Source organism: Thiemannella venezuelensis (genome assembly GCF_014203605.1).
Lineage (GTDB): Bacteria > Actinomycetota > Actinomycetes > Streptosporangiales > Streptosporangiaceae > Planomonospora_A > Planomonospora_A venezuelensis.
The window spans coordinates 1-94599 of record NZ_JACHJJ010000031.1 but is presented as its reverse complement, the minus strand read 5'-3'; the positions used below and the strand labels follow the sequence as shown (position 1 = coordinate 94599).

The window sequence follows — 94599 nt, the reverse complement described above, 5'->3', positions numbered from 1 at the left end:
GGTGGGGGGGCGCCGGGCGCGCCGTGCGGGGGCGGGCCCTTGCCCCGTCCGGGGCGCCCCCCGCCCGGTGTAGGGGTATGGGGGGGGGGCGCCCGGGTCCGGGGGCGCCACCCCCCTTTCCGGGCCGTGCCTGGGGCGGATCAGGCGGAGTGCGCCAGCCGTCCCTCGTCGGTGTGCTGGGCCGGGACCGGAACGGTCGTGTCGGCCGCACGGCGCGCGTCCAGAGCGAGCATCAGGCGGTCCTGAAGCTTGAACGTGCCCACGATGAGGTTGCGGTAGGCGCCCGCGAGCGTGTCCGGCGGCGGCTCGAAGGCCTCGTCGTCGAGCTCGATGACCTCACCGATCCGGTCCACGAGCAGGCTCACCCACTCGTCGTCGACCGAGACGATGACGTTCATCGCCGGGACGTCCAGGTCCCGGCCCGGAAGACCGAGCTGGACCCGCAGGTCCACCGCGGCGATGACCTGGCCGCGGAGGTTGAACAGGCCGCCGACCGAGGTCGGCGCCAGCGGGACGCGGGTGTACTCGTGGAAGCGCAGGACCTCCTGGACCTGTGCCACGTCCACTCCGAAGAGCTGGTCGGCCACCTCGAAGGTGGCGTACTGGCGGCTGGGCATGATCAGGCTCCCACCATCGAGTCGGTGATCTCGGTCATTTCTGCGTAGAACCGGGGGTCGGCGGCGAGGATCGCCCGCCGCACGTCCAGCAGCTCGGTGACGCGCTGCTGGATCACGGCCGAACCGGTCAGGCCGTCGTCGTCCAGGTCGCTGCGGGACTCGATGTGGTCCTCGACGATGTCGACGATCTGCTCGACGACCAGGGCGACGCTGCGGCCCCGCTCGGTGTAGACCACCGCGGGGACCGTCTCGCCCTCGGAGACGTCGTAGCAGCCCAGCAGCGAGGCCAGGCGGATGACCGGCAGGATGTGGTCGCGGTACTGGACCACCTCCCGGCTGCCGACCCGCTCGATGCGCTCGACCGGGAACTCCTCCAGACGGGTGACCATGTCCAGCGGGATCGCCACCCGGCGCTCGCCGATGCCGGCGATGAGCAGGCGCTCGATGCCGCCGCCCCGGGGACGGGAGTCGACCTGGTCCACCTGGGCGCGCTCCACGGCCTCGGCGGCCAGGTGCGAGCGGCGGGCCAGCGACGGGATGTCGAGGATCAGCGCGACCTTGCCGTCGCCGACGATGGTGGCGCCGGCGTACACGCCGACGTCCTTCATCCGCCCGGTCAGCGGCTTGACCACGATCTCCTCGGTGTTCAGGACCCGGTCGACCACGAGGCCGAACCGGCGGCCGTCGGCCTGCAGCACCGCGATGTAGACGTCGCGGTCGCTGTTGCGGACCGGCAGCCCCAGCGTCTCGTCCAGGCGCACCAGCGGCAGCAGCTTGCCGCGCAGCCGGTAGACCGGCGCACCCGACACGTGCTCGATCGCCTGGCCGGACTGGCCGTCGACGAAGACCAGCTCGTCCACCCCGACCTGCGGGATGGCGTAGCGCTCGGCGCCGCACTCGACGGTGAGCGCCTGGATGATCGCCAGCGTCAGCGGGATGGTCAGCCGCCAGGTCGTGCCCTTGCCCAGCGTCGAGTCCACATCGACGGCGCCGCCGATCTGCTCGATGTTGGTCTTCACGACGTCCATGCCGACGCCGCGGCCGGAGACGTTGGTGACCTTCTTGGCGGTGGAGAAGCCCGGCCGGAAGACCAGGGCGATGACCTCGCGCGACTCCATCCGGGCGAGCTGGTCACGGGTGACCACGCCGCGGTCCAGCGCCGTCTGCGCCACCCGCTCGACGTCGATGCCCGCGCCGTCGTCCTTGATCTCCACGATGACGTGGCCGCCCTCGTGGTAGGCGCGCAGGGTCAGCGTGCCGTGCGGCGTCTTGCCCTTGGCCACGCGGTCGGCGGTGGTCTCGATGCCGTGGTCCACCGCGTTGCGCACCAGGTGCGTCAGCGGGTCCTTGACGGCCTCCAGGAGGCTGCGGTCGAGCTCGGTCTCCTTGCCCTCCATCGCCAGCTTCACCTGCTTGCCCAGCGATCCGCTGAGGTCGCGCACGACGCGCGGCAGCTTGGACCAGATGTGGTCGATGGGCTGCATGCGCGTCTTCATGACGCTCTCCTGCAGCTCACTGGTGATCAGGTTCAGCCGCTGGGTGGTACGGGCGAGAACCGGGTCGGAGACCTCGCTGACGCCGCGGACGATCTGGTTGCGGGTCAGCACCAGCTCGCCGACCAGCCGCATCAGCGTGTCGAGCAGGTCGACGTCCACCCGGATGGAGCTGTCGGCGATGCTGCGCTTGGCGTTCTGGCCGGGCTCCTCGGCCGCGGGCTCCTTCACGGCCGGAGCCGGGGGCTGGGGCGCGGGGGAGTGCTCGGCGACGGGGGCGGGGGCCTCCGCTCCGGCCGGGGCCGGCTCGGCGGCCTTCGCGGCCTTGGCAGGCTTCTGAGCGGGCTCGGCGGCGGGCTCCGGCGCGGTCTCCACGGCCGGTACGGCCTGCGCGGCGGGCTCCGCCGGGGCCGGCTTGGGTGCGGAGGGGTCCTCGATGCAGGCCGTCACCTTGGCGATGACCGAATCGACGTCGACGTCGCCCTCGCCGCCGGTCTCCTCGATCGAGCCCAGCAGCGTGCGTACGGTGTCCACCATGGCCAGCAGGGCGTCCGCGCTGGCCGGGTTCATCCGCTGGGCGCCGTCACGCAGCCTGGACAGCAGGGACTCGCCCGCGTGGGTCACCGTCTCCAGGCGGTGGAACGCCAGGAATCCACTCGTGCCCTTGATCGTGTGGATCGTTCGGAAAATGCTGGAGAGCATCTCCCGGGAGCCGGGATCCTGCTCCAGAGCCACCAAGTCCCGATCCAGCTGGTCCAGGTTCTCGTGACTCTCAACCAGGAACTCCTGGATGATGTCGCCCAACTCGTCCACGACGTTCCTCTCCCTCTCTTATAAGGCAGCCCCTTCATCGGCGGATCCCGGCGGCACCTGAGGAACTCCGCACCCCAGCCGGGTGATTTCAGATCTTTTCTCCTTCTGTCTCCGGTTTCCCTCAGGGCGCAGGACCGGATGCCGATGCGGAGGCACCAGAGCTTTCTGGCATCAGCCCGCGACGGCCGCCTCCGCGCCCGTCGCCCGCAGCGGCAGGGACGCCGCACGCGGTGGGAACACCCGGGCACCACGGAAGGGATGACGATGCGCCGTACCGGCAAGCGTCGGCCGCACGGACCCGCCCACGCGGCGGCCGCGGCGACGACGGCGACGAAGCTGACGACGGTGGGTCTGCTGACCCTCGCACTCCTGGGCGGGACGAGCCTCGCCGCGCACGCGGGCACCGCCGGCAAACCCGGCCCCGTCCGCAAACCCGCCGGACAGCTCATCTCCGGCCAGTACATCGTCGTCCTGAAGAACGGCACCGCCACCACCACGACCGCGGTCCGCAAGCAGGCCGGCACGCTGACCTCCCGCCGCGGCGGCAAGGTCGCCCGCACCTTCGCCGCAGGCATCAAGGGCTTCACCGTGCGCGCCTCCGAGGCGCAGGCCCGCCTGCTGGCAGGCGACCCCGCCGTCGCCTACGTCGAGCAGGACGCCCGGATACACGCCAGCGACACCCAGAACGGCCCCGCCTGGGGCCTGGACCGCCTCGACCAGCGCACGAGCACCCTCGACGGCTCCTACACCTACGACACCACCGCCTCCGGCGTCGACGTCTACGTCATCGACACCGGCATCCGCGCCACGCACACCGACTTCGGCGGCCGGGTCACCGGCGGCACCGACACCGTCGGCGACGGCTACGGCACCGCCGACTGCAACGGCCACGGAACGCACGTCGCGGCCACCATCGGCGGCCAGACCTGGGGCGTGGCCAAAGGCGTCGACCTGCACCCGGTCCGGGTCCTGGGCTGCGACGGCAGCGGCTCGCTCTCCGGAGTGATCGCCGGAGTCGACTGGGTGACCCAGAACGCCACCGGCCCCTCGGTGGCCAACATGAGCCTGGGCGGCGGCGCCAGCACCGCCCTGGACGACGCGGTCCGGCGCTCCGTCGCAGCCGGCGTCACCTACGTCGTCGCCGCGGGCAACAGCGCCGCCGACGCCTGCGCGGCCTCTCCCGCCAGAGTCGGCGAGGCCGTCACCGTCGGGGCCACCGCCACCGGCGACAGGCGTGCGTCCTTCTCCAACTACGGCCGATGCCTGGACCTGTTCGCCCCCGGCGCCGGAGTCGCCTCCGCCTGGCACACCGGCGACACCGCCACCCGGACGATCAGCGGCACCTCGATGGCCTCCCCGCACGTCGCCGGAGCCGCCGCCCTGCACCTGGCCGCCGACCCCGGCGCCACCCCGGCCCAGGTCTCCGCGGCCCTGACCGGCCGCGCCACCCCCGGAGCCGTCGGCAACCCCGGCACCGGCTCGCCCGACCTGCTGGCCTACACCGGCACCGAAGCGGTCCCCGCACCCCCGGCCCCCGAGCCCGAGCCGCCCGCCGAGACCCACTTCACCAACGACGTCGACGTGCCGCTCTCCCGCAAGTGGCGGGGCTCCACCGGCGCTCTGACCGTACGCGGGATGTCCGGCGGCGCCTCGACCGCCACCGTCACCGTGGCGATCAAGCGCGCCAGCCGCGCGGACCTGACGGTCAGCCTCGTCCTGCCCGACGGCAGGACGGTCCCGCTGCGCAGGCTCAACCCGCGCGACCGCGGCGCCGACCTGGACGCGGTCTACACCGTCCCCGTCACCGGCAGGACCCTCGACGGCGCCTGGAAGCTGCGCGTGCAGACCCTCTGGCCGCTGCGGGACAACGGCTACCTCGATTCGTGGAGCGTGCGGTTCCGGTAATTCCGGTAACCGCCTCCGCGACCCCGATCGTGCCCGGCGCCTCTCGCGATGCCCCGCAGGAGGCGCCGGGCGCAACCACTTCGCACCTTTCGCGCAACCGGTCGTGAGACCCGCGTCACAGCCAATGAAAGCAAGTTCCGGGGGCAGTGGACCCGGGCTCCCTACGGAGGAGGAGACGACGTTCCGATGAGCACCGAGATGAGCAACACCGTCCGGGCCGAGGCGCTCGCCCTCGCGCCGGTGTCGGCCGCAGCCCTGCTGGACCGCCAGACCGCCGAGAGCGCGATCCTTCAGACGATCGACAGGCACGGCGGAGAGGCGGGCTGCGCGGCGGCCCTGGCGCAGGAGTTCGGCGAGCACCCGGAGCTGGTGTGCGAGCGGATGCGCTGGGCGAGCTCGGTCGTGGGACTGCTGTACGGGTGAGTTCTGCGTCCCCTCCGCCTTTACAATGTAAAGAAGGATGGACCGCACAACTCCTCCTTCCGGGCGTCCCCGCCCTCTCTCATCCCATGCCGTACCGCGGACGCCTCGCCCGTTCGCGTACGGCCTCCAGGCGGGCGCGCAGCTCCGTCACCGCCGCCGGATCGGGATCGGCCCGGCCGGCCCGGAGCCCGGCCAGCCAGTCGGTCAGCGCCGCCTGCTCGCGCCGCCGCCGGAGATCCGCCTCCGCCCGCCGCTGCGACGGCAGCGCCGCCCGGAGCGCCCCGGTGTCGTAGTCGATCCACGCGCCCAGCCGCCAGCGGATCCAGGACACCGGCCGCCGCGGCGTGCCCACCGGCCAGAGCGTCCCGTCCGGGTGGAAGTGGAGCGCGTGCCTGACGTCGCCGGCCGTGGCCCCGGCGACGAACAGTGACCGTAGCAGCCATCGCAGCTGCCTGGCGGGCACTTTCCGGAGAAGCATGTCGTCATCGCGGAGCCGCTCGCACGCTTGGAGCATTTCGCTTTTGTTGCCCGGCGTTACGGTGCTTGGCCAGGTTCGCCCGGGTTTCGCGGGAAACGGGGCCTCGCGCGTGTGTACGGGGGGATTAACTTCTTTTACTAAGGGAGGGATGAACCCCTTAGGGGTGCGAGTTTCATCCACAGGAAGTGTTTCCGCAGGCCAGGGCACATCTCTCCAGTTCTCTTCCGCCGGGGCCCGAGTCGGGGGGATAAGCCGGTCAAGGTCCTCGAAGTCCATTGTGTCCAGCAGCTCGCGGGGCACGGTGAGGGCGTACTCGGCGGCGATGTTGCCGAGGCCGTCGTCGACCCGCCCTCCCCAGCAGCTGGCGCGCAGCGCCGGGGTCGAGCCGGTGACGAGCGTGAACAGCAGGCCGTGCGTCCTGAGCCAGCGCAGCCGGTCGGCGAAGGTCCGGCGGGAGACCCCGGCCTTGGCCGCCAGCAGCTCCCAGGTCGCGCCCAGGCCCGGGTCGGTGACCATGTCGGAGCCGGCGTGCGCGGCCAGCTGCCAGACCACCCGCAGCAGGTTGCGGCGCCAGTCGGCGCGGTGGCGCTCGAAGTCGGGGACCAGCTCGGCGGCCCGAATCCAGAGCACCTTCGTGGGTGCCTGGACGAGGTGCCCGGGGATCGCCTCGCCAGGGCTCTGCGTGGGGCGGGCTTTACCCGATCCGGGCTTACAGGGACGGAACCCGTCATTACGTGTGTCGGGTCGGGACACGCGGAAGGAGCGATTTTCGCGCATGAGTGGCCGACCCGGGGACCGGTCGTCTATGGTGGTCTCCAGATGTTGGATCCGTAATCCGGCATGCAAAGGGCCCAGCCGTCGCAGGCAGGGTTACGAGGTTCTGGTCGGAGTCCCTCGCGCGCACTAGGTTTCTGAGGCCGGTTAGCGCGGGGGCTTCCGCATTTATGGGGTGCCGCTCGTCAGCGGCGGTTCACACTAACGCCTTGGCCTCCCCTTTCGCGGGCGAATCGCGATGTTCACGCTGCCGCCCCCTGACGTCCTTCGATGAGCGGAAGCTGGTCCTGCTCCGCCGGGCGGGGCGGAGGGGCCAGAACGAAGTCGTGCTCACGTGCCAGCACCGTGACGATGTACTCGTTCACCGAGCATCCGCGCTGCCGGGCGAAGGTCTTGATGTCGCCGAGAAGCTCAACGGGCACCCGCAGCGGGTGCTGCTTCACCGGCCCCCACTTGGGGTCAGGTCCGCGCTTGCTACCACTCATGACAGCCGTTATATCGAATTGACGAATCTGCGATCCAGCAGCGTCGTCGGCGAGTCGCGGAAAATATTCACAGAATCACCCTCCGTGTCGCCCTCCTGGTCAGGGCCTCGGGCGGCCTCTCCTCCGCAGGGTCTCCCGGGCCTCCCTCCTCCCGTCTTCCCGCGGCCTTCCGAAGGCTCCAGAGGCCTCTGAGGGCCTCCCGTGCGACACGCCGGGCCAAGGGGCCGACTGTCGGGTCCCGGCCGCGAGACGCGCGTACAGCTCTTCGACGCGGGCCGCCTTCCCGCGCCGTGCGCCCCGGAAACTCCGTCCGCATTCGCGGCGCATCGGCGGGCCCGGACCCGCCGGTCGCACTCTTCCGCCGAGGCGCTGCTCCGCCGCGCTGCAGCAGAGGAAAGCCCGGCCGGAGAGTCCGGCCTACGTCATATCGACAGGCCTTCGGACCGGACTTGAGGGTTTTCTGGAGGCGGCAACCGTACGGCACCTTTCGTGCACTTCTCCCGCTACGCCCGGACGGCTTACTGGATGTCGAAGGCCGCTACAGCAGGGCCTTCACCGGCACCAAGCACCACCCGGAGCCGGAGTCCTGCCGCCGCACGAAGGGTCTTCCTCTATGACTTTCGCCGCCTTCACCACCCGCGCCCGCGTCCTCACCGCCACCCTGGGCCTGGCCGCCGCCACCGCCGCGACCCTGGCCGCCGGCGGCACCGCCCACGCCGACACCGCCGCCCCCGCGCAGCAGCAGCTGCCCAAGGTCAGCGCGGAGCAGCTGCTGAAGGTGGCCGAGGCGCAGGTCGGCGTGGAGGAGAACGGCGACGGCGGCGGCACCAAGTTCCACGCCTGGTACATGGGCTCCCCCCGCGTCAAGGAGACCATCGCCCGTGACGGCGGCAGCGTGAACGCCTACGCCAACGCCGCCTGGTGCGACATGTTCGTCTCCTGGGTCGGCGAGCAGACCGGCCTGCGCCCGACCGTCGGCTGGGACGCTTACACCGTCGCCCACGCCGACTGGTTCGCGGCCAACAAGCGCTGGGGCGCCGACGCCAAGCCGGGCGCGGTCGTCTTCTTCGACTGGGACGGCGGCAAGGACACCTCCGGGATCGACCACGTCGGCTTCGTGAAGAAGGACAACGGCGACGGCACGATCACCACGATCGAGGGCAACACCGGCAACGGCAAGGTCGAGCAGCGCGTCCGGCCGAAGTCGCAGGTCGCCGGGTACGGCTACCCGCAGTACACCGCCTGACATCCGGCGCATGCGAAGAGGGGCACGGCATCTGCCGTGCCCCTCTTCGCATGCGCCCGCCGCGGTTTCGCCTGCGGCGCCGCGATCGGCGGGAGCGCCGGGCCTCCCGCCGAGACGGCCGGAGCCGCCCCGCGACGGGACGCTCACGGCCTCGCGGCGTGGGGCCGGTCCCCCCGCGCGGACTCCCCGGCCCGCTCCAGGAGGGCGCGGACCTCCTCGGCCTCCGGAACGCCGAGCTCCCCGTAGAGGCCGAGAGCCAGCCTCCCGTGCTCGCGGGCCTGCTCCGGGCGGCCGAGCGCGAGGTGGGCGCGCGCCAGTCCGTCGTGGGCACGCGCCTGCTCCGGCCGGTTGCGCGTCAGGTCGGCGAGCGCGAGCGCGGCCGTGTGCTCCTCGACCGCCCGGGCCGGGTCGCCCGCCGCCTCGGCCAGCCCGTTGAGCGCGGCCGCCTCGTCGGCGGTGTTGCCGAGGCGGCGGTAGAGGGCCGCGGCCTGCTCGTGCCGGGTGCGCGCCCGGGCGGGCTCGCCCTGGCGCCGGAGGACGACGCCGAGGTGGTTGAGGGTCACCGCCTCCCCTGCCGGGTTGCCGACCTTGCGGTGCAGCGCCAGTGCCAGGTCGAGATGGCGCCGGGCCTCCTGCGGCCGGCCGGCCCGGTCGAGGACGAGGGCGAGGATGCCGAGCACGTGGGCCTCGCCCCAGGTGTCGGCGCCGATCCGAGTGAGGTCGAGCGCCTGTTCGAGGTGCTGCTCCGCCTGCGCGTCCTGCCGCCGGCGCAGGGCCACGTTGCCCAGGGTGAGCAGTGCCCGCGCGCGTTCGTAGGCGCCCTCGCACGCGTCGAGGGCCTGGTGGGCGTGCTCCTCCGCCCGCTCGTACTCGCCGAGCCGCCAGTAGGTCCACGCCAGGTCGGTGAGCGCCCGCTCCTCGAACTCGCGGTGGCCGAGCTTGCGGCTGCGCCGGAGCGCCAGGGTGTGGAGCGTGAGCGCGTCGTCGTGGTGCGCCTGCAGGTCGAGGTAGGGGCGCACCGCCAGGGCCAGCATGCCCAGGCAGATCTCGGGTCCGTGGACGGCGGTCGCGATGATGTTGGAGCGCTCGGCGTCGAGCCAGGCCATCGCCTCCGCGGCGTCGCGGATGGGCGCGATCGGGGTGGCCGGCTGGGGGATGCCCTCCCGCAGGCCGACGCTGTGCGGGAAGAGCCGGTCGATCGCCGCGCGGGAGCGGTGCAGGTAGTAGGTGAGCAGCCGCAGGACGGCGCCGTCGTCCTCGGCGATCGAGCGCGCGTGCTCGCGGAGCAGGTCGTGGAAGGTGTATCGGCCCGGTTCGAGCTGCAGGAGCATGTGGGCGTCGAGGAGTCCTTCGAGGAGCTCCTCCGCCTCGTCCTCCGGGATCCCCGCCAGCGCGGCCGCGCCGCAGGCGTCGATGTCGCGGCCGGGTGCCAGCCCGAGCAGGCGGAACATGCGCCGCTCGGCCTCGTGGAGCTGCTCGTAGGAGAGGGTGAAGGCCGCCGACACCCCGTCCAGGAGGCGGCGGTGGTCGCGCAGCCGGCCCGCCAGGTAGGACACGGTCCAGCGCGGGCGGTGCTGGAGGCGGGCGGCCGAGATCCGGATGGCGAGCGGGAGGCGTCCGCACAGGTGCAGCACCTCGCGTACGGCGTCCGGTTCGCGGCGGGCGCGTTCGCCCACGATCCGGCCGAACAGCTCCGCGGCGTCCTCCTCGCCCAGCACGTCGACCGAGAGCGCGTGGGCGCCGTCCAGGTCGACGAGCCGCCGCCTGCTGGTGACCAGGACGAGGGTGTCGGAGTGTCCCGGCAGCAGGGGGCGCACGTGCTCGGCGTCGGAGGCGTTGTCCAGTACGGCGAGCACGCGGCGACCGGCCAGCTCGGCGCGCCAGAGGGCGCTGCGGTCGGCCGGTGCGGCCGGGATGCGGTCGGCGGGCACTCCGAGCTGGCGGAGGAGGGCCTCCAGCGCGGCGGCGGCGTCGACCGGGTCCCGGCCCGCGGTGTGGGCCTGCAGGTCGATGAAGAGCCGGCCGTCGGGATAGCGGTCGGCCAGCCGGTGGGCCGCATGGACGGCGAGCGTGGTCTTGCCGATCCCCGCCATGCCGTCGATCGTGACGACCGCCGGCCCGTCGTGCCCGCCCGCGAGCCGCTCCAGCTCGGCGGTCCGCCCGGAGAAGTCGGGGATGTCGTAGGGCAGGTAGGTGGAGCGGCGCGGCGGGCCGGAGGCGACCGGTGCCGCGCCGGGCAGGCGCAGGGCCGGATCGTCCGCCAGGACCGCCCGCTCCAGCTCGGTGAAGGCGTGCCCGGGGTCGAGGCCCTGGTCGTCCGCGAGAGCCGTACGGTAGGAGCGCGCCGCGGCCAGGGCGTCGGCCTGCCGCCCCGCGCGGTGCAGGGCCAGGACGAGATGGCCGTTGAGCCTCTCGCGCAGCGGGTGGGCGGTCGCCTGGGCGGCGAGCTCGCCGAGCAGGTCGCCGTGCCGCCCGGCGGCGAGCTCGGCCTCCACCAGGCGCTCGTACGCCGACAGCCGCCGGTCGTTCCAGAGCTCCCGGGCGCCGGTGACGTAATGCGCCTGCACGTCCTCCAGCGCCTCGCCGCTCCACAGGTCCAGGGCTCTGCGCAGCTCGCCGGCGGCTGCCAGCTCGGTGAACTCCTGCGCGTCGACCTGCCCGGGCTCCGGCTGCGCGACGTAGCCGCCGGCGCGTGTCTCCAGGAGCCGTACGGCGCCCGCACCGCGCAGCACCTTGCGGATCGCGGTGATGGAGGCGTGGATCTGCGATCGGGCGGTGTCGGGCCGGTCGTAGCCCCACATCGCGTCGATCAGCCGCTCGATGCTGATCACCCGGCCGGCGTTGAGCAGGAGGTAGGCGAGCACGGCCCGGTGACGGGGGGCGACGCCGGTCAGCGGCTCGCCGTCGGCGAGCATCCGGACGGGGCCGAGAAGGGTGAAACGCAGCATCGTCCCCATCACATCGCACTGCATCGCGGGTGTATAGCGAATCTATCAATCCGGGCAGCCATGGTGATCTCACACGAGCGATGACAGAGGAGAACACGATGGAAGCCCGGATGAAGAACCCCGCCGCGATCGTCCCCGCCGCGATGAAGCCGATCATGGAGCTGATGCGGGCCGCCCAGTCGCAGGGCCTCCCCCAGGAGCTCATGGAGATGATCCACCTGCGGGTCAGCCAGATCAACGGCTGCGGCTTCTGCGTCGACACCGGCCTGAAGAACCTGCGCAAGCTCGGCGAGAGCGACGAGCGCATCGGCCTGGTCGCCGCCTGGCGCGAGGCTCCGTACTACACCGGCGCCGAGCGGGCCGCGCTGGAGCTGGCGGAGGCCTCGACCCGGCTGGCCGACCGCGCCGACGCCGTCTCCGACGAGGTCTGGAACAACGCCGCCGACCACTTCGACGAGCGGCAGCTGGCCTCGATCCTGCTGATGACCGCCGTCACCAACCTCTTCAACCGCCTGAACGCCCCGATCCGGCAGATCGCCGGCAGCTGGTAGGCCCCGGCCCGCGCAGAGGAGACACCGACATGTCCGCCGTACGCTCGCACCGCTACACACCGACACCTGGCGCTGGGAGAGCGCCGAGCAGCTGAGCCCCGGCGACCGCCTCCGCCTCCGGGACGGCCCCGGAGGCGGGGTCAGGCGGCCGGGTCAGGCGGCGAGGCGGTGGAGGCCGGCGGCCGAGCCCTTGGCCTTCAGGGTCATGACGAAGGCGAGCACCTTGGCGACCGCGCCGTACATCTCGGCCGGGATCTCCTGGCCGATCTCGCAGCTCTTGTGCAGCGCGCGGGCCAGCGGGACGTCCTGCACCATCGGGATGCGGTTCTCGGAGGCGATCTCGCGGATCTTCGCGGCGACGGTGCCGGAGCCCTTGGCGATCACGCGGGGGGCGCCCTTCTCGGGGTCGTAGCGCAGCGCCACCGCCACGTGGGTGGGGTTGACCAGGACCACGTCGGCCTTGGGGACGTCGGCCATCATGCGGTTGCGGCTCATCGCCTGCTGGCGGGCGCGGATCTGGCCCTTGACGTGGGGGTCGCCCTCGGAGCGCTTGTACTCCTCCTTGACCTCCTGCTTGGTCATCTTCAGCTGCTTGCCGGTACGGCGGCGCGCCATCGCGTAGTCGGCGGCGGCCAGCGCCAGCCCGGCGGCGCCCGCGTAGCGCAGCAGCGAGATGATCGCGTCGCCGACGGACGACAGCAGCACGCCCAGGGGCAGGGAGCCCGAGGCCATCAGGACCGGGATCAGGTCGCTGACGGACATGTAGGCGATGCCGGTCAGCGCCGCGGTCTTCAGCACCGCCTTGGCGGCCTCCCACAGCGCGTGCGGGCCGAGCATGCGCTTCAGTCCCGAGAACGGGTTGAGCTTCTTGAACTGCGGCTTGAACAGCTTGGTGGCCGGCTTCAGGCCGGTCTGACCCGCCGCGGCGAGCAGAGTGACCACCACGGTGGCCGCGGCGATCGGCGCGATCGCCAGCAGGCCGTCGCCCAGGCCCGTGATGAGCAGGTCGAGCGCCATCCTCGGGTCGGGATTGTGGATGATCTCGCGGACCTGGAGCATGATGCGCTGCGCGGCGCCCACCGCGTTCTCCAGGACCATCGGCAGCACGAGCCCGGCCGCCAGCATCGAGGCCCACGCCCCGAAGTCGGGGGTCTGGGCGACCTGGCCTTCTTTCTGGGCGTCCTTCTTCTTCTTGGCTGTGGGCTCTTCGGTCTTCTCACCGCCCCCTCCGCCGCTCATGCGCCCGCCAGGCCCATCATCAGCCGGACGGCCTGGTCGGTCAGGCCGTCGATGACGCCGGGCAGCACCGCGATGGCGATGCCGGCCAGGCCGAGAGTGAGGAAGATCTTCACGGGGAATCCGAGGGAGAAGGCGTTCAGGGCGGGGGCGGCCTTGCTGAGCAGGCCGAGGGCGAGGTCGGCGACGAACAGCACCGCGATGAGCGGGCCGGCGATCTGCAGGGTGGCGACGAACAGGTCGGCCAGGCCTCCCGTGACCAGGTTGCTGAGGGTCTCCAGCGACAGGGTGCCGTTCAGCGGCAGGGCCTTGTAGGTCTGGGTGAAGCCGAGCAGGACGAACTGGTAGCCGCCGCTGACCATCAGCAGGGTGGTGCAGAGCAGGTTGTAGAACTTGCCGAACACCGAGCTGGCCGCCATCGACAGCGGGTCGAAGGCGGTGGCCAGGGAGAAGCCGCCGAAGATGTCGAGCAGGTCGCCGGCGGCCTGGACGGCGGCGAACACCAGCGAGGTGAGGAAGCCGAGGGCGACGCCCGCGATGACCTGCTCGATCCCGGCGATGAGCATGCTCGCGGTGGTGATCTCAGGGAGATCCGCGGCCAGCTGCGGGGTCATCGGCAGGGCGATCGCGAGGGCGAGCAGGGACTTGACCGCTCCGGGGATGGCCTTGGAGTTGAACGGCGGGCTCATCAGCAGCCAGGCGGCGGCCCGGATCGAGGCCAGCAGCAGGGCGGCCAGGGTGGGCGCGGACAGCAGTCCCTCCATGGGCTCAGCCGCCGGAGATGAGCTGCGGTACCTGGTGGAACAGGTTGGTGGTGAAGGACATCAGCTCGTGCAGCATCCAGTTGCCGCTGAACATCAGGGCCACCGCCACTCCGGCCGCCTTGGGCACGAAGGACAGGGTGGCCTCCTGGATCTGCGTCACCGACTGGAACAGGGAGATCGCGAACCCGATGAGCAGAGCAGTGATCAGGATGGGGGCGCCGAGCTTGGTGGCGAGCACCATCGCCTGCGTGCCGATGTGCAGCACCTGGGTGTCGGTCACGGGTCAGATCCTCACTGGTAACTGCCGACCAGGGACGTCACGATGAGTCCCCAGCCGTTGACGAGTACGAAGAGCAGGAGCTTGAAGGGCATCGCCACCGTGACCGGCGGGAGCATCATCATGCCCATCGACATCAGGGCCGCCGAGATGACCAGGTCGATGATGAGGAACGGTATATAGATGACAAACCCGATGATGAACGCGGCGCGCAGCTCCGAGAGCACGAACGCGGGGATCAGGGTGGTCATCGGCACGGCGTCGGCGTTGGCGGGCTTGCCCTGGCCGGAGACCTTGGTGAACAGCGCCAGGTCGTCCTTGCGGGTGTGGTCCATCAGGAACTCGCGCACCGGCGGGGTGCCCGCCTCGACGGCCTGGGAGACGCTCTTCTCGCCCTTGAGGTAGGGCTGGATGGCCTTGTCGTTCACCTCGGAGGCGACCGGGCCCATGATGAACAGGCTGATGAAGATGGCCAGGCCGGCCAGTACCTGGTTGGGCGGGACGTTGGACAGGCCGAGGGCGTTGCGCGTGATGCTCAGCACCACGAAGATCTTGGTGAAGCTGGTGCACAGCAGGAGGATGGCCGGTGCCACGGAGAGCACCGTCATGCCCAGCATCAGGATGATGGACTGGCTGGGCGTGCCGTTGACGCCGTTGAGGTCGATGGTGAGCGTGTCGTCGCCGGGGCCCGCCGGTCCCTTGGCGCCGTCCGGGCCGGAGGGCGAGGCGAGGGCGGCGGCCTGTACGGCGGGCGCTCCGGCCTGCCGGGCCGGGGCGGTCACGGCGGAGGCCGCGGAGGCCGGGGCGGAGACGGCCGGGGCCGCCTGCCGTACCGGCTGGGCGGTCAGGGTGTCCGCCGAGGCGGCCGAGGCGCCGAGCACGAGCGTGCCGGCCACGGCCAGGCCGGTCAGGGCCAGGCTGAAGATCCGCTTCATCACTTAACGAGCCGTCCGTTCGCGCAGCATTTCCAGGGCGGTCTTCCAGGTCTGGGGCGAGAGGGCGGAGCCCGCCAGGGGACCCTTCAGGAGGCCCTGGACGGCCGCCGCGTCGTCAGCCGGAGAGGAGGCGGCTGTCGCGGCGGCGGCCGGCAGGGAGACCGGGATGCGTTCCTCGGCCTGCTCGCGCCGCTCCTGCGCGGCCTCCAGGGCCGCCAGGTCCGTCTCCGTCAGGAGGGTGACCTGGCCGTCGGTGACGCCGAGCACCAGGGCCCGGTCGGTCACCCGGACGATGGCCACGGAGGAGTTGCGGGTCAGCTGCTGGCGGGCGAGCACGGAGAGGTGCCCTCCGCCGCGACCGGCCAGCGGCTTGCGGGCGACCTTGGACAGGCCCCACACCAGAAGGAGGACCACCAGGAGCGAGAACGTGATTCTCAGGACGGTCTCGATCATTCTCGGCTGCTCCTAGCGGGGGCGGTCGCGGTCGTCACGGTCTCGGTCGGCTGGGCGGCGGGCGCTCCCGCTAGGAGCGGTCGCCGGTGGGGGCGATGATCTCGGTGATGCGGATGCCGAAGTTCTCGTCGATGACGACGACCTCGCCGCGGGCGACCAGGCGGCCGTTGACGAGCAGGTCCACGGGGCTTCCTGCGGCGCGGTCGAGCTCGACCACGGCGCCGGGGGCCAGGGAGAGCAGCTCCCGGACGGTCATCCGGGTGCGGCCGAGCTCGGCGGTGACGCTCATCTCCACGCCGTGGAGCATCTCCAGGCCGCCCTTGCGGGCCGGGGCCGCGGGAGCGGATCCGGGGGCCGCCGGCCAGGGGAGGGCCACCAGGGCCAGTACGGCGCGCACGGCGCCGTCCTCCAGCAGCGGAACGAAGATCGCCTCACCGCGGTTGGCGAGGGCGCCGAGGCCGACCTGGGTCTCGACGGCCTGGGCGGGGTCCACGACGACCGGGCCCAGCACCCTGGCGGCCGCCTCCAGGGCGGGCTGCACCGCCTTGGCCAGGTCGAGCTCGCCGAGCGGGCTGTCCTTCAGGGCGTCGACCAGGTCCTGGCCGACGACGACCGCGACCTCGCCGGAGACGGTGCCGGAAAAGCGGGCGCACACGGCCTGACCGGCCGGGATCCCGTCCGGGATGGCGGTGACCGGCGTACCGGCCTCCAGGGCGCCGCCGGCGGGCAGCAGGGCGAGGGCAGCCTCGGCCGCGTCGAGGGCGAGAGCCACGCGCGGGGCGACGGTGATCGTGGTGGTCATTACTGTGCTTCCGTTTCGTTCTGCGGCGTGGGCACGACGAGGCAGGCCAGGCGCGGGCCCTGGCTACCGGGCACTGCGTGGGCGAAGGTGATGTCGGCGGCGGTCACCGTCAGCGGCGCCGTCACGGCGTGGTTGAGCGGGACGACGTCACCGGGCTCCAGGTTGACGATCTGGTCGGGCTTGAGCTGGACCGAGTCGAAGCGGACGGCGACCTCGATGGGCGTGGTGCCGAGCGCGGCGACCATGTTGCGGTGGGCCTGCTCGCGCGTCTTGCGCTGCGAGTCGCTGAGCGTGATGTCGGTGCCGTTGCTCTGGAGCTTGGGGAAGATCGAGGTGAACGGCAGGCAGAACGTCATCAGGCACTCTTCGCTGCCCACGGCCATCGTGAAGGAGGCCACGATGACCGCGTCGGCGGGTGCGGCCGCCTGGACGAACTGCGGGTTGTAGTCGATCGCGCCCAGCATCGGCCGGAAGTCGGTGATGGCCTCGAAGGCGTAGTGCATCTCGTCCAGGACCCGGTTGAGCAGGTCGCGCAGGAGCGGGAGCTCCATGTCGGTCAGCGGGCGCTCGATCTGCGGGCCGCCGGGGCCGCCGAGCATGTGGTCGATGCTGGCCATCGCCGTGCTGAGCGAGAACTCCATGATGGCCGCGCCGGGCAGCGGGTCCAGGGTCAGCGTGGCGACGATCGTCGGGTTGGACAGCCCCGAGATGTACTCGTCGTAGGTGAGCTGCTGGATCGAGACCAGCGACACCTGGGACACGACGCGCAGGGTGGAGGTGAGCAGCGTCGTGTACTGGCGGGCGAAGGTCTCGTAGGCGATCTGGAGCATCCGCGTGTGCTCACGCGAGAGCTTGATCGGGCGGCGGAAGTCGTAAGCGTGCGGCTCAGAGTTCTTCGCCCGTCGGGACACGCGTCCGAGCAGGCGATGCGTCGGGGCGGAAGTCTGTGTCTGGCTCACGAGACCACCCATCGGCCGCGCTTCTCCCCGTATGAGGAAATGCCGGAAATCGGGTTCACCTCGTGATGAGGGTCCCGTCCGCCGCGGAGGCCGCGCCGGGGCGCGCCCGGCGCCGATGTGCTGTTGTCGCCCTGCTGCGGGGAGGTTCCTTTCGCCGGTGGGGACGGGGGTCGGGGAGGGTCTTCGCGGGTCCGGCCGGGTCCGGGGGGACCCGCCCGGACCCGGCGGTGCGGCGGGCGCCTACTGCATCACGAACTCGGTGAAGTAGATGTTCATGATCTCGCCTTCGTAGGCCTTCTCCACCTTCTCCAGCAGCTCCTGCTTGGCCAGGTTGCGCGCCTTGTCCGAGGAGAGCTCGTCGACCGCCTTGTTGCTGAACTGGTCGATGGCCAGATCCAGGGCCTTGCTGCCGTCCGGGGCCTCGTGGACCTCGGCGGTGGCCTGCAGGGCCAGCTTGAGCTTGAGGAAGTGCCCGTCGGCCAGGTTGATGGTGATCGCGTCCAGGGCGGCGACGGCGCCGGGCTCCGGCTTCGGCTCCTCCGCCGGCTCGCCGCCGCCGGCGAAGAACAGGAAGTAGGCCGCCGCGGCCGCCACGACGACGAGTACGGCTCCGGCGATGATGAAGAGCTTCTTCGACTTCTTACCGCCGTCCTTCGCCTCCTCGGCGTCGGTCGCGGCCTTGAGCTTTGCGGTGGCCATGATTGTTCTCCCGGATGTCAGTTACTGGTGCGGGACATGCCCGCGGCGGAGGGCAGCAGTGCCTTGGTCGCGGCGTCGAGGTCGGACAGGACGACCACCTCGACCCGGCGGTTCAGCGACACCGACCGGGGGTCGGTGTCGGGGTAGAGCGGTCGCTGGTCGGCGTAGCCGGAGGCGTTCACCCGGCTGGCGGGGATGCCCTTGGCGATCAGCCTGCGGACCACCGTGGAGGCCCGCGCGGTCGACAGCTCCCAGTTCGACGGGTACGGACCCGAGTTCACCGGCAGCCAGTTGGTGTGCCCGTCGACCTCGAGGGCGTTCTTCTCGGTGCGCAGGGAGGGGGCGATCGCGTCGATGATCCTGCGGCCGTCCCTCAGCAGCTCGGCGCTGTTGTTGCCGAACACCACGGAGCTGGTGACGACGGTGACGACCAGGCCGCGCTCGTCGACGCGGAACTGCACGCTGTCCTCGGCGCTCTGCTTGCGCAGCGCCTCCTGGATCTTCTTCTTGATCCGCTCGAACTTCTCGACCTCCTTCTCCGCGTTCTTCGCGCGGGCCGAGGCCTTGGCGCGGTCGAGCGCGGCGAGGGCGGCCTTGGCCTGCTCCTGGGCCTCGGCGTCCTGGCCCTTGGCCAGCGCGGCGGACATGTCCATCGGAGAGGCGTCCCCGCCGCCGGCGTCACCTGCCACGGCCGTGCCCGGCGCGGCGAAGGTGACCGAGGGGTTGCCGAAGGCCATCGAGAGGCTCGACTTGAGCGCGTTGAACTTGTCCTGGTCGACCTGGCTCATGGCGAACAGCACGATGAACAGCGCCATCAGCACGGTCAGCATGTCGCCGTAGGTGACCAGCCAGCGCTCGTCGGCGTGGGCCTCCTCCTCGTGGCCGCCCGCGTGCTTCTTGTGGCGGCGGACCTTGGTGCTCATCAGGCGGCCTTCTTCTCCTCGGCCTCACCCGGAGGAAGCAGGCTCTTGAGCTTCTGCGAGACCAGGCGCGGGTTGGTGCCCGCCTGGATGTTGGAGATGCCCTCGATGGTCAGTTCCATCTGGGCGCACTCCAGCTCGCTGAGCCGCTTGAGCCGGTTGCCGATGGGCAGCCAGATCACGTTGGCGCTGAACACGCCCCACAGCGTGGCGACGAACGCGGCACCGATCATGTGGCCGAGCTTCGAGGGGTCGCTGAGGTTCTCCAGCACCAGCACGAGGCTGATGACGGTGCCGATGATGCCGATGGTGGGGGCGTAGCCGCCCATGTCGGTGAAGATCTTGGCGCCGGACTTGTCGGCCTTGCGCTTGGCCTCGACCTCGGCCTCCAGGATCTCCCGGAGCTCCTCGGGGTCGGTGCCGTCGATGGCCAGCTCCAGGCCGCGGCGGAGGAACGGGTCCTCCACCTCCTTGATCGCGTCCTCCAGGGCCAGCAGGCCCTCGCGGCGGGCGCGCTCGGCGAGCTTGACGATCGAGTCGACCAGCTCGGTGCCGGCCACCGGCTTGGAGGTGAAGGCGCGCTTCATCTGGTTGACGATGCCGGTGCTGTCGCGCAGCACACCGCCTGCCATCGCCACGCCGAAGGTGCCGCCGAACACGAGGATGAGCGGGGCCGGGAGCATGATCGACATCGGGTCGGCGCCCTCGAGGAACATCATCGCCAGCATGGAGGCGATGGCGATGCCGATACCCGCCAGGGTTGCCGGATCCATCTATCGCTCCTGCCGGTGGAGGCGCACGACGCGCGCCTGGTCGGAGTCGGCGGAACCGGTGGACGGCAGGCGGTGGGTGCCCGAGGAGACGAGGATCTCGGCGTCGGCGATCAGCTCGGCGCGGTAGCGGCGCACCAGCCCCAGGAACTCGCTCAGGGACTCCGCGATGATGTACTTGGTCCCGTCCACGAGAGTGATCACCGTGTCGGGGGTCTGGTCGGCTCGCTCGATCAGGTCCGGGTTCAGTGCGAACTCCGGCCCGTTGAGGCGCGTAAGAAGTATCACCGGGGTCCGTCCCTCGAAGTCGTCAGCGGGCAGCGGGCCGTCTCTGCGCCGCGCTGTTTCCCCCATCGGCCACCACCTGTCCCGCCTGAGGAAACCCACGGGACCAAGGTCCTTCACCACCGCCGGTACGGCCCCGCCGTCTTCCCGAATCTCCCTCGTGGACGGCTCAACGCAGCGAACCTACGATGTTTCCTATGAGGATTTCCAAGACGTACACCGTGGACGAAGCCATTGTGACCAGCGTGGAAGCCGAAGCCCGACAGAGCGGCGTCAGCGCCAGCGAGGTGGTCAACACCCTGCTGCACCGCGGACTGCGCGCACGCCGGTTCGCGCGCATCGCCGCCCGCCACAACGAGCATCTGGACCCCGCCTACCTCGACGCCGCACTGGCCGAGCGAGAGCAGAGCCGTACGGCATGACCGGCCCCGCCCCTCGGTTCGGCGACGTATGGACGATCAAGCACAGCCTGGTCCTGCCTCCGGAACCCCGCCTGATCGTCTCCGCCGACGACTTCAACGAGGAGTTCCGCGTCATCCTCACGGCCCGTATCAAGGATGTGGATCTGCCGGAGGACGAGCTCACCGAGCCGATCCGCGGCTACGGCGCCGCGCTGCTGTACATGATCGAGTGGCTGCCCCGCACCGCCCTGCACGAGCTGGTCACCGCCGTGCCCGCCGACCGCCACGACCTCCTCGGCCAGCGCCTGCGCCTTGCCTTCGGCCCCTGACGGCGCCGGTACGGCGGAGGCCCCCGCCGTACCGGGCGGGGAATACGGCGTTGCCCCGGCACGGCCGCGGGCATAAGATCGACAACGTGACTGCCGGGTCGGCCATGGGCCAACAGCGAGTAGGGCACCCGGCCGCCGAGTGAGCGCCGGGCGGCCCAGGGGTCCGCCTTCTCCTTGTACCGCGCGTTCCGCGCGAGGTCTCCACGTGTTCGGTGGCGCGGGTCACCGCCGCCTGCGGGGACCGCCGGCGCACCGGCCCGACCGGATGCACGGCGTATCCTCCCCGTTTCCCGCACCGTGGTTCCCCGTAGTTCCCCCGCCACGGCCGAGGCCGCCCCGTGGCGAGCCCGTACCGCCCGCCGGGGCGGTTCTTCACCATGCCCGCGAACGGCCCGCGGGAGCCCGATCCCGAAAAGAAAGCAGAGAATGCCGAACGAGTTCAACCAGCAGATCATCGAAGAGTTCCGCGCCAACCAGGGACGCGTGGGCGGCATGTTCGAGGGGGCGCGGCTGCTGCTGCTGACCACCGTCGGAGCCCGCTCCGGCGCCCCGCACACGACCCCGGTCGGCTACCTCCCCGACGGCGGCGAGCGCGTCCTGGTCATCGCCTCGGCCGCCGGCTCGCCGAAGCACCCCGACTGGTTCCGCAACCTGGTGGCCCACCCCCGCGTCACGGTCGAGGACGGTGTCTTCACCTACGAGGCCGAGGCCACCGTGCTGGAGGGCGCCGAACGCGACCTGGCCTTCGCCCGCGCGGCCGAGGCCGACCCCGGGTGGGCCGACTACCAGGCCAGGACCTCACGGGTCATCCCCGTGGTCGCCCTGCGGCAGGTCGCGGGCGGGCCGCCGAACGCGTCGTCGTGGGGCGCGGCCCTCAAGCTGATCCACGACGCGTTCCGCCGGGAGCTCGCCCTGATCCGCAAGGAGGTCGCCGCGTCGGGCCCCGGACTGGGCGCCCAGCTCCGGATCAACTGCCTGACCCTCTGCCAGGGGCTGCACCACCACCACACCAACGAGGACGCCGGGATGTTCTCCGCCCTGGCCGGGCAGCGTCCCGACCTCGCCCCGGTCCTGGACCGGCTGGGCGAGGAGCACCAGAGGGTCGCGGTGCTCCTCGACGAGCTGCAGAAGGCCGTCTCCGCCGAAGGCGCCGACCCTCAGGCGGTGCTCTCCGAGGTCGAGCGGCTCGCCGGGGAGCTCGAGGCGCACCTGGCCTACGAGGAGGAGCAGCTGATCCCGGTCCTGGACGCCCCGGCGTCCTGAGACCCGGAGCCGTCCCCGGTCCGGGACGGGCGTGCCGTACGGCCGGGGCACGCGCTCTCCGGCGTGTGCCCCGGCACGGGCTGCGGAGCTACCGAAATCGTCCACAGTGCTCCGGCCTTCGGGCCGGGGGTGAAGCGGACCCTTCCGCGTAGCGGGGCAGGGAAAGCCGGGTCGCTTCCAGGGCGATCCGGCGTCCACCCGACTCAGACCGGGCGTTTCTGCTGCTCGATGTACTGACGTAGGACGCTGATCGGAGCGCCGCCTACGCTCCCTGCGAAGTAGGAGCCCGACCACAGCTTGTTCGCCCGGTAGTAGTGGCGGGCCAGCTCGGGGAACTCTCGGCGCATCCTGCGGGAGGACACGCCCTTGAGGCTGTTGACGAGCCTGGAGACGGCGACCTTGGGCGGGAAGTTCACCAGCAGGTGGACGTGGTCGGCCTCGCCGTTGAACTCGCGCAGTTCGGTCTCGAAGCTGGCGCACACATCGCGCATGACCTGCTCCATGCGTTCCAGATGCACTCCGGTGAACACCGGGTGCCGGAACTTGGTCACGAAGACCAAATGAGCATGAAGGACGAAAATGCAATGCCTACCAGTTCTGATGTCTCCGTGATCAGCCATAAACCAATGCTAGGATCATGGGATGCAGCTGCGGTACAACGTCCGCCTCTACCCGTCGCCACCTCAGCGCCAGGCGCTGGCGCGGGCGTTCGGGTGCGCGCGGACGGTGTACAACGACGGACTGCGCGCCCGACAGCAAGCCCGCGCTCACGGCCTGCCGTACGTCTCGGACGCCGACCTGTCCAAGCAGGTGATCACAGCGGCGAAGACGACGCCGGAACGGGCGTGGCTGGGCGAGGTCTCGGCCGTGGTTCTTCAGCAGGCGCTGGCCGATCTGAACACCGCGTTCCGCAACTTCTTCGCCTCGGTCTCCGGCAGGCGCAAAGGGCCGAAGATCGCCGCTCCTCGGTTCCGGTCCAAAAGGGATTCCCGGCAGGCCATCCGGTTCACGAAGAACGCGTGCTTCTCGATCACGGCGGGCGGGAGGCTGCGCCTGCCGAAGATCGGGGATGTGGACGTGCGCTGGTCGCGGGACCTGCCGTCCGAGCCCTCCAGCGTGACGGTCGTCAAGGACGCCTCAGGCCGGTACTTCGCGAGCTTCGTTGTGCAGACGAGCGACGAGCCGCTGCCCGAGACGGCCTCCGAGGTGGGCATCGACCTGGGACTTGCGCATTTCGCAGTGCTCTCCGATGGCCGGAAGATCGACAACCCGCGTTTCCTGCGCCGTGCCGAACGACGGTTGAAGAAGGCCCAGCAGGCCCTGTCCCGCAAGGCGAAGGGGTCGGCGAACAGGAAGAAGGCCGTCGTCAAGGTCGCCAGGGCGCACGCGAAGGTGGCCGACGCGCGCCGGGACTTCGCGCACAAGCTCTCCACGCAGATCATCCGCGAGAACCAAGCGGTGTATGTGGAGGACCTGTGTGTCAAAGGCCTGGCCCGCACAAGGCTGGCGAAGTCCGTCCATGATGCGGGCTGGGGCCGGTTCACGGCGATGCTCGCCTACAAGGCCGCGCGGTACGGCCGGGCCCTCGTGAAGATCGACCGCTGGTTCCCGTCGTCGAAGAAGTGCGGAGCCTGCGGGGTGGTCGCCGAGTCCATGCCACTCGACGTCCGAACCTGGACCTGTGCCTGCGGAGCGGTCCACAACCGGGACGTCAACGCCGCGATCAACATCCTCGCCGCCGGACGGGCGGAGAGGTTAAACGCCTACGGAGGGTCTGTAAGACCCGCCGCCTAGCGGAGGGCAGAACCCGGTGAAACAGGAAGCCGCAGAGGTGCCGTATGCGCGGCACGGGCTGAATCCCCGGCCTTCAGACCGGGGAGCGCGTCAATGGGAAACTGCGCACGACCCGTCGGCGTGGGCCCCCAAGGAGAGGTCGGCCGTGCCGCTGGGCGTCGCCCTCGGCGTCACCGACATCACGGTCCGCCGGTACGCCGAGCGGGACGCGCCCGTCACCCACTGGACGGAGTTCCCTCGCGGCGGCAACTTCCTCCCGGCCGAGCAGCCCGAGCTGTTCGCCGGCGACGTCCGCGCCTTCTTCCGGGACCGGAAGTGACGCGCTCCCCGGTCGTGTCGCCCGCCCGGCGGGATCAGTCCCGGAGGGCCGGGAGCACGGCCGCGAGCCAGGGGCGGACGACCGGGAGGACCCGGGCCGCCTGCATGGCCTGCATGTGGTCGAGGCCGTCGAGGACGCGCGCCTGCCAGCCGAGCTCTTCGAGCTCCGCGCGCCGCCGCAGGAGCGGCCCGGCGATGTCCACCCGCACGTCCCCCCACTGCGGGCCGTACTCGATCCGGTCGGCCGACCCGGCGAAGCACAGGCGGGGGCAGGTGATCCGGTCCTGCGCGGCCCGGTCGTCGAAGCCCTGCAGTGCCCGGTAGAGCGTGACGAACTGGCGGGTCTGGTCCGGTGAGGCGGATACCGAGACGTTCGACCAGTCACCCGGCTCCGCCGGCCGGGCGGGTTCCTGCGGCGCGGCGGCCATGCGGTGGGCCGCCTCGGTGACGGCGAGCATCTCGGCGTAGGGCCCGCCGGCCGGCGGGAAGCCGCCCATGACCAGGGCGGTGAGGCGGCCGGTGCGGATCGCGAGCTGCATGCCGGCCAGGGCCAGCCAGGAGTAGCCGTAGTAGGCGAAGCGGTCGGCGCCTGCCGCGTCGGCGACGGCGAGCAGGTCGCGGGCGACGTTGTCCGGGGTGAGCGTGCCGCCCTTCGGCGTGCTCATGACGTGGCCCTCGTAGTCGAAGGCGATGACGCGGAAGGCGTCGCTCAGCCCGGTGACGAGGGAGTGGCCGAGCGAGGGGTCGGCGCCCCACCTGCGCATCTCCTCCGCCTGGGGGCCGTCCTCGGCGGGCGCCGGGTTCACCGGCAGCAGGACGGCCGGTCCGTCGCCGTGGACCTCGATCTCGATGGCGGATCCGTCGTGCAGCACCGCGGTCGGCATCGTCGTCCTCCCTGCCTCTCATCTCTTTATGGCATAAGCTATTTCTGTCCGCCAGAATACCGTACGTCGTAAGGAGTTGAGGGATGGTCGTCTACGCGGGCCAGGGCGATCCGGAGAAGACACTGGCCCTGCTGTGGCGCGTCCCGGTGGACGAGGGCGCCCGTACGGCCCCCGGCCCCAAACCCGGCCTGACGGTGGACGCCATCGTGGACGCCGCGATCGCGGTGGCCGACGCGGGCACGATGGACGGCCTGTCCATGCGGGCGGTCGGCGAGCGGCTCGGCCGTACCGCCATGTCGCTCTACACCTATGTGCCCTCCAAGCGGGAACTGGTCGACCTGATGTACGACCAGGCCCACGCGGAGACGCCCGCCGAGCACGACCTGTCCGGTGGATGGCGGGCCGCCGCGGAGTCCTGGGCGCACGGGCTCCGCGCGCTGTACCTGCGCCACCCCTGGCTCCTGCAGGTCTCCCACGCCCGTCCGGTGCTCGGCCCGCACGAGCAGGGCGTCCTGGAGGCCGTCCTGCGGATCCTCGACGCGGCGGGACTGGAGCCGGTGGCCGTGCGACCGGCCGTCGGCTCTCTGTTCAGCCTGGTCAGGGGCTCGGCGCAGGCCGCGGCGGAGGCCCGGTCGGCCGCCGGGACGACGGGGACCCCCGACCGGGAGTGGTGGACGCTCCGGGCCGGCCTCCTCCACCGGCTCGTCCCCGACTTCGCCGACCGGTTCCCGCTCTCGGCCCGGCTCTCCGCCCAGGCGCCGCCGTCGGCCGGCCCGGAGCCGCGCTGGGAGCGGGAGGCCCGGGAGGCGTTCACCGGCGGCCTGGCGATTCTCCTCGACGGCATCGAATCGAGAACCCGCCCGCCCGGCGGTTCCGGTACTGTGATCTTGTGACTGGAGTCTTCACAGTGGCCCCGGCGTCCACGGGAGACGGGGACGCGCTGGGTGAGATCCATGCGGAGTCGTGGAAGACCGCCTATGCCGACTTCTTCCCTCCGGGCTTCTTCGCCGAAGCGGTGAGGCACCGGCGCCACAAGTGGAAGGACGTGCTCACCGAGGACAAGGACACCGTCATGCTGGCCGCGCTGGACGGACGGCCGCTGGCCTTCTCCTACTTCGGCTCCTCGCCGGCGCTGCCGGAGTCAGCGGAGATCTTCGGCTTCTACGGCCACCCGGACGGGTGGGGCACCGGCATCGCAAGCACCCTGATGGCCGCCTCCCTGGACAGGATCCGCGAGAACGGCTTCCGCCGGGTGCACCTGTGGACCCTGCGCCACACGCCCCGGTCCCGCCGCTTCTATGCGAAGAGCGGTTTCACCGAGTCCGGCATGGTCCGCGGCCACGACTTCGGTGACGGCAACCCGATCGACCAGGTCGAGTACGAGCTCGTCCTCTGATCGATCCGCCGGACGGGCTTGCCGTTCATCGGACGAGGCCTTCCTCTGACGCCGTTCTACAGCGACTGCGACGGGGAGAGGCGGTCGTCGTCCGCCCAGATGTCGCGGCCGTTGCTCCACAGTTCGGAGGCGTGGTAGCCGAACCGGTCGAACAGCCCGTCGTCCTGGTAGCGGCGCAGGTGCAGCATCGGCGAGTCGTGCCCGACGAGCTTGGCCAGATGCGGGGTGACCAGCATCTCGGAGTCGAAGCGGAAGACGCTCATCGCGATGTGCTCGTCGCCGAACCGGGCCTCGATGCCGGGCACTCCGCGTACCTGCTCGATCTCCGACAGGGTGATCCGGATGCGGGTGGAGACCGTCAGCGGCACGCCCTCGGCCTCCTCGCGGTGACGGGTGACCTCGCTGTCCGGGTCGCCGATCAGGAACCGGACCTTGCAGCCCTGCTCGGCTTTGCGCCGCAGGACCTTGGCGAGGTTGGGGTGCTCCAGCCACAGGAAGTAGTTGGTGTATCCGGCGAACACGATCTCGTTGCGGGCCGTGCTGATCAGGTTGCGCCAGACCGACTTCGGGCAGGCGGAGCGGTAGGGGTAGACGGTCAGGACTTCCCGGTCCGGCCCGGTCTTGACGGTGTTACGGATGGCGTCTGGCCACAACACGGACGTATCAACTCCTAATGCCTCGGCAGCGGCCCACTGGTGGCGGAGATGAGGAATGCGCGTCTCGTCCTGCAGCCAGCGTTCCACCGTCTTGACGTCCACCTCGCAGCGGTCGGCCAGGCTTTGGTTGCTGAGCTTCGCGTCGAGCATTGCGCGGCGCAGGGGGACGTTTGCCACGGTATACCCCGAGAGACTGAGGACGTCAGGGACGTTTTCGACCCTAACTTCGGAACGTCCCGGACGTCCGCGGAACGCGGTGGGTTCGTCACACAGATCAGAACGACGCTAGCTCCATGTCAACCCCTGTGATCCTGCAAGACCTCCAAGCGGCCTTTCCCGGATGGTGCATCTGGCGCAGTTCCGCCGGACGGCTGTGGGCCACCCGCACCGGCCGCCACCTCACCGACGCCGAACTCGACCGCGGGCTCTGCCGGACGATCGACGCCGACGACGTCCCCGAACTCGCCCAGCACCTCCGCGACCAGGAGGGACTTGAGCCATGAGCACCACCGGCACCAGCCGAGCGAGCCAGCGATGCCCGGCGGCCCTGGCCGAACCGATCGCCGGGAAGGTGTCGTGACCGTGCTGAACAGCGGCTGCGTCAGCCCGCACGTGGCCATGGCTCAGCGCGACCACCTGCACCTGGACTGGTGCGAGCCGTACCCGGCCCTGACGCGGGCGCGGGCGGTGGCCTGGACCTGCGCCTGCCGGGCCACCGTCTACGAACTGCACACCGGCGCCGGACGCGGCTTTATCCGCCGCACCGTCCAGCTCGACGGCCGGCCGCAGATCCACCACACCCCGCCCTGGCCCGCCGCCGAAGCCCTGGTGATCTGGACCGCCCTGCTCTCCGGCCACGCCCGATAGCCGCACCCAGGCCTACACCAACGCGGTGACCGGCTACGACGACGCCTACCGGCCCACCGGCACCAGCCTGACCATCCCAGCCAGCGAAAAGACCCTGGCCGGCACCTACACCTTCGGCTCCACCTACAAGGTCGACGGCAGCCTGGCCACCCAGACGATGCCGGCCAAGGGCAACATGCCGGCCGAGACCCTCAAGTACGGCCACGACGCACTCGGCTTCGCCACTACCCTGACCGGACTACGCCCGTACGTGCTCGACTCCCGGTATGCCCCCACCGGCGAGACCCTGCAGTACACGCTGGCCCTGTCGGCCCAGAGCCGCAAGATCTGGCAGACCTTCACCTACGAAGAAGGCACCCGCCGCCTGCAGCGCTCCTACCTGACCCGGGAGACCTTCACCGGCCGCGACGCCGACATCGGCTACAGCTACGACCCGTCCGGCAACATCACGAAGATCGCCGACACGCCGACGATCGCCGGCGCGGCCGCCGACGTCCAGTGCTTCCGCTACGACTACCTCAACCGCATCGCGGAGGAGTGGACCCCGGCCAGTACCGCCGACAACACCTGCGCCGCGGTCCCCAGCCAGGCGCTCATCGGCGGCGCGGCGCCGTACTGGAACACCTACAGCTACGACCTCACCGGCAACCGCACCACAGAGGTCCAGCACACCACCGCCGGCGACGTGACGCGCACCTACAGCTACCCGGCCGCCGGCTCGGCGCAGCCGCACGCCCTGCGCCAGGTCGCCACCACCGGCCCGAACGGCGCCTCCACCGACACCTACGTCTACGACGCCTCCGGCAACACCACCGGCCGCACCACCGGCGGCCGCCAGCAGAAGCTGGACTGGGACGCCGAAGGCCACCTGGCCAGCGTCACCGAAGGCAGCGCGGTCACCGGGTATCTGTATGACGCCGACGGCAACCGGCTGATCCGCCGCGAGGCGAGCGGCACCACCCTGTACCTGCCGGACGGCTCCGAACTCAAACTCGACGCCGCCGGCATCATCAAGGGCACCCGCTACTACAACCACAACGGCGCCACCGTCGCCGTCCGCCAGGCCGGCACCGTGCAGTACCTGATGGCCGACCACCACGGCACCGCCCAGATCGCCATCAACGGCAGCACACTGGCCACCACCACCCGCCGCTTCACCACCTTCGGCGCGCCCCGCGGCACCGTGCCGACCAACTGGATGGGTGAACGCGGCTTCATCGGCGGCACCCAGGATGCCAGCACCGGCCTGACCCACCTGGGAGCCCGCGAATACGACCCGGCCATCGGCCGCTTCATCAGCGTCGACCCGCTTCACGGAACCCTGGAGGGGCCGCAGAGCCTCAACGCCTACACCTACGGAATCAACAACCCCGTCAACAACGCCGACCCCACCGGCAAGTGCGTCCCCGGCGATTGCCCGCAGCGCACCAATGGCCTTTACCGGTTGGCCGCCAAGACAACTGACAGCGCGACCAAGCAGAAGTACATCGAGGCCGCTCAAAAATCAGAAGAGGATGAAGCGGCACGCTACACGAGGATCAACTCTGGAACCGCGAAGAGTGCGGGAAGTAGCGCTGTCAGCTCCTACAGCAGCAGCTCTAGCTCCAGCAGTGGGAGCAGCTCCAGCACGGGAAGCACCAAAAGCACTGTCATGGGCTTCCTTGATGGAGTAAGCGACGCCATGGGGCTACTCTTCGGAAATCCTGCAAGTGCTTGCGGATTTGGCATCAGAATGCCGGGGCATATCTGCTCGATCCACACCAGCAGGATCGAAACACAGGGCAAAATCCTGGGATATAGCACTAAGAGCAAGGCGTATCGCCAAGGTGCAAGCAACGGCCAGAATTTCGTTATCGATCTCGGAACGAGAGGTGCGGGCAGACTCCTCAAGAGAGGAGCAAAAGCTGTCACGAACTGGTTTAAAAAATCATGTAAGAGCAGCTTCGTTCCCGGCACCCTCGTCCTGATGGCCGACGGCACCCGAAAGCCAATCGAAGACATCGAGATCGGCGATGAGGTCCTCGCGACCAACCCGGAAACCGGCGAGACGGAATCCAAGACCGTCACCGCGCTGATCAACAGCAGCGGCGTCAAAAACCTCATCGAGATCACCATAGGCGCCAGAGACAGTGGCAACGACATCGTCGCAACCGACAGCCACCCCTTCTGGGTTCCGGCCGTGCGCGAATGGGTCGAGGCCGACCAGTTGCAGCCAGGCATGTGGCTGCAGACCCCAGCTGGCACCCGTGTCCAGATCACCGCGATCAAGAAGTGGACTACCACCCAGCGTGTCCACAACCTGACCATCGCCGACCTTCACACGTATTATGTGGTGGAGGGAACTACACCGCTCCTTGTCCATAACGACAACTGCAACATCAACAAGGTCTCGCTCGAACAAGCCGAGAAGCTCGCCAGTCACCTCGGATACACGAATACCCGCAAGAGATCCGCAGCCAAAACTCACATCTGGGAGAACAAGAAGGCGAATCCTCGCTACATCACCTGGGATAGAAATGGACACAAGGGAGGCATATTCAAGGGGGCTAATTTTAAAGACCCCTTCAGATCGACCAAGGATTCGGCCCGAGACGGAACGTACGACTTGGACTATTCGAACGGAAAGCTGCGAGGCCTCAAGTGGATAGCCAAATAACATCGGAGCTTGTCGTCAGCCCTCGTGGCGCGAGTGTGCAAGTCGAGCCTGTCGACGTGAGGGGACAAATCGCCTATGCTGCGGAGTTGCGCAGTGTGCTCGAGAGAGTAATCACGGCAAGCGGTGTAGACGTGCTGGAAGTCGGTGATTTGATCGTAAACCAGCCGCTTCCTGAAAAATACTCCAGGCTCCGTAACGGGCTGGAAATCGAAACAGCAGAAGCGGTGGACCTTGCCGTAGGTATGGCAGTCGGAGACGGGCCATATTGTCGGCTCTCCAAGGAAGGAAGGCTTCGCGTCGAGACGGGATGGGATGGGAATATGCATCTCTATATGACGTCGAGGCTGGCTAATGATCTGACTGGGCTCCACGGCAGGGAATTGAGTCTCGATTGGTGTACTGCGGCGCCGGAGCCCGTAGATGCGCCGAGACTTGTCGATGCTGCTGCGGACGACAGATTTTGGGCAACGGTGCAGGCTGCCACCAAGAGTGTGATCCTGTTGTGCGAACGCTGGGCATACGGGGCCTACGGCTGCAGATGGTTTCGGGTGACCCCGGAGAACGCTGCGGAGATCGCCTACGCCGTCCGGCCCCGGTCCCTCCTCTGCGTTGTTGCCGATCCGGACCTGCGGATCGAACCAGCTCTGCTGGATGACGACTTCACCTCCTTCAAAGCTCCGCTGTCACCCGGGGAACTGGCCTATCGCGCCTATCCATTTGGTGCCGATGATCTCTCCGAGGTAACTGCCGAGGGTTTTTCACTCATGCTTAGGGAATCGGAGTTGTCTAAGTGGTGTGCCGTGGTGCCGGATTCCGACGGGGTGGTTAGAGGGCAGTGGGAAGACTACGGGGAGTCGTGAGGGCGTAAGCCGTTCCTCGTAGTGCTATCAGATAGCGGGCACGGACAAGATGCGATCGGCCATGGCCGCCCCTAATTGCCTCAGATCACCTACGGCAACGCCAAACCTTGCTACAGACCTACGCCGCGCAGGGGGTTGTCGTTCCATTTGTCGGCCTGGCGGATGTAGCCGGCAACTACGGGGGAGCCTTCGGCCCAGCGGCCGTGGGCGGTGATCGCCGACATGGGGGCGCCGGCCTTGGCCGCGGCAGTGGCGCCGCCGGCGCGCAGGGAGTGGGCGCTGTAGGTCTCGGCGTCGGGCAATTGCGCTGCGGCGGCGGCGCGTTTGACGATGAGGTTGATGCTCTGGGCGGTCAGCCGCTCTCCTGTGCCGCGGCCGGCCCGGCCTGCGGTGGCGAGGCGGTCGTGGCGGTCGATGGGGCGCAGCAGCGCGCCGGAGCCGATGTCGCGCTCGGCGAGCAGGGTCAGCCAGGCCTGCAGTACTCGCACCGGGCAGGTCTGCGGGTGGGAGCCGTAGGGCACCGCGACGGTCTCGCCGCGGGCGTCTTGGTCGGTCTTGCTGGTGGCGATGTGCACCTCCAGGCCGTCGGCGGTGACGGCCAGGTCGGCGATGTTCAGGGCGACGAGTTCGGAGCGGCGGCCCATCAGGCCGCCAGCACCTTGGGCGCCACATCGGCGAACAGACCCGACGGCAGGCCGACGCCGCGGGCCGCGCGCAGCTTGCGGATCTCGGTGAACATCGACTCGCGGCTGACGTTGCCCGGCATCGACTTGATCAGCGCCAGCAGGGAGTCGGGGTCTTCCGCCCCATCATCGGTCCCGGCGCCCTCCGTGTTCCCGGCGTTCCCGGCGGACTCGATCCCCTCCTCCTGCTCACCCCAGCCGACCAGCGCCAGCACCCGAGCCGTGGCCACGGCATCCAGCCGCGCGGCGATCGTGACAAACCAGGTGGCCTCAGCCGTGCGCAACGCCGAGGCCACCATCCGCCCGATCCGCCCATCACTGGAGGACTCGATCCGCTCGGCGCGCATCTTCTTCAGCAGCTCGGCGCGCACCCGATCGGCATCACGCTCGGCATGGGCCACGTTCGCCGCTAGCCAGTCGGTCAGCTTGTCGGCATCGGCCACCGAGCACTCCCGAAACCCCAGATGCGCGCGGATCTCCACGCGGTGACGTGCGGCCGTGCGGCCCGACCACTCATAGGCCCCCGCGTCAGCAGCCGGCACCTTCATCTGCCGGGCGAGGTGGTCGATGACCTCATCGGGGAAGTCAGCCGGGCCGCGGGGGAAACGGCCATGGCGGGTGTAGAACTTCAGCAGCAACGCGAACCCCAGCCGGGTCGCGCCGTGCTTGGTGGCGATCAAGTTCTGTTCGTCGCTGAGCACGGTCCAGTGCTCGACCAGCTCATCCATCCCTACCGGTGGACGCTCCATGGCCGCCTAGCATGCCGCAGTCATGTTTTCGCCGCATAGGCCCAATTCAAAGGGCATGATCAACTATTTGGCACTTGGTGACAGCAGCGTTAACGGCACCCCTCCCTCGATCGTTCGGCCAGAGCGTTGCGGACCTCGGCGACGATCTCGCGGGGGAAGCCGAGCACCATGCGGGCGTCGTAGCGCAGGGCGAGGTAGCCGTTGAGGGCGAGCAGGCGCATGGTGTCGCGGTCCTGGCGGACCTGGCGGGGGTCGCGGTCGTGGTGGGCGCCGTCGTAGTCGATGGTCAGCCGGGCCTGCGGGTAGTACAGGTCGGGCTGGGCGATGCGCTGCCCGGTCTCGTCGAGGACGTGGGCGTTGGCCAGGGGGCGGGGCAGGCCGCCGTCGACGAGGAGCATGCGCAGGCGGGTCTCCATGGGGGAGTAGGTCTCCGGTTCCAGGTGGGGGAGGGCGGCGCGGGCGGCGGGCAGGCCCTTGCAGCCGCGGGCGGCGGCGAGCCAGGCACCGATCGCGACCGGGGTGGTCCAGGAGCGGGTGAGGTGGTCGCCGGCGATGATGAGCTCGATGCGGGACAGCAGGCCCGCCAGTTCGGCGAACAGGGGTTCGGGACGGGGGACGAGCAGGCCGTTCAGGAACCTGAGTTCGGCCGGCCGCCAGTGGGCATGGGCGTGCGGTTGCACGCCCCGGATCCGGGGCCGTGTGCCGAGCACCGGCGCCAGGGCCACATGGAGGGTGTCGTGCTCGGGGACCGGGACGCCGTACAGCCGGGCGGCGGTCAGGCCGCAGAAGACCGCGCTGCGGGGCAGGAGCAGCCGGGCCGCCCGGCAGCGTAGGTCGAGGGAGTCGGGAACTGCGTCGAGCACATACACGTCGCGATATATCCGGCGAAATCGGGAGCTCCGGAGCTGGTGATAGGTCAGGCCTGCGGCCAGCGCGTCCCGGGTTAGGAAGGGCCCCTTGCTCAGCGCTTCGGGAAGCATTGCCGCAGCTTCCCATCCCACTCCGCCCTGGAAGCGGAAACCGGGAAGCCGTAGATCGTTTGTGCAGAAGTTGGCGTCACGGGTCCCTTGTCGACGCCAACTTCTGCACAAACGATCTACAGGACTTCGTCGCCGGTGCGCCGGGGCAGGCGGTCGAGGAGGGAGTCCCGTTCCGGGGCGAAGGGGGCGCCGGTGGTGCGGGCGCGCAGGCCGAGCGTGATGGCCTCACCGAGGAGGCTGACGCCGATGGACAGGGTCATCGGGCGGATCTGCTCCGGGGTGTCCGCGGCCGCGGCCAGGGCGCCGAGTCCGGCGTTGACCGCGGCCGAGGCGGCCCACACGAGCAGGGTCCAGCCCGTGTAGCGCTGCCAGAGGTGGCCGTCCCGGACGAACAGGCGCGGGGTCAGGCCCCGCAGCGCGCCCAGCAGCAGGCCCGCCGCCGCACCGGCCAGCACCCAGGCGAGGTCGGCCCCGCCGGGCCGTACCTCCGTGACGAGGGTGTGCGCGCCGATGCCGACGAGCACGGCGGGTGGGACGAACAGGTCGCGGGCGTTCAGCGGCTCCCCTCGGAACCGCCGGATCACCACGACGGCGACCACGACGACCGCCACCAGCACGAGCAGGGGTCCGCTCATGACACCTCCGTTAATAGCGCGTGCATGCTAAATAAAACATAGCATGGCCGTGCTATAAAAGAGGGGTGCCGAAAATCGTGGACCCGGAGGAGCGGCGGCGGGCGGTCGCCGAGGCGGTGTTCCGCGTGGTCTGCCGGGACGGCCTGGAGCACGCCTCGCTGCGCAACGTCGCCGCAGAGGCCGGGCTGGCCATCGGCTCGGTGCGGCACTACTTCGCCGGGCACACCGAGCTGATGGTGTTCGCGATGCGGGAGATGTCCGCGCGGCTGATCACCCGGCTGACCGTCCACGCCGAGCACCTGCTGGACCCCTCCGAGCCGCTCACCTCGGCCGAGCGGCTCGAGACCGCCGTCCGCATGCTCGCCGAGATGCTGCCGCTCGACGAAGAGCGCCGGACCGAGGCCGTCGTCTGGTTGTCCTTCGCCGCCACCGCCCGCACCCGGCCCGAGCTGCGCGCACACGCCGACGAGCTGTACGACGGCCTGCTCGCGCTCACCACCCGGATCCTGGAGGGCGCGCGCCGGGCGGGACGGCTCCACCCGGAGGCCGACATCGCCCTGGAAGCGCGCCGCCTGTGCGCGCTGCTCGACGGGCTGTCCCTGGAGGCCGCGTTCCACCCCGGCCGACTGGACGCCTGCACCATGCTCGCCGTACTCCGGGCCCACCTGACCGCGCTGACACCCTCGGCGGGCTGACGAAGCTCGATCTCGGAACAACTGAAGGAAAAGACTCACGGAGGAGCCGGGCGGTAGGTGTTCGCGGCATAACGCAGGGAGCCGCATCCGGAGCGCGGAAAGGCCCCGGGCGCGCGTGGGGCGCGTGCCCGGGGCCTCGGGTGCCGCCCCGGAGCGCGGGGCGGCGGCTAACGTCAGCGCTTGAGGTTGACCAGGTCGTTCAGCAGCTCGTCGGAGGTGCTGATGACCTTGGTGTTGGCCTGGAAGCCGCGCTGGGAGATGATCAGGTTGGTGAACTCCTGGCCGAGGTCCACGTTGGACATCTCCAGCGCGCCGGACTGCAGCTTGCCCAGGCCGCCGGAGCCGGCCAGGCCGACCTCGGCGTCGCCGGAGTTGACGGTGGTGCGGTAGGTCGAGCCGCCGGCCTTCTCCAGACCGCCCGGGTTCACGAAGTTCGCCATGGCGAGCTGGGCGAAGGGCCGCTTGTCGCCGTTGGCGTAGACGCCGACGAGCTGGCCGTCGGGGGAGATCGTGTAGGACTCCACGGCGGGGTCGAGCTGGATCTTCTCCAGGGCCGGAGGGTTGGCGGGGTCGATGGTCTCGTTGGCGGCGAGGTTCCAGCCGAGCACGAAGTTGCCGTCGACGGTGGTCATGTTGCCCAGGGCGTCGAAGTTGAACGAGCCCGCGCGGGTGTAGAGCTGCTCGTTGCCGTTCTGCACCGTGAAGAAGCCGTCGCCCTGGACCATCAGGTCGAGCGTGCGGCCGGTGGTCTGCGCCGCTCCCTGGCCGAAGTTCGTCTGGATGCCCGCCAGGCGCACGCCCAGGCCGACCTGGGCGGGGTTGGAGCCGCCGGCGCCGGGGTTGCCGGCCTGCGGGGCGCCGGCGGCGCTCATCATCTGGCTGAGGGTGTCCTGGAACGTGGTCTGGGAGCCCTTGAAGCCGGTGGTGTTGACGTTGGCGATGTTGTTACCGGTCACGTCCATCATCGTCTGGTGGACGCGCAGGCCGCTGATGCCGGAGTACAGGGAACGAAGCATGTCAGTTTCCTTCGGTGGGTTCGGTGCCGGTCGATGCGGCGCTGGTGACTTCCTTGACCGAGGACAGCGGGACATCCGTGTTCCCGACCTTCAGGGTCGGGGCGCTGCCGAACGAGGCGGAGGTGACCACACCGACGGCGTCCGTGCCGTCTGGTCCGGTGTAGCTGATGGTCTTGCCGACGAGGTTGCTGGCCGAGAGCTGGAGCTGGGCCGCCAGGAGCTCGCCCTGCTGCTTGACGAGCTGCTCCATCCGCTCCACCTCGGTGAACTGCGCGGTCTGCGACAGGAACTGGGAGGTGTCGGCAGGCTTGCTCGGGTCCTGGTAGCGCATCTGGGCCACGAGCAGCTTGAGGAAGGTGTCCTTGTCGAGCTGGCTGTTGCTCGCCGCCGGAGCGCTCGAAGCGGTCGCGGCGGTCGTGGCAGCGGTGATCGGGGACGCCGCCCCACTCACGGTGTTGGTCACGTTGCGGTTCCTTGCGAGAGGCGGATCAGAGGCGGACGTTGAGCAGGCGTGAGCCGGGCCGGACGGGCGGAGGCTCGTCGGCGGGGGCTGCGTAGACGTCCCCGGTACGGCCGGCCGGGGCGTTCCCGCGGGCGGCCGGGTCCTGCTGGCCGAGCGGCCGGCGGTCCTGGCCGGGCTGGCCACCCGGGGCCTCGCGCTGCAGGTCCAGGGTGGCGGAGGAGAAACCGCCGTCCTCCAGTTCCTGCTTCAGGTCCGGCAGGGCCGAGCGGAGCGCCTCGAAGGCGGCGTCGCTGGTCCCGGCGAGCTGCAGGTGCACCGCGCCGTTGCGCAGCTCGGCGACGACGCTGACCGGGCCGAGGTCGGCCGGGTGCAGGTGGACGGTGAGGCGCTGGATCCCGTCCGGGTCCAGGCGCAGCGGCAGCACGTGGACCGCGACCTGCGAGGCGGGCGGGGCGGGCTGCTGGGGGGCGGGCGTGGAGACGCGCTCCACCGCGGCGGCCTGCGTGGTGGCGAACGACTGGGGTACGGCCTGCGCCGCCGGGCCCGTCACCTCGGCCACCGGTCCGGACTTGGCGTCGGGCTGCCGGGAGTCGTCCCCGCCCGTCGCGGTGCCCGCGCCGGACCCCGCGGCCGGAGCCGGGGCGGTGACGGTCTGGTCCGTCATGGTCTGCGGCTGCTGGGCGTCTGCGGGGGCGGTGCCGGCCGCGGACGGCGCGGCGGAGACGGCGGACTGCGCGGTGAGCCCGTCCACGCCTGTGCCCGTGTTCGCGGAGGTGGCGTCGGCGGTCGCCGCGAACGCGGCGAGGGCCGCGGCGTCGGCGGCCGTCGTGGTGCCCGCTCCGGGCGGCGGCCCGGCGGGTACGGCCTGCATCCCCTCGATGCCCTGCGCCGGCGACTGCCCGGCCGGGATCCCGAGCTGGAACTGGCCGGCGAGCTGGGCCGGGAAGAGCGGGGCGCCCCGGTCCTGGCCCACGGGCGGGAGCTGGCCCTGCGCCGGGGTCTGGGCGGCGAGCAGGGCCTGCGCCGGGAACGTGCCGGCCGCGGCGGCGGGTGCCGCCGTCTGGGCCTGGCCCGCGGGTCCGGCGGAGGAGGTATCGATGCCGGGGAGGACTCCCTGCGGCAGCGGCCCGCCGCCCGCAAGGAGGGCGAGCAGGGCGGCGAAGTCTTCTCCGGCCCCGTTCTGACCCGTCTGCCCCTCGCCGGAGGCGCCGGAGGGCGCCGCCATCGGCGACGGGCTCCCCGCGAGGGGGATCGAAGGCACGGTCAAGATCGTCTCTCCTGTTATCCGATGCCGTTCACGGTCGACTGGATGCTGCGGATGTAGGCCTGGGCCTGGGCGGACAGGCCGGTACCCAGCCCATCGGCAGCACCGGACGGCACCTGCGGCAAAACGCCCGTTCCGTTGGAACCGGTCGTGGCGGCGCCGCCCCCGGGCTGGATCCCGGCCAGCGCGGCCAGCAGTTCGGTGCTCACGCCGTACCCGGTGCCGACGGAGGAGCCGGTGCCGGTGAGCGAGGCGGTGCCGAGCAGACGCGCCAGCGCGGCCGCGGTGGTCTGCGCGCTCGCGGCCGGGTCCACCGCCGACGAGGTCGCCTGGAGGGCGGTCGCCTGGGAGGTGCTCCGGGCACCGATGGCCTGCGGGGCCGCGGCGGTGGTGGCCTGGGCGGCGGTGGCCTGGGCGGTGGCGCTCGCCGCGTCGTCGCCCAGGATGCGGCGGATGTCGGTCGGCTTGCGGTAGTAGTCGTCCAGGTCGACGATCTTGACCACGTCGCCGGTGCGCGGGGCGTGCAGCATCTTGCCGTCGCCGACGTAGATGCCGATGTGCGTCGCGGGGGAGCCGAAGGTCAGCAGGTCACCCGGCTGCGCCTGCTTGAGGCTGGGAATGCTGCGGCCCTCGTTCTGCTGGTCCTGCGAGACGCGCGGCAGCGAGACGCCCAGCTTCTTGTAGACCAGCTGGACCAGGCCGGAGCAGTCCAGCCCCTTGTCCGGGTCCGTGCCGCCCCACAGGTAGGGGACGCCGAGGTAGCGGCGGGCCTGGTCGACGACGTCCTGGCCGGTGACCTTCCCGTCGGCGGAACCGGAGGTGGCCGAACCGGCCGCCTGGGTGCCCTGGGTGCCCTGGGTGCCCTGGGTGCCCTGGGTGGAGGTCGCGGAGGCCTGCCTGGCCTTCTCCAGCGCCGCGGCGAAGTCGGTGCCCGAGGCGCCCGAGGTGGCGGAGGCGCCGGAGCCGGTGGAGACGGCCGCCGCGGCGACGGGTGCCCCGGCGAACTGGGTCTGCAGCCGGCTGATCTTCGCCAGGGTCTCCGTGATGCTCAACGGCGGGTCTCCTTGCCGGTCTGCGGCCTGCGGGTGGTCGAGAGGTCGTCGACGGCGCGCTGCTCGGCCGCGGCGTCGGCCTGGCGGCGGGCGGTCTCGTGCCGCTCGGCCAGCTTCTCCACCATCCGGCGGCGCTGGGAGGCCGCGCTCCAGTTCTCCACCTTCGCGCCGACCCGCCGCTCGGCCTCCTCGGCCTGCTGGCGGCGGATGGACAGCTCGCCGGCGATCGCGCGCCGCGCGGCCATCGCCGCGACGAACGCCGCGGCGTCGGACGGGCTCGGCTCGATCATCCGGTTCTGCAGCTCGATCTCGTGCTTCTCGGCCTGGAGGGCTGCGGCCCTGGCCTCGGAGCGGGCCCGCAGCACCCCTCCCTTGGCCGCGTCCTCCTGGGCCTTGCGGGCCCGCAGGATCGAGGACAACCGGAATCGGCTCATCGAGACTCCTCAGTGTGGAACCGGTGGGAAGGCCGGTGGGAAGGGAGGTGAGCGGTCGCTCGCTCATCGGGGCGGCCGCGCGTCAGGGCGGCCGCCGGCGGGAGTCGCTCAGCTCAGCAGGGCCCGCAGCGAGTCCCAGGCCTCCGCGGCCGGGGTCTGGTCGTCCATGTCCTGACGCAGGAAGGCCTCGACGCGCGGCCAGAGCGCACGCGCCAGGTCCGCGTCGGGGTTGGTGCCGGGTACGTACGCGCCGATCTCCACCAGTTCGCGGATGTCGCGGTGGGCGGCCATCAGGCGGCGCAGCGCGGTCGCGTCCGCGCGCTGCTCGCGGCTGGTCACCGCGCCGGCGACGCGCGAGACCGACTCCAGCACGTCGATCGTCGGGAAGTGCCCGGCGGTGGCCAGGCGGCGGTCGAGCACGACGTGGCCGTCCAGGATGGAGCGGGCCGCGTCGGCGATCGGCTCGTTGTGGTCGTCGCCGTCGACGAGGACCGTGTACAGGCCGGTGATGCTGCCGTCGATGCCGGGCCCGGCCCGCTCCAGCAGGCGGGGGAGCATCGCGAACACCGACGGCGGGTAGCCGCGGGTGGCCGGGGGCTCGCCGGCCGAGAGGCCGACCTCGCGCTGGGCCATGGCGGCCCGGGTGAGGCTGTCCATCAGCAGCAGGGCGTCGCGGCCCTGGTCGCGGAACCACTCGGCGATCCGGGTGGCGGTGAAGCAGGCGCGCAGGCGGACCATGGGCGGCTGGTCGGAGGTGGCCACGATCACGACGGAGCGGGCCAGGCCCTCGGGGCCCAGGTCGTTCTCCAGGAACTCCCGGACCTCGCGGCCGCGCTCGCCGACCAGGGCCACCACGGTGATCTCCGCCTCGGTGCCCCGGGTGATCATGGACATGAGGCTGGACTTGCCGACGCCGGAGCCCGCGAAGATGCCGAGCCGCTGCCCGTTGCCGACGGTGATCATGGTGTCCATGGCGCGCACGCCCAGCGGCATGGGCTCGCTGATGCGGCGGCGCTGCAGGGCCGGCGGCGGCTCGTTCTCCACCGGGACCATCTCCAGCCCGGCCAGGGAGGGGCCGCCGTCGAGCGGGCGGCCGAGGCCGTCCAGGACGCGGCCGCGCAGCGCCTCGCCGACCGGGATGCGCAGCGCGTCTCCGGTGGCGGTGACGGGGCTGCCCACTCCGATGCCGGTCAGCGGGCCCAGCGGCAGGCAGCTCAGCCGCCCGCCGTCGAGGGCGACCACCTCGGCCGGGACCGCGGCGGGGCCGCCGCCGAGGTGGACCAGGTCGCCCACTTTGCCGGTCACGCCCTCCACGACCACCGAGAGGCCGATCACGGCGGAGACCTTGCCGGTCACGCGGGGCCGTGCGGCCGCCGCGGCGGCCTTGACGCGTGCGTCGAGGGTGGAGATCACAGGCCCAGGGCCTCCTTGGCTCGCTGCACGGCGGTGCTCAGCCGGGCGTCGACGGAGGTCGCGTCGCACTCGGCGACGGCGTCCCCCGGCTCCAGGCCGGCGTCGGCGACCAGGGCCACGTCCCGTCCGTCGAAGTCGAAGCGGGCCTCACCCGCGCCGACGAGGGTGGCGTGGTCGCCGGGGTTCAGCCGGACGAGCACGGGACGGCCCGCGGGCGCCAGCTCCAGTGCCCGGGCCAGGGCCTCGCGGCCGGGCTCGGGGGAGTGCGCGATCTCCCGGCCGAGGACGGCCTCGGCGATGGTGAAGGCGGTCTGCAGGATGAGCTCCTCGATCTCGGTGGCCACCGGGGCGGTCTGCCGCTCCAGCTGTCCGGCCGACGCGGCGAGCGCGGTCAGGGCGCTGTCCAGCCGGGCGGTCTGCTCGGCCTCGGCCCGGGCGGTGCGCTCGGCCTCGGCTCTGGCGGTGGCCTGGGCGATCCGCTGGGCCTCCGCACGGGCCTCCTCGCGACCCTGGGCCCAGCCCGCGGCGTATCCGGCGGCCTGCGCGGTGGCGCGGGCCTCCTCGACGATCTCCGTGGGCAGGTTGTTCCCGGGGCCGAAGTCGGCCGCGAAGCGGGCGGCGGTGAACGTCCGCGCGTCCGCCCCACGTACAACAGCGTCAAGCGACGAACTCATCCTCGTCCCCTCGGCGAATTACGATCTGACCCGACTCCTCCAGTGCCCGGATCGCGTGAACGATCTTGGCCTGGGCCTCCTCGACCGTGCGCAGCCGGACCGGGCCGAGCAGCTCGATCTCCTCGACGAGGTTCTCGGCGGCCCGCTCGGACAGGTTGCGCGTGATCTTGCTGAGCACGTCCTGGCCGACGCCCTTGAGGGCGGTGGCCAGGTCGGCGGTCTCGACCTGCCGGACCACGAGCTGGACGGCGCGGTCGTCGAGGTGGACGACGTCCTCGAACATGAACATCCGGCTGCGGACCTCCTCGGCGAGCTCGGGGCTGCGCCCCTCCAGGCCCTCGAGGATCATGCGCTCGGTGACACGGTCCGCACGGTTGATGATGTCCACCAGCGGCTGCAGGCCGCCCACCGCCGACAGGTCCGACGGCTGGAGCACCGAGGAGAGCTTGCGCTCCAGCATCGACTCCACCTGGCGGATGATGTCCGGCGAGGTCCGGTCCATCACCGCGATGCGGTGCGCCACGTCGGCCTGCAGGACCGGGCTGAGACCCGACAGGATCTGCGCGCCCAGGTGCGCCGGCAGGTGCGCGAGCACCAGCGCGATGAGCTGCGGGTGCTCGTCCTGCACGAACGAGAGCACCTGGCGGGGGTCGGCCCGCTGCAGGAAGCTGAACGGCAGGTCGACCAGCGAGGCCGAGAGCCGCTCGACGATCTGGCTGGCCCGCTCCCGGCCCAGCGACGCCTCCAGCAGTTCGCGCGCGAAGTCCATGCCGCCCTGACCGGCGTAGCGGTAGGCGGTCGTCAGGTCGCGGAACTCGGTGAGGATCTCCAGGGCGTCGCCGGGGTCGACGGTGCCGAGCCGTACGATCTCGGCGGTCAGCTCCTCGACCTCGCCCTCGCGCAGCTGCGAGAGCACCTTCGCGGAGTCGTCCTTGCCCATCTGCACGAGCAGGACGGCGGCCTTGCGCAGGCCGGACAGAGTCTCGGTCATCGGCATGGTCAGCTCCTCCTGTCAGCGAGCCAGCTGCGCAGCACCTGGGCGACTTCCTCGGGCTGGCGGGAGACCATTCCGGAGATCTCCTCGCGCAGTTCCTCGCGCTTGTCCGCGTCGGGCTCGGCGGGCTGCTCGCCCGTGCCGGCCGGAAGCGCCTCGCGCTCGGCGGCCTCGATCGCGGCCTTGGCGGCCTCGACCTTGACGCGCTCCAGTTCGGCCTGGAGCTCCGCCAGCTTCGCCTGCTCCTTCTTCGACAGCGCCGAGCGGCGCTTGCGGCGGCCGCGCAGCAGCCCGACCGCGAACAGCAGGGCGATGATCGCGGCGGCGCCACCGATCTTGACCAGTTCCATCGTGCGCGCGTCCTGCTCGGCCTGCTGCGTGGCGGCGAGCTCGGCTGCGGCCTTCTCGGATGCGCTGTTGTCGAACGGCAGCGCTGCGACGGCGATGGTGTCGCCGCGCTGGGCGTCCACGCCCGCGGCGGAGGTGACGATGCGCTGGATCTCCGCGACGTCCATCCCCACGGCGGCCTGGCCGTCGACCATCACGGCGACGTCGAGCTTGCGGACCTTGCCCGGAGCGGTCTTGCGGGTCTCGGTGACCAGGCCGACCGCGTTGTCGCGGGTCTCGGTGGTCGACTTGTAGTCGTTGCCCGCCTGGGTGGACGGCACCTGGATGTTGTCCGGGCCCAGGACACCGCCGGTCGGCGTGCCCCCACCGCTGTAGGACTCCTCCTTGGTCGTCGACGACAGCGGCGGCAGGTTGGGGTCGTTGACGTAGCGCTGGCTCTTGGTCTCGGTCTGGTCGTAGTCGAGGTCGGCGGTGACCTTCACGACGGCCTTGCCCGGGCCGAGGACCTGGGTCAGCATCTGCTGGATCGAGCCGCTCATCCGCTGCTCGAACGCCTGCGTCTGCTGCTCGCGCTCGTCACCGGAGGCGCCGAGCGCCTGCTCGCCGCCGGCCGACAGCACCTTGCCGGTGGAGTCGGCCAGGGTCACGTCGGCCGGGTTCATGCCCTCGATGCTGGAGCCGACCAGGTTGACCACGGCCTTGACCTGGCTGTGCGTCATCGGCTTGTCGGCCTGGGTGCTCACCAGGACCGACGCGGTCGGCTTGGCGGCGTCGTCGGTGAAGACGTCCTTCTGCGGGATCGCGAGGTGCACGCTGGCGGAGGTGACGCCCTCGATCGACTTGATGGTCTTGGCCAGCTCGCCCTCCAGGGCGCGCTGGTAGCCGACGTGCTGCATGAAGTCGGAGGTGGTGATGCCCTGCTTGTCCAGCAGGGAGTAGCCGCCGCCGTCGGCCTGGCTCGGCAGGCCCTCACCGCTCATCTTCAGGCGCAGGTCGTAGACCTGCGCCTGCGGGACCTGGATGGTGCTGCCGCCGTCGGTCAGCTGGTACGGCACGCCGTCGGCGGTGAGCTTCTCGACGATGGCGTTGCCGTCGGCGCCGGAGAGATTGGAGTAGAGGGTGGCGTAGGAGGGCTGGGAGGCCCACTGGGAGAAGAAGAATCCGCCGACCGCGAGGGCCAGGACCATGGAGATGGTGACGGCCTTCTGACCGGTGGAGAACGACCCGAACGTGGAGCGGGCCTTGCGGAGGGCGGCGAGCGCGCGTTCCTGCATCAGGCCTGCATCCTCATGATCTCGGTGAAGGCGGCGACGGCCTTGTCACGGATGGCGACGGTGAGCTGGGTGGCGAGCGCGGCCTCCATGCTGGCGGCCATGTAGTCGTGGGCGTCCTGCAGGTCGCCGGTGGCCGCCTTGACGGCCAGGTCGTCGGCCTTGGCCTGGGTGGCCTGCAGGTTCTCGATGTTCTTGGTGACCAGCCCGCCGAAGACCTCGGCGGCGTTCCGGCCCGCCTCGACACCGGTGGGGCCGGTCGGGGCGGTGGGGGCGGCGATGCGCAGCGGTCCGGCGATCGGACCGATCGGGTCGATGCTCATCAGTTCCTCCCGAGCTGGAGTGCGGCCTGGTAGGCGTCATAGGCGCGGTCGACGACGGAGAGGTTCGCCTGGTAGGAGCGCTGCGCCATCATCAGCTGCCCCATCTGCGCGCCCAGGTCGATGTCGGGGTAGCGCACGTAGCCGTTCTCGTCGGCCAGGGGGTTGTCGGGCTCGTGGACCAGACGGCCCTCGGCGCTGCCCAGCTGGATCCCGCCGACCTGGACGCCGCCGGTGCCCGACCCGTAGTCGACCGCCTGGGCGACCACGAAGCGCTCGCGGAACGCCTCGCCGGTGGTGGAACTGACGTTGTTGATGTTGGCGATGTTGTCCGACACGGCGTCCAGCCACTTGCGGTAGACGGTCACGCCCGTGCCGGCGATGCCGATCGCCCTGAAAGGTCCGCCACTCATGTCACATGCCTCCCCTGGCGACGGTGCGGAGCAGGTTGTGCTTGGCGTCGAGGGCCTTCAGCATCGTCTGGTAGCGCAGCACGGTGTCCATGTGCGACAAGGTCTCGTGGTCGAGGTTGACGTTGTTGCCGTTCTCCCGGGTGGGCTCCAGGGAGCGGGCGGTCTCCGGCTCCACCTGGCCGGGGGCGGATCCGCTCTTGACGGCGGTCCGCAGGGCTTCCTCGAACTGGACGCGGCCGGCGAGAAAGCCGGGAGTCTCGATATTGGCGATGTTGTCGGCGATGACACGCTGGCGCTGGGCCAGGCCCTTCAGCGCGGCGCGTACCACGCTGGAGGTGACGTCCTCGAGCACGAACAGACTCCGTTCGCTCTTCTCTACGACCGCCGATCCATGGCGTAACGGGGCGAGCACTCCCTGCTCAGGTCCCCCCATCGGACGGACCGGAGCCGTCCTGAGGACTTTTCCTTTTTTCGCTGCCGGCTGTCCCGCAAGTCCTCAGGTGACGGCGGAGCCCTGCCGATGCTGCAGACGCCCACCATGCCCAGCGAGGGGAGCCCGAGTGACCGACGGCATCACCGCCATCCACGGCCGGGTGGCCGAACTGCAGAGCCAGTTCGGCCAGCTCTCGGCGAGTTCCGGCGCCTCCGGCCGGCAGTTCGCGGCCCAGCTCACCGCCGCACGGCAGCAGGCCGGCACGACCGCAGCGACCTCGACCTCGCCGTCCACTCCCACGGCGGGCACGACGGGTACGGCGGCCACCGGCCCCTCCACCGCCGCCTCGGGCACCACGGCAACCTCGGGCACCACGGCAACCTCGGGCACCACGGCAACCTCGGGCACCACGGCAACCTCGGGAGGCACCGGCGCGGAGAAGGCCCACGAACCGTCCAAACTCCTGGGCGGCGGGAGCCGCATCACCTCCACCATGCAGAAGGTGATCGACGTCGTCGACGCGACGTTCGGCCCGTTCCCCACCATCGGCGCCTGGCGTGCCGACGGCGGCATGCCGGGCAGCGACCACCCCCACGGCAAGGCCGCGGACTTCATGATCAACTCTGGCGGCAAGATGCCCTCCTCCGCCAAGCTCAAGGAGGGCTGGGAGGTCGCCAACTACGTCAAGGAGAACGCCGAGAAGCTCGGCATCAAGTACATCATCTTCGCCCAGCACATCTGGAGCCCCGCCCGCGCGGGCGAGGGATGGCGCCTGATGGAGAACCGCGGCAGCGTGACCGCCAACCACTTCGACCACGTGCACATCTCCGTCGAGAAGTAGTCCGCGCGTCCCGTCCGGCACGGCGGCCGCGCGCCGCCGGCTCTTCCCGCACGGGCCCCGCTTCCGGTGGCCGCTTCCGGTGGCCGCTTCCGGTGGCCGCTTCCGGTGGCCGCACCGCCCGCCCGGCGAAGCGGGAGCCCACCGGAACGCGGCCCGTGCCGCGCGGCAGGAATCCCCGGCGTTCCCACCGGGGAGGACGTCAAGGACGGCAGCCGGCACGGGGAGGTGGAGCATGGGCCGACGGTTTCCGGCCGGGGCGCTCGCCGTACTGGCCGTGGCGGCCGCGCTCGTCCCCTCCTGCGCCGCCCCCACCGTGAAGCGGGCGATGTGGCTGTGGCAGAAGGCCGACCCGGCCGCCGTGGTGGAGTGGGCCGCAGCCCAGAAGGTCGGCGAGATCTTCGCCTACGTGCCGCCGGAGCCCACCGCGGGCGAGCGCACCCGGCTGACCGAGCTGAAGAGGAACGCCGACGCCGCCGGGATCGCGCTGGCCGCCCTCGGCGGCACCCCCGAGTGGACCTTCGACCACGCCGCCGCGCTGGCCTGGCAGCGCACCGCCATGGGCACCGGCCTGTTCCGCGCCGCCCACGTCGACGTGGAGCCGTACCACCTGCCCGCCTGGAAGACCGACCGGGCGAAGACCGTCGCGTCCTTCACCTCGCTCCTGGCCGAGCTGCGCGACGCCGACCCCCGGCCGCTCGAAGCCGACGTGCCGTTCTGGTACCAGACCGTCCCGTCCGGCGGCCGGACCCTGGCCGACGACGTCCTGGCCCGCGTCGACGCGGTCACCGTCATGTCCTACCGCGACACCGCAACCGGACCCGGATCGATCATGGACATCTCCGCCGACATGCTCCGCCGCGGTGAGCGGGCCGGCCGCCCGGTACGGCTCGGCGCCGAGACCCTCGACCTCCCCGACTGCCCCCACTGCAGCTTCCACGGCAAGGACCGCGAGGCCCTGGCCACGGCCCTGGACCAGGTCGACGAGGCCGCCGCCGCCTACCCCGCCTACGCCGGCATCGCCGTCCACGACTACGCCGCCTGGACCGCCCTGCGCCCCTGATCCGCCGTTCTCCCGGCGGCCGTCATGCGGTGCCGTACGGCTTCAAGGGGCATGTGATGATCATGGCCGTTCGAGGCGGATGAGGTGCACCTCGCGCTGCTCGTCCATGCCGGGCCGGATCGTTCCCGGTTTTCCGGTCGTCACGGGTGCGGTTGGGTGTGATGCTGAGAATGATCACGCTCCCCGTGCGGGGCTCGCGAGAAGCGGAGAGACGCCATGGATGCCATGACCGAGCGGGCGCACGAGCTCGCGGCGGCGGGGAGGCTGCCCGCGTTCGTCTACGACCTGGCCGGGCTGGAGGCGCACGTGTCGGCCGTGCGGCGGGCGCTGGGCGGCGTCGAGCTGTACTACGCGGTCAAGGCCAACCCCGACCCTGAGCTGCTGCGGGTCCTGGCCCGGCACGTGGACGGGTTCGAGGTGGCCTCGGGCGGGGAGCTGGCGCACGTACAAGGGCTGTTCCCGGAGGTGCCGGTCGCGCTGGGCGGGCCGGGCAAGACCGACGCGGAGCTGGCCTCGGCGGTGCACCGGCTGCACGTGGAGAGCCCCGGCGAGCTGGCGCGGCTGCTGGCCTCCGGCCGGCGGGCCGACGTCCTGCTCCGGGTGAACCTGGAGATCCCGGTCGAGGGCGCCTCGCTGGCGATGGGGGGCGGGGCGACGCCGTTCGGCATGGACCCGGACGGGGTCGCCGGGTGCCTGGCCCTGCTGGAAGGACAGGACCGGATACGGCTGCGCGGCGTGCACGCCCACCTGGCCAGCGGGCTGCGGGCGCAGCAGCTCCTGGAGCTGGCGGAGGCCGTACTGGGCTACGCGCGGGGGATCGGGGCCTCCGAGATCAACCTCGGCGGGGGCATGGCCGTCTCCTACACCGACCCGGACGAGCGGTTCGACTGGGTGGCGTACGGCGAGGGCCTGGCGAAGCTGCGCCGCGAGGGGGAGACGCTCCGGGTCGAGCCGGGCCGGTCCCTGACGGTGTACTGCGGGCGGTACGCGACCCGGGTGATCGACGTCAAGCGCGTGCACGGCGAGCTGTTCGCGATCGTCGCCGGCGGCACCCACCACATCAGGACCCCGGCGACCAAGGGCCACGACCAGCCGGTCGTGCCGGGCGCGGCGGGGGAGCCGGTCACGATCGCCGGGCAGCTCTGCACGCCGAAGGACCTGCTGGCCAGAAGGGTGCCGATCGCGCTGGAACCCGGGGACGTGGTGGAGTTCGCGATGGCCGGCGCCTACGCCTGGAACATCTCCCACCACGACTTCCTGATGCATCCGCACCCGGATTTCTGCTACCTGGGCGGACGGCCGGGAGAGTGAAGTCCGCCCGGTGGGAGGCGCACCGCGTCGCCGCGCTCTGGATGTGCGACTCCCACCGGACGGTCACCGTTGCCCTGCGGGACGGGGTCAGACCGCGGGGTCGGTGGGCTCAGCCGGGTCGGTGGGCTCGGTGGGCTCGGCCGGCTCCTCGGGCTCGGCGGGCTCCTCGGGCTCGGGCTCGGGGTCGTGGGCGTTGACGTGCTTGGCCGTGTAGCCGGTCGCGCTCTTGGTGCCGTTCGCGGTGACCACGTCGTCGACGGCCAGGAGGTCGAAGCCGCCCTTGACGTCGTCCTTGACGACCTTGGTGGCGGTGGTCACGGTGATCACGAGCTCCCCGCGCGCCGTCTTGGGGCCGCTGGTCACGTGCAGGGTGACGGTGCGGGCTGTGGCGTTCACCACGGTGACCGTGCCGACCGCGGCGAAGGGCTGCACGGCCTTCGCCTTCGCGGCGGCGGCGGCTTTGGCCTTCGCGGCGGCGGCGGCCTTCGCCTTCGCGGCGGCGGCCGCCTTGACCTTCGCCGCCTTGACCTTCGCCGCCTTGCTCTTCGGAGCCGCGCTGGCGGTGCCCGCGGCCATCGGTACGCTCGCGGTCACGGCGGCGGCCAGCAGCAGCGCGGTCCAGCTCTTCCGGATATTCGACACAACGTCCTCTTTCGGTTACCGGCAGCGACTACATGCCGCCCATCGGCGGGTGGCGGGCCCGCTTGAGGGAAAAACCGAAAAAACACTGCGACCGCTCTCCGCCCGCACCCCGTACGGCACGCGGGGCCCCTGCCGCACGGCAGGGGCGGGAGACCGGCGGGTCAGTAGGAGACGGGCAGGCCGAGCACGGACAGGCAGGGGTCGAGCAGCCGCTCCAGCAGGGCCGCCTCCAGCAGGTCGGCGACGGTGAGGGCGTGCACGGCGCCGCTGAGCAGGTTCCAGACGCCGCCGGCGCGCTCGGCCACCGGGATGCCCGCGGCGTCGACGGCCTGGACGAGCTCGAACTGGGCGGCCGCCGCGGCGCGGACGCGGTCGGACGTGTGCACCGCCCACGAGGCCCCGTGCACCGCCTGCGACCACGCGTTGGTCTCGAGGCGGGCCTGGTCGGCGAGGACGGACAGGCGCTCCACGCCGGAGGCGCCCAGCGTCTCGATCCGGCGGCACAGTCCCATGACCGCCTCGTGCTGGGGGCCGGTGTCGACCGGGCGGTCCGCCAGGTCGCGGATGCCCGCGAGCCAGCCGACGGCCAGTCGGCGCCGGCTGTCGGCCGGGAGGAGCTCGCGCAGGTAGGTGGCCATCACCGCGTCGCAGACGACCGCCGTCGCGCGGGCCGCCACGTCGTCCTGGCGGCGGACGCCGTCCTCCTCCTGCCAGGTCCAGCCGAGCACGTCGTGCCGGATGCAGTGCAGCAGCGCGTCGGGGGTGCCGATGGGCGCGCGCTCCAGCAGGGCGAGCGCGCCGTCGGGGTCCTGCTGGGACAGTCCGCGGACGGTCGGGCGCAGGACGGTCGCGGCGTGGATGTCCTGCCAGAGCTGGGCGCGGACCTCGTCCTCGGGGAGCCTGCGGGCCAGCGCCACGAGGTCGCCGGGCTCGAGGCGGAGGGCGCGGGAAAGGACGGAGGCTGTTGCCGCTCCACCGTCCAGCCGCGTCAGGTCGAAACCGAGGACTGGGGCGCTGACCAGGGAATACATGGAAGCAGTGTTACACCCGGAAGGCTTTACACCCAACTGATCACGGTTTTTATTACCAATTATCACGGTGTGTTCTGGATACAACACATTTAGTTGATAAAAATGCGCGTTTTACCTGATAAATGGATCAGGCCGCCCACGGTCGTGCCGTGGGCGGCCCTCATACCGCGTCGCGCGCCCGCCCCGGCCGCGGTACGGCGGAGCGGGCGGCGAGGAGTCCCCCGCGGGATCCGTCAGTAGCGGAAGCGGGAGACCAGGTCGTGCAGGCGGGTGGACAGCTCGGCCAGGTTGGCCGCGGCCTTCTGGCTCTCGGTGACACCCTCGGCGGTCACGTGCGCGGCGCTGGCCAGCACCGAGATGTTGGTGGCGATGTCGGCGCTGCCCTGGGCGGCGTCGGCGACGTTGCGGTTCATCTCGTTGGTGGTGGCGGTCTGCTCCTCCACCGCCGAGGCGATGGTGAGCTGGTAGTCGTTGATCTTCCCGATGATCGAGGAGATCTCGGCGATCGCGGCGACGGCGCTCTCGGTGTCGGCCTGGATGGCCTCGACCCGCTTGGAGATGTCCTCGGTGGCCTTGGCGGTCTCCTGGGCCAGGTCCTTGACCTCGCCGGCGACGACCGCGAAGCCCTTGCCGGCGTCGCCGGCGCGGGCGGCCTCGATGGTGGCGTTCAGCGCCAGCAGGTTGGTCTGCTCGGCGATCGAGGTGATCACCTTGATGACCGAGCCGATCTCGGCGCTGGAGGTGCCCAGCTTGGCGACGGTCTCGTTGGTGGAGGTGGCCACCGACACCGCCTGGGAGGCGACCTTGGCGCCCTCGTTGGCGTTGTGCGCGATCTCCCGGATGGAGGCGCCCATCTCCTCGCTGCCCGCGGCGACGGTCTGCACGTTCTGCGAGACCTGCCCGGCGGCCGCGGCGACGTTGTTGGCCTGGGTGGAGGCCTCGTCGGCGGAGGCGGCGATCTGGTCGCTCACCGCCGAGAGCTCACCGGAGCTGGCGGCCAGGGTGTCGGCGCTGGAGGCCAGCGCCGCGATCGCCTCACGGATGGCGTCGTTGGCCTGGTTGACCGCCACCGCCATCTGGCCGACCTCGTCGCGGGAGGTCACCTCGGCCTTATGCGTCAGGTCGCCCTTCGCCGTCGCGCCCAGCGCGCGCGAGACCGCGCTCAGCGGGCCGGTGATCAGGCGAGAGACGAGCATGGCGACGCCCAGGGCCAGCAGCAGGCCCGCGATGACCAGGGTCAGCAGCAGCGTCCGGGAGCCCTCGTACTCGTCATTGGCCGCCGTGGCGACCTGCTTGGCGTTGGCGGTCTCCGCCTTGGCCAGCTCGTCCATGGCGGTGTTGAGCTGCACGGCGACGGTGTTGAACTTGCCGAGGATCTCCTGGGTGGTGGTCGGGACGGAGACCCCGGCCGGCGCCTTCTCCCCGAGCAGCACGACGTTGCGCAGGACCTGGTACTCCGCCCAGGCCTCCTCGAAGGAGGTGACCTGCTTCTGCCAGGACTCCGAGGCGGGGACGTCGGCCTTGTACTCCTCGAACGCCTCGGTCGCCAGGTCGGTGAAGTCCTTCGTCTGCTTGGCGGCGTTCGCCTTCAAGGCGGGGTCGGGAATGGCGACGACCCCGATGGAGACGTTGTACATGTCCCCGATCCGCCCGCGCAGGTCGACCAGGTGCGACATGCGGTGCAGGTTGGTCTCCTCCATGGCGCGCAGGTCGTCGTTGAGCCCGGCCATCCGGGTCATCGCGACGGTGCTGATGCCGCCGCCCAGGACGGCGACGATGCCGACGGAGGCCAGAATCTTGGTGTTGATCCGCCGGTCGGCGAACCAGCCCAGCAGCGCGTTGCGGTGAACGGTCACCGCGGGCCGTGCGGGGTCAACATGGTGATCGGTCACGATCAGGTCCTTTCCAGTACGAGACCGGTGGCGCTGCTGAGCAACGGAAGATGGATGTCCGGAATGTCCATCGGCGGCCCGCGGCCTGATCTGAGGCGATCCGGCGGGCGGCGGCCCGCCCGCCGCCCGCCGGATCGGCCGCGTCAGCCGGCCGGAGCGGCCGCGGAGGGGAGCGCGGCGTTCTCTCCCACCGGAGGCTCCCCGGCGGTGAGCTCCCCGGCGATGGCCGGTGCCGGGGCGTCGGCCCGGTCGGTCGCCCGCCTGCTCTCGGCCGGGATCCTGTCCACGGACACGGTCGTGACCATGGGTCCCCCATTGGTCTTCGCGCCGTCCTCCGGCTCGTCCGGGGGCCCGTAGGAGGAGGTGATCCGGCGGAGCACGCCGAGCATGAGGGCGCTCACCACGACGGCCGCCAGATACCTGATCAGGGCGGTCGCGATGTCGAGGTCCTCCAGGATGAACGCGTGCCAGAGCGCCGGACCGGCGAGGACCAGGGCGATCAGCAACGTCAGCGGGTTAGCGAGAAGTGCCATCGGCGGCCGCCTTCCTGGCCCGGATCTGCGCGTTCATCACGTAGCGGCGGATCAGTTGCGCCTGCATGTCCGGCGGGTCGTAGACGACCACCGCGGTGACGTCGTCCCCGTGCGTCGCCGACGTGGTGAGCACGCTGCCCTCCACCACCAGGAGGTTGTCGTCCAGCACCATCTTGACCCGGACGGGCTGCTCGGCGAAGACGCCCGCCGCGAGCCCGTAGCAGCGGACGCCTCGCTCGGAGATGTTGATGAACCGGCCGTGGAACACCTCCTCGCCGCTGTCGAGGTCCAGCAGCCGGACCGGCTCGCCCGCGGCCACCCGTACGGCGATGCGCCGGCTGAAGTAGTCCACGCTGCCCTCGGCCTCGATCGTCCAGACGCTCACCCGGGAGCGCTCGAGAGCGGTGAACGTGCCGGGCGCGGTGTACAGGCCGCGGGGGCCGGTCCAGCGCACGGACACCTCCGTGCCGAGCTCCGGCACGTCGATGTCCCCGGCGCCGCGCGGCGCGGCGACCTTGAGCAGAAGCCCGTCGGCGTCCTCCACGCGGGTGGGGTAGACCCTGCCGTCCGGCAGGGCGATCTCCACCAAGGCGTTGACGTCGGGCAGGCCGATGAATGTCACGACTGCATCTCCTCCAGTCGCTCGCACAGCAGCCCGACCCACGCCTGGGGCGTGCAGGGACGGTCTGCCAGGTAGGAAACGGGCAGGTCCAGGGCGAGGACGCTCGCCGGGTCGCCGGTGGCGTCGACCGCGTTCACGGTGATCGCGTCGACCTTGCCGAGCGAGCGCAGGTGGCGGGCGGTGTCGGCGGTCTTGCGGGTGGCGTCGACGACGGCCCACACCGCGGTCGCGCCGAGGCCGTCGGCGACCGAGCGCGCCCACTCGCCGTTGCCCTCCTCGGGGGTGGAGGCGACGACGACCACGTACGGGACGTCGTCCCGGTGGATCTTGCGGGCCTTGCGGATGGCGGCGGCCGGGCCGGACAGCCGCCGGGCCGCGTGGATCTCGGTCCCGGCGGTGGAGCGCGCCGCCAGCAGGAGCTGGCCGGACCCCAGGTTCAGGGCCCGGACGACCTCCCCGGCCACGCGCAGGGCGGCGTGCGTCTCGCCGACGATGACGAGCACGTCGCCGGGACGGCTCGGGGCGGCGGGAGCGGCGGGCAGGCCCGCGAGCGCCTGCTTGACCGCGCCGTACATGTCGGGCCCGGTGGCCCGGCGGGCCATGTGCTCGGGCATGCCGAGCTCCATGAGCGCGCCGGCGTACGGCCGGTCCTGCTCGACCGCGGGCGGCTGGTAGGCCCGCACCGCCATGGCGCCGGGCTGCTCCTGCGCGGGTGCCGGGGGCTGGTAGGCCCGCGCCACCATCGCGCCGGAGCGGGCGGCGGAGGCGGCCTCGGCGACGGCGGCCTCCGCGGTGGTGCCGCGCTGGAGCGCGGCCAGCATGTCGGCGAAGGCCTGGTTCTCCGTACCGGTCTCGACGACGAAGTTCTCGGGCGCCACCAGCGGGGCGGGGGCGGTGAAGAGCTGGGCGGGAACGGCCCCGGCCTGCGCCCGGAGCTGCGGGGCGGACCCCTGCGCGGGAACGGCCTGCGCCGGGTCGAAGGGCGCCGTCCGGGCCGCCGTGGCGAGGCTCACGGAGGCCGCGGGGCGCTGCGGGGCCTCCGCGGCGGGGCGGGCGGCGGCGGGGGCGCCCAGCCGGCGCTCCTGCTCCTCGGCCCGGGCCAGCAGCGCCGCCATCGGGTCGGCGGGCGCCCCGGCGGCGGTCGTCCCGGTGGCGGGGGCCTGCTGCCGCGCGGCCGGGCGGGCGGGCTCGTCGTTGACCTCGACGGTCAGCTCGTAGCGCTGACGGGCGAAGAACCCGGCGATCCCGCCGGTGCGGACGCGGTCGGCCGACACGATGGAGACGTCCGGCCCGTGCTCATCGCGGACCTGGGTCAGCAGCTCCTCGATGTCGGTTCCCTCAAGCAGCAAGCGCTTCGGCATCGGTCACAACTCCCAGGGTCTCGATACGGAACGTGGATTCCGAGATCTCGTTGTAGGACAGCAGGGGCAGGCGGGGGGCGGACAGCTTCAGCATGCGGCGCAGCGGCATCCGGAGCTGGGGCGAGCAGACCAGGACCGGGGCGAGGCCCTGCTGCTCGGCGGCTTCGACGAGGCGCTGGGCCTGGATGATCACCGTCTCGGCCCGGGCCGCGTCGATGATCAGCTGGATGCCGTGCTCGGTGGGGCGCAGCGACTCCAGCAGCGAGTGCTCCAGCCGGGGGTCCAGCGTCAGGACCGGCAGGCCGCCGTCCGGAGTGGCGTGCTGGGCGGCGATGGCCGGGCCCAGGGCGCCGCGGACGGCCTCGCAGAGCGTGTCCAGGTCCGAGGTGTTCTTGCCGGCCAGCGAGAGCGCCTCGAAGATGCGGACCAGGTCCCGGATCGACACGCCCTCGTCGAGCAGGGCCTGCAGCACCATCTGGATCTGGCCCAGGCTCAGCAGCGCCGGGGTGAGCTCCTCCACCACGACCGGGTGGGTGCGCCGTACCGCCTCGACCAGCGCGCGGACGTCCTCGCGGCCCAGCAGGCGGCTGGCGTTGGCGCGCACCACCTCCGACAGGTGGGTGATGATGACCGAGGCCCGGTCGACGACGGTCGCGCCGGTGAGCTCGGCCTGGTGGCGCAGCTCGGCCGGGACCCACTTGCCCTCCAGGCCGAACACCGGCTCCACGCCGGCCCGGCCCGGCAGGCTCTCCAGCCCGTCGCCGATGGCCAGCACGGTGCCGGGCGGTGCCTGGCCGCGGGCGACCTCCACGCCGTTGACGCGGACCACGTAGGTCGACAGGGGCAGGTCGAGGTCGTCGCGGGTGTGCACCGGCGGCATGATGATGCCGGTCTCCAGAGCGATCTTGCGGCGGAGCGAGCGCACCCGGTCGAGCAGGTCGCCGCCGGCGGCGTCGACCAGGTCGATGAGGTCGGGGGCGAGCGCCAGCTCCAGCGGGTCGACCCGGATCTCCCCCATGAGGGACTCGGGCGAGTCCGGCGCCGGACCCGCGATCGCGGCGGCCTCGGCCTCCTCGGCCTGCGCCGCCGGCGCGGAGGGGATCCGCTGGGCCAGGAACAGGACCAGGCCGCCGATGAGGAGGAAGGGAAACTTGGGCAGGCCGGGGATGAGGACCAGGGCCAGGGCGGCCCCGCCGCCGACCTGCAGCGCGCGCTTCTGGGCGCCGAGCTGGCCGGTGACCGTGCTGCCCATGTCGCCCTCGCCGCTCGCGCGGGCCACCATGAGGCCGGTGGCGACCGAGAGCAGCAGCGCCGGGATCTGGGAGACCAGGCCGTCGCCGATGCTCAGCAGGCTGTAGGTCTCGATCGCCTCGCCGGCCGGCATCCCCTTCTGGATCACGCCCACGGCGAAGCCGCCGAGGAGGTTGATGACGGTGATGATGATGGCGGCGATGGCGTCGCCCTTGACGAACTTCGAGCCACCGTCCATCGAGCCGTAGAAGTCGGCCTCGGCGGTGACCTCGTGGCGGCGCTTGCGGGCCTCGGCCTCGTCGATGAGACCGGCGTTGAGGTCGGCGTCGATGGCCATCTGCTTGCCGGGCATCGCGTCGAGGGTGAAGCGGGCGCCGACCTCGGCGACGCGCTCGGCGCCCTTGGTGATGACGATGAACTGGATGATGACCAGGATCGTGAAGATCACGATTCCGACGATGAGCGAGCCGCCGACGACGAAGTGGCCGAAGGCCTCGATCACCTTGCCGGCGAAGCCGTCGAGCAGCACCAGGCGGGTCGCGCTGATGTTGAGCGCGAGCCGGAACAGCGTGAGGACGAGCAGGAGTGCGGGGAAGGAGGAGAACTCCAGCGGCCGCTTCACGTTCATGCTGACCACGACCACGATCAGGGCGATCGTGATGTTGGCGGCGATGAGCATGTCGAGCAGGACCGTCGGCAACGGGATGACCATCATCACGACGATCAGGACGACACCGATCGGAACCGCCAGCTGGCTCAGGCCCTTGGGCAAGGCGCCCCCTCCGCTTCTGGCTTGGAACGTTTGGCGCAGGTCTGCTCCGTGACCACGCATGCCGTCCTGGCGACTTCTCCCATCGGCCGCCGCCGTACGCTCCTGAGGTTTTCCGTACGGCCCGGCGGAAAAAGGCATGCCGATGGGAGCCGCGGCGCGTGCGGCGGCTCCGCGGGGGAGCGGCCGGGCGGCGGCGGAGGCGGCGCGCCTGGGGATCCCGCGCCCTCTGATCGGCAGAACCGGGGCGTTGCTGAGCCGGATCCGGCTCCCGCCGCGCACCACCGGCCGCGGACGACTCCCCGGCCCCCCGCTACCGGAATGCGCGCCGGTGCTCCGGCACATCTCGGACGGCGACCTGTCCAAGCGGGTGATCACCGAGGCGAAGAAGACGCCCGGCCGGGCATGGCTGGCCGAGGTGTCGGCGGTCGTCCTCCAGCAGGCGCTCGCCGACCTCAACACCGCCTACCGCAACCTCTTCGCCTCGGTCGCCGGCACGCACAGAGGGCCGAAGGCCGCCGCACCCCGGTTTCGATCCAAGAAGGACAATCGGCAGGCGATCCGGTTCACCAAGAACGCCCGGTTCGCCGTCACGGCGGGCGGGAGGCTGCGCCTGCCGAAGATCGGCGACGTGCGGGTCCGCTGGTCGCGTAGCCTGCCGTCCGAACCCTCATCGGTCACGGTGATCAAGGATGCGGCGGGCCGGTTAAACGCCTGTGGAGACCCGGTAAGACCACCGCTCGCGGTGGCGCAGGTCGGCGAAGCAGGAAGCCGCAGAGGTGTCGCATGACGCGGCACGGACTGAATCCCGGCCTTCAGACCGGGAAGCGCGTCAACGGAATGTGACGGATCCGCTACCGATCCACTACCGAAAATCCTCAGCCGCCGCACCGCGCATCCGATTTTTCGACGGCCGTGTGTTTTCACCGGTCATGAATGGAAGGGGCACGGTGCCGATGAACGACATGCCAGACGACGCCAACCCGCGGACGACCGGGTCGTCCGCGGGCACGAGCCGCGGCGGCAGAAGCTTCCGGTGGGCCGTGGCGGACCTGCCGATCTCGCGGAAGCTGCTGCTGCTCGTGGCCCTGGGCTGCGCGGCCGCGGCGGTCGTGGCCGCGGTCGGACTGTCCGGCCTCGGCAGCGTCGACCAGCGGGTCGAGGACATCTACCGCGGCAACCTGGAGCCCTCCGCCCAGCTCTCGGCGATCAACTCCGCGGCGCTGCGCGTGCAGAACAACATCGCGAACCTGGCCCTGTCCGACGGGGAGGTCGCCGTGAAGTCCTTCCGCGACGGGATCGGCGAGGCCGACGAGCAGCTCGCGCAGGCCCTGGAGACCTACCGCACCTCGGTGGACGAGGACGCCCAGCGCGAGCTGGTCGACCGGTTCGACATCTGGTGGACGGCCTACCGCACCATCCTGGAGCACCGGCTCCTCCCGCTCGCCGAGTCCGGCGACGCCGCCGCCTTCCAGCAGGCATACCTCGGTGACGGGCAGATCACCAGCACCAACGCGATGACGGCGCTGGACGAGCTGCTCCGCTACGAGCAGACCAGCGGCGCCGCCGCGGCGGCCTCGGCCCACTCGGCGCACGACACCGCGCGCACCGTCATGGTCGCGACCCTCCTGGCCGGCCTGGTCGTCGCGCTCGCGCTCAGCCGCTACATCTCCGGCCTGATCGTCAAGCCGATCCGGCGGGTGCGCCGCGTCCTGCAGGCCGTGGCCGCCGGCGACCTCACCGCCGAGGTGGAGGCCGCACAGCGCGACGAGGTGGGCGAGATGGCCGAGGCGCTGGCGGTCGCGACCGCCAGTACCCGCGACGCCGTCCGCACGCTCGGCGAGAACTCCGAGTCGCTGGCCGCCGCCGCCGAGGAGCTCTCGGCGATCAGCGCGCAGATGGGAGCGAGCGCCCGGGAGGCCTCCGGCCGGGCCGAGGGGGTCACCGGCGCGGCGGCCGAGATCAGCTCGCACGTGGCGGCGGTCGCCGCCGGCGCCGAGGAGATGGGCGCGTCGATCCAGGAGATCTCCCGCAACACCACCGAGGCGGTCCGGGTCGCCGACCGGGCCGTGGACATCGCGGCGTCGGCGAACGAGACCATCGGCAAGCTGGGCGCCTCCAGCGCGGAGATCGGCGACGTCGTCAAGACCATCACCTCCATCGCCCAGCAGACCAACCTGCTGGCGCTCAACGCCACCATCGAGGCCGCCCGTGCCGGCGAGTTCGGCAAGGGCTTCGCGGTCGTGGCCCAGGAGGTCAAGGAGCTGGCCCAGGAGACGGCGCAGGCCACCGAGGACATCGGCCGCCGGGTCCAGGCCATCCAGGCCGACACCGAGGCGGCGGTCGGCGCGATCAGCGAGATCACCGGCGTGATCGCGCAGATCAGCGAGTACCAGGAGACCGTGGCCGCCGCGGTCGAGGAGCAGGCGGCGACGACGCAGGCGATGAGCCGCAGCGTCGCCGACGCGGCCGCCGGGTCCGGCGGCATCGCGGCCAACGTCGGCGGTGTCGCCGACGCCACCGACCTGACCAGGCAGGGCGTGGCCAGCACCACCGAGGCCGTCGACGAGCTGGCGGGGATGGCGGCGCGGATGCGCGTGCTCGTCTCCCGCTTCACGTACTGATGCGGCCCGTGAGCGGCCCCCCGAACGGAGACGAGAACACCATGCGCAGATACCGACGGATGCTGGCCGCGGTGACCGCCGCGGTCGCCGGGACGGTCCTGGCCGGCTGCGGCCTCCTGCCGTCGTCCGGCGACGGCGGCGCGGCCGGCGATGCCACCGCGGGCAAGGCCGCGGGGCGGGTGGCGCTGCTGCTGCCCGAGCGTGCCGCGAGCCGCTACGACGCGGCGGACGCCCCGTACTTCTCCCAGCGGCTCAAGCAGCTCTGCTCCACCTGCGAGATCGACTACCGCAACGCCGGGCAGGACGCCGACGAGCAGCTCTCCCAGGCCGAGGAGGCCCTGGAGGAGGGCGCGAAGGTGCTGGTGCTCACCCCGGTCGACAGCGCCGCCGCGGCGAAGATCGTGGAGCGGGCCCGGGAGCGCGACGTGCCGGTGATCTCCTACGACCGCCTGGTCCTCGGCACGCCCGTCGACTACTACGTCTCCTTCGACAACGCGAAGGTCGGCCGCCTGCAGGCCGAGGCGCTGCTGGCCGCGCTGGGCGACAAGGCCCGCTCCGGCGAGATCCTGTGGATCAACGGCTCGCCGACCGACAACAACGCCACCCTCTTCAAGAAGGGCGCGCACGAGACGCTCGACGGCAAGGTCCGCATCGCCGCGGAGTTCGACACGCCCGAGTGGAACCCGGACAACGCCAAGGCCTGGACCGCGCGCACGCTGCCGTCCCTGCGCGGGCGCGACCTCATCGGCGTCTACGCGGCCAACGACGGTACGGCGGGCGGCGCGATCGCGGCGCTGAAGGCGGCCGGGCTGCCGGACGTGCCGGTCACCGGCCAGGACGCCGAGATCGCCGCGCTGCAGCGCATCCTCGCCGGGCAGCAGCACATGACCGTCTACAAGGCGGTGCGCCTGGAGGCGGAGAAGACCGCCGAGCTGGCGTTCGAGCTGCTCGGCGGGGAGCGGCCGAAGATGGACAGCACGGTGGACAACGGCGCCGGCGCCGTACCGTCCCTCCTGCTCGACCCGGTCACGGTCACCAAGGACACCATCGAGGAGACCGTGATCAAGGACGGCTACGTGACGCCCGGTGCGCTGTGCGCCGGCGCGTACGCCGAGGCGTGCTCGGCGGCGGGCATCGCCTGACTCCGCCCGGCCGTACACCGGCAGGCACGCAGAAGGGAGCCCCGGCGCCGCGCAGGCGCCGGGGCTCCCGGCTGGAACGGGTCAGGCGACGGCCAGGTCGCCCTCGCCGTGCCCGGTGGTGCGGCCGGCCAGGTCGAGGGCGAGCCTGTGCACGATGCGCTCGGCCGCCCGCCCGTCCCCGAAGGGGTTGACCGCGGCCGCCATCCGCCCGTAGGCGGCGCGGTCGTCGAGCAGGCGGTGGGCGGCGGCGGCGACCTCGCCCGGCTCGGTGCCCACCAGGAGCGCGACCCCGGCCTGTACGGCCTCGGGGCGCTCGGTGGTGGTGCGCAGCACCAGGACGGGCTTGCCCAGCGTGGGCGCCTCCTCCTGGACGCCGCCCGAGTCGGTCAGCACGAGGTCGCAGGCGGCGAGCGTGGCGGCGAAGTCGAAGTAGTCCAGCGGTTCGACGAGCCGGATCCGGGGGTGGTCGCCCAGGACCGGCAGCAGGGCGTCCCGCACGGCGGGACTCTTGTGCAGCGGCAGCACGATCTCCACGTCGGGCCGGCCGGCCAGGTCGGCCAGGGCCGTGGCGATGCCGTGCATGGTCTCGCCCTGGTTCTCCCGGCGGTGCAGGGTCACCAGCACCCGCCGCAGGCCGGAGGCGGTGAACGCCGAGCGGCCCTCGCCGCGCTCCAGCACCCAGAGCAGGTTGTCGATCACCGTGTTGCCGGTGACGTCGATCTGGCCGGGGTCGACGCCCTCGGCCAGCAGGTTGGCGGCCGAGCCCTCGGTGGGGGCGAAGTGCCAGCGCACCATGGGCGCCACCAGGCGGCGGTTGAGCTCCTCGGGGAAGGGGTTGCCGATGACGCCGGTGCGCAGGCCCGCCTCCACGTGCGCGACGGGCACGCCCTCGTAGAACGCGGCCAGCGCCCCGGTCATCGCCGTCGTCGTGTCGCCCTGGACGATCACCACGTCGGGCTCGTCGGCCCGTACGGCCTCGCCCAGGCCGCTGATCAGGCGGGCGGTCAGCCCGGAGAGCTGCTGGCGGTCGCGCATGACGGCGAGGTCGCGGCTGCTGTCCATGTGCAGCCGGCTCAGCATCTGGTCGAGCATCTCCCGGTGCTGCCCGGTCGAGACGACCATGGGCTCGAAGAGCGGGGAGTCGCTCATCGCCCGCAGGACCGGGGCGAGTTTGATCGCCTCCGGCCGGGTCCCGAGGACGAGGGCGGCGCGGATGCGGTTCCGTCGCCGGGGAAGGTGGATTGAGGGCATCGCCGGAGCTCCTGACCGTTCTGGGTGGGTCGCGGGGGCGCCGGAACTCCGCGAGCAGCGGACCGCGGATCCCAGACCTTCCGATCGGCGGGAGACGGGCGTTGTTTAGCGGTCGCCGCGTGCTGAGAGCCACGTCACCCGCCGCCGTCACCCGCCGCCGTCAGTCGCGCAGGGCGTGGCCGCCGAGGGTGACGGCGGTGAAGTCGGCGACGGCGTCCTCGGCGTACAGGCCGACCGCGCCCCGCCGGTAGGGCTGCTCGGTGTCGGTGTAGTCGACCGTCCGCCGGCCGTCGACCCAGGCGGTCATGCGCGGACCGCTCTGCCGTACCCGCACCTCGTACCAGCGCCCCACCGGGAACGGGCCCGGGCCGGTGGCCAGGAAGCGCTGGGCGCCGCGGAAGGCGGGGTCGGCCTTGCCGAGCTCCCAGCCGTTGGGCTTGAGCAGCAGGTAGTAGAAGTTCTGCGGGCCGGTGTAGTGCCACACCACCCAGGCGACCTCCCAGACGTTGGGGACGGCGCGGGTCTGGCGCAGGGTGCGCAGGCGCAGCCGGAGGTCGGGCTCGCCGGTGCTGCCGATGGAGACGATGAGGCCGGCGTGGGTCTCGGCGGCGGAGGCCGGGGCGGGGGTGTCGATCCGGATCTGCCCGCCGGGGGCGCGGCCGGTGAACCCGCCCCCGTCGAATATCACGCGCCAGTCGCCGTGGACGCTGCCCTCGGCCCAGCGTTCACCGCCGGCCCCGCCGCCGTCGCAGGAGCCCGCGAGGACGGCGAGGGCCGTACAGATCAGGAGGGCGAGGGCGGGCACCCGCCGTATCCGCTGGAGATCCACGTTCGTAACACTAAGTGACAATCACGCTACGTAATATTTTTGGGACTGTGTTTGCCATTTTCGTGACCCAGGGTTAACGTGATGACGAAGCCGCAGGTAGGGGCATATGCCTGCGGCCTTCACGGGTACGCAACGATCCGAGACGGCCTCAACGGCGTGGCGCGGCGACGCGCTCACGCACGTAGGAATTCGGCCGCCTAGCCGACTCGGGGAGCGAATGGCGAGACCGCACCCGTCACCTGTCAGGTGACATCCCTTCCGGATGTCCGGGTCCGTCTCGTCGTGAGGGTCTCATGCCCGCTCGCCCCGCGCTGCCGTCTTCCGGCCGCTCCACCGCTCTCGCCCTCCCCGTCCACGGGGGTGCCTGAGATGTACGCCAACAGCGCCCTCGCGCTCACCGGGACCGGCATGAGCGTGGGCGCCTCCGCCGTCCTGCCGTCCGCCTCCGAGCTGTCCGCCTCCGGCACGGCCGCCGCGGACCTGACCGCCACCGCCGTGGACGCGGCCCGCGTCCTGCTCATGGCCACCGGCGCAGGGTTCGGGCTCTTCCTGCTGGCCATGACCGTCCTGCTGGCCGCCGGGGCGGTGCTCCGCGGCGCCGACGCGGTCAGCGGGCGGTCCGCTCCCCGAGGCCGGCGCGCCGGCCTCGGCCCCGCCTCCCGGGGCGTCCTCGCCTCCTCCGGCGGCGGGAACGACCTCACCGCGCAGGTGACGCGATGACCACCCCGGTGACGACCGCCCTGCTCTGGCTGAGCTCCGCCGTCATCGTGCTCGGCCTCGGCTACACCGCGCTGATGTTCCTGCTCTCGCGGGGCGTGCGCCGCCCCGCCGCACCGGCCGAGCCCGCGCCCTTCTACGTCTTCCTCATGGCCTGCCTGGACGAGGAGAAGGTGCTCGCCGCCAGCCTGCAGCGGCTGCGGAGCCTGCCCGGCGAGCTCGCGGTCCTGGTCGTCGACGACGCCTCCTCCGACGCCACCGCCGACATCGTCCGCGCCGCCGCCGCCGAGGACGACCGGATCTGGCTGCTGCAGCGCAGCCTGCCCGACGCCCGGCGCGGCAAGGGCGCGGCGCTCAACGCGGGCCTGGCACACCTGACCGGCTCCGGGCTGCTGGCCGGGCGCGACCCCGCCCGGGTCGTCGTCTGCGTGCTCGACGCCGACGGCCGCCTGGACGCCGACGCCCTGGACGAGGTCACGCCGTACTTCGCCGACCCCGCCACCGGCGGCGTCCAGATCGGCGTGCGCATGTACAACCGGCACGCCGGCCTGCTGGCGCGGATGCAGGACATGGAGTTCGTGGTCTACACCGACGTCTTCCAGAACGGCCGCCGCCACCTGGGCAGCGTCGGCCTGGGCGGCAACGGCCAGTTCATGCGCCTGGACGCCCTGGCCGGCCTCGGCGCCGACCCGTGGAGCGACTGCCTGACCGAGGACCTCGACCTGGGCGTGCGGCTGCTCGCCGCCGGCTGGCGCAACCGGTTCTGCCACACCACCGCCGTGCACCAGCAGGCCGTGCTCTCGCCCAAGCGGCTGGTGCGGCAGCGCTCGCGCTGGTTCCAGGGGCACCTGCAGGCCGGCAGGCTGCTGCCGCTCGTCATCCGCCGCGCCCCGGCCGCCGCCGCCCCCGACCTGGTCTACCACCTGATGAGCCCCTGGTTCCTGCTGCTGACCTCGGTGCTGCCGCTCGCCTTCGCCGCGTCGGGCCTGGCGCTGGTCGCGGCCTCGCTGCAGGCGGGCCACAGCGTGGTCTCACCGGCCATGTTCGCCCTCTGGTACGGCCTGTCCTTCGGCATCGCCCTGGTCTACGGCTACGTCTACTGGCGGCGCGACTCCGAGCTGGGACTGCTGCGCTCGCTGCTGCTGGGACACCTGTTCGTGCTCTACGGCTACCAGTGGTTCGCCGCGGGCTGGTGGGCGGTCGGCCGCGCCCTCTCCGGCCGCCAGACCTGGCTCAAGACCGCCCGCACCTGACCGGCCCCGTCTCCCCACGGCCATCCACCGTCCGCTCCGGGACGGGTCTCGGACAAGGAAGAACAATGACCACCTCCGCCCGCTCTCCGCGGCGCCGCCGTACGGCGGCCCTGGCGGCGTCCGCGTTCCTGACCGCCGGCGTGCTTCTCGTCACCGGCCTCGGACAGTCGCAGTCTCCGGCGGCGTCCGCCACGCCCACCGTGTCCGGGCGCGCTGTGTCCGAGCCCGCTGTCTTCACCGGTGGCCTGGCCGGAACCGGCCGCTCCGCCCTGGTCCTGTACGACACGACCGGCCAGTGGCCGCAGGCGGGCGAGCTGTACGCGATCCAGACCGCGAACCTCACCGGTCACTTCGGCACGTTCACCACGATGCCGGTCTCGGCCTACACCGCCGGGAGGATGAAGGGCTTCACCGCGGTCGTCTACGTCGGCTCCACCTACGACGAGCCGCTGCCCAAGGCCTTCCTGGACGACGTGCGCACCGCCGACCGCCCGGTCATCTGGATGAACCACAACATCTGGCAGCTCGCCTCCACCACCCCGGACTTCACCGCCAGGTACGGCTGGCTGCCGTCCGAGCTGGACCGCGGCACCTTCGAGAAGGTGGTCTACAAGGGCCGCACCCTCAGCCGGGACGTCCGCAACGAGGCGGGCCTGATGGGCTACACCGCCGTCGACGGGACCAAGGCCGAGGTGCTGGCCGGCGCCGTCCGCGAGAACGGCACGCAGATCCCGTGGGCGATCCGCTCGGGCGAGCTGACCTACATCGGCGAGATCCCCTTCGCCCACACCACCGCCTCCGACCGCTACCTGGTCTTCGCCGACCTGCTGTTCGACGCGCTGGCACCGCAGACCGCCGAACGCCACCGGGCCATGGTCCGCCTGGAGGACATCGGCCCCGCCGCCGACCCCGCCGAGCTGATGAAGATCGCCACTGAGCTGGCCCGCCGGAAGATCCCCTACTCCTTCGGCGTCTACCCGCTTCACAAGGAGCCCGAGAAGGGCGTCGAGATCAGGTTGCGGGAACGGCCCGAGGTCGTCGAGGCGCTCAGGTACATGCTGGCCAACGGCGGCACGATGATCATGCACGGGTACACCCACCAGTACACCGACGCGCCCAACCCCTACAACGGCGCCAGCGGCGACGACTTCGAGTTCTACACCGCCCACGTGGACAAGAAGGACTACGTCGTCTACGACGGCCCCGTCGCCGGGGACTCCGCCGCCTGGGCGCGCGGCCGGATGGACGCCTCGGCCGCGGAGTTCAGGGCGGCGGGCCTACCGGTTCCGACGATCTTCGAGTTCCCGCACTACGCCGCCTCGGTGGAGGACTACAAGGCGGCCACGGTGCTTTTCGGCACACGCTACGAGCGCAGCCTCTACTTCGCCGGGACCCTGTCCGGTACGGCACCGCGGTACGACCACATGGCCGGGCAGTTCTTCCCCTACACCGTCACCGACGTCTACGGCTCCACGGTCCTGCCGGAGAACATCGGCAATCTGATCCCGAAGGGCTACAACAACCACCCGTCGGTGCTCTCCGCCGACCTGGTGAAGGCGGCCGAGGCCAACCTCGTCGTCCGCGACGGCATGGCCAGCTTCTTCTACCACCCCTACCTGGGGGTGGAGCGGCTGGTGGAGACCATCGACGGGATCAGGGGCCTGGGCTACACCTTCGTGGCCCCCGGCTCGCTCTGACGTCCTCCCCGGGCGCGGCCCCGTCCCCGGCTCACGCTCGGTAAAGACTTTATGGGGGGTTTGCCTGTTTTGGTGACCCAAGGTTAACCTGAAGGCGAACCCGCAGGTAGGGGCATATACCGCGGTAGTTCGTCGGGTACGCGATGATCCGAGACGGCCTCAACGACGCGATGCGGCAACCTGCTCGCGCACGTAGGAATTCGGCCGCCTAGCCGCCTCGGGGAGCCAATGGCGAGACCGAACCCACACCCTGTCATGCGGCGCTCCCAACGGCGCCGTTCTCGCTTTCGTCGTGGGGGTCTCTCTCCTATGCCCGTTTCCCGCTGGCGCAGGGCCGTCCTGCCGGCGCTGACGGCGTTGCTGTCGGCCGTGCTGCTGCTCACCACCGGCCTCGTGCCGCAGGCCGCCGCCGCATCCGCCCAGGCCAACGCCACCGCCCAGAAGGTCTTCACCGGCGGCCTGGCCGGAACCGGCCGCTCCACCCTGGTGCTGTACGACACGACCGGCCAGTGGGGCTGGCTCGGCGAGCTGTACGCGATCCAGACCGCCAACCTCACCGGTCACTTCGGCACGTTCACCACGATGCCGGTCTCGGCCTACACCGCCGGGAGGATGAAGGGCTTCACCGCGGTCGTCTACGTCGGCTCCACCTACGACGAGCCGCTGCCCAAGGCCTTCCTGGACGACGTGCGCACCGCCGACCGCCCGGTCATCTGGATGAACCACAACATCTGGCAGCTCACCTCCTCGATTCCCACCTTCACCGCCGACTACGGCTGGATGTGGTCGCAGTTCGACTACACCACCGTCGAGGGCGTGGTCTACAAGGGCCAGGAGCTCTCGCGCGACCCCGTCAACGCCTCCGGGGTGATGGACTACGCCACCGTCGACGAGACCAAGGCCAAGGTGCTGGCCGGCGCCGTCCGCGAGAACGGCACGCAGATCCCGTGGGCGATCCGCTCGGGCAAGCTGACCTACATCGGCGAGATCCCCTTCGCCTACACCACCGCCTCCGACCGCTACCTGGTCTTCGCCGACCTGCTGTTCGACGCGCTGGCACCGCAGACCGCCGAACGCCACCGGGCCATGGTCCGCCTGGAGGACATCGGCCCCAACTCCGAGCCCGCCGAGCTCATGGCGGTCGCCAGGCTGCTGGTCGCCAAGAAGGTGCCCTTCTCCTTCGGGGTCTTCCCCGTGCACAAGGCCCCCGGCACGACCGTCAGGCTCCGCCAGCGGCCCCAGGTGGTCAAGGCCATCAAGTACATGCTGGCCAACGGCGGCACGATGATCATGCACGGGTACACCCACCAGTACACCGACGCGCCCAACCCCTACAACGGCACCAGCGGCGACGACTTCGAGTTCTACACCGCCCACGTCGACGCCAACGACTCCGTCATCTACGACGGCCCCGTCGCCAAGGACTCCACCGCCTGGGCCGCGGCCCGGATGCTGGCCTCGGCCGCGGAGTTCCGCCTCGCGGGCCTGCCGGTTCCGACGATCTTCGAGTTCCCGCACTACGCCGCCTCGGCCGCGGACTACAAGGCGGTCAAGAACCTGGGGTTCAAGGCCCGCTACGAGCGCAGCCTCTACTTCGCCGGGACCCTGTCCGGTACGGCACCGCAGTACGACCACATGGCCGGGCAGTTCTTCCCCTACACCGTCACCGACGTCTACGGCTCCACGGTCCTGCCGGAGAACATCGGCAACATCGAACCCGAGGCGTTCAACAACCACCCGGTGGTCCTCCCGGACACTCTGATCAAGGCCGCCAAGGCCAACCTCGTCGTCCGCGACGGCATGGCCAGCTTCTTCTACCACCCCTACCTGGGCACCAAGTGGCTGGAGGAGACCATCGACGGGATCAAGGGCCTGGGCTACACCTTCGTCTCGCCCGCCTCCCTGCTCGGCGGGCGCCGCTGAGAGCCCTCCGGGACCGGCGGGACGCCCGCGGCCGGGAACCGGCGCCGGCCGTGTGAATGCCGCGGCCCGGACCGTCGTCCTCAGATTCGGGTCCGCGCAACCGATCTGTTGTGCGGACCCGAATCTGAGGAGCTGAAGACGATGAAGTTGTGGCGGTCCCGCCGGACCGGTGCGGACGTCCACCCGGTGGTGCAGTCCCACGAGGCGCTGATGGCCGCGCTCGACAAGGCCCCCGCGGTATTGCTGATCACCAGCGACGCCGGGGAGGTCCTGTACCGCAACCAGGCGGCCGACAAGCTCATGCAGGACACGGTCGCCGACCACGGGATCGAGGCGCTGCTGATGCTGGCCGACAGCCTCAAGACCCACCTGCGCCGGGCCTCATCCTTCCCGTACACCTCGCTCACCACCCTGGAGCTCGACGGCGAGACGATGTACGGCTCGATGGGCTTCGACCGCATTCCCGGCGGATACATCGTGACCTGGGAGAACGCGACGGATCGGGTACGCACCGACAAGGCCGTGCGGGAGCTCAGCAAGGAGCTCGCCGAGACCAGCGCGGTCCTGGCCGAGGCCGGCGAGGAGCTGGCGCGCACCGCCGGGGAGAGCGCGGGGCAGGCCGAGACCGTCTCGCACAGCTCCACGGAGCTGACCCAGAGCATCCAGGAGATCTCCCAGGGGGTCAGCAGCGCCTCCTCCAGCACCGCGACCGCCGTGGAGTCCGCGCGCGACGCCACCCAGCGGATGGGGCAGCTGCAGGAGTCCAGCCGGCAGATCGGCAGCATCACCAAGCTGATCACCGAGATCGCCGAGCAGACCAAGCTGCTGGCGCTGAACGCCACCATCGAGTCCGCCCGCGCCGGCGAGATGGGCAAGGGATTCGCGGTCGTGGCCAGCGAGGTCAAGGACCTGGCCGCCCGTACGGCGGAGGCCACCGCGCAGATCACCGACATGATCGAGGGCATCCAGGCCGAGAGCGTCCAGGCCTCCGCCGGGATCTCGGGCATCGCCAGCCTGATCGACGCCGTCGCCGAGCAGCAGTCGCTGATCGCCGCCGCGGTGGAGGAGCAGAGCGCGACCAGCGCGGAGATGTCGCGGGGGATGGCCGCGGTCGCCGGTTCCGGGCAGGCCGCGTCCCGGGCGACCCAGACCGTGCTCGCCGCCGCGGCACGGCTGAAGGACCAGTCCACGCAGCTCAGCGAGGTCGCCGACAGCGCCGTTTCCGGCCGCTGAACCCGGGCGCCGAAACCGGGCGCACCGCCGGGGCCGCTCCTCTGCCGGGAGCGGCCCCGGCCGTCTCTTCGCACGTGCGCGTGATGGCCCGAGGCGGCGAGTCCCCGGCTCCGTGCCCGTACCGGCCCGCTCCGGTCGCGGGTCGTGCGCCGTAGGGTGGATCACTCGGCCGCCGGCGGCCGAGCCGGCCGCGCACCCGTCCGAGGCCGGACGTCTCCCTCCAGGAGGACCCCGCCCATGAGCGAGCGGCCGTATGTGCTGCTGAGCTGCGCCGTATCGATCGACGGCTACATCGACGACGCGAGCGAGAACCGGCTGCTGCTGTCCGACGACGCCGACTTCGACCGGGTCGACGCCGAGCGGGCCGCCTGCGACGCCGTCCTGGTCGGCTCCGCCACCATCCGCGCCGACGACCCCCGGCTGGCGGTGCGCTCGCAGGCCCGCCGGGACGCCCGCCTCGCGCGCGGGCTGCCCGCCACCCCGGCGAAGGTCACCGTGACCGGCAGCGGCGAGCTCGACGCCGGTGCGCGGTTCTTCACCTCCGGCGACGCCGAGAAGATCGTCTACGCCGCGTCGCCGGCCCTGGGCAGGGCACGCCGACGCGTCGGCGGCGCGGCCGACGTCGTCGACGCCGGCGACCCGGTCGACCTGGCCCGGGTGCTGGCCGACCTGGCCGGCCGCGGCGTCGCCAGGCTCATGGTCGAGGGCGGATCCAGCGTGCACACCCAGTTCCTCTCCCGCGGCCTCGCCGACGAGCTGCACCTGGTGGTGGCGCCGTTCTTCGTGGGCGACTCCCGGGCCCCCCGCTTCGTGGGCGACGGCTCCTTCCCGTGGACCTCCGAGCGCCGGGCCCGCCTGGCCGGCGTGACCCCGATCGGCGACGTCGTGCTGCTGCGTTACGCGCTGTCCGAGCGGTACGGCGCGGCATGAGCGGTCCCACCGGAGCCGACCGGCGGTGGCTGAACGCGGCGATCGAGCTGTCCCGGCACTCGCCGCCGGCCCCGGACCGCTACGCCGTCGGCGCGCTCGTCGTCGGCGGCGACGGCACCGTCCTGGCCACCGGCTACACCGGCGAGGCCGATCCCCGCGACCACGCCGAGGAGGCCGCGCTGGCCAAACTGGCCGGCCGGTCCGGTCCCGACCTGTCCCACGCGACGATCTACAGCTCGCTGGAGCCCTGCACCACCCGTGCCTCCCGGCTGGCCTCCTGCACGGGCCTGATCCTGGCCGCGGGCATCCGGCGCGTGGTGCTGGCCCTGCGCGAGCCGCTCGTCTTCGCCGACTGCCACGGTGTGGAGACGCTGCGCCGGGGCGGGGTGGAGGTCGTCGAGATCGGCGATCTGGCCCCCTCGGTCCGCCGGATCAACGCCCACGTCCTCGACGACCGCCGGCGGCCCCCGGACGGGGCCGCGGGGTAGGCGGCCTCCGGCGCCTCGGAGACGGTGCCGGGGATCCCCGTGACCCCGTGACCGGGTTGGACAGCCCGCCGTCCGGGAGGGCTCGCCGGGCGGCGCCGCCGTGGCGCCGGGGACCTCCTGTCAATACAGTATTGACGGTGCCCACGAGAACCGTCCGCCCCGTGCCGGAGTCCGAGGCCCTGCGCCGGGCCGAGGAGATCGCCGCCCGCCGCGCCCGCTGCGACGACCCCGACCGGGAGGCCCTTCCCGACGGACCGCTGGAGCTCGCCGCCTACGTCGCCGCCCACCGGCGCGTGCCCGGAGAGGTGCTCCGGCGCGACGTGCTGGACGCGCTGGTCCTGCTGGAGTACGGCAGGCGCGCGGTCCCCGCCCTGCCCGGCCGCCTGGACCGGCTGGAGGCCAGGCTCCTCGCGCTGGGCGTGGAGACCGGGCTGAGTCTGGGCGAGCTGGCGGCCGCGCTGGGGCTCCGCTCCCGCCAGGCCGTACAGCACCGCATCCTCCGGCACGCCGCCGCCGAGCGCGGCGGGCCGCGCAGCGAGGTCGCCGAGCGGGCCGCCCGCCGTACCGAGTCGCGGGAGCGTGCCTGGCTGGACCGGAACGCCGGCGGCCTGCTCGCCTGCACCGCCCGGCTGCTGGAGCACCGCGGCCTGCTCCTCACCGCCGCGGGCCCCGGTCCCGTCCCGGATCCCGACCTGGCCGAGGCCTTCGACGACCTGGCCGAGTCCCTCTCCCGCGTCCCCGCCGACCCCCGCGACCCCGCCTACCTGACCAGGACCCGCCACCTGGCCGCCCGCCTCCGCCTCCTGCTGGCCGACCTCGCTCCCGGCCCGCTCCCGGAGGGCCACCCCGTCCGCGCCCTCCTGGCCCGCACCGCCCGCCTGGCCGCCGCCCATCAGTCTGCCTGCGGCTGAGGGCTTCCGCCCGGCGCCGGGCGGAAGCGGCGGGCGTCCCCCGCGGGTCACGCCCGCCGGATCGACCCGAGGACGTCCAGGTAGTGCGGGTTTTCCATGACGCCCAGGAGGTTGCCGAACGGGTCGGTCACCGAGGCCGTGACGAACCCCTCCCCGCGGTCGACGGGCTTCTCGTGCTCCTTCGCCCCCATGGCCAGCAGCCTCTCGAAGGCCGCATGCACGTCGTCGACGTGCCAGTACACGATGACGCCTGCCGGGCGTTCCGGCGTGTGCCAGGGCGCGTAGCGGCTGCTGATGAGGCCGAGCTCGTGCTGGTAGTCGCCGATGCGGAACTCGACGTACGCCGGACGGCCGTCCGGCCCCTCCCGGTTGAAGTACGGCTCGGCGCCCAGCAGCTCGGTGTACCACCGCCTGGCCGCCTCGAGATCGTCGGCGTAGTACGTGACGGTCGTGAGTCCTCGCAGCATCGGGTGCTCCTTTCGCCGGGGCGGAGTGCCCCGTGGTGGCTGACAGGAACCATTCTCCGTTTCAAAGTGCTCATCGAATGAGCACTTTGTTTGGCAGATTGGATCCATGCGTGCCGACCGACTCGTGGCCGCCCTGCTGCTGATGCAGGCGCGCGGCCGGATGACAGCCGCCGATCTGGCGGAAGAGCTGGAGGTCTCCGTGGCCACCGCCCGCCGTGACCTGGAGGCGCTCTCGTCCGCCGGGATCCCGGTCTACCCGCAGGCCGGGCGGGGCGGCGGCTGGTCCCTGCTGGGCGGCGCCCGGACCGACCTCACCGGGCTCACCGCGCCCGAGGCCCGGGCGCTGTTCCTGCTTCTCGGCCCGGCCGCCTCCGCGGCTCCGGAGGCCAGGTCGGCGCTGCGCAAGCTCCTGCGGGCGCTCCCCGGCACCTTCCGGGCCGACGCCGAGGCGGCGGCCGAGGCCGTCGTGGTCGACCCGGCGCGCTGGGGCGAGCGCGACCGGGAGCGGCCCGAGCCGGTCGAGACCCTGCAGACCGCCGTCGTCCGCCGCCGCAAGGTCGACCTGGTCTACGACGGCCGGACCCGCGAGCGCACGCGGCGGCTCGTCGACCCGTGGGGCCTGGTCGACAAGGACGACGTCTGGTACCTGCTGGCCGGGACCGAGGACGGGCAGCGGACCTTCCGCGTCGACCGGATCGCCGAGGCCACCGTGACGGACCTGCCCGCCGAGCGGCCCGCCGACTTCGAGCTGCCGGAGGCGTGGCGGCGGGTCGTCGACGAGGTGGAGCAGCGGCGCTCGCTCGCCTCGGCGACCGTGCTCGCCCAGGCCGGGCACCTGCGGATCCTGCGCGACCAGTTCGGACGGCACTGCGCCGTCGAGGACACCCTCGCCGACGGGCGCGTCCGGGTACGGCTGGCGGCCCCCACCCCGCTGGACATCGCCCGCCACCTGGCCGGCTGGGGCGCCCTCGTCGAGGTCGAGGCGCCCTCTCCGGTCCGCGCCGAACTCGCCCGCCTCGGCGCGGAGCTCACCGGCCGCTACGCGACCTGAGCTCCGCGCCCGTCAGCGGACCCGACTTCCGAATCGCTCTGCCGAAGGGTCAGCCGGGCGGCAGGACGACTACGGGGATGCCCGGACCCGGGGCTGCGGCGAGGAGGCCGAGCGCGATAGCGCGTGCCGGAGCTTGCGCGGATCCGGGACACGAGGGAGAACACTGAGTATGGTGGCGGTATGACCGCGAAGTTCTCGATCAGCCTCCCCGACGAGATGTACGAGGAGGTCAAGACTCTGGCCGAGCAGCAGGGCACGACCGTCTCCGGCTGGTTCGCCGACCTCGCCCGGCAGCGCCTCGACGCCGACCACCGCTCGCGCGCCCTCCTCGCCGAGAGGATCGAGCATGACCGTGCCGCCGACCCGGACGGGCACGCCAGGATGGCGGACGAGCTGCGTCGCCGGATGCGCGAGGCTCAAGTGGCCGCCCGGCACAAGGCCGACAAGGCGCGGGCGACCGGCGTCGTCGCGTGATCGGCGGGTACGTCGCCGACCTCACCGCCGTCCTGCGCATCCTCGCCGACGACCGGAAGGACGGCCGCATCCGGGTGGCCCTGGAGACCATCGCCGAAGACGGGCACACGCTCCTGCTGCCCGTCACCACCCTGGTCCGCGCGGGCATCATCGCCGAGCCGCACCCCGAACAGCTCATGTGGCTGTACGGCTTCCGCGCCACGCAGGTCGCCGACCTCTCCCGGCAGGAAGGCTTCCGGGTCATGGCCCAGTCCCGGTTCGCGTCCAGGCCGGATGAGGTGACCGAGCACGACGCGCAGACCGCCTACCTGGCGATGATGCGCGGCTGGCCGGTCCTGACCGCCGACCCGGCCCGCTGGACCGGCTACGAACACCTGGAACTCGTCCAGGTCTGACGGGCAGGACCGCCTCGGCACGGGCTCACGGGCGGACATGCCGGCCCGCTCATGCCCGGTACCGGCGTCCTGGTGGAGATCGCCCGCCCCGACGGCCGAGCGGTACCGGCGGGCCGCGCCGGGGCCGCGGCGGATCGTTCGGAGCCGGATCCTCGGGGAACGCCGAAGGCGCCGTCCTCCTCCGGGGAGGAGGACGGCGCCTTGCGGGTTCGGCTCCCTGTCCGGCCGGGCTGCGGGCCGTCAGCCGGCCAGGGAGAGCCAGAACTTGCCCTTGCCGTACCCGCCGATCTCGACCATCAGGTCGAGGCGGGCGCCGAGCGCGAGCAGGCGGGCGGTGGCGTCCGTGGGCGCGCTCTCGCCGGGCATGTACGACTCGTACAGCTTCAGGTGAGGCAGGTCCAGCTGGTTGAGCAGCCCCGTGATGATGTTGCAGACCTCGCGCACGTTGTCCGCCAGCATCGGGGTCAGTTCACCGTCCTCGATGGACGCCTCGGCGCCGCCCTGAGGGATCAGGCCGATGGCCGCCCCGGCGTAGGAGGCGAGCTTGAGGTCCATGCCCGCCACCGCCGTGAGTTTCCGCGAGCTGTCGACGTAGAGGGCGACGACCGCCTTGTTGAGGTCGGCGGCGACCGCAGGGTCGGTCACGCCCACGGTGACGGGACGGCCGAGCAGGTCCTCGAACAGGTCCTTGATGTCTTTGGGGACCGGAAGTGTCGACATTGCAGGCATCTACCCCAGGATCGGACCGAGGACGTCGGTGAAGTTGTCCGCGGTGAACGGCTTCGTGATCAGGAAGAGCGCACCGGCCTGCTCGGCCATCTGACGCATCTCGTCGGTGCCTTCGGAGGTGACGAACCCGAACGGCACGTCCACTCCACCGGCGCGCAACGCCCGCAGAACCTCGATGCCGGTCATTTCTGGCATGTTCCAGTCCGAGAGGACCAGGTCGGGCTTCTCGGAGATGGCGAGGTCATGGGCCTGGCGGCCGTCGGCCGCCTCGACGAGCTCGTGCCCGCCGAAACCGGCCTGGCGCAAGGTCCTCGTGACGATCTGGCGCATGACCCTGCTGTCGTCGGCGATGAGAATCTTCATGATGTGAGGTTTCCTTACCCAGTGCTCTTGCTGGTCCACACACTGATCGCGATCGGCTCGTTCTGCCAGCTACCCTGCAGACGGCACACTTCCACCGCCGCCGGCCACTTGTTGACGCCTTCGTCGATTGTCGCCACGTGCGGGAGGGAGAGCAGGGAGCCGTCGGGCAAAAGGCTCTTGACGTTGCCGCCGATCACGTTGACGAGCTCGCCGACGGCGTCGGCGATGTCGTCGGTGGTGACCTCCTCGTCCTCCATGCCCAGCAGAGCCGAGGAGGCCTTCTTGGAGGCCTCCGTAGAGAAGGACATGACGACGTGCCCCTCCCAGGCGCCCGTGACGGACACCGCGGCGATCACGCACGGCATGGTCGGGGCCTGCTCCGAGGGGAGGAAGGGGTTGGTCCCCTCGGGGTCGAGGTAGGAGAGCCAGACCTGCTCGGTGATGGCCTGCAGGTCGTCGGTGGTGGGAGAGGTCATGACATGGTTCCGCTCGGTACGAGGCCCAGGAGGGCCAGCTTCTCCGTGATGGCTTCGGGAGTGAACGGCTTGATGACGTACTCGTGCGCCCCGGCGGCGAGCGCGCGGACGATCTGCCCGTGCTCGCTCTCCGTGGTCACCATCATCAGCGTTATCTGCCGGAACCGCTCCTGGGAGCGGACCGCCGTGACGAACTCCAGCCCGTTCATCTCCGGCATGTTCCAGTCGATGAGGGCCACCTGCGGCGGCTGGTCCATCGACTCCAGCAGGTCCAGGGCCTCCCGGCCGTTTCCGGCTTCGACTACTTCGAAGCCGAGCTGCGTGACGATGCGGCGCAGGATGAGGCGCATCGCCCGCGAGTCGTCGATCACCATGGCGTGCACCGCGGTGTCACCCCTTTCTCGTTGCGCCGACCGGCGCAGTGGTCGCGGCGCGTGGCCGGTATGCCGACGCCCGTCCGGCGACGACGCGTTCGAACCCGTCGTCGATGCCGATAGTGGTTTCGGCTGCACCGAGGAAGAGCCAGCCGTCGGGACGCATCAGACTGCGGATACGCCGCAGGACCGAGCGCTTGGTCTCAAGGTCGAAGTAGATGAGGACGTTGCGCAGGAACACCACGTCGAAGGGCTGCACCGGCGGCAGGGGAGCCGCCAGGTTCACCTTCTGGAACGTGATGTTGCGGCGCAGGGACTCGCTCACCTGCCACTCCGTGCCCGCCCGCTGGAAGTACTTCACCAGCATCGGGACGGGCAGGCCGCGGTTCACCTCGAGCTGGCTGTAGCGGCCGGTCTTCGCGCGTTCGAGCATCTCGGCCGAGATGTCGGTCGCGAGGATCTCGTACTGCCGGCTGCTCTTCAGCGACTCCTCCAGGAGCATGGCCAGGCCGTACGGCTCCTGCCCGCTGGAGCAGGCCGCCGACCAGATGCGCAGCTTCTGCACGGGGGTGCGCCGCTCCGCGAGGTCGGGCAGCACGGAGTCGGTGAACGCGCTGAACGGTTCGCGGTCGCGTAGCCACGACGTCTCGTTGGTGGTCAGGGCGTCGACGATCTGGTCGGCGAGCGCGCGCTCCCGCTGGGCCCGCGCGACGAACTCCGACACCGAGGGGGTGCCGGTCCGTCTGGCGAGCGGCAGCAGCCGCGCCTCCACCAGATATTCCTTGCCCGTCTCGAGGACGATCGCCGCCTCGCGCCGGACGAGCCCGCTTACGAAGGCGAACTCCTGTTGGGTCAGAGCCATCGGGTCATCCTCGGGGCCTGGCCGTGCGGCCGCCGGCCACACGGTTGATCAAATGATGGGAAATCTCGTTCAGCGGGAGGATGGAGTGAGCCAGGCCCGCACCTGCCACCGCTCCGGGCATCCCCCAGACGACCGAGGTGGCCTCGTCCTGGGCGACGATCTCCGCGCCCTTGGCGACCAGGCCCTCGCTTCCCCGCTTGCCGTCCTGGCCCATTCCGGTCAGGATGACGCCCAGGGTCGCCCCGCCGTACACATCGGCGACCGATCGGAACAGCACGTCCACGGCGGGACGGCAGAAGTTCTCGGGCGGGCCCTGCTGCAGGTGGGTGAAGACGCCGCCGCCGCGCCGCACGACCTCCATGTGGTAGTCGCCGGGTGCGATGTACACCGTTCCCGGCTGCACCGCCATTCCGGAACCGGCCTCGACGACCTTCAGCGGCGCGGAGCGGTCGAGCCGCTCGGCGAACATCTTGGTGAAGACCTGCGGCATGTGCTGCACCACGACGATCGGCAGCGGGAACGAGGCGGGCAGTGCGCTGACCACCTTGGTCAGGGCGTCCGGTCCGCCGGTGGAACATCCCACCGCCACCACCTGGGGGGTTCCCGTCCCGCCCGCCGGGCGCGGCCCCGACGGGCCGGCGGGAGCGGGCCGGGGGGCGAGGCGGACCGGCGGCCGCGGCGGGCCCCCGGTCCGGCACAGCGCGTGGATGCGCGGGATGATCTGCTCGCGGACACTCTTGATCGACTCGGCGACGCTGCCCACGTTGGCGGGCTTGGTCACGTAGTCGCTGGCGCCCGAGGAGAGGGCCTCCAGGGTCGCCGACGCGCCGACCGAGGTCAGCGTGCTGAACATGATGACCGGCAGGCGCGGGTGGACCTTCCGGATCTCCTTGATCGTGGTCAGCCCGTCCATGACCGGCATCTCGATGTCGAGCGTGACGATGTCGGGCTTCAACATGTCGATCTTGGAGAGGGCGACCTTGCCGTTGGGCGCGGTGCCGACCACCTGGATGCCGGGATCCGCACTCAGCGCGTCGACAATCAGACGCCGGACGACGACCGAGTCGTCGACCACCAGAACTGATACCACGCGAGTGCCTCCTGTGAGAGAAGCGGGATATGCATCACCGCCCGTCCGTCGCGCTTCTTATCGACAGACCGGGCGCGGGGATAAGGATTCGCCGGACTTCCACGACGACGGATATGGCTGGTTCGATATCCCCCCGTGACAACAGTGCGATATCGGACCAGTACAAGGGGCTACCATCCGGGACCGCCGGAAAAGGACCGGACATGGCGTCGGAGACGGACTCCTTGCCGGGAGAATGCCCTGGTTTCGCCAGGCCGCCGGGTGCCGGGCCGTCAGGCGCGGGTACGGCGTGCGCGGCGGCGCAGGCCGCGGGCGGAGGCGGGGCCGCGCCGGGACGGCGACGCCGTCCGGGCGGTCCCGGGCGACGGCGACCGGCGGAGCGGGGCGCGGCGGCGGATCCGCCGGTCGCCGCGGAACGCGCTGACCGTGGCGCTGACCGTGGCGGCGACCGGGAGCCTGCGGCCGAGGGCGCGCGCCAGCAGCACGGCGGCGGCGCACGTCACCGCGGTGGTGACCAGACCCGCCAGGACGAGGGCCTCACGGGGGCCCAGGGTGTCGCAGAGCATGCCGAGCAGCGGGCCTCCGACGGCTCCCGAGGCCGCCCCGACCATCGACTGCGCGGCCAGCACGCGCCCCCGCATCTTCGGCTCGGTGCCGAGCTGCGCCCGGGTGCTGACCGTCGTGTCGAGGACCACCGCGCCGGCGGCGATCGGCAGCAGCATGACGGCGAAGCCGAGCAGCCCGGGGACGACCCCGCTGACCGCCTGTCCCACGCTGGTGAGCAGCGCGGCGGCGAACAGGATCCGGAAGGTCAGTCCCGGCCGGGAGGCCGCGTACAGGCCGCCGAGGACGGCGCCGACGGCGAAGACGACGGACAGGATCCCGTAGCCGGCGGCGCCGGCCGCCAGCGGTCCCTCGCTCATCGAGGCCATCGTCACCTGGTAGTTGCGGCCCAGCGCGCCGAGGACGAAGGCCAGGCCGAGCAGGACGAGCAGCCACCGGGTCCGGCCGATGTAGCGCAGCCCGGCCGCGACGCCGGTCTCGTCGCTCCCGGCGCGCGGCAGGGGGTGCATCTCGCCGCTGCGCATGCACAGCACGGCGGCCATGACCAGGACGAAGCTCAGCGAGTTGATCAGGAAGAGCGTCCCGGCGCCGGTGAGGGGGATGAGGACGCCCGCCAGTCCCATGCCGACGATGCGCCCCGCGGAGCTGATCACCGAGCCGAGGGCCAGGGCGTTGGACAGGTCGGCGGGGCCGACGACCTCCGCCCCGAACCGGCCGAGGGTGGGGCCGTCCAGTGCGGAGACCACCCCGCCGAGGAGGGCGACGGCGTAGATGGGCCAGACGCTCTGCGCGCCGGAGAAGGCGATCACCGCCAGGGCCGCGGCGAGCAGGCCGTGCAGCGCCTGGCCGGTCAGCAGCAGCGGGCGGGCGGGCAGCCGGTCGGCGAGGGAGCCGCCGACGAAGGCCAGCAGCAGGGTCGGCGCCGACTGGAGGAACAGGCCGAAGCCCAGGCTGGTGGCCGAGTGCGAGATCGACAGCAGGAGCCAGTTGACCCCCAGCACCTGCATCCACGTGCCGCCCACGGACAGGAAGTCCGCCCCCGCCCACAGGCGGTAGTTGCGGTTGCGCAGGGCGCGCAGCATGTCGGGCCGTGGCGACAAGGTGGTTCTTCCTCTCGGGATCCTCACGGCCGAGAGGTCCTGCTGTGCCCGCCCCGCCGAGATCGCGCCAGGACGTGCCGGCGCCGCAGGAGGGCGGTTCGTACGGCGCGCGGGGTCCTCCGGGCCCCGGGCGCTCCGTCCTCCGCAGCTCCATCGGCACCCGCCGGCGGGGCCTGAGTATTCGCGGGCGCGGACACGCCGACGGCTCCGGCCGGGGAGGCCGGAGCCGTCGGTGGACCGCCGGGGGAACGGAGAGCGGCGGTCTGCGGGGGAGGCGGGGCCTTCCGACCGGCCGCTCCGGGCGGCCGGCGGTGCCCCCGCCCGGCGGTTCGGGACCGCCGGGCGGGCAGGGCCGTCAGACGGAGAAGCGGCCGACGACGGCGCGCAGCTCGGCGGACATGCGGGCGAGGTCCTCGGCGGCCCGCCGGGTGTCGCCCACGCTCGCGCTGGTCATCTGGGCGGCCTGGGCCACCGCCGAGATGTTCCCGGCGATCTGGCCGGACCCCGAGGCGGCCTCGGCGACGCTGCGGTTCATCTCGTTGGTGGTGGCGCTCTGCTCCTCCACCGCCGAGGCGATCGTCGTCTGGTAGTCGCTGATCCGCGCGATGATCTCGCTGATCTCGGCGATCGCCGCCACCGCGCCCCCGGTGTCGGCCTGGATGGCCTCGACCCGCCTGGCGATGTCCTCGGTGGCCTTGGCGGTCTCCTGGGCCAGGTCCTTGACCTCCCCGGCGACCACCGCGAAGCCCTTGCCGGCGTCGCCGGCGCGGGCGGCCTCGATGGTGGCGTTCAGCGCCAGCAGGTTGGTCTGCTCGGCGATGCTCGTGATCGTCTTGATGACCGAGCCGATCTCGGCGCTGGAGGCGCCCAGCTTGCCCACGATCTCGTTGGTCGACTCCGCCGCCGACACCGCCTGCGCGGCGACCTTCGCCGCCTCGCTCGCGCTGTGCGCGATCTCCCGGATCGCCGATCCCATCTCCTCGGCCCCGGCGGCCACCGTCTCCACGTTGCGCGAGACCTCGTCGGCGGCGGCGGTGACCACACCGGCCTGCACGCTCGTCTCCTCGGCGCTGGCGGCGATCTGGGTGCTGGTGGCGGTCAGACCCTCCGACGCGGAGGCCAGGGAGGTGGACGACCCGTCGATGGTACGCACCGCGCCCCGCATCGACTCGACCGCCCGGTTCAGCGCACCGGCCATCTCGCCGATCTCGTCGCGGCTGCGGACCGTCACCCGGCCCGTGAGATCGCCCTCGGACACCCGCTTGAGCAGGGCGGCCACCGAGCGGACCGGGCCGACGATCGCCCGGGAGATGAGCAGGGCGCTGATGACGCCCCAGATCATGCCGATGACCAGGACGAGGATGACGAGGAAGCGGGCGGAGTCCACGGTCTCGTTGAACTCGGCGCTGGCGCCGATCTTCTCGCCGATCTCCGTCAGCGTGGCCTGCATCTTCTCCTCGTAGGCCTTGCGCAGTTCCCGGGTGCGGCCGTGCGTGGACTCCTCGACCGCGGCCGCCTTGTCGGTGGCGTAGAGGGCGTACTCGGCGCTCAGCGCGTCCTTCCAGGCGTCGAGGTCGTCGGCGAGCTCGTCCACCCGTGCGACCTCACCGGGGGAGCCGGCGAACGTACGCGCTTGTCCGAGGGTGGCGTCGATCTCGGCGAACCGGCCCAGTGACTCGTCGCGGAACTCCGCGTCACCGGTGAGCAGGAACCCGCGCTCGTCGTTGGCGGCGGCCTTGGCGGTCAGCGCGACGTGCTGCAGGGTGGCGAGAAGGGGGAACGCCTTGTTCACCTGCTGATCGTGCACGTCCTCCAGAGAACCGATCTTCATCAGACCGGTCACGCCGGTCACCACGGCGGTCAGGGCGAGGATCGCCACCGCGATCACGATCTTGGTGCCGATGCGGCGGTCCGCCACCAGCCTCCAGGGGCCCTTCACTTCCACTGTCGCTCCTCAGACCGCCATCCGGGGCGGCATTCTCGTCATGAGTTCCCAACCCCTTATCGGCCCGGGGAAAGGGGATATGAGACGGGGGAACCATTTCCCAGCCGCTCTCCCGGGATTTCCGTACGGCGCCGCCCCGGCGCGGAGGCATCCGCCGCGGATCCGCACCGGCGCGGTCCCGCCGGCCGGTCCGTCAGCCGGCCAGGCGCTCGTGCCCGCCCGGCTCCCCGCGTGCGGGCCGGATCTCGGAGGCGCCCTCGATCTCCCCCTCGGCCAGCAGTCGGCCCAGCTCGGCGGCGGGCACCGGCCGGCTGAAGAGGTATCCCTGGCCCAGCGGGCAGTGCATGTCCCGCAGGAACTCCTCCTGCTCGCTGGTCTCCACCTTCTCCGCGATGGCCGGCAGGTCCAGGCTCTCGCAGAGGCTGAGGATCGCCTTGGTGAAGGCGTGCCGCTGGCGGGAGGCGGAGTCGGTCCCGCGTTCGAGGGTGGTGAAGGCTCCGTCGATCTTGACCACGTCCACCGGCAGGTGCTGCAGGTAGGCCAGGGAGGAGTACCCGGTCCCGAAGTCGTCGATGGCGATCCGCACGCCGTGCCGGCGGAGCTCGGACAGGTAGCCGATGACGCGGGCGGTCTCCTCCCGGCCGGTGGCCAGCAGCGCGGTCTCGGTGATCTCCAGGATGAGCGCCTCCCCGGGCAGTCCGCTCTCCCGGAGCGCCGCCAGCACCGCGGAGACGAACTCCTTGCGGCGGAGCTGGCGGCCGGAGACGTTGACGTTGACGGCGATGCCGTACCGCTCGTACCAGCCGACCGCGTCGAGGCAGGCGCGGCGGAGCACGTGGGCGCCGATCGGCACGACCAGGCCGGTCTCCTCGGCGGCGGGGATGAACTCGTCCGGCGAGACGAGCCCGTCGGGGGAGTGCCAGCGCAGCAGCGCCTCCACGGCCTGGACCTTCCCGGTCGCCAGGTCCACCACGGGCTGGTAGTTCACCACGAACTCCTCCCGTTCCAGCGCGCGGCGCAGGCCCTCGGTGAGGCGGGCCTGGCCGAGCTGCTCGACGCGCAGCCCCGGGTGGAAGACGCTGATCTGGTTCTTTCCCGCGGCCTTGGCCGCGTACAGGGCGAGGTCGGCGTCGCGCACGACGTCCTGCGCCTCGGCCGCCTCGGCGATCATGTACAGGCCCACGCTGGCGGTGACGTGGAAGGCGTGCTCGCCCACGGCGAAGGGCCTGCCCATCACGTCGACGACCCGCCCGGCCACGTGCCCCGCCTCCTCGGCGGTCACGTCCTCCAGCAGGATGGCGAACTCGTCACCGCCGAGCCGGGCCAGCGTGTCGGCCTCGCGCAGGATCTCGCCCAGCCGGTGGCCGGCCTGGACGAGGAGCTGGTCGCCGGCCGGGTGGCCGTAGGTGTCGTTGACGTGCTTGAAGCCGTCGAGGTCGAGCATGAGCAGGGCGTGCCTGGCCTCGGGCGCGCGCCGGGCTGTGGCCTGCTCCAGCCGGTCGTGGAAGAGCGCCCGGTTGGCCAGGCCGGTCAGGTGGTCGTGCATCGCCCGGTGGCTGAGCAGCTGCTGCAGGGCCTGCTGCTCGTCCAGGGCGCGGGAGAGCTCGGCGGCCTGCTCGTCGAGCAGCTCGGCGCGGCGCTGCGCCACGTTGGTGTTGGTGATCAGGCGGATGACCAGGAACGCCATCAGGACGGCGAAGATGGCCAGCGGCACCAGGAAGTCGGTCGGCCGCACCGCCGTGCCCGCCTCGAAGTTGAGCATGAGGGAGAACGGCCCCGCGCAGGCCGCCACCAGGAAGGTGAGGCTGCGCGCGGTGGTGAGGCGGGCGCCGGAGGGGACCTTCCTCGTGCCGCCCGCGGACGGGTGGAGCGCCGCGGCCCCGGCCAGGACGAACCAGGCCAGCCAGCCGGCGTTGCCGAGGAGCCCGTACTCCCAGCTCTCCCCGCGCTGGAGCATCAGGGCGTACGCCACGTCCCCGAAGAACATCCCGGCGAGACCCAGGCTGAGCATGGCGTAGGACGGGTTGCGGGTGCCGTGGGTGAACCAGAGCCGGAGGACCATGAACTGCACGGCCAGGTCGGCGATCGGGTAGGTCGAGGCCATCAGCAGCTCGCGGCCGGTCAGCGCCCGGAAGTCACCGTAGGGGTTGTAGGGGTTGAAGGTGAACGTCCAGTACACGAAGACCGTGCCCAGCAGGATGACCATGGCGTCCAGCATCACGCCGACGTTCCTGGAGCGGATCGAGTTGCCCGGCAGCCTGTTCAGTCCGGTCAGCAGCGGCGGATACGCCGCCAGGTACGCCATGTCGACCCAGGCGGGGATCCGGCCGCCGTCCTCCGAGAAGTACCAGCCGGTCCAGAGCAGGTCGGCGGCGACCCACGCCGCCACGCCCGCGGTCAGCAGCCACCACGCCGCGGCGGCGGCCGGCCGCCGCACGCCGACCGCAGCGGCCATTCCGATCACCGCGGCGACCTGGACGGCGACCCTGGTGATCATTCCGGCGTCGCCCGGCAGGAGCAGCCCGGCGGCGCTCACCGCGAGGCCGAGCAGGAGGAAGCAGAGCCAGAGGCGGGACCGGAGGGAGCCCCGTCCCCGGCGGGAGCCCGTGATGCGCCCGCGTGGAGAGGCGTCTGGCTGCATCGTCTTCTCCTGGCTTGTGGTCATCGGCCGGCGCGGCACAGGTCGTAGGGGTGCGGGAGCCGGGAGGGCTCGTCGGAGCGGCCGGGGTTTTCGGGCGCGACCAGGAGGGGAGGGCCGGGGGGAGTGGTTCGGCGCGTGCCGGGACCGGCTCGGGCATCGAAACGACGTTCGGCCGCGCGGGATGCGCCCCCGGTTGCCCCACAGGTGCAAATCCGTTGCCGGAGAGGCCATGCGAGCTCAAAGCCTCGGTCACAACCACATGAACAGGGTTGATAACGTTCTGTTTGAGGTGAATCGCTATATGTGATGAGGCTTCGAGGTTCTGGGGAGGACCACGAGGCGCCGGGGGAGCCTGTGGGGGGCAGCATGCTGAACAGCGGTGATCGCATCGGTCACACCGCCTCGTATCTGCCCGACGCGTCGCACGCGACCCGGGCGATCCTCGGCCTGCTCAACGAACGGCTGCGCAGCTTCGACGACTCCGGCGGGGCGGGCACGGACACGATGCTGCTGTCCGGCCTGCGCAGCGTGCCCGGTATCACCACCGCGGAGCTGAGGCCGGCGGACGCCACCCCACCGGCGGACGGAGAGCGGTTCTGGCCCGCCGGACCCGGCAGGCTGCTGGCCGTGGCGCTGGAGGAGGGCTACGACGACCAGGGCGTCCCCGAGGCCCTCGCCTGCCTGGCGGCGGCCCTGGACACCGTCTGGCGCCGGGAGGAGGAGTCCCGCACCGGCTCTCCGTCCTACGACGCCACGCTGGCCAAGGCGAAGACGGAGTTCATCGGCACCGTCGTGCACGACCTGGCCACTCCCATAACGCCGATCCTGGCCTACGCCGGTCTGCTGTCCGACCCGGACACCGGCCCGCTCACCGCCGACCAGCGCGAGTTCGTGAAGGTGATCGAGCGCAACGCCCTGCGCCTGTCCGAGCTGCTCAACGACCTGCCGCTGCTGGCCGACCCCGCCTCTCCCGAGCAGGAGCCGCACCGGGAGCGGGTGGACCCGATGGAGCTGCTGCGCGACATCACCTCCCAGTTCCGGCCCGGAGCCATGCACGCCGGCATCGCCCTCCGGTACCACGCCCGCCCCGGCCCGGCGCTGAACTGCAACGCGATCCGGGTCCGCCGGATGGTCGACATCCTGCTGACCACGGCGATCACCCGCTCCTATCCGGGCGGGACCGTCGAGGTCGAGGCCCGCCCCACGGTCGACGGCTGGTGCATCGAGATCACCTGTCTGTCTCCCGCCTCCGAGACGGGCTCCGACGATGCGGCCGGCCGGCGCGAGCAGTCCACGGGAGAGGACGGCTGGCCCCGGATCGGCATGGCCAGGGCCATCGCCGGCATGCACGGCGGCACGATCCACATCACCGAGCAGGAGACGAAGGGGTCGGTGATCAGAGTGGAACTGCCCTGGGAACCGGTCCGCGACCGGAGGGAAGCACCTTGAGCAAGCTGCTGGTCATCGAAGACGACTCCGACACTCTCACCGCCATCCAGGTTCTCCTCAGCCACAGCGGGCACGAGGTGATCCCCGCGACGGACGGCCGCAGCGGCCTGCGCCTGCTGCACCAGCACAAGCCGGACGTGCTGATCCTCGACATCGGCCTGCCCATCATGGACGGCTGGCAGGTGCTCGAGCGGGTCCGGGACATCAGCGACCTGCCGATCATGATCCTCACCGGCCGCGGACAGGAGCGGGAGAAGGTGCGCGGCCTGCGCGCCGGAGCCGACGACTACCTCGTCAAGCCGTTCTCCCGCGCCGAGCTCACCGCGCGCGTGGAGGCGCTGCTGCGCCGCTCCGGCGCGGCGACGTGGGCCGAGGACGTCTACGACGACGGGGTCGTGCGGGTCGAGCCGTCGACCCGCACGGTCTTCGTCGAGGGCACCGACGTCCACCTGACGCCCACCGAGTTCCGCCTGCTCAACACACTCGTACGGCATGCCGGCAACGTCCTGAGCTCCTCCCAGCTGCTCTCCCTGGTGTGGGACGATCCGACGGGCCTCAGCCCGGAGCGGGTGAAGTTCGCGATCCTGCGCCTGCGCCGGCGCATCGGCGCCGATGCGGCCAACTCGCCCATCGAGGCGGTCCGCGGCGTGGGATACCGCTACCGCCCCCCGGCCCAGCGCCAGGGCGGGCGTGACGCCCTGTCCGCCCGGCGCTGAGGAATCCTGCCCGCCGCGCCGACGGCCGCGGGACCACCGCGGCGGACCCGCCGGCCGCCCGAGGTCCCGGAACCGGCGTTCCACCTCAGTTCTGACCGCTTCCTGCCGATTGTTCGGCCGAGAAGTGCCGCTGCGGCCGCTTCTTGCCGGACCGGCGACCCTCTCTCGCCAGGCAGGCCAGGCGAGTCAGGAGTTCCGGGGTGCGGAGTCGTGTCGGCAGGGTGCTGCCGGTGGTTCTCGCGGGGTGCGCGGTGGCCGCCACTCTCGTGGCGTCGGTGACGACGACCGTGGGCGAACTGCGCCCCGGGTCCGCTCCGGCCTCGGCCCTCCCCTCCGGAAGCGGGCAGGTCCCCGCCGGAGAGGAACTGCTGGTCGAGATGGACGCGGTGTACCCGGACGGCCGGACCGCCTCGGCGGTCGAGCCCGCAGCGAAGGGCTCGGCGAAGGCCGAGCGCTCACGCGCCCTGGGCGCCGCCGCCGCCCGCGCCCAGTGCCGCGACGGCGCCCACACCCTCTCCGGCTGGCGTGTGAAGAGCGGCCTCAGGTGGTACTACAACGCCTCCGGCGCCCCCTCCGCCGTCTCGCGCTCGGCGCTCACCTCGATCAGGGCGGCGGCCCAGTCCCTGGTCGGCGGTCAGAACGGGTGCGGTCTGCCCGGACCGTTCAAGGTGACCCAGAAGTACGGCGGCGCCACGAAGCGCGTGGCCGGCATCTCGGCCGCCTCCACCGCGGCCTGCGGCAGGGAGGACGGCTACAGCGTGGTCTCCTGGAAGCGGCTCGGTTCGAGCGCGCTCGCGGTCACCTGCACCTGGTGGACCCGCTCGGGGCAGGTGGTCTCCGCCGACATCGCGGTCAACACCCGGTACAAGTGGTTCACCGCGAAGCCGTCCCGGTGCTCCTCCGCCTTCGACGTCCGGTCCGTGCTGACCCACGAGTGGGGCCACGCCTTCGGGCTGAACCACGTCTCGCCCGCCCGGCACGGCACCCAGGTCATGGCCTCGACGATCCCCGCGTGCTCCGTGGCCCACACCCTCGGCGCCGGCGACCACACCGCCATGAAGAAGCTGTACGGCGTGCGCTGACCGCCCCTCAGGCGGCGCCGGCCCCCGGAACGGCCGGCTCGCTCGTGCGCACCGGGATCCGTATCGTCGCCGTCGTCCCCCGGCCCTCCTCGGACTTCAGGTCGAAGGCGCCCGAGTGGTTGGCGACGATGCTGCGCACGATGGACAGGCCGAGGCCGGTTCCGGGGATCGACAGCTCGGTGGCGTTGGAGGCGCGGAAGAAGCGGGTGGACAACCGCGGCATCTCCTCCTCCGGGATGCCGATGCCGGTGTCGGCGACGGCCACCACGGCCTGGTCGCCCTCCACGGCGACGCGGACGCTCACGCTCCCGCCCGCCCGGGTGAACTTGACGGCGTTGGACAGCAGGTTGACCATGGCGCGGTCGAGCTGGTTGGGATCCCCGTCGACGGCGATCGAGCCGTCGGCGCAGTCGACCTCCAGGCCGACCTGGGCCTTGTCCGCGGTGGGCCGCATGGTGGCGACGGCTCCCTCCACGACCTCGCACAGGTTCGTCCGCTGCTTCAGGCTGCGGAAGGCGCCCGCCTCGATGCGCGAGAGCGTCAGGAGGTCCTCGATGAGCAGCCGCAGGCGCGTGGTGTTGCGGTCGATGGCGTCGAGCATGCGGTCCTGCGCGGGGTTGATCTCGCCCGCCTCCTCGTCGCGCAGGATCTCCAGGTAGCCGGCGATGCTGGTCAGCGGGGAGCGCAGCTCGTGGGAGACGGTGGACATGAAGTCGGTCTTGGCCGAGTCCAGGGCCCGCAGCTCCTTGACCAGCTCCCGCTCCCGGCTGTACAGGCTGGCCTGCTCCAGCCCTCGCCCCAGGTCGGTGCCGACGACCTTGACCGCCTCCATCTCGTCGGTGCTCCAGAGCCCCTTGGAGGTGGACCGGGTGAGCAGGATGCTGCCGAGCAGCTTGTCGCCCACACCGAACGGGACGAAGAGGAACTGCTTGTCGCCCAGCTCGCGGAGCGCGCGGGCGGAGGCCTCGGGGATGTAGCCGGGCGGGTCGGCGGTGGATCCGGTCGGGGTGACGCCCCGGTGGTAGACCTCCTCGGCCTCCCGGGCGGGGACGGACGGGAGCTGGACGACGTCCTCGACCAGCCGCCCGCCCGACCACTCCACCTCCGCCGCACCGATCATGCCTTCGCGGATGAGCTGGACGAACACCCGGTCGGCGGGGAGCTTGGCGCCGAGGGCCGCCGCCGCCTCGCGGACGACGTCCTCGGCGTCGAGGGTCCGGCGGATGCGCGCGGCCGCCTCGTGCGCCACCTGGGCCAGGCGGGCGCGCTCCCGTTCGGCGGCGCGCAGCCGGTCGCTCTCGTCGGCCAGCATGTTGATGGCGGTACCCAGCTGCCGGATCTCGGTCGGCCCCTCCCCGCAGGGTGCACGCGCCGCGTGGTCCCCCGCGGTGAGCCGTCCCAGGGTGCCGCCCATGGCCGCGAGCGGGGGCACCAGCACCCGGTAGGCCCGGATCGCGGTGATCAGTGCGATGGCGCCGGCGATCACGGCGAAGACGATGGTCGTGACGGTGCCCCAGAACCGGTTGCTGGCGCTCTGCTCGTCGAGCTCCGCGGTCCTGCGCGTCAGCTGGGCCTCCAGGGCGTCGCTGGAGCGCAGGATCTCCTCGTAGCGCAACCGGCTGCCCTCGGCGAACTGCGGGACCTGCGGCTCGCCCGGCCGCACCCGCTCGGCCTGGGAGGCGTAGTCGAACCAGTCGAGGACCTTCTGGCGGAGGTCCTCGATCAGCGGGCGCTCCTGGGGCCGGTCGGCCCGCCGGACCAGGGCCTCCAGGTACGGCGGGTAGGTGTTGCGCGCCTCCAGGTAGGTGGTCTTGGGTTGCTCGTAGAGCAGGTAGTTGCGCAGCCCCCGGGTGGCGTCGCCCATCGTCGAGCGCAGCTTGAGATTGTTCAGCCGCAGGGGGAGGTTGTGGTCGAAGAGCTGCTGCAGCGCGGCGCTCTGCCGGGTCGACTCGATCGTCGCGACGGCTCCGGACAGCAGGACGAGTGCGACGAGCAGCCCGAAAGTGCCGCGCAGGGCCCTTCCGACGCTGCGGTTCAGCCACTTCATCCTGTCTTTCCTCCCGTGGACTTGCCCGGAGTCGAGAACCCCTCCCGCGTCATTACCCCCCAGACCTGCTTCGTACGGCGCACCGCCGCAAAGATCCCCTGCAATCCCCACCAGGCGTTGAACTGGCGATACCCGAAATTCTCGGCGACCGACGCCAGCGCCGCGATGCCCAGATCCCGCCAGCGGTTGTAGCGGCGGAAGGCGTACTCCTCCACGGCCAGCGCCACGAACGCGACCAGGATCGCGTAGCCGAAGGAGGCCACCAGCAGCGCCAGGGCGAAGTCGACGTTGATGGAGCCGGTCCACAGCGCGAACGGGACCAGCACCAGCCCGCCCAGGTTCACCACCGGCGCGAGCAGCTCGAACAGTACGTAGTACGGCATGACCAGCAGCCCGACCCGCCCGTACCGGGGGTTGCCCACCATCCCGCGGTGCTTCCACACCAGCTCGGCCAGCCCGCGCGACCAGCGGCGCCGCTGCCGGGCCAGCACGGCGGTCGTTGAGGGCGCCTCGGTCCAGGAGACCGGCTCGGAGACGAACACGATCCGGTAGGCGCGGCCCCGGTCGCGCAGGTGCCGGTGGAGCCGCGTCACCAGCTCGGCGTCCTCGCCGATGGAGTCCGGGTCCAGCCCGCCGACCTCGACCAGCGCATCGCGCCGGAACAGTCCGAACGCCCCGGAGATGATGAGCAGGCCTCCGATGCGCGACCAGCCGGTACGACCCAGCAGGAAGGCCCGGAGATACTCGATCACCTGGATGCGGACCAGCCAGCGGCGCGGCATCCGCACCCGCGCCACCCGCCCGCCGACGACCTCGCAGTCGTTGACGATCCGCACCACCCCGCCGGTGGCCACCGTGGTCAGCGGGTCGTCCGCGAACGGCTTGGCCACCGAGAGCAGCGCCGAGGGGTCCAGCAGGGAGTCGGCGTCCACCATGCACACCAGGGGGTTGCGGGCGAAGTTGACGCCCACGTTGAGCGCGTCGGCGCGGCCGCTGTTGGTCTTGCGGATCACCAGCAGCGGGGTGGAGCCGTCGGCGGGCACGTGGGTGGAGAGCACCGTGCCCCGTATCGGCAGGTCGTCGGGGACGACGCGAGGGATCTCCACCAGGTCGTGCGCCTTGCGCAGCTGCTCGAACGTGCCGTCCTTGGAGCCGTCGTCCACGACGATCACCTCGACGCTCGGGTAGCGCATCGAGAGCATCGAGCGCACGGCCTCGGCGATGCCCGCCTCCTCGTTGTAGGCGGGCATGATCACGCTGACCGGCGGGGTGAGCGGGTTGGCGTAGACGTCCTCCTGGCCGGAGAAGGCCATGCGGCGGTGGAAGTGCACCGCGTCCCAGGTCGCCAGGAAGATGAGGACCAGGTAGCTGGTGTTGATCGCCACCGAGTAGACCAGCACGATCGCGCTGATCAGGGCCAGCACCCACCGCACGCCCGACGTGACCGCCTCCACGGCGCCGGACCCGCCCGGCGACGCCAGCACGCCGAGCCCCTCCGGCAGCGCCTGGACAGCGGGCCCGCCCGGCAGCGTGCCCAGAGCGGTGAGGACGTTCACGGCCGCGCTCAAGGCACGCACTCACGACACCGGGGCCGTCGGCGGCCTCCGGAGCTGTCCGGCCTGGAGGTCCAGGACGGCGAGGGCCTCCCAGGCGTGCCCGGCCGCCGTCGTGCCCGGCCGCTCGGCGACCGTCTCGGCCAGCACCGCCATGGCCGGCCCGCTGCCCAGGCGGGCCAGGGAGCGCGCGGCGTTGTGCGCGACGTGGTACTGCGGGTCGCCCAGCAGGTCGCACAGCGCCGGCACCGCCCGGGGGGAGCCGAGGTCCCCGAGCGCGGTCGCCGCCTCGACCCGTACGGCGTGCGGGTGGGCGGGCCCGGTGGCGTGGATGAGAGCCTCCAGGCAGACCGGCGTGCCCAGCCGGCCGAGCGACCGCGCCGTCCGCACCCGGACCTCTCCGGAGGGGTCCCCGGCCAGCACCCCGATCAGGACCCGGGCGGTCTCGACGGCACCGGTGAGCCCGAGCACCTCCGCCGCGACGGCCCGGACCGCGGCCTCGGGATGGTACAGCGCCTTCGCCAGGGCGGGACGGGCGCCGGGGCCGAGCCGGATCAGCGACTGGGCGACCAGGTGGAAGGGGACTCCTCCGCCGGCGGCCAGCGAGGCGAGGAGCGGATCGGCGGCCTCGGCCGCCCCGATCTGGCCCAGGGCCCGCGCGGCGACGGCCCGGACCTCGGGGCTGCGGTCGGACAGCAGCCCGGCCAGGGCGGGGGCGGCCTCGGTATGGCCCATGAGCCCCAGCACGTGGGCCGCGGTGGCCCGCCGTACCGCCCCGAAGCGATCCAGGTCGCGCAGCGCGGCACGGGCGAGCCCGCGCTGCGCGAACAGGCTCACCAGCGCCGCGTGGGCGTGCCCGCTGACCTTGGTGAGCAGGGAGATCGCGCTGGGCTCGACCGCCCGCCAGCGGCGCCGGTCCAGGGCCGCCAGCCGCCGGAGCGGCTCGTCGATGTCGTCGTCGCCGCCGGTGAGTTCCAGCAGCAGGGGGCGGAAGTCCGCGGCCAGGCGGGCGTCCCTCCTGGTCCGCCTGCGGTGCAGGGCCCGTCCGGTGACGATCACCAGGCCGAGCAGGGTCACCGCGCCGGCCAGCATGGCCAGCGTGAGGGAGACCAGCTGGGCTGTGCTCAAGCCCGCGTCCTGGTCAGCACGGAGTGCACCCGGTCGGCCAGCACCCTGGGGCTGAACGGTTTGACGATGTAGTCGTCGGCCCCGGCGGTCAGCCCGGTCGCGACGTCGCTCTCCTGGGCGCGCGCGGTGAGCAGGATGATCGGCAGGCCCGCCGTCTCAGGGATCCGCCGCAGCTCCCGGCAGACGTCAATGCCGGACATGCCGGGCATCATGACGTCCAGGAGGATGATGTCGGGGGTCTGCTCGCGCGCCGCCTTCAGCGCCGACAACCCATCTCCCACCGCCGTGACGGCGTGCCCCGTCTGCTCCAGCTTGAAGATGATCAGGTCTCGGATGTCGGCGTCGTCTTCCGCGACGAGAACGATGGCCACCGGTCACTCCACCCCCCACAGTGAGTCCACGGCTTTCTTGATGTCGGCACGCCGGAACGGCTTGGGCAGCACGGCGTCGGCATCGATGTCGACCAGGTCCTCGGCGTCGAGGACCGACATGACGAGGATCCTGCAGCCCCGGGTCCGGGAATCGGCCCGCAGCGCCCGCGCCACCTCCCGGCCGTCGACGCCGGGCAGGCGGACGTCGAGGACGATGAGGTCCGGCGGATCCCTGATGGCGAGGGACAGCCCGAGTTCGCCGGTCCCGGCCGTCCGGACCTCGCAGCCCAGCCCGCCGAGGTGACGGGTCATGAGGTCCAGGACGTCCTGCTCATCGTCGATCACGAGTACGCGAGGCTGCGCCACCGTCCACCATCCGATCTCCGCCCCTGATCGGGATCGCCTGGGGAGTGGGAACCGGATCCCCCATCCGGACACTCCGTTTCAGCATGCTACCAACCGAATTCGGAAGGTGACGGACCGGCACGCACGGGAGATCGCTCCCGAAAAGCACCCCAACGACAACTTCAGTCGTCGCCGCCCTTGCCGAATGTCGGAGTGGCGACCCATACCCGGCGTCCGGACGGAACCGGACCGCGAACGGGATCGCTGATGTCAAGGGATTGACAGCCGGATTTCTCAACGGATTGAGGAGATGAAGCGATGCCGGATTTCGATTCGATCGTACGAAGGATCGACTCTCGCTGGGCTCGTGAGCTACGCATGTACGCCCTGCAGTACGAGGAGGAGCGCCACAAGGTGCGCTCGTCCTGGATCCCCGATTCCGTCGACGACGAGACGTGGTTCGAGCTCTACTTGATGGCCACCGCCGTCGAGCAGGACATCGCGCTCATCTGAACGTGTGACGAACCATGCCCGATGACAAGAATCACGTCCGGACCGCGCCTCAGCGCCCGGGCCAGGGTGCCGGCGGAACGCCGGTGCCCCCGACGCCGCTGACGCTCCTGGCCCGCCGCCGCTTCGCCGGCCTGCCCGAGCAGGTACGGCATGCCAGGAGCTTCGTGGCGCTGGCCGTGGGCGAGTGCGCGACGACGGAGTCCGCGGTCCTGCTGACCTCGGAGCTCGCCGGCAACGCCGTACGGCACACCGAGAGCGGCAACGGCGGATCCTTCGAGGTCAGCGTGTACTGCGCCGCCTCGTTCCTGCGGGTCGAGGTGACCGACGAGGGCACCCTGCTCGGAGCCCCCCGGGTGCGCCTGATCGACCTCGACGCCGAGCAGCTGCCCGGCGGCCGGGGTCTGGCGATCGTGGAGCTGTGCGCGGCGCGCTGGGGCCAGTCCGGCGACGCATCGGGGCGGATCGTCTGGTTCGAGCTGCCCTACGACGGCCGTGCGATGGCCGGAGCCGACGGCCTCAGCCTGCGGAGAAGGGCCTGACCCGACCCTCCCGACCCGGCCCCGGGGTCGCCGCCGTACCGCGACCGCGGCGACCCCCTTCCGGACCCGGACGCCCCTCCGCCCCGGATCCTCCCCTTCCACGCCGACCTGTTTCACACGCCCCCCGCGGGGGCCACTCACTCGATCTGAGGAACCGTTATGCACAGTTTGCGCAACCTGGCAGTCGGGAAGCGACTGGGCCTGTCCTTCCTGCTGGTCTCCCTGCTCATCGTCGCCGCCGTCGGCGTCGGCTACTGGGGCCTGGCGCGCCAGAGCGACATCAACGCCCGGATGGACCAGCTGGAGCAGGTCAAGGACGACATCCAGACGTTCGCCTACCACGTCGCCGACGTCACGGGCTGGCAGGGCCTGGTGGTGGCCGACGCCGGAGTGTACGGAGGCAAGGCGGCCACCGCACCGGACTCGATGAACCGCGAGGGCGAGCTGGAGAGCAAGAAGGCGCTCTTCGAGGCGATCGACGCCACCCACGTCGAGTACCTGACCGAGGCCGAGCGGGCGCGCTTCGACAAGCTCAGGCCCGCCTGGGAGGGCTTCTTCGTCGAGGACGAGAAGATCATGGAGCTGCTCGCCCAGGACACCCTCCAGGCCCGGACCGCGGCCCTGGAGAACATCAACGGCGGCCCGTCCAGCGAGGCGTGGGCCCTGGGCGTCGAGGTCAGCGCCGAGCTGCGGGCGTCCATCGACAAGCGCATCGCCGCCCTGGAGCAGGAGATCGCCGACGTCGAGTCCGCCAGTGAGTCGGTCCTGCTCGGCACGCTGGTCGTCGCGCTGCTGGTCGCGGCCGTCCTCAGCGTCCTGGGCACCCGGTCGGTGGTGCGTCCGCTGGGCACCGTGGTGGCCGCGCTGGGCCGGCTGGCCCGCGGCGACCTGACCGTGCGCCTGGCCATGAACCGCCGCGA

The 94599-nt window shown here is 71.6% G+C and carries 97 protein-coding genes and 1 pseudogene; 39 read left to right on the top strand and 59 right to left on the bottom strand.

From position 1 onward, the window contains the following. Positions 1-140: 140 nt before the first annotated feature. Positions 141-617, bottom strand: coding sequence for a chemotaxis protein CheW (locus FHS22_RS32790; RefSeq protein WP_184948070.1), 477 nt, complete (start codon positions 615-617; stop codon positions 141-143). Between the two features lie 2 nt (positions 618-619). Next, positions 620-2923, bottom strand: a complete 2304-nt coding sequence (locus FHS22_RS32785; RefSeq protein WP_184948069.1) for a chemotaxis protein CheW — start codon at positions 2921-2923, stop codon at positions 620-622. Positions 2924-3181: 258 nt separating this feature from the next. On the opposite strand from FHS22_RS32785, the gene FHS22_RS32780 reads away from it, so the two are divergent. Together FHS22_RS32780 and FHS22_RS32775 are read left to right on the top strand one after the other, a co-directional pair. Continuing rightward, positions 3182-4828 (top strand): S8 family serine peptidase, encoded by a 1647-nt coding sequence (locus FHS22_RS32780; RefSeq protein WP_221474411.1) that lies wholly within the window; start codon positions 3182-3184, stop codon positions 4826-4828. Positions 4829-5014: 186 nt separating this feature from the next. Then, positions 5015-5251 (top strand): hypothetical protein, encoded by a 237-nt coding sequence (locus tag FHS22_RS32775; protein ID WP_184948068.1) that lies wholly within the window; start codon positions 5015-5017, stop codon positions 5249-5251. A gap of 79 nt (positions 5252-5330) precedes the next feature. On the opposite strand, the gene FHS22_RS32770 is transcribed toward FHS22_RS32775, so the two are convergent. Further along, positions 5331-6359 carry a hypothetical protein gene (locus FHS22_RS32770; RefSeq protein WP_184948067.1) on the bottom strand — a complete coding sequence of 343 codons (1029 nt, stop codon included), beginning with the start codon at positions 6357-6359 and terminating at the stop codon, positions 5331-5333. 386 nt (positions 6360-6745) lie between these two features. After that, positions 6746-6988, bottom strand: a complete 243-nt coding sequence (locus tag FHS22_RS32765; protein WP_184948066.1) for a hypothetical protein — start codon at positions 6986-6988, stop codon at positions 6746-6748. Positions 6989-7601: 613 nt separating this feature from the next. On the opposite strand from FHS22_RS32765, the gene FHS22_RS32760 reads away from it, so the two are divergent. Continuing rightward, entirely contained in the window at positions 7602-8234 is a 633-nt protein-coding gene (locus tag FHS22_RS32760; protein ID WP_184948065.1) for a CHAP domain-containing protein, read from the top strand. A gap of 143 nt (positions 8235-8377) precedes the next feature. Here the strand turns inward: FHS22_RS32760 and FHS22_RS32755 are convergent, their stop codons facing one another. Further along, complete coding sequence (locus FHS22_RS32755) at positions 8378-11206, bottom strand: AfsR/SARP family transcriptional regulator (protein WP_221474410.1); 2829 nt, start codon at positions 11204-11206, stop codon at positions 8378-8380. Between the two features lie 74 nt (positions 11207-11280). On the opposite strand from FHS22_RS32755, the gene FHS22_RS32750 reads away from it, so the two are divergent. Beyond that, the gene (locus FHS22_RS32750) at positions 11281-11733 is read left to right on the top strand and encodes a carboxymuconolactone decarboxylase family protein (protein ID WP_184948064.1); all 453 of its coding nucleotides are present in this window, start codon (positions 11281-11283) and stop codon (positions 11731-11733) included. A 153-nt stretch (positions 11734-11886) separates the two neighbouring features. Here the strand turns inward: FHS22_RS32750 and FHS22_RS32745 are convergent, their stop codons facing one another. The 11 genes from FHS22_RS32745 to FHS22_RS32695 all read right to left on the bottom strand — a co-directional run bounded on the left by FHS22_RS32745 (position 11887) and on the right by FHS22_RS32695 (position 19836). Next, positions 11887-12972 (bottom strand): EscU/YscU/HrcU family type III secretion system export apparatus switch protein, encoded by a 1086-nt coding sequence (locus tag FHS22_RS32745; RefSeq protein WP_184948063.1) that lies wholly within the window; start codon positions 12970-12972, stop codon positions 11887-11889. Next, on the bottom strand, positions 12969-13733 hold the full coding sequence (locus tag FHS22_RS32740; RefSeq protein WP_184948062.1) for a flagellar biosynthetic protein FliR: 765 nt from the start codon (positions 13731-13733) through the stop codon (positions 12969-12971). Before FHS22_RS32740 ends, FHS22_RS32745 begins: the two co-directional genes overlap by 4 nt. Positions 13734-13737: 4 nt before the next feature. Next, the gene (gene fliQ / locus FHS22_RS32735) at positions 13738-14013 is read right to left on the bottom strand and encodes a flagellar biosynthesis protein FliQ (protein ID WP_184948061.1); all 276 of its coding nucleotides are present in this window, start codon (positions 14011-14013) and stop codon (positions 13738-13740) included. Positions 14014-14024: 11 nt separating this feature from the next. Next, complete coding sequence (gene fliP, locus FHS22_RS32730; protein WP_184948060.1) at positions 14025-14945, bottom strand: flagellar type III secretion system pore protein FliP; 921 nt, start codon at positions 14943-14945, stop codon at positions 14025-14027. A gap of 3 nt (positions 14946-14948) precedes the next feature. Then, entirely contained in the window at positions 14949-15398 is a 450-nt protein-coding gene (fliO, locus tag FHS22_RS32725; RefSeq protein WP_184948059.1) for a flagellar biosynthetic protein FliO, read from the bottom strand. Positions 15399-15468: 70 nt separating this feature from the next. Further along, on the bottom strand, positions 15469-16200 hold the full coding sequence (gene fliN, locus FHS22_RS39780) for a flagellar motor switch protein FliN (RefSeq protein ID WP_184948058.1): 732 nt from the start codon (positions 16198-16200) through the stop codon (positions 15469-15471). After that, positions 16200-17111: a FliM/FliN family flagellar motor switch protein gene (locus tag FHS22_RS32715; protein ID WP_221474409.1), complete on the bottom strand. Its 912-nt coding sequence runs from the start codon at positions 17109-17111 to the stop codon at positions 16200-16202. The genes fliN and FHS22_RS32715 overlap by 1 nt, the downstream gene beginning before the upstream one ends. A gap of 288 nt (positions 17112-17399) precedes the next feature. Then, entirely contained in the window at positions 17400-17858 is a 459-nt protein-coding gene (locus tag FHS22_RS32710; protein WP_184948056.1) for a flagellar basal body-associated FliL family protein, read from the bottom strand. A 17-nt stretch (positions 17859-17875) separates the two neighbouring features. Further along, the gene (locus FHS22_RS32705; RefSeq protein WP_184948055.1) at positions 17876-18781 is read right to left on the bottom strand and encodes an OmpA/MotB family protein; all 906 of its coding nucleotides are present in this window, start codon (positions 18779-18781) and stop codon (positions 17876-17878) included. Next, complete coding sequence (locus FHS22_RS32700; protein WP_184948054.1) at positions 18781-19551, bottom strand: motility protein A; 771 nt, start codon at positions 19549-19551, stop codon at positions 18781-18783. Before FHS22_RS32700 ends, FHS22_RS32705 begins: the two co-directional genes overlap by 1 nt. Further along, a complete protein-coding gene (locus FHS22_RS32695) occupies positions 19552-19836 on the bottom strand; it encodes a flagellar FlbD family protein (protein WP_184948053.1) in 285 nt (94 codons plus the stop codon). Between the two features lie 242 nt (positions 19837-20078). Here FHS22_RS32695 and FHS22_RS32690 point away from each other — a divergent pair, with 242 nt between their 5' ends. The 3 genes from FHS22_RS32690 to FHS22_RS32680 all read left to right on the top strand — a co-directional run bounded on the left by FHS22_RS32690 (position 20079) and on the right by FHS22_RS32680 (position 21826). After that, the gene (locus FHS22_RS32690) at positions 20079-20255 is read left to right on the top strand and encodes a hypothetical protein (RefSeq protein ID WP_184948052.1); all 177 of its coding nucleotides are present in this window, start codon (positions 20079-20081) and stop codon (positions 20253-20255) included. Beyond that, a complete protein-coding gene (locus tag FHS22_RS32685) occupies positions 20252-20563 on the top strand; it encodes a hypothetical protein (protein WP_184948051.1) in 312 nt (103 codons plus the stop codon). The genes FHS22_RS32690 and FHS22_RS32685 overlap by 4 nt, the downstream gene beginning before the upstream one ends. Before the next feature lie 426 nt (positions 20564-20989). Then, positions 20990-21826, top strand: a complete 837-nt coding sequence (locus tag FHS22_RS32680; RefSeq protein ID WP_184948050.1) for a nitroreductase/quinone reductase family protein — start codon at positions 20990-20992, stop codon at positions 21824-21826. A 203-nt stretch (positions 21827-22029) separates the two neighbouring features. Here FHS22_RS32680 and tnpA read toward each other — a convergent pair whose 3' ends face one another. Continuing rightward, positions 22030-22446: an IS200/IS605 family transposase gene (gene tnpA / locus FHS22_RS32675; RefSeq protein ID WP_184948049.1), complete on the bottom strand. Its 417-nt coding sequence runs from the start codon at positions 22444-22446 to the stop codon at positions 22030-22032. Between the two features lie 22 nt (positions 22447-22468). Between tnpA and FHS22_RS32670 the strand changes: the two genes are divergently transcribed. Both FHS22_RS32670 and FHS22_RS32665 read left to right on the top strand, forming a co-directional pair. After that, positions 22469-23620, top strand: coding sequence for an RNA-guided endonuclease InsQ/TnpB family protein (locus FHS22_RS32670; protein ID WP_184948048.1), 1152 nt, complete (start codon positions 22469-22471; stop codon positions 23618-23620). A 145-nt stretch (positions 23621-23765) separates the two neighbouring features. Further along, the gene (locus FHS22_RS32665; protein ID WP_184948047.1) at positions 23766-23939 is read left to right on the top strand and encodes a hypothetical protein; all 174 of its coding nucleotides are present in this window, start codon (positions 23766-23768) and stop codon (positions 23937-23939) included. A 34-nt stretch (positions 23940-23973) separates the two neighbouring features. Here FHS22_RS32665 and FHS22_RS32660 read toward each other — a convergent pair whose 3' ends face one another. Continuing rightward, entirely contained in the window at positions 23974-24822 is an 849-nt protein-coding gene (locus tag FHS22_RS32660; protein ID WP_184948046.1) for an alpha/beta fold hydrolase, read from the bottom strand. 83 nt (positions 24823-24905) lie between these two features. On the opposite strand from FHS22_RS32660, the gene FHS22_RS32655 reads away from it, so the two are divergent. Together FHS22_RS32655 and FHS22_RS32650 are read left to right on the top strand one after the other, a co-directional pair. Beyond that, positions 24906-25715, top strand: a complete 810-nt coding sequence (locus FHS22_RS32655) for a TetR/AcrR family transcriptional regulator C-terminal domain-containing protein (protein WP_184948045.1) — start codon at positions 24906-24908, stop codon at positions 25713-25715. Next, on the top strand, positions 25712-26218 hold the full coding sequence (locus FHS22_RS32650; RefSeq protein ID WP_184948044.1) for a GNAT family N-acetyltransferase: 507 nt from the start codon (positions 25712-25714) through the stop codon (positions 26216-26218). The genes FHS22_RS32655 and FHS22_RS32650 overlap by 4 nt, the downstream gene beginning before the upstream one ends. 56 nt (positions 26219-26274) lie before the next feature. On the opposite strand, the gene FHS22_RS32645 is transcribed toward FHS22_RS32650, so the two are convergent. Then, positions 26275-27051: a helix-turn-helix domain-containing protein gene (locus FHS22_RS32645; RefSeq protein ID WP_338048050.1), complete on the bottom strand. Its 777-nt coding sequence runs from the start codon at positions 27049-27051 to the stop codon at positions 26275-26277. A 116-nt stretch (positions 27052-27167) separates the two neighbouring features. Here FHS22_RS32645 and FHS22_RS32640 point away from each other — a divergent pair, with 116 nt between their 5' ends. The 4 genes from FHS22_RS32640 to FHS22_RS32625 all read left to right on the top strand — a co-directional run bounded on the left by FHS22_RS32640 (position 27168) and on the right by FHS22_RS32625 (position 31257). Beyond that, positions 27168-27377, top strand: coding sequence for a hypothetical protein (locus FHS22_RS32640; RefSeq protein ID WP_184948043.1), 210 nt, complete (start codon positions 27168-27170; stop codon positions 27375-27377). Between the two features lie 73 nt (positions 27378-27450). After that, positions 27451-27741, top strand: coding sequence for a hypothetical protein (locus FHS22_RS32635; RefSeq protein ID WP_184948042.1), 291 nt, complete (start codon positions 27451-27453; stop codon positions 27739-27741). Between the two features lie 25 nt (positions 27742-27766). Beyond that, positions 27767-30397: a polymorphic toxin-type HINT domain-containing protein gene (locus tag FHS22_RS32630; RefSeq protein WP_184948041.1), complete on the top strand. Its 2631-nt coding sequence runs from the start codon at positions 27767-27769 to the stop codon at positions 30395-30397. An 86-nt stretch (positions 30398-30483) separates the two neighbouring features. Beyond that, the gene (locus FHS22_RS32625; RefSeq protein ID WP_184948040.1) at positions 30484-31257 is read left to right on the top strand and encodes a hypothetical protein; all 774 of its coding nucleotides are present in this window, start codon (positions 30484-30486) and stop codon (positions 31255-31257) included. A gap of 110 nt (positions 31258-31367) precedes the next feature. On the opposite strand, the gene FHS22_RS32620 is transcribed toward FHS22_RS32625, so the two are convergent. The 4 genes from FHS22_RS32620 to FHS22_RS32605 all read right to left on the bottom strand — a co-directional run bounded on the left by FHS22_RS32620 (position 31368) and on the right by FHS22_RS32605 (position 34304). Beyond that, a complete protein-coding gene (locus tag FHS22_RS32620) occupies positions 31368-31901 on the bottom strand; it encodes a tyrosine-type recombinase/integrase (RefSeq protein ID WP_184948039.1) in 534 nt (177 codons plus the stop codon). Continuing rightward, positions 31901-32668, bottom strand: a complete 768-nt coding sequence (locus tag FHS22_RS32615) for a DUF4158 domain-containing protein (protein WP_184948038.1) — start codon at positions 32666-32668, stop codon at positions 31901-31903. Before FHS22_RS32615 ends, FHS22_RS32620 begins: the two co-directional genes overlap by 1 nt. Before the next feature lie 110 nt (positions 32669-32778). Then, the gene (locus FHS22_RS32610; protein ID WP_184948037.1) at positions 32779-33552 is read right to left on the bottom strand and encodes a hypothetical protein; all 774 of its coding nucleotides are present in this window, start codon (positions 33550-33552) and stop codon (positions 32779-32781) included. 233 nt (positions 33553-33785) lie between these two features. Then, entirely contained in the window at positions 33786-34304 is a 519-nt protein-coding gene (locus tag FHS22_RS32605) for a CcdC protein domain-containing protein (protein WP_184948036.1), read from the bottom strand. Positions 34305-34369: 65 nt separating this feature from the next. Here FHS22_RS32605 and FHS22_RS38600 point away from each other — a divergent pair, with 65 nt between their 5' ends. After that, a complete protein-coding gene (locus FHS22_RS38600) occupies positions 34370-34999 on the top strand; it encodes a TetR/AcrR family transcriptional regulator (RefSeq protein ID WP_184948035.1) in 630 nt (209 codons plus the stop codon). A gap of 173 nt (positions 35000-35172) precedes the next feature. On the opposite strand, the gene flgF is transcribed toward FHS22_RS38600, so the two are convergent. The 12 genes from flgF to FHS22_RS32540 all read right to left on the bottom strand — a co-directional run bounded on the left by flgF (position 35173) and on the right by FHS22_RS32540 (position 45013). Further along, a complete protein-coding gene (gene flgF / locus FHS22_RS32595; RefSeq protein WP_184948034.1) occupies positions 35173-36015 on the bottom strand; it encodes a flagellar basal-body rod protein FlgF in 843 nt (280 codons plus the stop codon). A gap of 1 nt (position 36016) precedes the next feature. Then, complete coding sequence (locus FHS22_RS32590; RefSeq protein WP_184948033.1) at positions 36017-36478, bottom strand: flagellar hook assembly protein FlgD; 462 nt, start codon at positions 36476-36478, stop codon at positions 36017-36019. A gap of 25 nt (positions 36479-36503) precedes the next feature. Next, positions 36504-37739 carry a flagellar hook-length control protein FliK gene (locus FHS22_RS39435; protein WP_184948032.1) on the bottom strand — a complete coding sequence of 412 codons (1236 nt, stop codon included), beginning with the start codon at positions 37737-37739 and terminating at the stop codon, positions 36504-36506. 20 nt (positions 37740-37759) lie between these two features. Further along, a complete protein-coding gene (locus tag FHS22_RS32580) occupies positions 37760-38794 on the bottom strand; it encodes a C40 family peptidase (protein ID WP_184948031.1) in 1035 nt (344 codons plus the stop codon). Continuing rightward, entirely contained in the window at positions 38791-39228 is a 438-nt protein-coding gene (locus FHS22_RS32575; RefSeq protein ID WP_184948030.1) for a flagellar FliJ family protein, read from the bottom strand. The genes FHS22_RS32580 and FHS22_RS32575 overlap by 4 nt, the downstream gene beginning before the upstream one ends. Before the next feature lie 108 nt (positions 39229-39336). Beyond that, on the bottom strand, positions 39337-40641 hold the full coding sequence (locus tag FHS22_RS32570) for a FliI/YscN family ATPase (protein ID WP_338048049.1): 1305 nt from the start codon (positions 40639-40641) through the stop codon (positions 39337-39339). Beyond that, positions 40638-41315: a FliH/SctL family protein gene (locus FHS22_RS32565; protein ID WP_184948028.1), complete on the bottom strand. Its 678-nt coding sequence runs from the start codon at positions 41313-41315 to the stop codon at positions 40638-40640. The genes FHS22_RS32570 and FHS22_RS32565 overlap by 4 nt, the downstream gene beginning before the upstream one ends. Beyond that, the gene (gene fliG / locus FHS22_RS32560; protein ID WP_221474408.1) at positions 41299-42306 is read right to left on the bottom strand and encodes a flagellar motor switch protein FliG; all 1008 of its coding nucleotides are present in this window, start codon (positions 42304-42306) and stop codon (positions 41299-41301) included. The genes FHS22_RS32565 and fliG overlap by 17 nt, the downstream gene beginning before the upstream one ends. A gap of 8 nt (positions 42307-42314) precedes the next feature. Then, positions 42315-43931 (bottom strand): flagellar basal-body MS-ring/collar protein FliF, encoded by a 1617-nt coding sequence (gene fliF / locus FHS22_RS32555; protein ID WP_184948026.1) that lies wholly within the window; start codon positions 43929-43931, stop codon positions 42315-42317. Next, positions 43931-44251, bottom strand: coding sequence for a flagellar hook-basal body complex protein FliE (fliE, locus tag FHS22_RS32550; protein ID WP_184948025.1), 321 nt, complete (start codon positions 44249-44251; stop codon positions 43931-43933). Before fliE ends, fliF begins: the two co-directional genes overlap by 1 nt. Further along, entirely contained in the window at positions 44251-44661 is a 411-nt protein-coding gene (locus FHS22_RS32545) for a flagellar basal body rod protein FlgC (RefSeq protein ID WP_184948024.1), read from the bottom strand. The genes fliE and FHS22_RS32545 overlap by 1 nt, the downstream gene beginning before the upstream one ends. A 1-nt stretch (position 44662) precedes the next feature. Continuing rightward, positions 44663-45013 carry a flagellar basal body rod protein FlgB gene (locus tag FHS22_RS32540; RefSeq protein ID WP_184948023.1) on the bottom strand — a complete coding sequence of 117 codons (351 nt, stop codon included), beginning with the start codon at positions 45011-45013 and terminating at the stop codon, positions 44663-44665. A 208-nt stretch (positions 45014-45221) separates the two neighbouring features. On the opposite strand from FHS22_RS32540, the gene FHS22_RS32535 reads away from it, so the two are divergent. The 3 genes from FHS22_RS32535 (at position 45222) to FHS22_RS32525 (ending at position 48306) form a co-directional block, all read left to right on the top strand. Next, the gene (locus FHS22_RS32535; RefSeq protein WP_184948022.1) at positions 45222-45935 is read left to right on the top strand and encodes a VldE C-terminal domain-containing protein; all 714 of its coding nucleotides are present in this window, start codon (positions 45222-45224) and stop codon (positions 45933-45935) included. A 232-nt stretch (positions 45936-46167) separates the two neighbouring features. Continuing rightward, a complete protein-coding gene (locus tag FHS22_RS32530; RefSeq protein ID WP_184948021.1) occupies positions 46168-46995 on the top strand; it encodes a hypothetical protein in 828 nt (275 codons plus the stop codon). A gap of 216 nt (positions 46996-47211) precedes the next feature. Then, entirely contained in the window at positions 47212-48306 is a 1095-nt protein-coding gene (locus FHS22_RS32525) for an alanine racemase (protein ID WP_260408512.1), read from the top strand. An 87-nt stretch (positions 48307-48393) separates the two neighbouring features. Here the strand turns inward: FHS22_RS32525 and FHS22_RS32520 are convergent, their stop codons facing one another. The 7 genes from FHS22_RS32520 to flhA all read right to left on the bottom strand — a co-directional run bounded on the left by FHS22_RS32520 (position 48394) and on the right by flhA (position 56410). Then, positions 48394-48948: a hypothetical protein gene (locus FHS22_RS32520; RefSeq protein ID WP_184948020.1), complete on the bottom strand. Its 555-nt coding sequence runs from the start codon at positions 48946-48948 to the stop codon at positions 48394-48396. A 161-nt stretch (positions 48949-49109) separates the two neighbouring features. Beyond that, positions 49110-49979, bottom strand: a complete 870-nt coding sequence (locus tag FHS22_RS32515; RefSeq protein WP_184948019.1) for a hypothetical protein — start codon at positions 49977-49979, stop codon at positions 49110-49112. 233 nt (positions 49980-50212) lie between these two features. Further along, the gene (locus FHS22_RS32510) at positions 50213-51871 is read right to left on the bottom strand and encodes a methyl-accepting chemotaxis protein (protein ID WP_221474407.1); all 1659 of its coding nucleotides are present in this window, start codon (positions 51869-51871) and stop codon (positions 50213-50215) included. A gap of 143 nt (positions 51872-52014) precedes the next feature. Next, positions 52015-52404, bottom strand: coding sequence for a hypothetical protein (locus FHS22_RS32505; RefSeq protein ID WP_184948018.1), 390 nt, complete (start codon positions 52402-52404; stop codon positions 52015-52017). Then, positions 52388-53026 carry a PilZ domain-containing protein gene (locus FHS22_RS32500; RefSeq protein WP_184948017.1) on the bottom strand — a complete coding sequence of 213 codons (639 nt, stop codon included), beginning with the start codon at positions 53024-53026 and terminating at the stop codon, positions 52388-52390. The genes FHS22_RS32505 and FHS22_RS32500 overlap by 17 nt, the downstream gene beginning before the upstream one ends. Continuing rightward, on the bottom strand, positions 53023-54387 hold the full coding sequence (locus tag FHS22_RS32495) for a hypothetical protein (RefSeq protein WP_184948016.1): 1365 nt from the start codon (positions 54385-54387) through the stop codon (positions 53023-53025). The genes FHS22_RS32500 and FHS22_RS32495 overlap by 4 nt, the downstream gene beginning before the upstream one ends. Beyond that, positions 54365-56410: a flagellar biosynthesis protein FlhA gene (gene flhA, locus FHS22_RS32490; protein WP_221474406.1), complete on the bottom strand. Its 2046-nt coding sequence runs from the start codon at positions 56408-56410 to the stop codon at positions 54365-54367. The genes FHS22_RS32495 and flhA overlap by 23 nt, the downstream gene beginning before the upstream one ends. A gap of 328 nt (positions 56411-56738) precedes the next feature. Between flhA and FHS22_RS32485 the strand changes: the two are divergent. The 3 genes and pseudogenes from FHS22_RS32485 to FHS22_RS32475 all read left to right on the top strand — a co-directional run. Beyond that, a pseudogene (locus FHS22_RS32485) lies at positions 56739-57113 on the top strand (RNA-guided endonuclease TnpB family protein); the annotation flags it as partial. Positions 57114-57363: 250 nt separating this feature from the next. Next, positions 57364-59031 carry a methyl-accepting chemotaxis protein gene (locus FHS22_RS32480; RefSeq protein WP_184948014.1) on the top strand — a complete coding sequence of 556 codons (1668 nt, stop codon included), beginning with the start codon at positions 57364-57366 and terminating at the stop codon, positions 59029-59031. A gap of 41 nt (positions 59032-59072) precedes the next feature. Further along, positions 59073-60173, top strand: coding sequence for a sugar ABC transporter substrate-binding protein (locus FHS22_RS32475; RefSeq protein ID WP_184948013.1), 1101 nt, complete (start codon positions 59073-59075; stop codon positions 60171-60173). 81 nt (positions 60174-60254) lie between these two features. On the opposite strand, the gene wecB is transcribed toward FHS22_RS32475, so the two are convergent. After that, complete coding sequence (gene wecB / locus FHS22_RS32470; RefSeq protein WP_184948012.1) at positions 60255-61424, bottom strand: non-hydrolyzing UDP-N-acetylglucosamine 2-epimerase; 1170 nt, start codon at positions 61422-61424, stop codon at positions 60255-60257. Positions 61425-61584: 160 nt separating this feature from the next. Then, positions 61585-62253, bottom strand: coding sequence for a 3-keto-alpha-glucoside-1,2-lyase-like domain-containing protein (locus FHS22_RS32465; protein ID WP_184948011.1), 669 nt, complete (start codon positions 62251-62253; stop codon positions 61585-61587). A 369-nt stretch (positions 62254-62622) separates the two neighbouring features. On the opposite strand from FHS22_RS32465, the gene FHS22_RS32460 reads away from it, so the two are divergent. From FHS22_RS32460 to FHS22_RS32425, 8 genes are all read left to right on the top strand, one after another. Further along, the gene (locus FHS22_RS32460) at positions 62623-62973 is read left to right on the top strand and encodes a hypothetical protein (protein ID WP_184948010.1); all 351 of its coding nucleotides are present in this window, start codon (positions 62623-62625) and stop codon (positions 62971-62973) included. Beyond that, positions 62970-64223 (top strand): glycosyltransferase family 2 protein, encoded by a 1254-nt coding sequence (locus tag FHS22_RS32455; RefSeq protein WP_184948009.1) that lies wholly within the window; start codon positions 62970-62972, stop codon positions 64221-64223. Before FHS22_RS32460 ends, FHS22_RS32455 begins: the two co-directional genes overlap by 4 nt. A 65-nt stretch (positions 64224-64288) precedes the next feature. Beyond that, entirely contained in the window at positions 64289-65920 is a 1632-nt protein-coding gene (locus FHS22_RS32450) for a DUF2334 domain-containing protein (protein WP_184948008.1), read from the top strand. Positions 65921-66229: 309 nt separating this feature from the next. Further along, positions 66230-67843 carry a DUF2334 domain-containing protein gene (locus FHS22_RS32445; RefSeq protein ID WP_184948007.1) on the top strand — a complete coding sequence of 538 codons (1614 nt, stop codon included), beginning with the start codon at positions 66230-66232 and terminating at the stop codon, positions 67841-67843. A gap of 141 nt (positions 67844-67984) precedes the next feature. Then, positions 67985-69076: a methyl-accepting chemotaxis protein gene (locus FHS22_RS32440; RefSeq protein ID WP_184948006.1), complete on the top strand. Its 1092-nt coding sequence runs from the start codon at positions 67985-67987 to the stop codon at positions 69074-69076. A gap of 237 nt (positions 69077-69313) precedes the next feature. After that, a complete protein-coding gene (locus FHS22_RS32435; RefSeq protein WP_184948005.1) occupies positions 69314-70006 on the top strand; it encodes a RibD family protein in 693 nt (230 codons plus the stop codon). Continuing rightward, positions 70003-70494, top strand: a complete 492-nt coding sequence (locus FHS22_RS32430; protein ID WP_184948004.1) for a deaminase — start codon at positions 70003-70005, stop codon at positions 70492-70494. The genes FHS22_RS32435 and FHS22_RS32430 overlap by 4 nt, the downstream gene beginning before the upstream one ends. Before the next feature lie 137 nt (positions 70495-70631). After that, positions 70632-71405, top strand: coding sequence for a hypothetical protein (locus tag FHS22_RS32425; RefSeq protein ID WP_184948003.1), 774 nt, complete (start codon positions 70632-70634; stop codon positions 71403-71405). Positions 71406-71452: 47 nt separating this feature from the next. Here the strand turns inward: FHS22_RS32425 and FHS22_RS32420 are convergent, their stop codons facing one another. Further along, positions 71453-71872, bottom strand: coding sequence for a VOC family protein (locus FHS22_RS32420; RefSeq protein WP_184948002.1), 420 nt, complete (start codon positions 71870-71872; stop codon positions 71453-71455). Positions 71873-71978: 106 nt separating this feature from the next. Between FHS22_RS32420 and FHS22_RS32415 the strand changes: the two genes are divergently transcribed. The 3 genes from FHS22_RS32415 to FHS22_RS32405 all read left to right on the top strand — a co-directional run bounded on the left by FHS22_RS32415 (position 71979) and on the right by FHS22_RS32405 (position 73792). After that, a complete protein-coding gene (locus tag FHS22_RS32415; RefSeq protein ID WP_184948001.1) occupies positions 71979-72923 on the top strand; it encodes a helix-turn-helix transcriptional regulator in 945 nt (314 codons plus the stop codon). Between the two features lie 180 nt (positions 72924-73103). Then, positions 73104-73397, top strand: coding sequence for a ribbon-helix-helix domain-containing protein (locus FHS22_RS32410; protein ID WP_184948000.1), 294 nt, complete (start codon positions 73104-73106; stop codon positions 73395-73397). After that, complete coding sequence (locus FHS22_RS32405) at positions 73394-73792, top strand: hypothetical protein (protein ID WP_184947999.1); 399 nt, start codon at positions 73394-73396, stop codon at positions 73790-73792. The genes FHS22_RS32410 and FHS22_RS32405 overlap by 4 nt, the downstream gene beginning before the upstream one ends. Before the next feature lie 240 nt (positions 73793-74032). Here the strand turns inward: FHS22_RS32405 and FHS22_RS32400 are convergent, their stop codons facing one another. The 9 genes from FHS22_RS32400 to FHS22_RS32360 all read right to left on the bottom strand — a co-directional run bounded on the left by FHS22_RS32400 (position 74033) and on the right by FHS22_RS32360 (position 83936). Beyond that, positions 74033-74512: a hypothetical protein gene (locus FHS22_RS32400; protein ID WP_221474405.1), complete on the bottom strand. Its 480-nt coding sequence runs from the start codon at positions 74510-74512 to the stop codon at positions 74033-74035. A 9-nt stretch (positions 74513-74521) separates the two neighbouring features. Continuing rightward, positions 74522-74884: a response regulator gene (locus tag FHS22_RS32395; RefSeq protein ID WP_184947997.1), complete on the bottom strand. Its 363-nt coding sequence runs from the start codon at positions 74882-74884 to the stop codon at positions 74522-74524. A 14-nt stretch (positions 74885-74898) separates the two neighbouring features. Further along, positions 74899-75360, bottom strand: coding sequence for a chemotaxis protein CheX (locus FHS22_RS32390; protein ID WP_184947996.1), 462 nt, complete (start codon positions 75358-75360; stop codon positions 74899-74901). Continuing rightward, positions 75357-75734 (bottom strand): response regulator, encoded by a 378-nt coding sequence (locus tag FHS22_RS32385; RefSeq protein ID WP_184948074.1) that lies wholly within the window; start codon positions 75732-75734, stop codon positions 75357-75359. Before FHS22_RS32385 ends, FHS22_RS32390 begins: the two co-directional genes overlap by 4 nt. 16 nt (positions 75735-75750) lie before the next feature. Further along, on the bottom strand, positions 75751-76596 hold the full coding sequence (locus FHS22_RS32380; protein ID WP_184947995.1) for a CheR family methyltransferase: 846 nt from the start codon (positions 76594-76596) through the stop codon (positions 75751-75753). Between the two features lie 4 nt (positions 76597-76600). Continuing rightward, the gene (locus FHS22_RS32375) at positions 76601-77686 is read right to left on the bottom strand and encodes a protein-glutamate methylesterase/protein-glutamine glutaminase (protein WP_184947994.1); all 1086 of its coding nucleotides are present in this window, start codon (positions 77684-77686) and stop codon (positions 76601-76603) included. 272 nt (positions 77687-77958) lie between these two features. After that, the gene (locus FHS22_RS32370) at positions 77959-79350 is read right to left on the bottom strand and encodes an MFS transporter (protein WP_221474403.1); all 1392 of its coding nucleotides are present in this window, start codon (positions 79348-79350) and stop codon (positions 77959-77961) included. Positions 79351-79705: 355 nt separating this feature from the next. Next, the gene (locus FHS22_RS32365; RefSeq protein ID WP_221474402.1) at positions 79706-81295 is read right to left on the bottom strand and encodes a methyl-accepting chemotaxis protein; all 1590 of its coding nucleotides are present in this window, start codon (positions 81293-81295) and stop codon (positions 79706-79708) included. A 193-nt stretch (positions 81296-81488) separates the two neighbouring features. Next, positions 81489-83936: a putative bifunctional diguanylate cyclase/phosphodiesterase gene (locus tag FHS22_RS32360; RefSeq protein ID WP_184947993.1), complete on the bottom strand. Its 2448-nt coding sequence runs from the start codon at positions 83934-83936 to the stop codon at positions 81489-81491. A gap of 366 nt (positions 83937-84302) precedes the next feature. Between FHS22_RS32360 and FHS22_RS32355 the strand changes: the two genes are divergently transcribed. The 3 genes from FHS22_RS32355 (at position 84303) to FHS22_RS32345 (ending at position 87183) form a co-directional block, all read left to right on the top strand. Beyond that, the gene (locus FHS22_RS32355; RefSeq protein ID WP_184947992.1) at positions 84303-85385 is read left to right on the top strand and encodes a sensor histidine kinase; all 1083 of its coding nucleotides are present in this window, start codon (positions 84303-84305) and stop codon (positions 85383-85385) included. Then, positions 85382-86101 carry a response regulator transcription factor gene (locus tag FHS22_RS32350; RefSeq protein WP_184947991.1) on the top strand — a complete coding sequence of 240 codons (720 nt, stop codon included), beginning with the start codon at positions 85382-85384 and terminating at the stop codon, positions 86099-86101. The genes FHS22_RS32355 and FHS22_RS32350 overlap by 4 nt, the downstream gene beginning before the upstream one ends. Positions 86102-86301: 200 nt before the next feature. Continuing rightward, positions 86302-87183: a matrixin family metalloprotease gene (locus tag FHS22_RS32345; protein WP_184947990.1), complete on the top strand. Its 882-nt coding sequence runs from the start codon at positions 86302-86304 to the stop codon at positions 87181-87183. A 7-nt stretch (positions 87184-87190) separates the two neighbouring features. On the opposite strand, the gene FHS22_RS32340 is transcribed toward FHS22_RS32345, so the two are convergent. The 5 genes from FHS22_RS32340 to FHS22_RS32320 are packed head-to-tail and all read right to left on the bottom strand — an operon-like array spanning position 87191 to position 92627. Next, on the bottom strand, positions 87191-89230 hold the full coding sequence (locus FHS22_RS32340) for an ATP-binding protein (protein WP_184947989.1): 2040 nt from the start codon (positions 89228-89230) through the stop codon (positions 87191-87193). Further along, entirely contained in the window at positions 89227-90798 is a 1572-nt protein-coding gene (locus FHS22_RS32335) for a glycosyltransferase family 2 protein (protein WP_221474401.1), read from the bottom strand. Before FHS22_RS32335 ends, FHS22_RS32340 begins: the two co-directional genes overlap by 4 nt. A gap of 9 nt (positions 90799-90807) precedes the next feature. After that, positions 90808-91911: a HEAT repeat domain-containing protein gene (locus FHS22_RS32330; protein ID WP_184947988.1), complete on the bottom strand. Its 1104-nt coding sequence runs from the start codon at positions 91909-91911 to the stop codon at positions 90808-90810. Beyond that, positions 91908-92282 (bottom strand): response regulator transcription factor, encoded by a 375-nt coding sequence (locus FHS22_RS32325; protein WP_184947987.1) that lies wholly within the window; start codon positions 92280-92282, stop codon positions 91908-91910. Before FHS22_RS32325 ends, FHS22_RS32330 begins: the two co-directional genes overlap by 4 nt. 3 nt (positions 92283-92285) lie before the next feature. Next, positions 92286-92627, bottom strand: coding sequence for a response regulator (locus tag FHS22_RS32320; protein WP_184947986.1), 342 nt, complete (start codon positions 92625-92627; stop codon positions 92286-92288). 318 nt (positions 92628-92945) lie between these two features. Between FHS22_RS32320 and FHS22_RS32315 the strand changes: the two genes are divergently transcribed. The 3 genes from FHS22_RS32315 to FHS22_RS32305 form a co-directional block, all read left to right on the top strand. Next, entirely contained in the window at positions 92946-93140 is a 195-nt protein-coding gene (locus FHS22_RS32315) for a hypothetical protein (protein ID WP_184947985.1), read from the top strand. A gap of 83 nt (positions 93141-93223) precedes the next feature. Then, positions 93224-93679, top strand: coding sequence for an ATP-binding protein (locus FHS22_RS32310; RefSeq protein ID WP_184947984.1), 456 nt, complete (start codon positions 93224-93226; stop codon positions 93677-93679). Between the two features lie 159 nt (positions 93680-93838). Next, a partial coding sequence (locus tag FHS22_RS32305) for an MCP four helix bundle domain-containing protein (RefSeq protein ID WP_420830046.1) occupies positions 93839-94599 on the top strand: 761 nt, incomplete at its 3' end.

Coding starts and splice junctions, on each gene's coding strand:
- FHS22_RS32450 (WP_184948008.1), top strand. CDS start 64,289: ATGACCACCTCCGCCCGCTCTCCGCGGCGCCGCCGTACGGCGGCCCTG.
- FHS22_RS32640 (WP_184948043.1), top strand. CDS start 27,168: ATGTCAACCCCTGTGATCCTGCAAGACCTCCAAGCGGCCTTTCCCGGA.
- FHS22_RS32410 (WP_184948000.1), top strand. CDS start 73,104: ATGACCGCGAAGTTCTCGATCAGCCTCCCCGACGAGATGTACGAGGAG.
- FHS22_RS32655 (WP_184948045.1), top strand. CDS start 24,906: ATGGTCGTCTACGCGGGCCAGGGCGATCCGGAGAAGACACTGGCCCTG.
- fliE (WP_184948025.1), bottom strand. CDS start 44,251: ATGAGCATCGACCCGATCGGTCCGATCGCCGGACCGCTGCGCATCGCC.
- FHS22_RS32400 (WP_221474405.1), bottom strand. CDS start 74,512: ATGTCGACACTTCCGGTCCCCAAAGACATCAAGGACCTGTTCGAGGAC.
- FHS22_RS32445 (WP_184948007.1), top strand. CDS start 66,230: ATGCCCGTTTCCCGCTGGCGCAGGGCCGTCCTGCCGGCGCTGACGGCG.
- flgF (WP_184948034.1), bottom strand. CDS start 36,015: ATGCTTCGTTCCCTGTACTCCGGCATCAGCGGCCTGCGCGTCCACCAG.
- FHS22_RS32380 (WP_184947995.1), bottom strand. CDS start 76,596: ATGGCTCTGACCCAACAGGAGTTCGCCTTCGTAAGCGGGCTCGTCCGG.
- FHS22_RS32750 (WP_184948064.1), top strand. CDS start 11,281: ATGGAAGCCCGGATGAAGAACCCCGCCGCGATCGTCCCCGCCGCGATG.
- FHS22_RS32740 (WP_184948062.1), bottom strand. CDS start 13,733: ATGGAGGGACTGCTGTCCGCGCCCACCCTGGCCGCCCTGCTGCTGGCC.
- FHS22_RS32435 (WP_184948005.1), top strand. CDS start 69,314: ATGAGCGAGCGGCCGTATGTGCTGCTGAGCTGCGCCGTATCGATCGAC.
- FHS22_RS32340 (WP_184947989.1), bottom strand. CDS start 89,230: ATGAAGTGGCTGAACCGCAGCGTCGGAAGGGCCCTGCGCGGCACTTTC.
- fliF (WP_184948026.1), bottom strand. CDS start 43,931: ATGCAGGAACGCGCGCTCGCCGCCCTCCGCAAGGCCCGCTCCACGTTC.
- FHS22_RS32760 (WP_184948065.1), top strand. CDS start 7,602: ATGACTTTCGCCGCCTTCACCACCCGCGCCCGCGTCCTCACCGCCACC.
- FHS22_RS32505 (WP_184948018.1), bottom strand. CDS start 52,404: ATGGCACTTCTCGCTAACCCGCTGACGTTGCTGATCGCCCTGGTCCTC.
- FHS22_RS32455 (WP_184948009.1), top strand. CDS start 62,970: ATGACCACCCCGGTGACGACCGCCCTGCTCTGGCTGAGCTCCGCCGTC.
- fliN (WP_184948058.1), bottom strand. CDS start 16,200: ATGACCACCACGATCACCGTCGCCCCGCGCGTGGCTCTCGCCCTCGAC.
- fliP (WP_184948060.1), bottom strand. CDS start 14,945: ATGAAGCGGATCTTCAGCCTGGCCCTGACCGGCCTGGCCGTGGCCGGC.
- FHS22_RS32495 (WP_184948016.1), bottom strand. CDS start 54,387: ATGCCGAAGCGCTTGCTGCTTGAGGGAACCGACATCGAGGAGCTGCTG.
- FHS22_RS32515 (WP_184948019.1), bottom strand. CDS start 49,979: ATGTATTCCCTGGTCAGCGCCCCAGTCCTCGGTTTCGACCTGACGCGG.
- FHS22_RS32705 (WP_184948055.1), bottom strand. CDS start 18,781: ATGAGCACCAAGGTCCGCCGCCACAAGAAGCACGCGGGCGGCCACGAG.
- FHS22_RS32420 (WP_184948002.1), bottom strand. CDS start 71,872: ATGCTGCGAGGACTCACGACCGTCACGTACTACGCCGACGATCTCGAG.
- FHS22_RS32605 (WP_184948036.1), bottom strand. CDS start 34,304: ATGAGCGGACCCCTGCTCGTGCTGGTGGCGGTCGTCGTGGTCGCCGTC.
- FHS22_RS32780 (WP_221474411.1), top strand. CDS start 3,182: ATGACGATGCGCCGTACCGGCAAGCGTCGGCCGCACGGACCCGCCCAC.
- FHS22_RS32475 (WP_184948013.1), top strand. CDS start 59,073: ATGCGCAGATACCGACGGATGCTGGCCGCGGTGACCGCCGCGGTCGCC.
- FHS22_RS32660 (WP_184948046.1), bottom strand. CDS start 24,822: ATGCCGACCGCGGTGCTGCACGACGGATCCGCCATCGAGATCGAGGTC.
- FHS22_RS32440 (WP_184948006.1), top strand. CDS start 67,985: ATGAAGTTGTGGCGGTCCCGCCGGACCGGTGCGGACGTCCACCCGGTG.
- FHS22_RS32545 (WP_184948024.1), bottom strand. CDS start 44,661: ATGAGTGGCGGACCTTTCAGGGCGATCGGCATCGCCGGCACGGGCGTG.
- tnpA (WP_184948049.1), bottom strand. CDS start 22,446: ATGGCTGATCACGGAGACATCAGAACTGGTAGGCATTGCATTTTCGTC.
- FHS22_RS32685 (WP_184948051.1), top strand. CDS start 20,252: ATGACCGGCCCCGCCCCTCGGTTCGGCGACGTATGGACGATCAAGCAC.
- FHS22_RS32390 (WP_184947996.1), bottom strand. CDS start 75,360: ATGACCTCTCCCACCACCGACGACCTGCAGGCCATCACCGAGCAGGTC.
- FHS22_RS32575 (WP_184948030.1), bottom strand. CDS start 39,228: ATGAGCCGATTCCGGTTGTCCTCGATCCTGCGGGCCCGCAAGGCCCAG.
- FHS22_RS32670 (WP_184948048.1), top strand. CDS start 22,469: ATGCAGCTGCGGTACAACGTCCGCCTCTACCCGTCGCCACCTCAGCGC.
- FHS22_RS32620 (WP_184948039.1), bottom strand. CDS start 31,901: ATGGGCCGCCGCTCCGAACTCGTCGCCCTGAACATCGCCGACCTGGCC.
- FHS22_RS32565 (WP_184948028.1), bottom strand. CDS start 41,315: ATGAGTTCGTCGCTTGACGCTGTTGTACGTGGGGCGGACGCGCGGACG.
- FHS22_RS32460 (WP_184948010.1), top strand. CDS start 62,623: ATGTACGCCAACAGCGCCCTCGCGCTCACCGGGACCGGCATGAGCGTG.
- FHS22_RS32415 (WP_184948001.1), top strand. CDS start 71,979: ATGCGTGCCGACCGACTCGTGGCCGCCCTGCTGCTGATGCAGGCGCGC.
- FHS22_RS32355 (WP_184947992.1), top strand. CDS start 84,303: ATGCTGAACAGCGGTGATCGCATCGGTCACACCGCCTCGTATCTGCCC.
- FHS22_RS32765 (WP_184948066.1), bottom strand. CDS start 6,988: ATGAGTGGTAGCAAGCGCGGACCTGACCCCAAGTGGGGGCCGGTGAAG.
- FHS22_RS32745 (WP_184948063.1), bottom strand. CDS start 12,972: ATGAGCGGCGGAGGGGGCGGTGAGAAGACCGAAGAGCCCACAGCCAAG.
- FHS22_RS32700 (WP_184948054.1), bottom strand. CDS start 19,551: ATGGATCCGGCAACCCTGGCGGGTATCGGCATCGCCATCGCCTCCATG.
- FHS22_RS32360 (WP_184947993.1), bottom strand. CDS start 83,936: ATGCAGCCAGACGCCTCTCCACGCGGGCGCATCACGGGCTCCCGCCGG.
- wecB (WP_184948012.1), bottom strand. CDS start 61,424: ATGCCCTCAATCCACCTTCCCCGGCGACGGAACCGCATCCGCGCCGCC.
- fliO (WP_184948059.1), bottom strand. CDS start 15,398: ATGATCGAGACCGTCCTGAGAATCACGTTCTCGCTCCTGGTGGTCCTC.
- FHS22_RS32790 (WP_184948070.1), bottom strand. CDS start 617: ATGCCCAGCCGCCAGTACGCCACCTTCGAGGTGGCCGACCAGCTCTTC.
- FHS22_RS32385 (WP_184948074.1), bottom strand. CDS start 75,734: ATGGTGATCGACGACTCGCGGGCGATGCGCCTCATCCTGCGCCGCATC.
- FHS22_RS32615 (WP_184948038.1), bottom strand. CDS start 32,668: ATGGATGAGCTGGTCGAGCACTGGACCGTGCTCAGCGACGAACAGAAC.
- FHS22_RS32775 (WP_184948068.1), top strand. CDS start 5,015: ATGAGCACCGAGATGAGCAACACCGTCCGGGCCGAGGCGCTCGCCCTC.
- FHS22_RS32315 (WP_184947985.1), top strand. CDS start 92,946: ATGCCGGATTTCGATTCGATCGTACGAAGGATCGACTCTCGCTGGGCT.
- FHS22_RS32525 (WP_260408512.1), top strand. CDS start 47,212: ATGGATGCCATGACCGAGCGGGCGCACGAGCTCGCGGCGGCGGGGAGG.
- fliG (WP_221474408.1), bottom strand. CDS start 42,306: ATGACCGAGACTCTGTCCGGCCTGCGCAAGGCCGCCGTCCTGCTCGTG.
- FHS22_RS32530 (WP_184948021.1), top strand. CDS start 46,168: ATGGGCCGACGGTTTCCGGCCGGGGCGCTCGCCGTACTGGCCGTGGCG.
- FHS22_RS32755 (WP_221474410.1), bottom strand. CDS start 11,206: ATGCAGTGCGATGTGATGGGGACGATGCTGCGTTTCACCCTTCTCGGC.
- FHS22_RS32430 (WP_184948004.1), top strand. CDS start 70,003: ATGAGCGGTCCCACCGGAGCCGACCGGCGGTGGCTGAACGCGGCGATC.
- FHS22_RS32395 (WP_184947997.1), bottom strand. CDS start 74,884: ATGAAGATTCTCATCGCCGACGACAGCAGGGTCATGCGCCAGATCGTC.
- FHS22_RS32480 (WP_184948014.1), top strand. CDS start 57,364: ATGAACGACATGCCAGACGACGCCAACCCGCGGACGACCGGGTCGTCC.
- FHS22_RS32710 (WP_184948056.1), bottom strand. CDS start 17,858: ATGGCCACCGCAAAGCTCAAGGCCGCGACCGACGCCGAGGAGGCGAAG.
- FHS22_RS32680 (WP_184948050.1), top strand. CDS start 20,990: ATGCCGAACGAGTTCAACCAGCAGATCATCGAAGAGTTCCGCGCCAAC.